The sequence below is a fragment of the Sulfuricurvum sp. genome (assembly GCF_028710345.1).
Classification (GTDB): Bacteria; Campylobacterota; Campylobacteria; order Campylobacterales; family Sulfurimonadaceae; genus Sulfuricurvum.
Genome location: NZ_JAQTUH010000009.1, coordinates 1 through 115,343 on the forward strand (window position 1 = coordinate 1; position 115,343 = coordinate 115,343).

The 115,343-nt window shown below is 40.0% G+C and carries 119 protein-coding genes (1 of these 119 running past the window's edge); 47 read left to right on the plus strand and 72 right to left on the minus strand.

Going from position 1 to position 115,343, the window contains the following annotated elements:
- Window positions 1-84 precede the first annotated feature (84 nt).
- A complete protein-coding gene (locus tag PHC76_RS11425; protein WP_300210081.1) occupies window positions 85-1,134 on the minus strand; it encodes a CHASE domain-containing protein in 1,050 nt (349 codons plus the stop codon).
- Between the two features lie 112 nt (window positions 1,135-1,246).
- Complete coding sequence (locus PHC76_RS11430; protein WP_299893605.1) at window positions 1,247-1,819, minus strand: class I SAM-dependent methyltransferase; 573 nt, start codon at window positions 1,817-1,819, stop codon at window positions 1,247-1,249.
- Between the two features lie 37 nt (window positions 1,820-1,856).
- On the opposite strand from PHC76_RS11430, the gene PHC76_RS11435 reads away from it, so the two are divergent.
- A complete protein-coding gene (locus PHC76_RS11435; protein ID WP_299893607.1) occupies window positions 1,857-2,156 on the plus strand; it encodes a DUF167 family protein in 300 nt (99 codons plus the stop codon).
- 23 nt (window positions 2,157-2,179) lie between these two features.
- Here the strand turns inward: PHC76_RS11435 and PHC76_RS11440 are convergent, their stop codons facing one another.
- The 5 genes from PHC76_RS11440 to PHC76_RS11460 form a co-directional block, all read right to left on the minus strand.
- Complete coding sequence (locus PHC76_RS11440; RefSeq protein WP_299893609.1) at window positions 2,180-3,301, minus strand: methyl-accepting chemotaxis protein; 1,122 nt, start codon at window positions 3,299-3,301, stop codon at window positions 2,180-2,182.
- A gap of 86 nt (window positions 3,302-3,387) precedes the next feature.
- Entirely contained in the window at window positions 3,388-4,494 is a 1,107-nt protein-coding gene (locus PHC76_RS14935; protein ID WP_366141264.1) for a methyl-accepting chemotaxis protein, read from the minus strand.
- 12 nt (window positions 4,495-4,506) lie between these two features.
- Window positions 4,507-4,887, minus strand: coding sequence for a PAS domain-containing protein (locus PHC76_RS11450; protein WP_299893611.1), 381 nt, complete (start codon window positions 4,885-4,887; stop codon window positions 4,507-4,509).
- A 66-nt stretch (window positions 4,888-4,953) separates the two neighbouring features.
- Window positions 4,954-6,537 carry a phosphoenolpyruvate carboxykinase (ATP) gene (gene pckA, locus PHC76_RS11455; protein WP_299893613.1) on the minus strand — a complete coding sequence of 528 codons (1,584 nt, stop codon included), beginning with the start codon at window positions 6,535-6,537 and terminating at the stop codon, window positions 4,954-4,956.
- A complete protein-coding gene (locus tag PHC76_RS11460) occupies window positions 6,510-8,231 on the minus strand; it encodes a SulP family inorganic anion transporter (RefSeq protein ID WP_300210085.1) in 1,722 nt (573 codons plus the stop codon). Before PHC76_RS11460 ends, pckA begins: the two co-directional genes overlap by 28 nt.
- Window positions 8,232-8,376: 145 nt before the next feature.
- On the opposite strand from PHC76_RS11460, the gene PHC76_RS11465 reads away from it, so the two are divergent.
- From PHC76_RS11465 to PHC76_RS11485, 5 genes are all read left to right on the plus strand, one after another.
- Entirely contained in the window at window positions 8,377-8,979 is a 603-nt protein-coding gene (locus PHC76_RS11465; RefSeq protein WP_299893617.1) for a TetR/AcrR family transcriptional regulator, read from the plus strand.
- Window positions 8,980-9,078: 99 nt separating this feature from the next.
- Window positions 9,079-10,308 (plus strand): beta-ketoacyl-ACP synthase II, encoded by a 1,230-nt coding sequence (gene fabF / locus PHC76_RS11470; protein ID WP_299893619.1) that lies wholly within the window; start codon window positions 9,079-9,081, stop codon window positions 10,306-10,308.
- 21 nt (window positions 10,309-10,329) lie between these two features.
- A complete protein-coding gene (locus PHC76_RS11475; protein WP_299893621.1) occupies window positions 10,330-10,902 on the plus strand; it encodes an alkylphosphonate utilization protein in 573 nt (190 codons plus the stop codon).
- Between the two features lie 254 nt (window positions 10,903-11,156).
- A complete protein-coding gene (locus PHC76_RS11480) occupies window positions 11,157-11,486 on the plus strand; it encodes a hypothetical protein (protein WP_299893622.1) in 330 nt (109 codons plus the stop codon).
- Window positions 11,483-11,827 carry a NifB/NifX family molybdenum-iron cluster-binding protein gene (locus PHC76_RS11485; RefSeq protein ID WP_299893624.1) on the plus strand — a complete coding sequence of 115 codons (345 nt, stop codon included), beginning with the start codon at window positions 11,483-11,485 and terminating at the stop codon, window positions 11,825-11,827. Before PHC76_RS11480 ends, PHC76_RS11485 begins: the two co-directional genes overlap by 4 nt.
- Window positions 11,828-11,961: 134 nt before the next feature.
- On the opposite strand, the gene PHC76_RS11490 is transcribed toward PHC76_RS11485, so the two are convergent.
- The 3 genes from PHC76_RS11490 to PHC76_RS11500 form a co-directional block, all read right to left on the minus strand.
- On the minus strand, window positions 11,962-12,111 hold the full coding sequence (locus PHC76_RS11490; protein WP_299893626.1) for a hypothetical protein: 150 nt from the start codon (window positions 12,109-12,111) through the stop codon (window positions 11,962-11,964).
- Between the two features lie 88 nt (window positions 12,112-12,199).
- The gene (locus PHC76_RS11495) at window positions 12,200-12,466 is read right to left on the minus strand and encodes a hypothetical protein (protein ID WP_299893628.1); all 267 of its coding nucleotides are present in this window, start codon (window positions 12,464-12,466) and stop codon (window positions 12,200-12,202) included.
- Window positions 12,459-12,734, minus strand: a complete 276-nt coding sequence (locus PHC76_RS11500) for a toxin (RefSeq protein WP_299893629.1) — start codon at window positions 12,732-12,734, stop codon at window positions 12,459-12,461. Before PHC76_RS11500 ends, PHC76_RS11495 begins: the two co-directional genes overlap by 8 nt.
- A 108-nt stretch (window positions 12,735-12,842) precedes the next feature.
- Between PHC76_RS11500 and PHC76_RS11505 the strand changes: the two genes are divergently transcribed.
- Complete coding sequence (locus PHC76_RS11505; protein ID WP_300210090.1) at window positions 12,843-15,911, plus strand: Tn3 family transposase; 3,069 nt, start codon at window positions 12,843-12,845, stop codon at window positions 15,909-15,911.
- Window positions 15,912-15,988: 77 nt separating this feature from the next.
- Window positions 15,989-16,291: a hypothetical protein gene (locus tag PHC76_RS11510; protein ID WP_299893489.1), complete on the plus strand. Its 303-nt coding sequence runs from the start codon at window positions 15,989-15,991 to the stop codon at window positions 16,289-16,291.
- A 6-nt stretch (window positions 16,292-16,297) separates the two neighbouring features.
- Here the strand turns inward: PHC76_RS11510 and PHC76_RS11515 are convergent, their stop codons facing one another.
- On the minus strand, window positions 16,298-16,714 hold the full coding sequence (locus tag PHC76_RS11515) for a hypothetical protein (protein ID WP_299893490.1): 417 nt from the start codon (window positions 16,712-16,714) through the stop codon (window positions 16,298-16,300).
- A 147-nt stretch (window positions 16,715-16,861) separates the two neighbouring features.
- Here PHC76_RS11515 and PHC76_RS11520 point away from each other — a divergent pair, with 147 nt between their 5' ends.
- The gene (locus PHC76_RS11520) at window positions 16,862-17,053 is read left to right on the plus strand and encodes a hypothetical protein (RefSeq protein ID WP_299893491.1); all 192 of its coding nucleotides are present in this window, start codon (window positions 16,862-16,864) and stop codon (window positions 17,051-17,053) included.
- Between the two features lie 55 nt (window positions 17,054-17,108).
- Here the strand turns inward: PHC76_RS11520 and PHC76_RS11525 are convergent, their stop codons facing one another.
- The 5 genes from PHC76_RS11525 to PHC76_RS11545 all read right to left on the minus strand — a co-directional run bounded on the left by PHC76_RS11525 (window position 17,109) and on the right by PHC76_RS11545 (window position 22,731).
- Window positions 17,109-17,870, minus strand: coding sequence for a hypothetical protein (locus tag PHC76_RS11525; RefSeq protein WP_299893492.1), 762 nt, complete (start codon window positions 17,868-17,870; stop codon window positions 17,109-17,111).
- On the minus strand, window positions 17,857-18,852 hold the full coding sequence (locus PHC76_RS11530; RefSeq protein WP_299893493.1) for a hypothetical protein: 996 nt from the start codon (window positions 18,850-18,852) through the stop codon (window positions 17,857-17,859). Before PHC76_RS11530 ends, PHC76_RS11525 begins: the two co-directional genes overlap by 14 nt.
- A 226-nt stretch (window positions 18,853-19,078) precedes the next feature.
- Window positions 19,079-20,899, minus strand: coding sequence for a KUP/HAK/KT family potassium transporter (locus PHC76_RS11535; protein WP_300210094.1), 1,821 nt, complete (start codon window positions 20,897-20,899; stop codon window positions 19,079-19,081).
- 197 nt (window positions 20,900-21,096) lie between these two features.
- Window positions 21,097-21,252 carry a hypothetical protein gene (locus PHC76_RS11540; RefSeq protein ID WP_300210095.1) on the minus strand — a complete coding sequence of 52 codons (156 nt, stop codon included), beginning with the start codon at window positions 21,250-21,252 and terminating at the stop codon, window positions 21,097-21,099.
- 84 nt (window positions 21,253-21,336) lie between these two features.
- A complete protein-coding gene (locus tag PHC76_RS11545) occupies window positions 21,337-22,731 on the minus strand; it encodes an amino acid permease (RefSeq protein WP_300210097.1) in 1,395 nt (464 codons plus the stop codon).
- Window positions 22,732-23,022: 291 nt separating this feature from the next.
- Here PHC76_RS11545 and PHC76_RS11550 point away from each other — a divergent pair, with 291 nt between their 5' ends.
- On the plus strand, window positions 23,023-24,192 hold the full coding sequence (locus PHC76_RS11550; protein WP_300210099.1) for a cation:proton antiporter: 1,170 nt from the start codon (window positions 23,023-23,025) through the stop codon (window positions 24,190-24,192).
- Window positions 24,193-24,374: 182 nt separating this feature from the next.
- On the plus strand, window positions 24,375-24,791 hold the full coding sequence (locus PHC76_RS11555) for a hypothetical protein (protein WP_300210102.1): 417 nt from the start codon (window positions 24,375-24,377) through the stop codon (window positions 24,789-24,791).
- Between the two features lie 448 nt (window positions 24,792-25,239).
- Here the strand turns inward: PHC76_RS11555 and PHC76_RS11560 are convergent, their stop codons facing one another.
- The 11 genes from PHC76_RS11560 to PHC76_RS11610 all read right to left on the minus strand — a co-directional run bounded on the left by PHC76_RS11560 (window position 25,240) and on the right by PHC76_RS11610 (window position 33,106).
- A complete protein-coding gene (locus PHC76_RS11560) occupies window positions 25,240-25,401 on the minus strand; it encodes a hypothetical protein (RefSeq protein ID WP_300210104.1) in 162 nt (53 codons plus the stop codon).
- 87 nt (window positions 25,402-25,488) lie between these two features.
- Window positions 25,489-26,052, minus strand: coding sequence for a DUF4337 domain-containing protein (locus tag PHC76_RS11565; RefSeq protein WP_300210105.1), 564 nt, complete (start codon window positions 26,050-26,052; stop codon window positions 25,489-25,491).
- A 67-nt stretch (window positions 26,053-26,119) separates the two neighbouring features.
- Window positions 26,120-26,959, minus strand: a complete 840-nt coding sequence (locus PHC76_RS11570) for a hypothetical protein (protein ID WP_300210108.1) — start codon at window positions 26,957-26,959, stop codon at window positions 26,120-26,122.
- Between the two features lie 417 nt (window positions 26,960-27,376).
- Complete coding sequence (gene tatC, locus PHC76_RS11575; protein WP_300210111.1) at window positions 27,377-28,159, minus strand: twin-arginine translocase subunit TatC; 783 nt, start codon at window positions 28,157-28,159, stop codon at window positions 27,377-27,379.
- The gene (gene tatB, locus PHC76_RS11580; RefSeq protein ID WP_300210113.1) at window positions 28,159-28,563 is read right to left on the minus strand and encodes a Sec-independent protein translocase protein TatB; all 405 of its coding nucleotides are present in this window, start codon (window positions 28,561-28,563) and stop codon (window positions 28,159-28,161) included. Before tatB ends, tatC begins: the two co-directional genes overlap by 1 nt.
- 334 nt (window positions 28,564-28,897) lie before the next feature.
- Window positions 28,898-29,125: a CopG family transcriptional regulator gene (locus tag PHC76_RS11585; RefSeq protein WP_300210116.1), complete on the minus strand. Its 228-nt coding sequence runs from the start codon at window positions 29,123-29,125 to the stop codon at window positions 28,898-28,900.
- A complete protein-coding gene (locus PHC76_RS11590; RefSeq protein ID WP_300210118.1) occupies window positions 29,122-29,556 on the minus strand; it encodes a putative toxin-antitoxin system toxin component, PIN family in 435 nt (144 codons plus the stop codon). The genes PHC76_RS11585 and PHC76_RS11590 overlap by 4 nt, the downstream gene beginning before the upstream one ends.
- Before the next feature lie 45 nt (window positions 29,557-29,601).
- Window positions 29,602-30,402, minus strand: coding sequence for a sulfite exporter TauE/SafE family protein (locus PHC76_RS11595; protein ID WP_300210121.1), 801 nt, complete (start codon window positions 30,400-30,402; stop codon window positions 29,602-29,604).
- A 2-nt stretch (window positions 30,403-30,404) separates the two neighbouring features.
- Window positions 30,405-31,172 (minus strand): trans-aconitate 2-methyltransferase, encoded by a 768-nt coding sequence (locus PHC76_RS11600; protein ID WP_300210124.1) that lies wholly within the window; start codon window positions 31,170-31,172, stop codon window positions 30,405-30,407.
- Window positions 31,169-32,284: a hypothetical protein gene (locus PHC76_RS11605; protein ID WP_300210127.1), complete on the minus strand. Its 1,116-nt coding sequence runs from the start codon at window positions 32,282-32,284 to the stop codon at window positions 31,169-31,171. Before PHC76_RS11605 ends, PHC76_RS11600 begins: the two co-directional genes overlap by 4 nt.
- 237 nt (window positions 32,285-32,521) lie before the next feature.
- On the minus strand, window positions 32,522-33,106 hold the full coding sequence (locus PHC76_RS11610; RefSeq protein WP_300210130.1) for a TetR/AcrR family transcriptional regulator: 585 nt from the start codon (window positions 33,104-33,106) through the stop codon (window positions 32,522-32,524).
- Window positions 33,107-33,198: 92 nt separating this feature from the next.
- On the opposite strand from PHC76_RS11610, the gene PHC76_RS11615 reads away from it, so the two are divergent.
- From PHC76_RS11615 to PHC76_RS11625, 3 genes are read left to right on the plus strand one after another with little or no spacing between them, the layout of a single operon-like run.
- Window positions 33,199-34,173, plus strand: coding sequence for an isochorismatase family protein (locus tag PHC76_RS11615; RefSeq protein ID WP_300210132.1), 975 nt, complete (start codon window positions 33,199-33,201; stop codon window positions 34,171-34,173).
- Window positions 34,174-34,183: 10 nt separating this feature from the next.
- Window positions 34,184-34,657 carry a GNAT family N-acetyltransferase gene (locus PHC76_RS11620; RefSeq protein ID WP_300210135.1) on the plus strand — a complete coding sequence of 158 codons (474 nt, stop codon included), beginning with the start codon at window positions 34,184-34,186 and terminating at the stop codon, window positions 34,655-34,657.
- Window positions 34,650-35,183: a pyridoxamine 5'-phosphate oxidase family protein gene (locus PHC76_RS11625; RefSeq protein ID WP_300210137.1), complete on the plus strand. Its 534-nt coding sequence runs from the start codon at window positions 34,650-34,652 to the stop codon at window positions 35,181-35,183. Before PHC76_RS11620 ends, PHC76_RS11625 begins: the two co-directional genes overlap by 8 nt.
- 191 nt (window positions 35,184-35,374) lie before the next feature.
- Here PHC76_RS11625 and PHC76_RS11630 read toward each other — a convergent pair whose 3' ends face one another.
- The 5 genes from PHC76_RS11630 to PHC76_RS11650 form a co-directional block, all read right to left on the minus strand.
- Window positions 35,375-36,289 carry a nucleotidyl transferase AbiEii/AbiGii toxin family protein gene (locus PHC76_RS11630; protein WP_299973435.1) on the minus strand — a complete coding sequence of 305 codons (915 nt, stop codon included), beginning with the start codon at window positions 36,287-36,289 and terminating at the stop codon, window positions 35,375-35,377.
- The gene (locus PHC76_RS11635; protein WP_299973432.1) at window positions 36,282-37,052 is read right to left on the minus strand and encodes a type IV toxin-antitoxin system AbiEi family antitoxin domain-containing protein; all 771 of its coding nucleotides are present in this window, start codon (window positions 37,050-37,052) and stop codon (window positions 36,282-36,284) included. The genes PHC76_RS11630 and PHC76_RS11635 overlap by 8 nt, the downstream gene beginning before the upstream one ends.
- Window positions 37,053-37,216: 164 nt before the next feature.
- Entirely contained in the window at window positions 37,217-37,429 is a 213-nt protein-coding gene (locus tag PHC76_RS11640) for a hypothetical protein (protein WP_299973429.1), read from the minus strand.
- A 22-nt stretch (window positions 37,430-37,451) separates the two neighbouring features.
- Window positions 37,452-37,826 carry a hypothetical protein gene (locus tag PHC76_RS11645; protein WP_300210139.1) on the minus strand — a complete coding sequence of 125 codons (375 nt, stop codon included), beginning with the start codon at window positions 37,824-37,826 and terminating at the stop codon, window positions 37,452-37,454.
- A 210-nt stretch (window positions 37,827-38,036) separates the two neighbouring features.
- Window positions 38,037-38,174, minus strand: a complete 138-nt coding sequence (locus PHC76_RS11650; RefSeq protein ID WP_299973423.1) for a hypothetical protein — start codon at window positions 38,172-38,174, stop codon at window positions 38,037-38,039.
- Window positions 38,175-38,332: 158 nt separating this feature from the next.
- On the opposite strand from PHC76_RS11650, the gene PHC76_RS11655 reads away from it, so the two are divergent.
- A complete protein-coding gene (locus tag PHC76_RS11655) occupies window positions 38,333-38,890 on the plus strand; it encodes a hypothetical protein (RefSeq protein ID WP_300210142.1) in 558 nt (185 codons plus the stop codon).
- A gap of 244 nt (window positions 38,891-39,134) precedes the next feature.
- Here PHC76_RS11655 and PHC76_RS11660 read toward each other — a convergent pair whose 3' ends face one another.
- From PHC76_RS11660 to PHC76_RS11670, 3 genes are all read right to left on the minus strand, one after another.
- Window positions 39,135-39,764: a hypothetical protein gene (locus tag PHC76_RS11660; protein WP_299973417.1), complete on the minus strand. Its 630-nt coding sequence runs from the start codon at window positions 39,762-39,764 to the stop codon at window positions 39,135-39,137.
- Window positions 39,761-40,456 (minus strand): hypothetical protein, encoded by a 696-nt coding sequence (locus PHC76_RS11665; RefSeq protein WP_299973414.1) that lies wholly within the window; start codon window positions 40,454-40,456, stop codon window positions 39,761-39,763. The genes PHC76_RS11660 and PHC76_RS11665 overlap by 4 nt, the downstream gene beginning before the upstream one ends.
- Before the next feature lie 208 nt (window positions 40,457-40,664).
- Window positions 40,665-41,777 (minus strand): hypothetical protein, encoded by a 1,113-nt coding sequence (locus tag PHC76_RS11670; protein ID WP_299973411.1) that lies wholly within the window; start codon window positions 41,775-41,777, stop codon window positions 40,665-40,667.
- 139 nt (window positions 41,778-41,916) lie between these two features.
- Between PHC76_RS11670 and PHC76_RS11675 the strand changes: the two genes are divergently transcribed.
- A complete protein-coding gene (locus PHC76_RS11675) occupies window positions 41,917-42,162 on the plus strand; it encodes a transcriptional regulator (protein WP_299973409.1) in 246 nt (81 codons plus the stop codon).
- An 89-nt stretch (window positions 42,163-42,251) separates the two neighbouring features.
- Here the strand turns inward: PHC76_RS11675 and PHC76_RS11680 are convergent, their stop codons facing one another.
- Genes PHC76_RS11680 through PHC76_RS11690 form a run of 3 tightly spaced genes read right to left on the minus strand, consistent with a single transcriptional unit; the run spans window position 42,252 to window position 43,291 of the window.
- Window positions 42,252-42,464 carry a molybdenum metabolism regulator gene (locus PHC76_RS11680; RefSeq protein WP_299973408.1) on the minus strand — a complete coding sequence of 71 codons (213 nt, stop codon included), beginning with the start codon at window positions 42,462-42,464 and terminating at the stop codon, window positions 42,252-42,254.
- A gap of 7 nt (window positions 42,465-42,471) precedes the next feature.
- Window positions 42,472-43,008 carry a hypothetical protein gene (locus PHC76_RS11685; RefSeq protein ID WP_299973406.1) on the minus strand — a complete coding sequence of 179 codons (537 nt, stop codon included), beginning with the start codon at window positions 43,006-43,008 and terminating at the stop codon, window positions 42,472-42,474.
- Window positions 42,995-43,291, minus strand: a complete 297-nt coding sequence (locus PHC76_RS11690; protein WP_299973404.1) for a hypothetical protein — start codon at window positions 43,289-43,291, stop codon at window positions 42,995-42,997. The genes PHC76_RS11685 and PHC76_RS11690 overlap by 14 nt, the downstream gene beginning before the upstream one ends.
- A 303-nt stretch (window positions 43,292-43,594) precedes the next feature.
- Between PHC76_RS11690 and PHC76_RS11695 the strand changes: the two genes are divergently transcribed.
- Window positions 43,595-43,834: a helix-turn-helix transcriptional regulator gene (locus PHC76_RS11695; RefSeq protein WP_299973401.1), complete on the plus strand. Its 240-nt coding sequence runs from the start codon at window positions 43,595-43,597 to the stop codon at window positions 43,832-43,834.
- Window positions 43,831-44,109 carry a DUF4282 domain-containing protein gene (locus PHC76_RS11700; protein ID WP_299973398.1) on the plus strand — a complete coding sequence of 93 codons (279 nt, stop codon included), beginning with the start codon at window positions 43,831-43,833 and terminating at the stop codon, window positions 44,107-44,109. The genes PHC76_RS11695 and PHC76_RS11700 overlap by 4 nt, the downstream gene beginning before the upstream one ends.
- 65 nt (window positions 44,110-44,174) lie before the next feature.
- Here the strand turns inward: PHC76_RS11700 and PHC76_RS11705 are convergent, their stop codons facing one another.
- Window positions 44,175-45,053, minus strand: coding sequence for a radical SAM protein (locus PHC76_RS11705; RefSeq protein WP_300210145.1), 879 nt, complete (start codon window positions 45,051-45,053; stop codon window positions 44,175-44,177).
- Between the two features lie 143 nt (window positions 45,054-45,196).
- On the opposite strand from PHC76_RS11705, the gene PHC76_RS11710 reads away from it, so the two are divergent.
- The 6 genes from PHC76_RS11710 (at window position 45,197) to PHC76_RS11735 (ending at window position 51,101) form a co-directional block, all read left to right on the plus strand.
- Window positions 45,197-45,478: an HU family DNA-binding protein gene (locus PHC76_RS11710; RefSeq protein ID WP_299973392.1), complete on the plus strand. Its 282-nt coding sequence runs from the start codon at window positions 45,197-45,199 to the stop codon at window positions 45,476-45,478.
- Window positions 45,479-46,246: 768 nt separating this feature from the next.
- The gene (locus PHC76_RS11715; protein WP_300210147.1) at window positions 46,247-48,481 is read left to right on the plus strand and encodes a replication initiation protein; all 2,235 of its coding nucleotides are present in this window, start codon (window positions 46,247-46,249) and stop codon (window positions 48,479-48,481) included.
- 143 nt (window positions 48,482-48,624) lie between these two features.
- Window positions 48,625-49,503 carry a ParA family protein gene (locus PHC76_RS11720; protein ID WP_299973386.1) on the plus strand — a complete coding sequence of 293 codons (879 nt, stop codon included), beginning with the start codon at window positions 48,625-48,627 and terminating at the stop codon, window positions 49,501-49,503.
- Window position 49,504: 1 nt separating this feature from the next.
- Window positions 49,505-50,467, plus strand: coding sequence for a ParB N-terminal domain-containing protein (locus tag PHC76_RS11725; RefSeq protein WP_299973383.1), 963 nt, complete (start codon window positions 49,505-49,507; stop codon window positions 50,465-50,467).
- A 176-nt stretch (window positions 50,468-50,643) separates the two neighbouring features.
- Window positions 50,644-50,865 carry a hypothetical protein gene (locus PHC76_RS11730; protein WP_299973379.1) on the plus strand — a complete coding sequence of 74 codons (222 nt, stop codon included), beginning with the start codon at window positions 50,644-50,646 and terminating at the stop codon, window positions 50,863-50,865.
- Window positions 50,866-50,879: 14 nt separating this feature from the next.
- Window positions 50,880-51,101, plus strand: a complete 222-nt coding sequence (locus PHC76_RS11735; protein ID WP_299973376.1) for a hypothetical protein — start codon at window positions 50,880-50,882, stop codon at window positions 51,099-51,101.
- Between the two features lie 6 nt (window positions 51,102-51,107).
- Here PHC76_RS11735 and msrA read toward each other — a convergent pair whose 3' ends face one another.
- Window positions 51,108-51,644: a peptide-methionine (S)-S-oxide reductase MsrA gene (gene msrA, locus PHC76_RS11740; RefSeq protein ID WP_299973374.1), complete on the minus strand. Its 537-nt coding sequence runs from the start codon at window positions 51,642-51,644 to the stop codon at window positions 51,108-51,110.
- 140 nt (window positions 51,645-51,784) lie between these two features.
- On the opposite strand from msrA, the gene PHC76_RS11745 reads away from it, so the two are divergent.
- Entirely contained in the window at window positions 51,785-52,561 is a 777-nt protein-coding gene (locus tag PHC76_RS11745; protein ID WP_299973371.1) for an exodeoxyribonuclease III, read from the plus strand.
- 5 nt (window positions 52,562-52,566) lie between these two features.
- Here the strand turns inward: PHC76_RS11745 and PHC76_RS11750 are convergent, their stop codons facing one another.
- The 9 genes from PHC76_RS11750 to rmuC all read right to left on the minus strand — a co-directional run bounded on the left by PHC76_RS11750 (window position 52,567) and on the right by rmuC (window position 69,445).
- Window positions 52,567-53,850, minus strand: coding sequence for an ATP-binding protein (locus PHC76_RS11750; protein ID WP_299973368.1), 1,284 nt, complete (start codon window positions 53,848-53,850; stop codon window positions 52,567-52,569).
- A gap of 97 nt (window positions 53,851-53,947) precedes the next feature.
- On the minus strand, window positions 53,948-54,160 hold the full coding sequence (locus tag PHC76_RS11755; RefSeq protein ID WP_299973361.1) for a hypothetical protein: 213 nt from the start codon (window positions 54,158-54,160) through the stop codon (window positions 53,948-53,950).
- A complete protein-coding gene (locus tag PHC76_RS11760; protein WP_299973358.1) occupies window positions 54,157-56,847 on the minus strand; it encodes an AAA domain-containing protein in 2,691 nt (896 codons plus the stop codon). The genes PHC76_RS11755 and PHC76_RS11760 overlap by 4 nt, the downstream gene beginning before the upstream one ends.
- Window positions 56,848-57,092: 245 nt before the next feature.
- Window positions 57,093-57,953 carry a hypothetical protein gene (locus PHC76_RS11765; protein ID WP_299973355.1) on the minus strand — a complete coding sequence of 287 codons (861 nt, stop codon included), beginning with the start codon at window positions 57,951-57,953 and terminating at the stop codon, window positions 57,093-57,095.
- A complete protein-coding gene (locus PHC76_RS11770; RefSeq protein ID WP_299973352.1) occupies window positions 57,950-59,536 on the minus strand; it encodes an AAA family ATPase in 1,587 nt (528 codons plus the stop codon). The genes PHC76_RS11765 and PHC76_RS11770 overlap by 4 nt, the downstream gene beginning before the upstream one ends.
- 1 nt (window position 59,537) lies before the next feature.
- On the minus strand, window positions 59,538-64,799 hold the full coding sequence (locus tag PHC76_RS11775; protein WP_300210150.1) for a DUF4011 domain-containing protein: 5,262 nt from the start codon (window positions 64,797-64,799) through the stop codon (window positions 59,538-59,540).
- 65 nt (window positions 64,800-64,864) lie between these two features.
- Window positions 64,865-65,098: a hypothetical protein gene (locus PHC76_RS11780; protein ID WP_299974928.1), complete on the minus strand. Its 234-nt coding sequence runs from the start codon at window positions 65,096-65,098 to the stop codon at window positions 64,865-64,867.
- Complete coding sequence (locus PHC76_RS11785) at window positions 65,095-67,428, minus strand: hypothetical protein (protein ID WP_299974931.1); 2,334 nt, start codon at window positions 67,426-67,428, stop codon at window positions 65,095-65,097. Before PHC76_RS11785 ends, PHC76_RS11780 begins: the two co-directional genes overlap by 4 nt.
- A 139-nt stretch (window positions 67,429-67,567) precedes the next feature.
- The gene (gene rmuC, locus PHC76_RS11790) at window positions 67,568-69,445 is read right to left on the minus strand and encodes a DNA recombination protein RmuC (protein ID WP_299974934.1); all 1,878 of its coding nucleotides are present in this window, start codon (window positions 69,443-69,445) and stop codon (window positions 67,568-67,570) included.
- Window positions 69,446-69,672: 227 nt separating this feature from the next.
- Here rmuC and PHC76_RS11795 point away from each other — a divergent pair, with 227 nt between their 5' ends.
- Genes PHC76_RS11795 through PHC76_RS11805 form a run of 3 tightly spaced genes read left to right on the plus strand, consistent with a single transcriptional unit; the run spans window position 69,673 to window position 73,941 of the window.
- On the plus strand, window positions 69,673-70,458 hold the full coding sequence (locus PHC76_RS11795; RefSeq protein WP_300210153.1) for an NERD domain-containing protein: 786 nt from the start codon (window positions 69,673-69,675) through the stop codon (window positions 70,456-70,458).
- Complete coding sequence (locus PHC76_RS11800) at window positions 70,455-73,472, plus strand: DUF3883 domain-containing protein (RefSeq protein WP_299974940.1); 3,018 nt, start codon at window positions 70,455-70,457, stop codon at window positions 73,470-73,472. Before PHC76_RS11795 ends, PHC76_RS11800 begins: the two co-directional genes overlap by 4 nt.
- A gap of 16 nt (window positions 73,473-73,488) precedes the next feature.
- Window positions 73,489-73,941 carry a hypothetical protein gene (locus PHC76_RS11805; protein WP_299974943.1) on the plus strand — a complete coding sequence of 151 codons (453 nt, stop codon included), beginning with the start codon at window positions 73,489-73,491 and terminating at the stop codon, window positions 73,939-73,941.
- A 12-nt stretch (window positions 73,942-73,953) separates the two neighbouring features.
- Here the strand turns inward: PHC76_RS11805 and PHC76_RS11810 are convergent, their stop codons facing one another.
- The 3 genes from PHC76_RS11810 to PHC76_RS11820 are packed head-to-tail and all read right to left on the minus strand — an operon-like array spanning window position 73,954 to window position 76,095.
- A complete protein-coding gene (locus tag PHC76_RS11810) occupies window positions 73,954-75,309 on the minus strand; it encodes an ATP-binding protein (RefSeq protein ID WP_299974946.1) in 1,356 nt (451 codons plus the stop codon).
- On the minus strand, window positions 75,299-75,496 hold the full coding sequence (locus tag PHC76_RS11815; protein ID WP_299974950.1) for a hypothetical protein: 198 nt from the start codon (window positions 75,494-75,496) through the stop codon (window positions 75,299-75,301). Before PHC76_RS11815 ends, PHC76_RS11810 begins: the two co-directional genes overlap by 11 nt.
- Before the next feature lie 38 nt (window positions 75,497-75,534).
- Window positions 75,535-76,095, minus strand: coding sequence for a recombinase family protein (locus tag PHC76_RS11820; RefSeq protein WP_299974953.1), 561 nt, complete (start codon window positions 76,093-76,095; stop codon window positions 75,535-75,537).
- Between the two features lie 313 nt (window positions 76,096-76,408).
- Here PHC76_RS11820 and PHC76_RS11825 point away from each other — a divergent pair, with 313 nt between their 5' ends.
- The 6 genes from PHC76_RS11825 to PHC76_RS11850 are packed head-to-tail and all read left to right on the plus strand — an operon-like array spanning window position 76,409 to window position 81,660.
- The gene (locus PHC76_RS11825; RefSeq protein ID WP_300210157.1) at window positions 76,409-76,831 is read left to right on the plus strand and encodes a cytochrome c; all 423 of its coding nucleotides are present in this window, start codon (window positions 76,409-76,411) and stop codon (window positions 76,829-76,831) included.
- Window positions 76,832-76,840: 9 nt separating this feature from the next.
- Complete coding sequence (locus tag PHC76_RS11830; RefSeq protein WP_300210159.1) at window positions 76,841-78,223, plus strand: cbb3-type cytochrome c oxidase subunit I; 1,383 nt, start codon at window positions 76,841-76,843, stop codon at window positions 78,221-78,223.
- The gene (locus tag PHC76_RS11835; protein ID WP_300210160.1) at window positions 78,223-79,989 is read left to right on the plus strand and encodes a VWA domain-containing protein; all 1,767 of its coding nucleotides are present in this window, start codon (window positions 78,223-78,225) and stop codon (window positions 79,987-79,989) included. Before PHC76_RS11830 ends, PHC76_RS11835 begins: the two co-directional genes overlap by 1 nt.
- Window positions 79,990-80,002: 13 nt before the next feature.
- Window positions 80,003-80,794 carry a CbbQ/NirQ/NorQ/GpvN family protein gene (locus PHC76_RS11840; protein WP_300210163.1) on the plus strand — a complete coding sequence of 264 codons (792 nt, stop codon included), beginning with the start codon at window positions 80,003-80,005 and terminating at the stop codon, window positions 80,792-80,794.
- Window positions 80,787-81,386, plus strand: coding sequence for a cytochrome c oxidase subunit 3 (locus PHC76_RS11845; protein WP_300210166.1), 600 nt, complete (start codon window positions 80,787-80,789; stop codon window positions 81,384-81,386). The genes PHC76_RS11840 and PHC76_RS11845 overlap by 8 nt, the downstream gene beginning before the upstream one ends.
- 10 nt (window positions 81,387-81,396) lie before the next feature.
- Window positions 81,397-81,660 (plus strand): cytochrome C oxidase subunit IV family protein, encoded by a 264-nt coding sequence (locus PHC76_RS11850; RefSeq protein WP_300210168.1) that lies wholly within the window; start codon window positions 81,397-81,399, stop codon window positions 81,658-81,660.
- Here the strand turns inward: PHC76_RS11850 and PHC76_RS11855 are convergent.
- A complete protein-coding gene (locus PHC76_RS11855) occupies window positions 81,655-82,068 on the minus strand; it encodes an Rrf2 family transcriptional regulator (RefSeq protein WP_299897709.1) in 414 nt (137 codons plus the stop codon). The genes PHC76_RS11850 and PHC76_RS11855 overlap by 6 nt on opposite strands.
- Window positions 82,069-82,177: 109 nt before the next feature.
- Here PHC76_RS11855 and PHC76_RS11860 point away from each other — a divergent pair, with 109 nt between their 5' ends.
- Genes PHC76_RS11860 through PHC76_RS11880 form a run of 5 tightly spaced genes read left to right on the plus strand, consistent with a single transcriptional unit; the run spans window position 82,178 to window position 86,908 of the window.
- The gene (locus tag PHC76_RS11860; RefSeq protein ID WP_300210170.1) at window positions 82,178-83,458 is read left to right on the plus strand and encodes a TolC family protein; all 1,281 of its coding nucleotides are present in this window, start codon (window positions 82,178-82,180) and stop codon (window positions 83,456-83,458) included.
- A complete protein-coding gene (locus PHC76_RS11865) occupies window positions 83,439-84,584 on the plus strand; it encodes an efflux RND transporter periplasmic adaptor subunit (protein WP_300210172.1) in 1,146 nt (381 codons plus the stop codon). The genes PHC76_RS11860 and PHC76_RS11865 overlap by 20 nt, the downstream gene beginning before the upstream one ends.
- On the plus strand, window positions 84,581-85,717 hold the full coding sequence (locus PHC76_RS11870; RefSeq protein WP_299897698.1) for an ABC transporter permease: 1,137 nt from the start codon (window positions 84,581-84,583) through the stop codon (window positions 85,715-85,717). The genes PHC76_RS11865 and PHC76_RS11870 overlap by 4 nt, the downstream gene beginning before the upstream one ends.
- Complete coding sequence (locus tag PHC76_RS11875; RefSeq protein ID WP_300210174.1) at window positions 85,718-86,416, plus strand: ABC transporter ATP-binding protein; 699 nt, start codon at window positions 85,718-85,720, stop codon at window positions 86,414-86,416.
- 6 nt (window positions 86,417-86,422) lie between these two features.
- Complete coding sequence (locus tag PHC76_RS11880) at window positions 86,423-86,908, plus strand: HPP family protein (RefSeq protein ID WP_299896862.1); 486 nt, start codon at window positions 86,423-86,425, stop codon at window positions 86,906-86,908.
- A 12-nt stretch (window positions 86,909-86,920) separates the two neighbouring features.
- Here PHC76_RS11880 and PHC76_RS11885 read toward each other — a convergent pair whose 3' ends face one another.
- The 18 genes from PHC76_RS11885 to PHC76_RS11970 all read right to left on the minus strand — a co-directional run bounded on the left by PHC76_RS11885 (window position 86,921) and on the right by PHC76_RS11970 (window position 106,291).
- A complete protein-coding gene (locus tag PHC76_RS11885) occupies window positions 86,921-88,126 on the minus strand; it encodes an NnrS family protein (protein WP_300210177.1) in 1,206 nt (401 codons plus the stop codon).
- A gap of 103 nt (window positions 88,127-88,229) precedes the next feature.
- Entirely contained in the window at window positions 88,230-88,394 is a 165-nt protein-coding gene (nrdD, locus tag PHC76_RS11890) for an anaerobic ribonucleoside-triphosphate reductase (protein ID WP_300210179.1), read from the minus strand.
- Window positions 88,395-88,415: 21 nt separating this feature from the next.
- Window positions 88,416-90,056 (minus strand): cytochrome D1 domain-containing protein, encoded by a 1,641-nt coding sequence (locus tag PHC76_RS11895; protein WP_300210181.1) that lies wholly within the window; start codon window positions 90,054-90,056, stop codon window positions 88,416-88,418.
- A gap of 141 nt (window positions 90,057-90,197) precedes the next feature.
- Entirely contained in the window at window positions 90,198-90,839 is a 642-nt protein-coding gene (locus tag PHC76_RS11900) for a Crp/Fnr family transcriptional regulator (RefSeq protein ID WP_300210183.1), read from the minus strand.
- Window positions 90,840-90,891: 52 nt separating this feature from the next.
- Window positions 90,892-93,096: a TonB-dependent receptor gene (locus PHC76_RS11905; protein ID WP_300210184.1), complete on the minus strand. Its 2,205-nt coding sequence runs from the start codon at window positions 93,094-93,096 to the stop codon at window positions 90,892-90,894.
- Between the two features lie 131 nt (window positions 93,097-93,227).
- Complete coding sequence (locus PHC76_RS11910) at window positions 93,228-93,524, minus strand: c-type cytochrome (RefSeq protein ID WP_300210187.1); 297 nt, start codon at window positions 93,522-93,524, stop codon at window positions 93,228-93,230.
- Between the two features lie 65 nt (window positions 93,525-93,589).
- Entirely contained in the window at window positions 93,590-94,255 is a 666-nt protein-coding gene (locus tag PHC76_RS11915; protein WP_300210189.1) for an anaerobic ribonucleoside-triphosphate reductase activating protein, read from the minus strand.
- Between the two features lie 6 nt (window positions 94,256-94,261).
- Window positions 94,262-96,364, minus strand: coding sequence for a ribonucleoside triphosphate reductase (locus PHC76_RS11920; protein ID WP_300210191.1), 2,103 nt, complete (start codon window positions 96,362-96,364; stop codon window positions 94,262-94,264).
- Between the two features lie 156 nt (window positions 96,365-96,520).
- Window positions 96,521-97,741, minus strand: coding sequence for an alginate export family protein (locus PHC76_RS11925; RefSeq protein WP_300210192.1), 1,221 nt, complete (start codon window positions 97,739-97,741; stop codon window positions 96,521-96,523).
- A gap of 14 nt (window positions 97,742-97,755) precedes the next feature.
- Window positions 97,756-98,106 (minus strand): chaperone NapD, encoded by a 351-nt coding sequence (locus PHC76_RS11930; RefSeq protein WP_300210194.1) that lies wholly within the window; start codon window positions 98,104-98,106, stop codon window positions 97,756-97,758.
- Entirely contained in the window at window positions 98,103-99,041 is a 939-nt protein-coding gene (locus tag PHC76_RS11935; RefSeq protein WP_300210195.1) for a hypothetical protein, read from the minus strand. The genes PHC76_RS11930 and PHC76_RS11935 overlap by 4 nt, the downstream gene beginning before the upstream one ends.
- The gene (locus PHC76_RS11940) at window positions 99,038-99,514 is read right to left on the minus strand and encodes a 4Fe-4S binding protein (RefSeq protein ID WP_300210197.1); all 477 of its coding nucleotides are present in this window, start codon (window positions 99,512-99,514) and stop codon (window positions 99,038-99,040) included. Before PHC76_RS11940 ends, PHC76_RS11935 begins: the two co-directional genes overlap by 4 nt.
- 1 nt (window position 99,515) lies before the next feature.
- Window positions 99,516-100,133: a nitrate reductase cytochrome c-type subunit gene (locus PHC76_RS11945; RefSeq protein ID WP_300210200.1), complete on the minus strand. Its 618-nt coding sequence runs from the start codon at window positions 100,131-100,133 to the stop codon at window positions 99,516-99,518.
- On the minus strand, window positions 100,130-100,945 hold the full coding sequence (gene napH, locus PHC76_RS11950; protein ID WP_300210202.1) for a quinol dehydrogenase ferredoxin subunit NapH: 816 nt from the start codon (window positions 100,943-100,945) through the stop codon (window positions 100,130-100,132). The genes PHC76_RS11945 and napH overlap by 4 nt, the downstream gene beginning before the upstream one ends.
- Window positions 100,945-101,757 (minus strand): ferredoxin-type protein NapG, encoded by an 813-nt coding sequence (napG, locus tag PHC76_RS11955; protein WP_300210205.1) that lies wholly within the window; start codon window positions 101,755-101,757, stop codon window positions 100,945-100,947. Before napG ends, napH begins: the two co-directional genes overlap by 1 nt.
- Window positions 101,758-101,768: 11 nt before the next feature.
- Window positions 101,769-104,558, minus strand: a complete 2,790-nt coding sequence (gene napA, locus PHC76_RS11960) for a nitrate reductase catalytic subunit NapA (RefSeq protein ID WP_300210208.1) — start codon at window positions 104,556-104,558, stop codon at window positions 101,769-101,771.
- A gap of 176 nt (window positions 104,559-104,734) precedes the next feature.
- Window positions 104,735-105,634, minus strand: coding sequence for a type IV pili methyl-accepting chemotaxis transducer N-terminal domain-containing protein (locus tag PHC76_RS11965; RefSeq protein WP_300210211.1), 900 nt, complete (start codon window positions 105,632-105,634; stop codon window positions 104,735-104,737).
- Window positions 105,635-106,291 carry a Crp/Fnr family transcriptional regulator gene (locus tag PHC76_RS11970; RefSeq protein WP_300210214.1) on the minus strand — a complete coding sequence of 219 codons (657 nt, stop codon included), beginning with the start codon at window positions 106,289-106,291 and terminating at the stop codon, window positions 105,635-105,637.
- Between the two features lie 125 nt (window positions 106,292-106,416).
- Between PHC76_RS11970 and moaA the strand changes: the two genes are divergently transcribed.
- The gene (moaA, locus tag PHC76_RS11975) at window positions 106,417-107,382 is read left to right on the plus strand and encodes a GTP 3',8-cyclase MoaA (protein WP_300210216.1); all 966 of its coding nucleotides are present in this window, start codon (window positions 106,417-106,419) and stop codon (window positions 107,380-107,382) included.
- A gap of 332 nt (window positions 107,383-107,714) precedes the next feature.
- Here moaA and cobA read toward each other — a convergent pair whose 3' ends face one another.
- On the minus strand, window positions 107,715-108,479 hold the full coding sequence (gene cobA / locus PHC76_RS11980) for a uroporphyrinogen-III C-methyltransferase (protein WP_300210218.1): 765 nt from the start codon (window positions 108,477-108,479) through the stop codon (window positions 107,715-107,717).
- Between the two features lie 156 nt (window positions 108,480-108,635).
- Here cobA and PHC76_RS11985 point away from each other — a divergent pair, with 156 nt between their 5' ends.
- The 7 genes from PHC76_RS11985 to PHC76_RS12015 form a co-directional block, all read left to right on the plus strand.
- A complete protein-coding gene (locus tag PHC76_RS11985; RefSeq protein WP_300210221.1) occupies window positions 108,636-109,076 on the plus strand; it encodes a hypothetical protein in 441 nt (146 codons plus the stop codon).
- Window positions 109,077-109,090: 14 nt separating this feature from the next.
- On the plus strand, window positions 109,091-109,438 hold the full coding sequence (locus PHC76_RS11990) for a hypothetical protein (protein ID WP_300210224.1): 348 nt from the start codon (window positions 109,091-109,093) through the stop codon (window positions 109,436-109,438).
- A 3-nt stretch (window positions 109,439-109,441) separates the two neighbouring features.
- Entirely contained in the window at window positions 109,442-110,671 is a 1,230-nt protein-coding gene (locus tag PHC76_RS11995; RefSeq protein WP_300210227.1) for a hypothetical protein, read from the plus strand.
- Window positions 110,672-110,681: 10 nt separating this feature from the next.
- The gene (locus PHC76_RS12000; RefSeq protein WP_300210229.1) at window positions 110,682-111,002 is read left to right on the plus strand and encodes a metal-sulfur cluster assembly factor; all 321 of its coding nucleotides are present in this window, start codon (window positions 110,682-110,684) and stop codon (window positions 111,000-111,002) included.
- 194 nt (window positions 111,003-111,196) lie between these two features.
- Window positions 111,197-111,802, plus strand: coding sequence for a hypothetical protein (locus tag PHC76_RS12005; RefSeq protein WP_300210231.1), 606 nt, complete (start codon window positions 111,197-111,199; stop codon window positions 111,800-111,802).
- Between the two features lie 146 nt (window positions 111,803-111,948).
- Complete coding sequence (locus PHC76_RS12010; protein ID WP_300210233.1) at window positions 111,949-114,783, plus strand: EAL domain-containing protein; 2,835 nt, start codon at window positions 111,949-111,951, stop codon at window positions 114,781-114,783.
- 80 nt (window positions 114,784-114,863) lie between these two features.
- Window positions 114,864-115,343, plus strand: partial view of a nitrite/sulfite reductase gene (locus PHC76_RS12015; RefSeq protein WP_300210235.1) — the start only. 1,272 nt of this gene lie beyond the right edge of the window; the window shows 480 of its 1,752 coding nt (coding positions 1-480); the start codon lies at window positions 114,864-114,866; its stop codon lies off the right edge, out of view.

The window sequence follows — 115,343 nt, forward strand, 5'->3', positions numbered from 1 at the left end:
GATAAAAGCGTTATCTGTATCCATGATTGAATCTAAAATAGAAAAATGATTTGTAGAGACTCAGAGAATCAATTTAAGCAAACTTTAAAGCGCATGGGAAGAAAAATCCCTTTGTAGGTTTACACCCAAGGTCTCAGAACTTTTCCACTGCATGGTCTGCAAATCGAGACTGTAGCTCCCTATGCCGGCTGCACGTTGCGATTTTTTGAAAAAAAGCTCTTTTTCGTTTGCTCTTTTCTTCGCCTGAACCAAATACAAAATCAAAAATAGCAGCCCTAAATAGAGAATCAGCCCAATAGTGGTAAAAAGTAAAGGGTACCCATCATCGTATTCGTTTTCAAACTCCGGTGTACTCCAAAAATCCAGATACCATGTTTGTCCGTACAGAGTCACTGTTTTTCGGATATGAAATTTCGGATGAAAGAAGGAGGGGTTAAACGAACGGTAAAGTAAATGTTCATCCGTGATTTTGTTGCTGTCATGGATTTCAAAATTAAGCGTAGCATCTTTTGAAACGATGTGTCGCATCAAATCGTTCATACGAAAAGCGCTGTCCACCAAACCGATAAACGCTTCGCGCCGGTTGGATTCTGAAAGAACATCATATCCTATCGCTTCATAATTACGTTTGTCCATCGGTTCGAGGTAAAGTACGGTAGCGTATATCTCTCCATGTTTATCGGATTTGATCGAAAACGAGGGGAAACCTTCATCACGCATCCGTCGGGTCAAATCTTCTGTCTCTTTCGATGCGACAACTTTGACCAAACCAATCCCCTGAATCCCGGGGTAATTACGATATAACTCCAGAGAACCGATAAAGTGCTTCCACTCATCACGGCTGACATACTTACTCGCTTGATAAAAAGCCGCGCCGCTGTGTAAAACGGTTTCATACTGAGATAAGCGTTTTTGGATGCGATCGGTATTTTCCAATACTTTAATTTCAAATCGGTGCTGAGCCGCAACCAGAAAATACTCTTTTGAAACCGACCAAATTCCAAACAACACGATAACGGCTATCAACACCGTAATCGTCGCGGTTGTAGGGTTCAAAGATAAAAAGATACGCAAATACCGATGTTTTAAATATCCCATTGAGCGGAAAGTATCCTTCAAAGCAGTGTTGTTCATCTCCCTTTTACACCTTACTTCTTAAGATGGATGTAAAAGACGATCAATGCCAGTGTAATTGTCAAGATATTGAATATATCGGGATATTCACCTAAAATCATAATAGAGCCTCTTATTTATAAAATGCGACCGTGCAATCTTGTTCGTAATAACGGCGTCGAAAAACACACCGTGCCCCGAGTTGATCCCCTAAGCATTGGATGTCAGAACTTGTGAGGTAGTTATAGGTTCTCGAATGCTTTTCCCCTTCTAAAAAGTTAAACACGATTCCCCGAAGAGACGCCTCGTAACACCGTTTTATAAATCGAAACGATTGCTCTTTGGTCAAAATATTGAGCGCACCGCTGCAAACATAATACTCTCCTTCCGGCAAATCGTCTTCGAGGATATCGCATCGAAGCGCCTTTTCTCCGGTGCGCCGTTTCGTTTCGTGCACCATGATACCCAGTGCGTCCAATCCGAGATAGCCGATGGGATCACTGCGGTGTTTGCGAAGATAGAGACAAAAATCACCGTATCCGCATCCCGCATCGACAACAGACGAAAGCGACTGAGGGAGAAGGCTGAGAATCTGGTGGAAGCGAACCTCCTGCGACGCCTTCGAATGCCAGCCCAGCCCTTGGGGGGTGAGACCGTTTTTGAAAACGGCTTTGTGATAAAATTGCTTGTTTAAATGCTGATGCATGTTTAAAACCTAGTGTGTTATATAAGGAACCGATCCCATGAAAGCCAAAAATTTAGCCAATATGTTTTACCAATGGGAAGGGGATATTTTGGTTTTGAATGTCTTGGGAACCCCCAGTGCCAAACGTGATGCCATCGGTAAAGTCAAAGGCAATCAGCTCAAAATCAGCGTCACCGAAGCTCCGGTAGCAGGACGTGCCACCGATCACATGGTTCGATTTTTGGCTAAAACGTTCGGCATATCCCCCTCGGACATCGACGTGGTCTACGGGCGAATGAACGTCAACAAACAATTGAGGATCAAAGCGCCGAAAAACTTGCCCTCTGTATTTTCTTAATTTTGCGATTTACAAAAGGGAGTTTACTTCGCCTCTCTTTTTTGCCGCTCTTCGAGGAGCATGGCATTTAACGTTTCAATAACCTTATGACTAGCGGCTTCAGCCTCTTTAAAATAGGTCATAACATTTTTTGACTCTTGCCCACAGGTGCCGGCGCTGACACATTTAACCGCCGAAATGATATTATCATGGACCAATTTATGCGGCGTTTCGAGGGTTCTGAAGCTTGGGGTTTGTCCAAATATTTCTGCACCCTTACCCCCTTCAGCCCATTTGCCTAAGCGGCAATGGTGATGATCGGCAAATTCATCATCTGCTTTGTTTGTGAATACACTTTTATACCCTTTGGCTTTAAAGAGCAAATGATCAAGTTTCACCAATACCATAAAGACGGAGTAGAGAACGTTTGTTGAATCGGTATCGATCTGTTCTGTACTATGCCCAAAGTCGGAGAGCGTCGAGCGGAATTGTTCAAGTTTTTGGGTAGAATCGGCAGAGATAGATTCCATCGTGCTCGAACGCTCATAAATTTCCATCGCGTTTTGTTTGAGACTTTGAACCGACATCGCTACTTCCGCCGTCGCTTTTTGGGTACGTTCGGCAAGCTTTCTCACTTCGTCGGCAACAACGGCAAACCCACGTCCGTGTTCCCCTGCCCGTGCCGCTTCGATAGCAGCGTTTAACGCCAATAGGTTGGTTTGATCGGAGATGTCTTTGATTAAATTAATGACTTGACCGATGGAGCCGACTCCATCATTAAGCTGACCTACCGAGCCGTAATTGTCGGTAATATTGCTAACCAACTGCTGCTGTATTTCAAGAATTTCACTAATTTCAGTATTGATTTCAATTGTATTGGAACGATTGCTTTTATTCAGTACTTCAATCTCTTCTAAATTACTCACGTTCTCCGCAAGATCTTTTTGTAAGTGGGATAAATCAGTTTGACAGGCATTCGTTAGGTTTTCCGTTAAATGTTGAATCAAATCAAACATCACGGCGTTATTGTTTAATCGTGAAATCTCTTCTTTTAGTTCTCTATTTTCTTCGTTTAAACGGTTATTGTCCGATATAAGCGACTCTATTTTTTTGTTTAAAGTGGTTTCGATCTCTTCACAGTGTCTTTTCTGATTTCCAAAAAACATTTATTCTCCTTATTATTGATCACGTACAATAAAAATTCACCTCCAATTGTTTGGCGGAAATGGAACTTCTAAACAGCTACCTTTTATTACAAATTATCCATAACATTCAACAACTCTTCCATTTTACCATCTACGGTTCCAACATATTGAGTCAAACTCATCATCTCATCCATATTATGGTTTAGCTCTTCACTGTTATCGTTAATCGCCTGAATAAGAACATTTATGGTTGCTGACGTTTCTGCCAAACTTTTTTGGGTGCGTTCAGCCAGTTTTCGAACTTCATCAGCAACAACGGCAAACCCTCGACCATGCTCCCCTGCCCGTGCCGCTTCAATAGCTGCATTCAGTGCCAAAAGGTTGGTTTGATCGGCAATATCGCCAATGGTGACTAAAATTTGCTTCGTCTCTTGAGCGTTTCCTGCGAGGGATTGAAGATTACCGGAGAGCTCATGTTCTTTATTGGCAACATTTTGAATACGATCTACGGTTGAGTTAATCATTCCGCTGAGTTCGACGAATTGATTGCTACGAAGATTCTCAACCGTATTTTTCAGCTGTTGGGTATTATTATTCAGAATTTCTTTGGCTTCATTATTTTGATGTTCCATCGATTGCAATGCGGCACCAAGATCGTTGATTTTTTCCAAAACTTGAGCCATTTTCCCCTCAACGTCCACTTTCGCACGGGTAGCAAATTGTCCTTCGCTCAACGATTCTAATACGCTGATGGCTTGATCGAGATTTTTTTCGGTCGCATCGAGCATCGCATTCATGGTTTTGCGGAGAAGATGTACATGCGGTGTTTTGGAATCACTTGCCACACGGCACATAAAATGACCCCGACGCACTTTGTCAGCAAGCAATACCATTTCTCCGGCTACTTTGGTGTCTTGCTCCAAAATCGCTTCATGTGTTTTGCCAAGATGGTTTAGCTTCTCTTCCATACTGTCTGGCAGCGCGGGGACATCTTCTAACTGGTTACGTTTAAACTGCATTAACTCTTCAAGCTCATTGAGTTGCCGAGAAACTATTTCATTACTTGAAGACGAGGCAAGGCTAACCCCGATAGCCGTACCGATTAAGGCCACAATAACCCCGATGCTCATCCACAGCGAATTTATGACAACCACTAAGCCAATTCCTATAATCCCTAATAACGATAAAACGATAATTTTTGTATTGTTTTTCATCTTTATCCTCTTTTATCGCATAGTTTTATAAAGTGCTTCGGCTTTTTGGACTTCCGCTTTGGAAGCTTTCCGTCGGCAGGACATATAGCCGTGATCGCTTTCACCGCACGCGATATTAGGATAAACGGTCGCAAATACCCAATAATACCCGCCGTTTTTGGTGGAATTTTTAACGTATCCTTTCCAGACCTTTCCACTTTTTACGGTGTCCCATAAATCTTTAAACGCCGCTTTTGGCATATCGGGGTGACGAACTATATTATGCGGTTTGCCGATCATCTCTTCGAGCGTATATCCGGCTATTTTGCAAAAATCCTCGTTGGCAAAAAGAATTTTTCCTTTTGAATCGGTCTGAGAGACCAAAAAATCGGTATCTTGAAGTTCATGTTCCATATTAATCCTTTAAGTTACATATAACTAAATAGGATATATATATATTTCCTTAAACACTCACTATTTCTATTCCCTAACCGGCCCAGCCGCCGCATAATTGTATTGACCTCCGGCTTTATTGTAACGTTTGAAATTTTCGATAAACATCCCCGAGAGTTTATGTGCCGTCTCATCGTATGCTGCTTTGTCTTCCCATGCGTTTCGCGGATTAAGCACCTCCGTATCGACGCCGTGAAGAGTTCTGGGGATCAGAAGACCAAAGGTAGGGAGAATATCAAAATCGTTCTCCAAAATCGATCCGTCCAATATCGCATTGACGCACGCACGGGTATTTTGGATGCTCATCCGTTTTCCGACGCCGTAGCTTCCGCCGCTCCATCCGGTATTGACGAGGTAGACTTTTACCCCGTGCTGATCGATCTTTTGCCCCAAAAGTTCGGCGTATACCGTCGGACTCAGAGGTAAAAACGCCTCTCCGAAACATGCGGAGAAGGTCGCGACAGGTTCGGTAATCCCCCGTTCGGTTCCCGCGACTTTGGCCGTATAGCCGCTGAGAAAATAGTACATTGCCTGCTCTTTGGTGAGCATACTTACCGGAGGGAGAACCCCAAACGCGTCGGCGGTGAGAAAAATGATCGTTTTAGGGTGTCCGCCGCACATCCCCTCTTGAAAATTCTCGATGTGATGGATCGGATAAGAGACGCGGGTGTTCTCGGTTTTGGAATCGTCGCTAAAATCGACAATACCGTGTTCATTGTATCCCACATTTTCTAAAATGGCGTTGGTTTTGATGGCGGCGTGGATTTCGGGTTCGCTTTTGGGATCAAGATTAATCACTTTCGCATAGCATCCCCCTTCGAAATTAAAAATCCCGTGTTCGTCCCATCCGTGTTCGTCGTCTCCGATTAGGGCGCGTTCGGGATCGGTGGAGAGAGTCGTTTTACCCGTACCGCTGAGACCGAAAAAAAGCGCCGTATCTCCGGCTTTGCCGATATTGGCACTGCAATGCATCGAGAGTTTGTTTTCCAGCGGGAGCCAATAGTTCATCAGGGTAAAGACCCCTTTTTTCAACTCTCCCGTGTACCACGTCCCGCCAATAATAGCGATTTTCTCTTCGATATTAAACACGATAAAGACGTCACTGTTCAGTCCGTGTTCTTTCCATTTGCGGTTCGTGATTCGGCTGGCACTGTAAAAGGTAAAATCGGGAGCAAAGCCGATCAAATCCTCAAAATCGGGTTCGATAAACATATTTTTGACAAAGTGCGACTGCCATGCGATTTCACTGATAAAACGGATGGAGCGGCGGCTGGGCTCACTCGCCCCCGCGTAAACATCGTTGACGAAGAGTTTTTTGCCGCCCAGATGCTCTTTGACCATCCCCAGTAAATCATCCCAGACGTGCTTAGTGAGAGGTTTATTTACTTCTCCCCACGCGATGTATTCGTTCGATGGGAACTGATCGACAAAGTATTTGTCTTTGGGGCTTCGTCCCGTAAAAATACCCGTATCGACCATTACCGCTCCGCTATGAGAGAGTTTCGCCCCCTCGTTGGCCAGCGCGTATTCGATCAACGAATCGTAATCGATGTTACGATGAATCGCGTCAATGTGGGTGAGTCCTAATTCTTCTGCTGTAAGCCATGACATACGATGATTTTCCTTTGTTTTTGGGGTTCGTCTACGATTTCGTGCGCTAGGGCAAGCGCTTTGTCGATATGATCGACAATATTCCATTCACCGATCTCTTCGGCCAATCCGGATTTACGGACATAATTGTGAACATTCTTATTGACCCCCGAGAGGATAAGTACCGAATGCTGCGCATGGAGTTGATGGGTCAGTGTCTCCAGGGCATGCAGACCCGCCGCGTCAATCATCGGGACATGCCGAAGCCGTAAAATAAAGACCTGCGGCGGCGGATCGAACAGCAAGAGGGTATCGACCAGTTTTTCGGCGATTCCGAAAAAGAGGGGTCCTTTGATCTCATAGACCTCGACCCCTTTGGGGATCACTTTTTTCGAGGTTGCGTCAGGGTCGTCGTTTTCATCATCGTCGTCATCGTAGGATCGGATCTCGACCGCTCCCATCATCGAATGGATAAACAAGATCGACGCCAACGCGATCCCCGCCTGTATCGCAACGTTCAAATCGACTAATACGGTCAGAGCGAAGGTAACCAACAAAACGGCACGATCCGCACGCGGTGCCTTCATGATCGAGCGGATGTGTTTGATCTCCGACATATTCCATGCCACTATGATCAAAATAGCGCTCAGTGCCGCAAGGGGGATTTTAACGATCAGAGGTGAGAGAAGGAGCATAAATCCAAAAAGCCACAGAGCGTGCATAATCCCCGAAATCGGAGAGACGGCGCCTGCTTTGATGTTGGTGGCCGTGCGGGCGATGGCACCGGTAGCCGGAAGCCCTCCGAAAACGGCAGAAGCGATATTGGCAACCCCCTGCCCCCATAGCTCGGTATTGGATTTGTGTTTCGTCCCCGCCATCCCATCGGCAACCACTGCCGAGAGAAGCGATTCGATGGCGGCAAGCAGAGCAATGGTCATCGCATCAGGAAACAAAAGGCGGATTTTTTCAAACGTTACCATAGGGATACTCGGACTGGGAAGCATGGAGGGGATAGCGCCAAAACGGCTCTCTATCGTCTCGATAGGGATATTGAACAGCCACACTGCCAATGCGGAGAGGGTGACGACCACAATCGGACCGGGGATTTTGGGATATTTTTTTGTCATCAGGACAATAATCCCGATAGAGATCAATGCGACAATGACCGAGTAAGGGTTGGTTTGATGGAGGTTTTGAACGTATAACACGAGTTTGTCGATAAAATCGGGAGGCATCGTCTGAATGGACAACCCGAAAAAATCTCGAAGCTGCGAAAAGAGGATCAGAAGCGCTATCCCTGAGGTAAAGCCGACGATCACGGGATAGGGGATAAATTTAATCAGCTCTCCGGCTCTTAAAAACGCCATCAGAATCAGAAGGATTCCAGCCATGATCGTGGCAATCACCAATCCCTCATAGCCATGTTTCATGGCAACCAGAGCGACCGTGACGATAAACGCGGCGGTCGGACCCCCGATCTGAAAACGGCTCCCCCCCATCAAGGAGATGAGCAATCCCGCCACAATCGCGGTGAACACTCCCCGCTCAGGAGGAAGATTAGAGGCAATGGCTATCGCCATCGCCAGCGGTAACGCGACAATGGCAACCGAAAGTCCCGAAAGAGCGTCTTTGATAAAGTCACTTTGATCGTAGCCGTTTTTACGGATATAGGTGATGAGCTTCGGTTCTAAAAGCTTATGTAAGCTCTGTTTCATGGATTCAACCCTGTTTGAGATTTGAAAGATTACAGCAGTTAATCTTAAAAATGAATTAGATTCAACTTAATAAATGTAGTTCATTTTATTGAAATAGTTTTATTTATGTGTTAAAATTACACCAAATAAACATAAGGTGACGGTAATGAAGAGTGCGATTATGGGTGAAGTTACCCGACTGAAAAAAGAGCTTTACCTCACGGCTGCCGCCAAATATTTCGATGAAACGGGATATAAAGAGTTCAAAATTACCGACCTCGCCAAAGAGCTTGAGACTTCCGTCGGAACGATTTACAACATGTTCGGTTCCAAAGAAGATTTGTATGTCGAGTATTTGATCCTAAAATTGGAACGGTTTTTAAAAAATTTGAACGATCATGAGTCCTCCGACCCGCGTGAAAATTTAAAACTCTATTTGAAGTATAAATACGAAATCTTTTTACGGATCGATCAGCACCGAAATCAGCCCATCACAAACGATCCCTATTTTTTTCACAAGCTCGATGTCTCTAACCATATCGTCGTTACCAATATCTATGACTTTTTAGTACGTCAGTTTAAACTCTTGCTCCCACTGGAGAATACCAATCACATGCACGTCGCCATTTTATTTAAAAAATTCTCGGACGGCTTTATCGAGAGCTATCTCTACCATGAATTTGAAACGTCCGGCATTATCGAGGAAACCATTCACTGGTTTTTTAACGGCGTTGGGCATAGCCCTATAGCCAACAATGCAGGCAAGTAAACTCGTGGAATCCTCTTTGGATATTTTGAGAGTTATAGATGAAACCCTACAGATGTTCACGCACAGAACTCTCTACCTACCCAAACATTAAGGATCCGCATGCATCTACACAGAGTCGTCGTTACCGGATACGGCATGATTACCGGTGTCGGGCATAACGCCCATGACACTTTCAGCGCCCTGCTTCAGGGCAAACCCGGCGTTGATAGAATCACGCTGTTTGACGCATCGAATGAAAAGGTACAAATCGCGTCGGAGGTCAAAGGGTTCGATCCCGATAGCGTTATGGAGAAAAAAGAGCAGAAAAAAGCGGACCGTTTTATTCAGCTGGGGCTTCATGCCGTAGCGGAGGCTATGGCGCATGCCGGTATCGAAGAAAATGCCATTGACAAGAATCGTTTCGGTGTTTCGGGCGCTTCGGGAATCGGCGGATTCCCCAATATCGAGAAAAATGTTATCGGCGGTCATGAAAAAGGCTCAAAAGGGGTCTCCCCTTTTTTTATCCCTTCCACCATTACCAACATGCTCAGCGGTTATATCTCCATCTACCATGCATTAAAAGGGCCTAATCTCTCCAGTACGACCGCATGCGCTGCCGGGGTACATGCCATCAATGAAGCCGCCAAAACAATCATGTTGGGAGGAGCGGACGCCATGGTCGTCGTCGGGGCGGAATCGTGTATTACGCCAACCGTAATCCGTGGATTTGCCAACATGAATGCCCTCTCGACTCGAAACGACAACCCTGCGCACGCTTCAAGACCGTTTGACGCAGCGCGGGACGGATTTGTTCTGGGTGAAGGGGCGGGAGCGATGATTTTAGAGAGCCTGGAATCGGCGCAAAAACGGGGAGCGGTTATATTCGGGGAAGTTTTAGGGTTCGGAGAGAGTGCCGACGGATCTCACATCACCACCCCTACGGAAAACCACGAAGGGGCATCGCGTGCCCTCAAAGCGGCTTTACACATGGCTGGAAACCCCGCCATCGATTATTTCAATGCGCACGGTACGAGTACTTACTACAATGACTTGTACGAGACTAAAATGCTAGAAGGGGTCTTTGACACCGTTCCTCCCATCAGCTCCATCAAAGGATCGATCGGACATACCCTGGGTGCGGCAGGAGTGATCGAAGCGGTCGTTTCCATCATGGCACTGAATGAAAATATTATGCCGCCAACCATTAATTTTGAATGTGCGTCGGAGGATATGCCGATCGATTTCATCCCCAATCTCCCGCGACGTAAAGAACTGCATACCGTAATGAGCGCGAATTACGGTTTCGGAGGAACGAACGGCGCTGTTATTTTCGGAAAAACCAAGCAATAAAACTTACAACAAAGGAATAGTATGAACCTCGAAACCCAACTCAAAGAACGTAGCCATGAACAATGCGAATTGTGCGGCTCCTCAGACAATCTGGCCCCCTACGGTGTTGCCCCCTCTGATGGATCAGCCAATCAGTCTCTCTATCTTTGCGATCATTGCCGAAATCAACTCGACACCCCTAGCGAACTTGATCGTGATCACTGGCGCTGTCTGAATGAAAGCATGTGGAGTACCGTTGCTGCGGTGCAAGTCATGGCGTACCGTATTCTAAATGCTTTGAGTGACCAAGATCGTCTTGAAATGCTCTATCTCGAAGACGATGTTTTACAATGGGCACAGGCTCAAGCGTTAAACGGATCCTCTTCTTCCTCAACCGATCGGGGAGTGAGCGTTCGAGATAGCAACGGAACAATTTTATCGGAAGGAGATTCGGTCACCCTTATTAAAGACCTTGAAGTCAAGGGAGGCGGATTCACTGCCAAACGCGGAACCATCGTCAAAAACATTCGCCTAACCGATGATCCCAAACTCATCGAAGGTAAAATCAACGGTTCGACGATCGTACTGGTCGCGGCATATATGAAAAAAGTTTAACCTTTTTTCTGATCTCATGAAAAATCGAATAGTCTTCCTAATTCTCGCCATAGGAATACTCTTATTCGGTTTATTCGTCTATTGTGCCGGTCTTTACTGGCTCGAATATTATTTTTCATGACCGAAACAAAACAGTCTCGACAGCTCAACTCTGCTTGGCACAAACTATTTTAAATTCAAGGGGAACCCATGCCCAAAATTCGACGCTATCGCCATACTCTTGTGGATGTAACACATAACCTAGGAAATGTACTTTGATATTGCACCTAAGCGAAACCGATGAAGATTTTGACGAAAGCGAGATGGTGGCGTCGTCTAAACGTCGTCCCGACGTCCAATTCCCGGAGGGGAGAACATTTGGAGAATGCATCGAAGATGAAAAACGTTCCATTCGGATGATCAACGGACGGTTCGTCCCCACCATACGGATAAAAGACAAACCGACGAGACTGAAACGTTCGGAAGCGCTTGATTATTACAAGAAAAAATTGCAGAAAGTTTGGGAAAACCTTCCACACGAAAAATACGACGGAGAAATTTCTGACAATACTCCCACAATCAGTAAAGAGGAATCATTATTATGACCATAGCCATACCCGTAAAAACATTGTCGATTAACCCAATCATCGCATCATTATTCGCAAATGCAAAATTTTTCGCTTATTCCCGTGACGGTGAATCAAGTATTGAAAAAATGGATGAAAAAGGGGGACATGATGTTGCCCGTACCCTTGTCGCCCATAATATTGACGTTTTAATCACCTCCCATTTGGGATTAAAGCCATTCGTATTGCTCAAAAGCTACGGAATACAAATTTATTTTGCAGGGGTAGAAGAATTAACTACTGCGGATCTGCTCAATCAATTTCATTCAGGAGCATTGTTGGAAGTGACACCCGAGAATTTTGGGACACTGTTAGATTAAATAGACAAAGAAAGCAACTGTTTTGATTTTAAACCATTTTGATTAAAACCACTTTCTCTATCTATCCTTCATTATAAACAGTTCCTTTTATAGTAACGATAAACAAGTGAGACTGTGAAAGAACCCTATAAATTTCAGACTGATTTAGCTTTTAAATCTGAAAAATCATATCTAAACCTATTGATTTGAAGAATTTGTACTAAAACAGCCCAAATCTCAATAGATACAGCAATATGCAATGCTATTTCAGCCTTTATGGCATCAATATTTTCATTGTTTTTCAATGCAGGGTGTCTACCTACATTTAGGGTTTTTTCACCATCCGTTTTAAAAGCTGCTTAATCTCTATGAAAAACAGCCTTTAATGTGAGTCTATGCCTCCAGTCGAATCTTTCCTGTCGCGTATTGGTGTACTAGTGACGATATGATTGTTTGGTAAGGTATACCTGTCTCTTGGGCTTTATTTTTAATAGTTGTTACATCGCCGAGACTGAGACGGATTGTAATATTTTTTGATTTGGACAAATACTCTTTAGCTGCCTTACGAGCCAATGCAATCTCTTCATCCGCATCGATGCTTTGAACCAATTTATCGTTCTCAAGAGCGTTTAAAATCGCCATCTCTTCTGCATCAAACATTGTTTTCTCCTTTATATATCTTTTTGGCTTTTCGGCTTGGGATGATAGTCTTTAAAAATATCCCTTCTTCATTGCGAACAAATGGGACAAGATAGACATAATCCAATGCCTCTATGACGTAGATCTTTTGTCCGGGATAGTTTTCCTGATCCGGATGATCATATGTGTCTAACACTTTCCCAGCATCTATAGCAGCTATGATCTCTTCAAAACCAATACCTCTGCTTTGTTTAAGAAGTTCATTTTTTTCTTTACCGTAGGTAATCAATACAAGCCTTTATAATATACATACAATGTATTATATATCGACAAAAGTAAATTGATGATAAATTTTTCTATACAATGCATATCATTGCAAATTATGACAGGAAAACATATGACGTATCTAAAAATACTCAATCATTCCCAGAAGAAAGAGTTTGAATCACCCCCATCCATTAGTGATGAAACACGAAAAGAACTATTTACACTGCATCATTCTATGCAGCTTCAGTTAGCATCGTTCGATAAGGATGTTAACAAACTGCACTTCATTGCAATGTACGGATATTTCAAAGTTTACCGTACTTTTTTTGATGCCGTATCATTTCCCAAAAGCGATATCGATTACATTGTAAATCAATACAATTTTCATCTAGATACACTAAAAATAGCGTTAAACACGCAAGTCCGCTACAAAAGAATCATCCGCGAACACTTTGGATTTCTCTCCCCTAATGAGAATCTTCGCAAGATATTAAAAGCCGAGGCCAGCCATCTCATTTCTAAACTCTCCAATCCAAAAGCACTTTTTTACGCTTTGGTCGAAATTTCTGTTTCCAACCGGTATGAAATCCCAACCTATACCTTTTTAGTCCGAATCATCACCGAGGCAATGAATTCCCATAAGCGGCATATATTCGATCAGCTCAAATCTTTATCCCATCATCAAGAACTTAGGGCTCTGGATCTATTTTTAGAAGACGATGAAGTCCATGCCGGTCGTTACAGCCTATCACGCTTCAAAAAACTATCCCATTCTCTCAAGCCTGCAAAAATAAAAGATACCGTCAACACCTTCACAACCGTCCGAAACATACATGCGGGACTCATAGAGATCATCGAAAAAATAGGACTCGATTTAAACGTCGCGAAGCACTACGCACTCTGGGTTGAAAAGAGCGATATGCATCAGATACTGCGCAAAGCCAAATATAAACAGCAATTCGATCTTATCTGTTTCGTGACGCATCAAACCTATATTCGGACCGATCAGCTTTGTGACATACTCGTTCAATCGGTACAAAGTGCAAAAACCTCCGCACTGCGAGAACATCAGAATGCCTATTTCTTGCAGCGTCAATCAAGGTCTAAAGTATCCGGCGAAATGGCTGGTCTACTCAAAAACAGTCTTATACCTAAAGTTTACTCGATCAAAAAGACCCTATCCTCAGATATTAATGCCGATCAAAAGCTCCAAATAATTCAAAAAGAGATCGATGCAATGATCGCCGATGAGCAGGAAAATAAAGCGTTTTTGGAAGAGCATGATGAGCTGAGTGATAATACAGGTTATCATACAATCCTTGAAGAGCGCTCCCGTAAGCTGCAGAACCGGGTTTCCGATATTATCAAGGCATTGGAATTCGATGAAAAAGAGTCCGATAAATCCCTTCTCAAGGCAATCGCGTTTTTTAAAATAACTGGCGGTAACATCACCGCTAAAATCCCCATGGAGTTTTTATCCGAAGAGGAAAAAGAATCTCTCAACTCTAATAACACTGAGGAGCCGTTTCGGATATCACTCTATAAGATGTTTCTCTTTATTACCATCAGCGATGCCATTAAATCAGGGACTCTCAACCTTAAACACTCCTACCGCTACAGGGCGTTCAATAATTATTTGATCGATTCCACAGAATACGCCAATACCAAAGAAATACAGCTTGAACGGCATAAGCTGATGGCAATCAAAGACTTCGATGCAGTGCTAGAAGAGCTTCGAGGTTCACTCAGTTCAACCTATCGAAAGACTAGCACCAATATTACGAAAGGGAGAAACGAATACTTCCATTTAAAAGCGGATGGCTCATTTATCGTAACTACTCCAAAGCTGGAAAAAAGCGATGAGATTGAAGGGCTCCATGCCTATCTTCCTAAAGAGAAGTTCATTCCGCTGATCGAGGTGTTGCGTCTCATTGACCGGCATGCACTATTCAGTGCAAAATTTCATCACCATTCCCATACGAAAAGCTATAAAGCACCCAAACACAATGCCCTTTATGCGTCAATCATTGGATACGGATGCAATATCAGCATTGCCAAGATGGCAAAGATATCCAAGGGGATAACAATGGGTGACATAGATCATATCCGCACATGGTATCTAAGCAACGACATGCTTCAAGAAGCCAATGACGCGATAATTGAATTGACTGAAACGCTTGGCATCCCCAAGTTGTTCCGGAACAATCAAGAGCGTAATCACACGGCCAGTGACGGTCAAAAATTCAACACATCAGTTGAATCTCTGAACTCAGGGCATTCGTTCAAATACTTCGGCTTAGGGCGAGGAGTAAGCCGATATACGTTCTCCGATGAATCCGGTCGGTTATTCTATACGACGGTAATCAATGCCAATGAGCGTGAAGCAGCGTACGTTATCGATGGACTGATGCACCAGGAGGTAGTACAAAGCGATATCCACTCAACCGACACATTTGGATACAGCGAGGTGGTGTTCGCACTCACACATCTGCTGAAATTGGTCTTTGCACCACGGATCAAAAACTTTAAAGAGCAGCAGCTTTATGCGTTTGAACCTAGAAAACTCTACAAAGAGTATGGGTACGTTTTACTGCCGGTAAAACAGATCAATACTGCTGTTATTGAAGAGCAATGGGATCAAATTCTTCGAATGGTCATTACCATCAAAGAGCGAAGGACAACGGTGACACAACTGCTTAAGCGTCTTACCTCCTATTCACGCAAACACAAGCTTTATCAGGCACTGCGGGAATTCGGTCGTATCATCAAAACACGTTTTTTGCTCAACTACATCGACGATGTTGTCTTCCGTCAGCAAATTGAGAAGCAGCTCAATAAAGTGGAAAGCGCAAACAAATTTTCTAAAGCGGTTTTTTTTGGAAACAGCGGTGAATATTTTTATGCCACAAAAGAGGAACAGGATATTGCCAGCAATGCACTGCGTCTGATTCAAAACTCGATTATCTGCTGGAACTATCTCTATGTTTCAAACCTTCTTGCTAAAGAAAAAGATGAGGAAACCAGAGATAAAATTATCAATACACTGAAGAACGGATCAATAGTACACTGGCAGCACATTAACTTTTATGGGGAATATGATTTTACAGAACGACAAATTGAAGGTGATGAATTCGATATTGACGCTATAAAGCGTTTTTCAATAGAAAAGTACTTGCAGAAAGAAGAAAAGAGCTTGTAGGGCAAATATGAGCTATTTTAAGCTAACTTTAAAACGGATGGTGAAAAAACCCTAAATGTAGGTAGACACCCGAGTATATGAGAGCCGTACTTCCGGATCCTTCGTATGTTATTTCCAGTACCTGTACCAATGGAAGTTATACGAATAAGAAAATGCCCGATGTCGATATGTGGAAATTCACGACATACGCACTCAAGGCGATTGGAATTAATAAGAGCGGACGGCATATCATTCGACGCGGATATGCCACCAAAGAGCTCGCCGATGGAAAAGAATTGGCGATTGTGGCGATGGAGCTTGGACACACGTCGACGAATACGACTTTTAGTGCCTATGTGAAGAATAATCCTGAACTTATGATGAGACAAAAGATCAAGTAAAAGTAATTAGACCTTCTGAAAATAGCGGGTTTCCCCGTTTACCTTGGCACTGAACCCATCAGAAGCGATATTGATCTGATGCATCATCAAATCAAAGTGTTTGGATGGGTTTTTATAGACTTTCATCGCTATGCTATGGTTAAAGTGGACACTGTAATCAGCATGAAGTGTGTCAGCGGATTGCGGATGAATAAAATGTGCTTTTGCATTTGTTAAGAAATGGAGTATAAATCCCGTTTTAGAACATTGAAACTGCTGATTTCGTAATTCAGAATCGATTCGTAGTGAAAGGTTTTCTTGAGTAACGGCAGAGCGTTCGAATTGGATAATTTCTTCGCTCATCAATGGTGTCGTACCCAATAAGCCGGTAGTAATCAGAGCGGTGGCTAAAAATCGTTTGGATTTATCGTGATATTTATACATTCATTGCACTCCTGATATAAGGTCACTTAAACAAGAGGTATTGTATATGTGAATGATGAATGGTTGTTAACAATGTAAAAAAGAGCTTGAACTTAATTTCAAATATACTATACTTTTCTTGAGTTATGAGATATAAAAAGGATTTGTATGACAGAACGAACCAAACAACTACTTGTAATGGCGAGTGATCAGGCATCTGCGTCATTTGGTGAACGCCAATTATTTGATATATTAAAAGTACTTCGTTCTTTGGATCGGGATGAAATCCGTTATAGATTTGAATCTAAAGAGATTTGTGACCTTGTTGAGTTTGTGCTATTTGAGGAAACTCTCAATTAATATTTGCGTGGATCATGAAGTTTCGTAACGGCAGTCTCTGGACTCCATTTTGGTATTAATAAATAAACACTTTTTTCAAAGCCTCTAGCGTAAGCCCTTTATCTATAGTAACCATTCCATTGACAATGGTTTTAATCATTTTTTGATCTACTTCTTGTTCTAAATGAGTTATAAAACTTTCAAAATGTTCCATCATTTTACCGGTCATTTGAATCCTTTCATCACCGGTTAAAAGCAAGGATAATTTTAAAATGTCTTGACGATGTTTTTTCCATTTATTATCATTTCTTCTTCTGAGATCGAAAAATGCGGACATTTTTAGCATAATAGTTGCCTGGGTATTGGTACAAGGTGCAATTACTGACATGCTTACATTGTTTTTGATCATCTCAAAATATTCCGGATCCAGCATGATCGCTGATAATGAATAGAGACCAACTTCTGGATCAATAGGGATAATCCGTTGATTTTCATCCAAATTAAGATCGTTTTCATTAGAAGCAAAAAGTTCTATCTCTTTTGCAAATCCTTCTGTCTCAGGTTTAACGAATCGGTAATAGTGATACTGATCTTTGTCCCCTTTTTGTATTTCGTATTTACCCTCTTGGACGTATTGCTTGATTCTTTGCGACATTTCAACTGAAGATGTAGTTAACAATACAAGATCAATATCATGAGTAGCTTTACCGTGACCATTACCTAAACCTTCATCAAGGAGCATAACCGTTGCAAAGCCCCCTACAACGACGTACATATCCTCTAAATCTTTGCAATATTGCTGGAAATGACTTAACCCTCTGTAATCAGTTTCTTTCATCTTGGTTACCTTCAAATTTTTTCATAATCTCTTGTTCAAGTAGTTCGAGTGCGTATTGAGTACGTTCATCATTTTCTTTTCGTAAAGTTCGCAAAACATAGAGTGGATTAACGTTGTCGTCTACTGCAAAAATAGATGGGTCACGATCCCACACTTCTATACGAAATTGAGCGTTTTCTTTTTCACTTTCATTGAGTTGGGAAAAGTGGCGCATTCGCATCTTTGAACTCATTGCTCTTGTCGGTATACGCTCATCCATTAAGGTAGAAAACACTGATAATGCAGAATATCCACTATTCATTATAGGGTGATCGAGCATAGGAGAATCAGAATAAAAAACATATTTGATTGGTGATATTCCTTCTTCTTTCAAGCGATCATAGACATCTTCAGGTGAATTGAAAACAATGTGTTTACTACGCCCTTGTTTTTCTATTCGCACATATTCAAATGTTTCCAAAATAGACAAAGCAGCTGATGTCGCACGGATATCTCTGTCAATCATGGAAGCAATTTGTGAAATCATAAAACCCGATTGTATGTTTTTATTCAAATAACCGATTAGGATCATATCAGCATCGGGAGTGAGTGACTGGAAATTTTTACGCGGTATCGGCAGTAATTTTTCTGATTTCATTTGCATTAGTGCAAACGGCATATAAACATATTTATCTATGATGACGAAAGATTGGCGTTTTTCAATTAAACGATTGATATTTCTGCTTCCTAAAGAGTCAAAAACCAATACGACGTAGCAAGGGCAATTTTCCTCAATTTTACGTACAGCGTTATAGTGAATTCGCAAATCGGTAGTTGTATCTTTAACATGAGCAAATACAACTCCGAAACCACTAACACTACAGCTCCATAGATCATATCCAGCTTGAATATATAAGGGCAAACTCATAGTGAGTTCTTTTTCTTGTATGCCATAGCCAGTTGTGGTTTCTATGTAATGGAATAGTGCATCTTTATACTTCATAAACTTATATTAGCATAAAATAGGTATTATTTACAATAATATGTAAATATTGAATAATTAATGTAAATTAAAGGCTAATAAGATGAATTGAAATAGATACTAGAGTTTAAATTTGGTTAACCTAAGATAAATTATATTGAATATTTAATGCAATCAATGATAATTTTGGAATAAAATTGATTCCAAAATCTATATAATCATTACTGTAATTGACTGTTTTTTATTCTCAAATCTTCGCCCGTCGTGCAACCCCGATAAGCTTTTCATGGGGGAAATTATAAAAGCTGACAAAGTTCGGCGACAGGTCTTTAATCATTGCAAATATTTTCCATAAGAAGCTGTCGGAAACGATCTCTTCGTCCCCGTAAAAAATAGAGCGTTCATTGATGTTCCGCTCCCGCAAGAGTTTTTCGACATTGAGTTTTTCCATGTATCCTGAATGTATGACCAAAAGATCGAGTGCCTCACCCAATGGGGAAAGTTTGCTAAAAATTCCGTGAGGTTCATATGTCGTTTTAATGATGACGATAAGATTATAATCGTAAATAATCCCATTTTGGAACATTGTTTTACCTATGTAGGCGGGGATAGCATCTGTATTACGGGCAAAAAACAGAGCGGTACCGCTTACATGCTGACCATGTCTGTAACGCGTAGAATATTCCTCCAAAAAAGCATCTTTATCAATCGGAACCAAAGCAGCATAAAGCCGTTTTTGCCCTTGGGTATAAAGAATAATGATAAAAAGGGGAACAGAAGCAATAATCAAAGACCAATAGCCGCCGTGCGGAATTTTCATCCAACTAGAGACAAAAAAACTCATGCTCATTAGCCCTGTGAAAATTGCTAACCCCATTTTAAGATACTCTTTTTTAACCATGAAAATCATACTCATTAAAATACCGGTAATGCTCATCGCCCCCGCAACCGAGAGCCCGTATGCGGCGGCTAATTTAGCCGATTCGCCGAAATCAAAAAGGATCGCGATGACACAGACAAATAAGAACCAGTTGACTGAGCCGACATAAATTTGGCTGCGAAGCTCATCGGAGGTGTAATCGACACTGAAATGGGGGAAAATACGGGTCGTCATCGCCTGATAGAGGACGGAAAAAACACCGCTGATCATCGCTTGAGACGCAATAACGGTTGCGAAAATAGCTAAAATAACCAATGAAATATAGAGCGTTGGGCCAAAATCATGAAACATCTCAAAGAATGGACTTTTTAGTGCATCAGGATGGGATAGGAGAAATGCACCTTGCCCGAAATAACACAAAATTAATGCCACAGAAGCAAAAACCCACCCTTTTAGAATGGGAAGACGACCCAAATGCCCCATATCGGCGTACAACGCTTCACCTCCCGTTGCGCATAACAAGACATCGGCTAAAACCACAAACGCAATATACGGGTGCTGAACAACAAACTCTACCGCATAAAAGGGTGAGAGGGCATGGAGAACTTCAGGATTTTGTAGTACGTTATACCCCCCGACAATGCCAAGGGCGAAAAACCAGATCACCATAATCGGCCCAAACGCACTGGCAACCTTTTCGACCCCATGTTTCTGAACGGCAAAGAGGGCAAATGCAATTCCTGCGGCGATGAGGAGCAATACGTATTTCGGGGTACTCTCATGTCCCGGGATCAACATAATCCCCTCGACGGCACTGAGAATACTGATCGCAGGGGTAATAACCCCATCCCCGATCATCAGCGAGATACCGAGAAATCCCAATGCGGTGACGAGGGCAGCCAAACGGGCTCCCTTAAGATAAGGGAGCAAAATTTGCACCAGCACAACCGTCCCCCCTTCGCCCCGTTTTGAAAGACTGGTCGCTAACCACGCGTATTGAACAGTAACGAGCATCGTGAGGGTCCATACGATCATGGAGAGGATCTGAAAAATAGTCTCTTTGGTGGGTTGTACAAGAAGCAAGATTACGGCGAAAGTATAGATCGGACTGGTGCCAATGTCGCCGTAAACGACACCGAGTGACTTAATCACCATCATTTCATTTATAATACGTTCTTTTAATGTCATATATTTCCTTACATTTTAAGACTATACTTAACTTTATTCATAGTATATACTTTTGAACTAGGGTACTCTTAATGAACTTAAATGTAAATGATTGGGCAACCTGGCGCTATCCTCCCTTAAAGGAAAAAAACCTTTTGTAGTTTTACACCCTTTCATAGATTCTCTTTGTTGTTTAGCTTGTACTTTTAATTGTTCTATTATTTATTTTTGGGGTAGGAAATGTTGGAGGCAATCTCCAACAGTGCGTTTAAAAACTTCTCACCTATAAGTCGAAACCCTTCTTGCTTATTGCTGATAAGCAGCGGCATGAACTCCTCTAAATCAAACTCAATTTTATTTCCTCGTAATTCCATGGCTATGACCCTTTTTGTCTCATCATAGGTAACATTGGAATTTACAGAAAATATTTTACGCTAACTTTTTAATCTACAATGCTCTTAACTTCGTGTTCTAAAATAGAGATAAAGTGGTGCACCAAGGATGACTAATCCAAGTCCTGTAAGTGACTCTAGCGGGCGTGAATATATAGAATTCGCAACTATCACAATGCAGCATAGAAAGAATAATAGAGGTACGACTGGGTATCCATAGGTAATCTGTAATTTTCCTATCATTTTAAGACGTATAACTGCTATAGCGCCCAAAGCATAAAATATGAATGCTGCAAAAACAAGCATATCTGTCAGTTGATCAAATGTACCACTTATAATAAGCAAACATGCCCAAATCATTTGCCCGATTAAAGAAATATACGGTGTTCTAAAGCGTTTATGAACATGTGAAAAAGGCTTAAAAAAATATCCCTCTTTCGACATTTGATAATAAACTCTCGCCGCAGACATGGTGCTCGCCTGTGTTGCACCAAATGTCGACACCATAATTAAAATAGAAATAAGAGTAATACCTATCGAACCCATGGTAATTTTTGCAACTTCAATGGCGGCGATACTTCCATGCTGTGTACTTAAATGAGCAAAATCAGCTGGTGTTAGTACTTGTAAATAAGCATAATTTACCAGTAAATAGAGGCACATCGTTAATGCTGTTCCTACAATAATGGCTATTGGAATATTTTTGGTTGGATTTTTAAATTCACTGGCCATATTGGTAATATTAACCCATCCGTCATATGCCCAAAATGCTCCAAGCATAGCCGTAAAAAAAGCGCTTATTTGTACCAGTTCACTTGTTTGACTTGGTTTAAAAGTATGAATCACAACAGTTGCATGAGTACTATTTTCTGAATAGCTCAATCCCATGAATATAAGCAGTAATATACCAAGAACTTTTGCACTCGTGACAATGTTGCTTAACCATCCTCCTCCTTTTACCCCCCGAATATTAAAAATAGTTAGGAAAATTAATGTCGAAACGGCAATAAGCTTAATAGAAGCGTTTTGAAAAGGAAAAATTATTCCAAAAATATTATAAGAGCTATATGCTTCCAGCAGTGGAGGAACTCCGCAAAGATTACCAAGTGATTCAGCAAAAACATATGCAATAGATGCAATTGAAGCTGTACTAATAACAGCAAAAAAACTCCATCCGTAGATAAAACCAAAAAAAACGCCGAATACGTTTTTAAAGTATTGAAACTGTCCTCCAGCCTCCTTGGTTGTCGTTGCCAAAGAAGCAAAACTAAAAGCTCCAAGTATGGTAATCAGCCCTGCTACCACCCATGCCCAAAGGATTAATGATCCATTTGCAAGATTTACTGACATTGGAGCTATTTTTTTAAATACACCTGATCCTATCATACTTCCTGCTACCAATAGTATTGCGGTACCAAGACCTAAAACATGGAGTAAAGCTGGCTCTTTTGTGTTATCCATATATTTTGATTCCTAATGGTTTGTATTTAGATTGTAACTAAGATGATGTAAAATTCTCGAAAGCCCTCATTTTAGGTGTATGTCCATCAACTATATCACAAGTATACTCCAAAGGAATTTGTTTTAAAGTTTCTTTATAACCGCTCAACTTGTCCTATACTCGCATTTCCGTTCAGCAAAAAACATATTTATCATAAAATTGTAATGAAAGCAAAAAATGTTAATATGCCGCCTAAAATCTGAAATGGTGTTAATAGAAAAAATATTTTAATATTAACCAAATGAGGAAAAATGACTAATATACCTTTGATGATAGTTGTAATTTCTGGAGTTGTTTTACTTGCTCCATTTATTGCACAGACTTTCTGGGTGCCTTTGGCTGTCGTTGAAATTCTCCTAGGATGTGGTGTTGGTTACTCGGGTATTATAGAGGGTAATACTTATATGCCTATCATTGCTAAAACGGGCTTTTTGTTTCTGATGTTTCTTGCTGGTATGGAAGTCAATCTTAAAGCTTTCCTCACCATGCAATCATCATTATTTAAACGGGCAATCGGTTATTTCATTATCCTTTATTCTCTTTCAGCCTTAATCGTCTGGATCCTACATCTTTCTGTTGTTTATCTTGTAGCCTTTCCAATAGTTTCGCTAGGAATGATTATGGCTCTTGTTAAGGAACTAGGAAAAGAAGAAGAATGGCTGAAACTTGCTTTGATTATTGGAATTTTAGGTGAACTTATCAGCATTGCTGCATTGACACTACTAAGTGGTATCTTGGAATATGGGTTCACAGAAAACTTTTTCCGAGCAATAGGGACATTAATCCTTTTTTTGATTGGAACAATACTGATATTTCGAGGTGCGAAGATTTTATTTTGGTGGTACCCTAACCTCAAAAAAACGATTGTGCCTGAAAGTGACACTCGTGATAAGGATGTTCGTCTCTCGATGGCTTTCTTCTTTACTATGGTCGGAATGATGATATATCTTGGTCTTGATATGGTGCTTGGGGCATTTATTGCTGGTATGTTCATTGCAAATTTCTTTGAATATAAAACAGAACTACCGCATAAGCTTTCATCATTAGGATTTGGATTCCTAATCCCGATATTCTTTATTTATGTTGGGTCAACCGTTAATTTAAAAGCACTATTTTCCCCTTCTGTATTGCTTTTATCACTTCAAATCGTTGGGGTTATTGTTACACTTCGTGTAATAAGTTCTATGATCTATTTAAGTAGACTCAGACTGAAAAATACACTTTTATTTGCACTTGGAGATTCGATGCCACTTACCTTTCTATTGGCCGTAGCAACTATTGGTAAAGATGCCAATGCAATTAGTTCAACTGAGTATTATGCTTTAATTATTTCTGGTATGATAGCTTCTATATCCATGATGACAATTATTAAAACAGTTTCATACTTCAATGGATCTAAAACATCTAATCATGAGTTTTGATAAAATTAACATAGGCGTAAAGTGCACGTATTCTATAATACTTCGATAAATTTAGAAGAGGTTTTATGACAACTTCTTCCAAATTTAGATACACAAAAGTTTAAGTGCTTGTATATACAATTATTTACTAAACACATGTAGAATATCTGCTATCTTTTTAATAAGCGATAGGAATTTTTGCCATGAATGGACATAATATCACACCTAAAAGATTTTTAGCTTCTGCGTTACTTACAACCGGACTGTTAGGGGGTATTCCGTTACTTGCTGATCAGATAGCTTTAACAGAAAACTTTCCAGCAGCACAGGAGCAGATATCACCACAAATTGATTCACATCTTTGTAATAAACAATTTCAATGCAGTAAAACAGGCCTTGTAATCCAGTTTTTACCAAATGATAAAGCACTCTTTATGCATCCTGTTACTTTTCAGACTCTTAATGCTGATTATACTGTCCATTTTAATCGTCATATTGCTATTAATGTTTATGAAAACCCATCTAAAAATTTCGATTTAATGATGAAAAATGTATTAATTCATCCAGAAGGTTTTGTTGCGAGTATTAATCGAGAAGATCGATACTTTCAAAATATCTAAAAACAACAGGGCTTTTTATAGAAAGCCGTACAATTGGCTATTTCTCAACAAAGAGGGTAAAAGTTCCATGGTTCTTAGAAATAGCTTAATTTGTGTTTCTAGCACTCTCTTGTCGGGTAAGAACACCACTTCGCGGCGGCATCCTCCCCTAAGAACCGTGCGTGCGACTTTCACCGCACACGGCTCAAGCACCGATGACTAAGATGCAGTGAGGTTTCTAAGAGAAATATATCGTTTTAAGAAATACTCATCATAGTTCCGATCAAATGGATTGACTTCACTTCTTATTTTCAAGTGTTCCTTTATAGGGATGCATGAAAGTCTAAAAATAAAGTTTTTCCCATCCGATAGAGTTTCAGTTGAGTATTCAGGATAGACTTTGAAATACCGTTGGATGTATTTGGCAATATGTTTGCGTTGATGAAGTCGCTTTACCCAGTTCATTGATTTAAGCAACACTAAACACCATAATAGTACTTACCCAAAGCAACGCTTTTGTATCCGTCTGATTACGAGAATTTTTCACAATAGCACTTGTTGCAGTTAGACACAATACCGCCAAATACCAGGCAAAAAGCTGATGTGATGCAGCAGCCGTTGCCGCAAGCATAATAGTGTCTATTGCTCCATTATGGATATTATTGATGACATGGAAACAACCAAACGTTTAATCCGCCCCAATCGTACAAATACCATTTCATAACAATGCTTCAGCCCATAAAGCGATACCGCCGACGGCAGCAACAATAGCAATCGAAAACAACCATTTTTTACGGGTCAATACCGTAATCGATGCCAAAGAGATCGCGATTTGGATCAACGTCATCGATTGGGCTAAGTGATGATGAGGAACCATAGCGTGATCGCTCTCTTTATTGGCCTTCTCAGATGCCGCTTCGAGTCCCTCGGCTTTATGTTTGATCTCTTTTTTTTCTTGTTCGTATTTTTCGAGCTGATTTTTATAGAACTCTTCTTTTCCCTTTGGGGCGATATCCGCCGCCAGTTCCATCAAGTGGCCTTTATTGCTTTTAGCCTGATAAAAGTTCCATTGATCCGACGCCTGTGTTTTTAAGAGTACCGCTTCATTTTTAAACATCATTGCTTCATTTTGAGTAGCGCCGCCTTGATAACTGACAACTGCCCCTATTGAAGCCAAGATAGCAGTAAATATAGCCACATACTGCCCCAATCCCTTTTCTTCACCTGCATGCTCGACGGCATGATCATATGCACCGTGTTCGTGAAATTCATGTTCTGACATTTTAATTTTACTTGAATAATTATTTTAAATATAAGATCAAAACGATTTTATTTTAGTGTAATCAGACTCACCATGTATCATCGCCAGAATCAGACATTGTGTCTGAAGAACTGTCATCCCATGAAGAGTCATCTTTCAATCCGAAATCATTACCACCCATATCATAAGAGGGTTCATTATTCGCGATCGGTGAATTATTGGAATTGTTAGCATTATTAGAAGAAGGTCCATCCATAAAATGATGCATCAATTCTTCTCCTGCTACAAAACCAACTCCGGCAGCAGCACCTGTTGCTAAACCGGACATGATTCCACCACCTAGACCACTGCTTTGCTGAGGATAAGGCTGTCCGCCACCGAATCCCGGATTAGGACTATAAGGGTTATTCGGGTTTGGATAAGCACCGTTTCCTCCATTACCACCGCCATTGTATTGTGCTGGATAATTTGTATTACGTGATGTAAATGAGCGTATAGCAAGCCAAATCAATAAAAGAGCACCAGCACCTAAAATGATCATCATCCATGGAATAGGATGATTACTTGACTGGGCAGTTCCCATAGGGCTTGAATTCATTTGTACATTTGAAGAGATTGATAAATGCTGTTTTAAACTTTGAACGGATTGTGGTTTGGCAAACGGTAATCCTGGAGCTAGTTGTTCAGCTTTTGTAAACTCATTTTTGGCATTGGGCAGGTCGCCTTGTCGAACAAGTATCTCTGCATCAACATAATGCGCTTTTGCACTTTCAGGATGAACCTTCAAGACCTGTTCAACCATTTGGTGTGCACCGTTCAAATCCCCTGACTCTGCTGCTTGATAAACTTGATGGATTGTAGGAACGTTTTCAGCATATGCCAAAAATCCGCTCAAGAACAATGCTGTTATTATTTTAGAAAAAGACATCTATTTCCTTTGTGTGTTTATACTTGTAGTTGAAGTGCTATATTAGACAGCAAGGTTAAATGAATCTTAAACGTAGTCGTATGAAGTGTAAAAGTCAGCATAATTTACGTAATATAGGTAGGCTTGCTTGTCTGTTAAATCTTTTTGAAGAATAAGAAATCAAACTCAATAATTTAAATATTCCAAGAAATCTTAATCTCCATCGATATCAGAAATAGAATCAATGCAAATATTAATTAATTTCGCCTCATCGCTGAATCACTTACAGGACTAGGATTAGTCATCCTCGGTACACCGCTTTATCTCTATTTTAGAGCACGAAGTTAAACTTTCTTAATACAAAGTTTATCTGATTTAGCTAATACTAAGACCTGAGACCATTGGGAATGTAGTGATCATAGCTTTCAGTGAGAAAGGTTAATCAATCGTCTCTTCTTTATCCTCTTCGATATAGGCTTCCTCTTTCGGAGCAGGGTTAACAAATCGGACAATGATAATTGAAACTCCATAAAGGATGATTAATGGAACTGCCATCAGACACTGAGTTAATACATCGGGAGGTGTCAAGATTGCTGCAATAATGAAAATCAAAACAATCGCATAACGAAAAAAGCTGATCATCATCTTATCGTCGATCAGCCCTAGTAATGCTAAAAAGTAGCAAAATACAGGAAGTTCAAACGCGAGTCCAAATCCCAACATTATCTTAGTGAAAAAACCGACATAATCTTCGACATTGATCATTGGAACAAATGAAGCACTTCCGAATCCGATCAGGTATTGGAATCCAAATGGAGTGACAACATAGTAGGCGAATGCCCCGCCGATCAAAAACATAACAGTACCGCCGAAGACGATAGGAATCATCATTTTCTTCTCATTGGTATAAAGTCCAGGTGCGATAAAAAGCCAAATTTGAGAAAGAATAATCGGTAATGAACCTAAAAGAGCGGCAAAAAAAGAGACTTTCATTGCGACGAAAAAGGTCCCGCCGATTTGATTGGTTGTTGCCATCCCTTTCGCGGCATTAGGTGAGGTTTTTGCTACAAGAGACAGTGCATCGTTAAGGGGCTGGCTGATCCAATGCAAGATTGGCTCATAATAGTTAAAGGCAATGAAAAACATGATAATTACAGAGGCAACACTGATGGCAAGTCGTTTTCTCAGCTCAAATAAATGGGGACGTAAATCATCAAACATTAGACATTCTCTTCACTAGGTTTAGTTTCGACTGCTTTAACCTCTTTGGGTTTAGGAGCAAAGGTGACTACTTCTGGCTCTTTAGGGGCTGATGGTGCGATGATACTAAAATCGAGCTCACTTTTAATGCCGGTCAGTTCGGAACCGATTTCGGTGACATTGGTCATCCGTTCTAATTCGGAACTTGCACTCGTTAGTTCATTTTTATAATTGAGTACATCTTCTTTTATCTCAGAGAGTTTCATCTCTTCAGCAATAGTTGCTTTGGCCGTATTGACTGTACTTTTGACACTTTTGAAAAATTTAGCGATTTGTACCATCGTTTCGGGCAGTTTCTCCGGTCCTAAAAATAAGACTGCAATAATAGCGATAACTAAAATTTCACCTAAATCTAGTCCAAACATTATTGTTACCTACTATCCCTTGAATGTATAAGTATTTTAGCAAAATAAAGTTTATTTCCTTCAGTTAGCGAGGTAGTTACTGCTGATGGTATGATTTTTTTTCAGCTTAACCGTGTGTTGCACTTACTGCTTGAATTGGCGCTCTAAAAGACTCTCTTTCTAAACAAGAACTTCTAGACGAAGCTGAATTTTTTGGAATAAATTATTATGAAATAGGACATGTGGAGTACTATGAAATAAAAAAAATATCTTCTGATTTCAGAAAATTTATTATAAACCTTATGAAATAAAGATAGAGGGGTCACGTGATACCTATAACCTATCAATTACTTTTTTAAAGCTTATCTTCTTCTACAGGTTTCACATCAGGGGCATTTTTGAGGATTGAAAGCGCATGAGCGCGTGAGCTGCGATTTGCTCGTTCTTGCAAATATTCTTCCGTTCGAAGCGAAGCGATCTTTTCACTCAATGCCGAAATAATAAACTGATTGATGGATACATCTCCTTTTAACGCTTCAATCTCCTGTCGGTAATAATCAGGAATCCGTAATGCGAAATTCATTGTACACCTCCTAATAAGGAATAAAATTCTTTGGGAGTCATCACCCGAATGCCGAAATAGTGTTCGACACCCTTGAAATCTTTGAGATTATAGGTAACGATAATCTCCGCCCCGGCATTAAATGCCGTCTCCAATACCATATCGTCTTGCGGATCATGTAAAAACGGTCGCCATAGAAAGTTGATTTTCTGATGATGTGATATTAGACACAAATCATCAATAAACATTTCAATCGTTCCATCTTCTAAATCGCCACAACACACTCGGTTCTCGTCACGTTTCAATACCGCTTCCATCTCCAAAACCAGAGGATTGGAAACAACATTGATTTTTTCATCCATTTCAAAGAGCTTGATGAGCAAAGCGTTCGAAATACCGTTTCGACTCATTAGTGCAGCTATGATTACATTGGTATCCAAAACAATTTTCATAGTGATATTATATATGATATCAAGTTAATGTCAAGTAGTTTCGTTTCAAATAACCGAAAAAAGCATTTTAATGCTCAATGCTACCGCCAAAAGCCCAAAAACTTTTTTAAGCTTATCAGTCGAAAGCGCTGTAGCGTATTTAACCCCAAGGGGAGCCGTAAATGCACTGCTTATCGAAACCAGTATCACAGCAGGGAGATAAATATATCCGAACGTGTACTGATCCCCGTCGGTATGGTTCCATCCGTTGATCAAATACCCAAGTGTCCCCGAAATCGCGATGGGAAACCCTATCGCAGCCGATGTTCCGATGGCGCGTTTGATATCGAAATTTTGGTGCATCAGATACGGTACGCTAAGCGATCCGCCTCCGATAGAGACCAGTGCCGAAATCGCTCCGATAAACGTACCGCTGGCGATGTTCCCGACTATATTATGCGGATTTACATTATGATAATAGTGCGTTTTTTTGAACATCTTGTAGGCGACGTAACTCATAAATGCGCTGAAAAAGAGGGCGAGATATAGCCCTTTGAGATACGATGCCACAAACGTTGCGGCAAACGTCCCCGCCAAAACACCGATTGCAATCCGAAGAGCCATCGGCACCTCGATGTTATCCTTTTTATAGTGCGCTCTCATGCTCGAAAATGAGGTGAATATGATTGTCGCCATTGACGTCCCCAATGCCATGTGCATGATCCCCTCACTCTCAAATCCCTGCATCGCAAACAACATCGCAAATATCGGCACCATGATACCGCCTCCGCCGACCCCCAACAATCCCGCCATAAATCCGACCAATAAACCTAAAGCGATGTAGTCAATAATAAAGATAGTTTCCATATTCACTCTTTCACCGCTTCAACTTCCAAGCGCATCATACTCACATGTACTCTGCCTAGCCCGTCTAAAGGAAACATCTCCAGATATGCTCTCATCCACTCCTCTACAAAAATAGATTGCTCCGATTCAGGTATGCACTGGATATAAGGAAACCATGTAGTTTCCAACCATCCTCGAAACGCATCAATAGAATCATGCATCATATCTTTGGCAATCAACTCGGTGCGGTATCGAGAAAATCCGGCTTGACTTAGCATACAATCGTATTGGCTGTCTGAACAAAACGTATACGGTGATTCAAATCCCCAAAAATAGGTTGTATAGTTTTGCTTTACTTTTTCCAAAGCGATAAAAACACCTACGACATTACCGTAACCGCCCATTTGCAAGATAGCCTTTCCTCCTGATTTTAGAGCCTTATAAATTCCCTGAACTACCGCGTCATGATCGTGTGCCCAATGAAGCGCGGCATTGGAAAATACAACATCGAACCTATCCTCGAAAAGGATATTTTGTGCATCCATCTGCTGAAAATCCGGTCGTTTGAATTGCTTTTTTGCAAAAGCGATCATATCGGGATTCAAATCGATTCCAACAACTTTGCCGCTCGTTAATGTGCTCAAATAATCGGTAATTTTCCCATCGCCGCAGCCGACATCCAAAATCGATTCATCACCTCTCAAACCGATCTTTTCGATCAACTCTTTTGCCCATACCGCCTGCCCTTTAGAATGCGCCGTATACGCATCCGGTTTCCATGTCGGATTCATCTGTTCTCCTTTACAACCCTTATCATCCCCTCATAAATCCCTAATATCTCCTCACTGCCAATCTCGCCACCGCGTGATTCGGATAACCGCTTCACCTCGTCTGCTATCACCGTCTGCATCTCTTTGGGAACGTCGATACCGTAGACCTCTTTGAGGATATAGGCGACTCCCCCTTTACCCGATTGGGAGTTGATACGGATAGAGTCTTTATACTCTCTGCCGATGTCACGCGGGTCGATTCCCTGAGCATAATAGTTGAATGCCAACGTGATAATATCGACATTCCCTGCACGCTCACCGTTGCCGAGCATCGTCCCCTCGACTCTCTGCGCTCCTGCCAATACCGCCAATTCTGCACTTGCGACGGCACACCCTCGGTCATTGTGCGGATGAACGCTAATGATGACGCTTTCTCGGTTGATTATATGCTTGCTCATCCACTCGATATGATCGGCGTAGATGTTCGGCGAACACGCTTCCAAGGTATTAGGCAAATTCAAGATCATCCGATGTTCCCGCGTCGGCTGCCATGCTGCGATCACGGCATTGGAGATATCACGAGCAAAATCCAACTCGGTCTGCGAAAAGCTCTCCGGTGAATACTCGAACACCACATCTCCCTCAAACGTTCCTGCTTCACGTTTGATACACTCAACGCCTTGCAATGCCAAAGCAATGATCTCCTCTTTTGTTCGTCTAAAAACCACGTCACGCTGATTAGACGCGGTCGGGTTATAAAGGTGCATGTTAATCCGCTTCGCCCCGCGCAATGCCTCGAAACTGCGGACGATATGACGCTCTATCGAGGGGACGAGGATGCCGATCGTCACATTATCAGGGACCAAGCCTCCCTCAATAAGGCAGCGGCAGAAATCAAATTCCGTCTGCGACGCGCTCGGATAGGCAATCTCGATCTCTTTGAAACCAAACTCGACCAACGCTTTGAAATACGCGATTTTTTGTTCAATCCCCATCGGGTTGGCCAATGCTTGATTACCGTCTCGTAAATCGGTACTAACCCATCGCGGGGCAACGGTGAAGGACTTATCCGCCCACTCTCGTTTATCCAATTTTACCGTTGGATACGGCGTGTATTTTGTATGCGTGTGCATAGGTATATCCTTATATGTGACAATGAAAAAAGCCAAAACATGGACGCACTGCGCCCGATGTGGCAAAACTAAGAATTAAAAAAAGAAACGGAAAAAAGAAAAATTACAGCAGGTTCAGCAGGAGGAGAGAGAGGCTTACGACAGTAACGTCGGTAGTGGGATGCGAAATAGACATAGTATGACTTTTCATGGTCTCTCCTTTATATGTGATGATGAAATTGTAACGGATAATATAGTTTATTGCAAATTATTTTCTCGGAAACTTTCGATGTATCCGATCAAACATTCAACACAATCCAAATAGTCTTGAGAATCTCCCGATGCTTTTGCCGCGAGGATCGCACCTTCCAATGCTGATGTCGTAAAAAGGGCGAGCTTAGTCGTATCGCAAGGTTGTAATTCTCTAACACTAACTGCTTTATCAAAGATAATTTTGACGCTTTGACGAAATTTCGCATATATTTCTTTCATCGCTGTATTAAAATCTTCATCGATATTTGACATCTCTTGTACGATATTTGCAACCGGGCATCCACGACGGAAATCTCGTTGATTGAGGTCGCGTAAACCCTCAAAAAAATGCTTCAAATAATCTCCGTCTCCTCTGGCTATCGCCAAATAACGTGTTCCAAATCGCTCGGCAATTTTCTCTTTGATAGCGCATAATGCCATCTCTTTTTTGTTAGGGAAAAAGTGGTACATTGACCCCTTGTGTACCCCTGCATTGGAGAGAATATTGGCAAGTGCTGCCCCCTGATAGCCATGAGAATAGACTTCTTCGTACGTTGCGTCAATTAATCGTTGTCGTGTATTTTGTTCCATTTTGAAATTATAACACACCGCTTGACTATTTGGTCAAATCGTTTTATAATGCCACTTGACTGATCGGTCAATTATTTAAAAGGGGAGTCAATATGCCTTATGTCAATGTGAAATTGTCTTCTAAAATTGATGCCCACAAAAAGCAAAATATTGCAAATGGGATTATTGATTTTCTTGTTGATATTCTAAAAAAAGAACGCTCACTATCATCACTTCTCATTCAAGAAACAGAGAGTGATTGGTATATAGGATCTGATTTACAAAATAAACAAATTCAAGTCTTTGTAGAAATCAATATTACGGATAATACAAATACAGAGTTCGAAAAATCAGAAATGATTAAATCGACTTTTGATCTACTTGAAAAAGAGCTTGGATCTTTACCATTAGCTACCTACATCATAATTAAAGAACATAAAGCTACTGATTGGGGATATAGTGGAATAACTCCAAAGCAAAGGAAAATAAGCAATAATACCTTTCAAGGTCGTTATGACGGTATGGGCAATAATGGAGCAAAAAGAGCTTTATTGGTTATCGATGTACAAAATGAGTATTTTACGGGAAAACTCCCCGTGTGTTATCCTGAAAACTCCTTGCCGAATGTTCTAAAATCAATTGAAGCAGCCAAGGAACATGACATTCCCGTCATCATGGTGCAGCACACACTGCTCTCACCCGAGGCCAAAGCATTTATAAAAGGGACAGATGGATGGGAATTGCTCGATGAGATGAAATCGGTGAACTACGACTATTACATCGAAAAAAACTTCCCCAGTGCTTTCGTCGGTACCGATCTGGAAACGTGGCTTCGGCAAAACGGGATCGATACGATCGTCATTAGCGGGTATATGACCCAGTTTTGCTGCGATACGACAGCACGATACGCGTATCATCTTGGATTCAATGTCGAATTTTTATCCGATGCTACCGCAACGTTGTCATTTGAAAACAATGCCGGTAAAGTGAACGCGGAAGAGCTACATCGGGCGATCCTTGTCGTACAAGCCGCACGTTTCAGCCGTGTCATGAGTACACAAGAGTGGATTCAGTCTATCGATGCTTAATGGAAACGATATGAATATAGTGTTAAGTTCACTTGAACCAAACGATATTACAATCATCCGCGAATGGAAACCTTATCCGGCAGAGTTTTCCGAGCTTGACTATGCCCTGCGTGAAGGAGGATGGCTTGATGAATTTTATCCCTATCCGAATACACACCTTTTTACGGCAAAATGGGAGAATGAAATTATAGGATTTTCGCTGTTATCAATCCAAGGTGTTGAAACCGAATTTCGTATCGCTCTCAAACCTGATAAAATAGGCAAAGGTTTCGGAAAAACTGTGGCTTTAGCCACCATAACAGAATTTTACAAACTGCATGAGGAAGATTCACTTTATCTCATTGTACGATTGAGCAATACAGTTGCACAAAGCCTCTATAAAAGCATCGGATTTATTCCTGATCAAGAAGTCACCAAAGATATTCAGGGAATTCCAGTGCAATTTTTGAAAATGAAATACACTAAAGGATACATTTGTGGGTAGTCAAAGCGGATCATTAAATGAATATGACAAAGAATTTATAACCGAACAGAAGATATTTTTCATTGCCAGCTGCAGCGGTAAGGAAGTGAACCTCAGTCCTCGCGGATATGACTGCTTTCGTGTCAGCGGAGACAACGAAGCGCTCTTTCTCGATTACGCCGGAAGTGGAAACCGTACCGCGCGCGACATCGAAAATGACGGCGAAGTAACCGTCGTATTTTGTTCATTCGGTCCAAAACCTCAAATCCTCCGCCTCTTTTGCAAAGGGGAATCCATCGATCGAAGCGATGAAGCGTGTCGAAATCTTTTCCCCTCGGATGACTTACGCGGTATTCGACGATTTGTCAAACTCCATATCTACTGTGTGGAACACAGTTGTGGAATGAGTGTTCCGATGTATGAATTCAAAGAGGAGCGAAAAACGATCAAAGCGTGGTGTGCCAGAGATGCTGACAACGGCAAAGTCGATGAGTACATCGCAGATCACGCTATCCCAGTCGATCTAAGCGGATTTAGACATTGGTAAAAGAGTAGAAATCAAGTGTTTTCCGACACAACCAACTATTTCATGCTATTCCCCTTAACCAAACATTTTGTTAGTGTACGAATTTAGTCACTAACGGGTTTTCTGACTATATTGGTTTGGATTTTATTATAAGTAGTGTTTAGGCTAATTTTGCTGGCGTAATTTTCAATATAATTTAATTTGGAAGCAAATTATTTAAGTGCTCTTATTAACTTATCAACAGCATCAATCCGATCACTCTTGCTCATTTTATCGAGATTAATCAATTTCCATTTGACCGAAGGCAATTCAGAAATATTTTCAAATGGTAACAAGCGCCAATCAGGTTCACCTTTTTTTACACCAATTAAAAACTCCCTATGTCGGTCATTCAATTTCGCATGAATTGTTTTGACAAGCTCTTCTCGTGTGGCTACAATCAAATCAAGATCTATCGGCTCTACCGTCATTCCTACAAATTGATCTTCAAAAATTTGTTTCAAATCAATGAAATTCGGACGAAGTAGTTTTGAGATCGGTTGATTACTGCTGATTAAATAAACCATGAACACATCCATCAACGAATCGGTAATTCCCTCATTGTTGAGTAATCCCCGTACGTCAAAAAAATCTCTTGGATGTTGACGGTCTAATGCAGCACAAAGTTTTCCAGCATACAAATCATCAAGATGGACTACTCCTGTTTTTGCAAATCCAAAAAATTCCTCGACTTTAGGGCTAACCCTTCGTTGTGTTATATCCATAACGGTTCCTCTCATTACAGGAGAAGTCTCAATTTTTATTCTTACACCATTTCGTTCTACTTGAAGCTTGGAGAGCTCTTCTTTGGAGCGTTGGTAAATTCGATGAACTTTACTGCCTCGAAGTGTTCGTTCAATATCAACAGCTATGCGTTCAAATGCATTAGCAATATTTTTTAAACTTATGTTACGATCTTCGATCGGCAAATACATCAAATCAATATCGACGGATAACCTTGGCATGTCACGAACAAACATATTAATAGCGGTTCCCCCTTTAAGAGCAAAGCATACTTCTTTATTAATAAAAGGTATTGCTTCCAAAAGCAGCTGTACTTGTTTAAAATAGATGTTTGTATTATCCATGGTTAAATTCCTTTGGCACCGTTATTAAAAAGTTTTTATCGAATACCCCGTCTTTTACTATCTGCAATTTACCTTTTCCCAAATCGATGCCTTCGATTTCAAGATACTCATTCCATGGATGATTGTAATGTCGGGATAAAAATAGAAATAAGCGTTTCACTTTTATACTGTCACATATTTTTAATAGCTCGCTCACCAAGGAGGGACGTAATGTACTTAAGCCTTCAAACAGCTCCGAGACATATTGAAAAGTTATTCCCTCTTTTTCTACTAGATAGAGCACTTCCATTATGGCTCTTTCAGGCGATGAGATGATTAATTCCCAATCTCTTATTCCTGATGGAATTTTTTTTAATCCGCTTTCTCCAAAATATGGCTTTTTATAAAATCGTATTGTTTCAGATAATTGAATATATTTTATCCATGCAGGATGAGTGTCGTTTCCATAAATATAAAGCTGTTTTTTATTTCCCATTGGGAGATAATGGGCATACCCTTGTAAATTTAGGGCAGTGATTCCTCCAACATAAAAAGGAAGATTGGATAATCGTTGCAGTGCTAATACTGCCCCTTTCCACTCTACCCTGCTCTCAGGTTTACTAAAAGCACCATGCCCTATTTTCATAAGCCATCCGTTTTGTACATACTTATATACCAACTGTGGCGAATAACCCTGTTTACTCAGCCAAGAAGATGGTGCAACAACACCTTCGGGTAACAATTCAGATAGTTTTTTTAGTTTATTATCGGTTTGTAAACTCATGGTTGATATTTTAACATATTTTATGAACCAAAGAAAGCAATAGTTATAATTATTTTTATTTGATAAACCAAAAGTTTATAAATATCCATTTATACGAACTATGAATTTATTTATAAATTTGTCAAAAATTACATTCATAAGGATCTCTCCCTCTAATCATTGCATCAATATCTCTCCCGGTTATCGGTCGCATACCTATACCGAACATCTTTAGCCAGCCTTCTTAATAGATTATGCGAACGCCGCCCTGCCCCGACAGCATTTGTCAGTTCTAATATTTTCTTTATTGCTTTGTGTGCGTTTTCATACAATCCTATGAAATACTCTCTGTGAATACCATCGATCCCCTCATAATCATCTTTTACCGTTCGTTTCATCAACCCATCTATATACTCAAAATCAGTCCGTAATCACCTGCCTAACCTTCCAGCCATAGTGAGTACGAAAGGCTGCTTTTGCCTCTTTTGCAATATCAATATTGTAGATAACAACTGCCATACTAAGTGCATTAGAAACAACCTCTAATACCACTGAACGCTCAGGTACTTTTCCAGTAGATTTATGAAAAATATTTACTGCATTTGCAATACCATAATCCATGAACACGTTATACTCTTCTGTGTTCATATTTGAAACATCCACTATCGATAAAATCTGCTCTCTGCGATCTTCAGAAACGTCTGAAATTTCATCCTCTTTTTCCACTGATTCGGATTCAAAATTACCCTTTAAAATCTCTGCTATTTCATCGCTCAAATTAGTAAAATCAGTCACTATTTTTCTCCCTATTTTTTATTCATTCACTTCGGTATCTTCGTAAACGCACCCTATTTGTTCACTTGAAAAAGTCACGCGGTAATAAATCTTAAAATTGTGCAGTGATGGCACTTTTTTCTCATTACTGCGCGCGCAGTGATGGCACTTTTTATGAACGTAAGTGCCTATTCTCCCTTAGTGATGGCACTTTTTAAAAAATATGAAAATTCAAAAAGTGCCATCACTGCTCTTATCACTCGCGCGCGCACGTTGAGAGAAGTTCCGCAAAAATCCATTTTTATCTCCATTGCTTGGTCCACTCATCCGGCAGGCTTCTACACGCATACCTACAACTTGTATTTTCATTGTGCTCCGCTACTTCGTTTTTCAGATTTATTGGCTACTGCTCAATCTCAGCTGTATTCTATCAAGCGAATGTTCCACGATAGCCCCAACTTTTTTCACAACATTGGAAAATCTTTTGAGTACAATCCGAGAATCTAAATTTGAACAAGGAGAATTCTTTGCGATTCATTCAAAATTTCACACACGCTTTTTTCTTTTTGCCCGGAACTTTTTTACACGAGCTTTTGCATTTACTTGCCGCACTCATTTCGATTGCAATAGGGCTTGTGTTTAATCTCGTCTCAAAACCATTTCATATTGGTGCCATTTCTACATTACGAATCACGTCGTTCAATATTCTCCCTAACTTCAAAACGGGGGTATACGGTTCGGTTGCGTATGAAGGGGGTGGTTCGTTTACCCATATCTTTGTCTCATCGGCACCAAAGCTTGCATGGATATTTCTGTATCTCTTTTTGCAATCGTATGGTTTTTTGCATATCGCTAATGAATCTGTCGTAGGTGAACAAACTTTGACGTTCCAATGGGGGCATCTTGGTACAGCACAATTGTTGATTGGAATTTATGCATCATTACAATTACTTTGGGCAGGAACATTATCACGCCAAGATTGGCATAATATTTTTAGTGCTTTTGGAAATATCTTTGCGATTGCTTTGATGATTGCAGTAATTGTCTATATGGCCATGTCAATATCTGGAACTCCACTGAACTAGCAGGCTCATTGATTGAAAATGGCTCTGAAAAATACCATTCAGATCATCATCTTGCTGCCACAATACAGCATGAAGGTGGAGCGCGAATTGAGGGGAAGCTTACACTATCACCGGAACCGAAAAAGGAGTACTGTTTACCAAAGAGAAGGGTGGGAAAGAAGGAGACGTACTAGTATCTGCTAATACTTACAACTGTCTTTTACACCACTTTAAAACAAACAAATGCTTTAAAATCGATGTTATATTAATTTGCTTTTGTCGTAGCTGGCAACAAAAACACAGGAGCCTCTTTGTGCACCTCATCGAGAATACATTCTTCAGTCGGGGATTTTAAAAATTGTCCATTACAGTAATAGTCTATAGGAAATAGTTCATACTTAGTTGGTGAGCCTTTAATACTTGGATCGTTCAAAGTTTCCTCTATGTCCCATACTAAATAATCCGCTGAGCGCTCATTAGTATAAGTAACACTAATTGACACCTTTGGATCTCTTGAGCTATCCCAACAATTTGGTCGTTTTTTTCCAAACAACTCCTGATTACAATATCCAATAACCTCATCTGCATTAGTGATAGGTGAACCCATAAAATTATTTAATGCGAACACTCCTGTCATACTACCATGATCTGTCCCCATCACAAAATATTTATACCCCCGCTTTTTACCCTCAAGAGCAGCAGCAGCAATGGTTTGACGAATATCAAAATCAGAATTCCCATTTTTATTATAAAAACTATAATAATGATCATATTTACTGTACTTTTTTGCATATGCTGGATGCATTTCGGAGATTTCAATATCCTTTGTTCCGCATCCTGTTAATATTAGGATCGCAAATATCGATGACATAAATATTTTTATTACTGAATTCATTTGTTTCCCCCTAGCATAGCAACAATTTTATCTGCCGTCAACTTTGAGAGCACCTCTATTGCCTCATCCACACTAATAACGCTCCCATCCTTCAGCATGGCAAATATGCGTGTTCGTTCACCGTTAATCACAACATCACTTATCATGATATGTTTGTCAGATGAAGTCCATAAATTGTCAATCCCATTTCCAATCATCCCCAGTCCTACATTAATAAGCCCCACCGTCACCATATTTCCAACCCCTTGTGCAAGAGTAGAATATGTGCCTTGCGAGCCAGCTTGAGACACACCATTAAGAAACGTTTTTTTTGCAGACCCTGAGAGGTTTTCATTAGGCTTGGATGCAAGTATGGTTTGATTAGCGTCTTGAGGCGGTTCCCACTTGCTGAGCGGTGATGGAGTAAGGGCATCCCAATATTTTACTCCCATTTTTTTCATAGATGCAAAACGGACAGGGACTATTTCAATATCAACTGTAGCCTTATTATCAATCTGAATTCCTTTATTGTGAAGTGCTTTTAACATGGAATCCTCAAAGTCCTTTTTGAGCATATCATGCATCACGTAAGTGACTTTTACCGATTTTGGCTTTCCTATTTTTATCTCTTTTGATGCTTTGGCAAATGCCATATCATATCCCGCATTTAGGATCGATGTGGTTATTAATAACACCGATACAAATTTTGTCATGACTCTTTTTTCTCCCGTTGTTTTTAAATTATATACTACATTCCACTGATTGTTCCAGACATACGTTCTAGCATCTCAGACACTTATGTATCTTCAAATCGTTGAGGGTATTGTTCAAGATTCATGCAATGGAATTTGTATTGATATGACTCTTTCATATCTTATGTATGTGATAAAATTATAATATTGATATAAATTATTTTATTTTTTAATCAAATTTATTCAGACATTCCATTGAATTTTCTTCTTTTTGAAGAAGTTCTTGACTAAGCTTTATTGAGTTTTCCATTTCTTTAATATCTCTTTTAAATTGTTCACTATTCGGAGCAATCCATTCGCCATAAATTTGACGATTTTTTTTGTTTACAATAAACATCTTCATTGGCTTTACAATTAATGAATGTGATATATCAACATCTGAATTTACTACACCTCGATTCACCTGAGTGTTATATGGTTCAGTTCGAATTAGCTGGCTACTCAAGTCAGAAGTAATAATCATTCTTAATTTTAAAAAATCTTTTTCAAATAAATAAGTTTTTTTATCCATTGGAATTGAAGCTTTAAAAAGTTTTCCAATAATTGGCAATGGTGTTCGTTGTTCTTTGTTGTACAGTATAGCGATTGCATTGTATTCATGATAACTATAAAATACCTTAAAGCCAGCCTGACTAAAGCCTTCCAATTTTGGAGCTTGATTGTTGATATTTTCTACTTTCTCTACTGTTGCCAAAATGGCATTTCCGTCAATAACTTGAATTGGAATATTAACCCAAGCCAAGGATGTTGAGTCATCATAACTTAAAAAATCTGTTAAATTTATATCTAATACAACTCGTTCTCCTGCAAGAACCTCATTTTTATACTTAAGTTTTTTATCATACTCTTTTGGGGTTTTTGAAAGATCTGGTTTTGTTGAATAAAAAAAATCTTTTGCTGATATTCCATCCACATCTACATATTTTTCTGCCTCTATTGTTTCATTTGTTGTCAACTTTTGAAATTCTAAATTTAGCTTATTGTATTTTGCTCGTTCTTCTTCTAGTATTGATTTATAATGATTTACCATCCATTTTAGGTCATTCTTAATCAATAAAATAAAGTTTCTTTTATTTTCAGGCAATTTATTTTTCTCTAAATCTAACTTATATCTATAAAGATTTTGATTTACACATGCTTTTTCTTCAGGAGTTTTAAAATATTTTTCTTTTAAAGATTCACTTATTGCAAACCTTTCACTATCGTTGACACCTACTAGATTGGCACAACCCGATAAAATAACTATGGCTGCTGCCACCCCAATTAAACTTAATCTCTTCATCAAACTTCTCCTAAGTTAAGCTATCTATTAAATGTGTCTAAATTATAACTGCCCTTTTCTTTTTACTCACTTAATAGTGATTGTTATTAGATGGTCAATTTAATTAAAATCAATCATCTTATAGTGAGCGATGGTTGATATGTCCAAAGAAGAACATTTGGTTGTTAAAGCGTATTATGATGCCTTAACACAGCATGTCAAAACATTACGTAAAGAGCGTAAAATTAGTCAGCTTAAACTGGCTAATATTCTTGGCCACAACTCCACTTCGTTTGTTGCGCGTATTGAGCTTCGTCAAAACCAAGCCAATTACAATCTTGCCCATTTGGTGATCTTAGCCAAAGAGTGGAATCTTGGAATCCACGAGATGCTCCCACCCCTATAGACCTAAACCTACAGTCTGATATTACTACTTCATTGCGTTATGCTCCTTGTTCATCAGCGTGTAATTCTTTCCTATCACGAATACGTTTTTCATTTCTCTATCAAATTACACCTCCAAGAACAATACCCCTTATTATGCTTCGCCTTTACCCATTGCTCATAGGCAGATGTGGCTTGATGGGCATCATTGTACAGCTCGCAAATCACCCCAGTTGGTTTAAGCCGAAGGGTTGAACCATAGGTCCGTATCAACAGCCACTCCCCAAACAGATTGGGGATCAGTTCCAAGGTGTAGTAGCGCATCCTCCCCTTAACGCTGCGTGTCATGATCATCTTCATCGATCTGCTCCACTGACTTTGGATGGGTGTGTAGATCCTTATTGGATTCATCCTTTTGGTGGCGACGTTTATCCATTCGTGCAAACATCCAAGCCATCCATCCAAACAGAGCAACCAAAGAGAAGACACCTATGATAATCTGTACCGATAGCGGTATACAGTGCGGCTCACTTTTGCCAATAATCTCACAATGATCATTAAGGAGATCGATACCTCTGCTACCTTTGAAGAGATATTCCCCTTTATGTTCCCACCCTTGGCTTTGAGATAGTAGCAACGGATTAGCATTATCCTCTTTGCAGATAATCTCTCCACCTCTATCAAAGTGATCTCCATAAAAGCTCACCCTATCGTTTCGACTACAAATATCATCACCCCACACCATCACTACCACTAAAAACAATCCGATCAACGGCATGAGCATCTCTTTAAGAAAGGTGAATACGAGCACCCCCATCAAAAATATCAATCCAACTATAGCCACCATATCCATATCAAAGTGATTCATTTTTATTCTCCTCTTTACGATTTTTTAACTCGTTTATGCATTCACGGCTTTGTTTGACTATTGCTGTGAAACTAAATACCATGGCTGCTGCCATACATAGGAAACTTCCCACCAATACCCATTTCATCCCCATGCTCCATCCTGCATACACCATCAAACCCACCGACACGATCCCTATCCAGACGATTTGCTTGCGATGGCTCAATGTGACAAGAACCATCAGCATACTCAGCACCCAGTAGAGTGCACTCAGTTGAATGATTTCATTGTGAATTAATGACACATACTCCCTTTATCGTGAAATAAATAAACAAATGTTTATATTTAAAGCTATTATATACTTATATATAAACAATGTCAACGGTAAATATACTTATATGATTATATTAAAGCATTATTTATTACTTATATGTAAATTTATGGCATTTTGCAAAGTAGTCAGTATAGCGGGATGCTATTTTTAATAAGTAAACATTTGATTATCTATATTTATATTTAGTAAACATATAAGATAATCATACCTCCATAGTAAACATTTGAGGTGATTTAGATAGAATTTTACAAACAAATAAGTATTAGAGAACCTATGGACAAACACGCATTCAATATTTTACTCAAAACTGCCGGACTCAGTAAAAAAGAGTTTGCCGAGATATTAGGGACAACCGGCGGTACGATTTCAAACTGGGGGAATGAAGATAGAGAGATCCCCTATTGGGTTGAGTCGTGGTTAGCTCTCTATATTGAAAATCAACACTGCAAAAAAATCAAAGAGGCTATTAAAGAGAGCGGTGTATGTGAAGTAATGGACAAAAAATCCAAGTGAATTATTTAACCTTCGAATCGTTTATCTCAATTCCTGTACTGATTGTCTTCTATTACATCGGAGCACTTATATTCCCTCTCATCCTTTGGGTTAAACGTAACTGGGTCATAAAACTCACTGACGCACTAACGCAAACTTTCCCCATTACAGCCTCAAGACTCATTCTTGGTTTCATTATTTTATTACTCGGGTTTGAAATTATGTGGCGTATGCTGTTTGAGATGTTAATCGGCTATTTTCAGATGAGAGAGTACTTATATCATTTGGCAGGTTAATGAGCTAATATAGATTACAAATTATTTACTATTTTATTGAGTATTTCACCTTATAGAGTATTTTCTTAAAATCCCCGAAACCTTTTAGGGACCATTGCCCCCTCCCCTATTCTAAGCGCTTCGTTGATTTCATCAATCATTCTTGAGGTGTTTTTAGGAAGCGTTCCTGAGAGATGCAGCGCATTGGAAGCGTGGTTTGAGCGGAAGATAATCTTTTGCGGCGGGTTTAACTCTGAGAGTAGATGTCTCTGTTCTTGTAGGATCTGGTGGTCATTTAATGGGGTGAAGGCATTAAATGACCTACGAAATCTCTCAACACTCCCCTCTTCCAACCCTAGCTGCAAAGTAGATAGATAGGTCATCGGTGCGGCATTGATGAGTTTGATAGTATCGCGGATATGCTCATGAGTATGCTCTAATCCCCCAAGTCCAAGTATCACGGTAGAGGATATTTTTATACCTGCTTCGTGGGCTTTGGTGAGTGCTTCAATCATTTTAGAGGAATTAACCCCTTTATCGATTTTCTCTAAAAGTTCATCATTACCGGTTTCGATCCCAAAGTAACCCAGACTCAGCCCCCCTGCCCTTAGAAATTTCAGTTCATCAACACTTTTTTCCAAAAAGTTCTGCGCCGTCGTATACAACGAAACACGACTAAGACGAGAAAACGCCTCTTTGAGTAAACGTAACAACTTTGCGAGATGTTCAATGAAAAGTGATAGTGCGTCACCATCGGCTAAAAATACCTTATTGGCATCTGGATAGCGATAAGAGAGGATACCTATCTCCTCTTTAAGTTCTTCGATCGGACGAATCGTAAAACGTTTGCTCTTATACATACTGCAATAGGTGCATCGGTTGTGAGAACAGCCGAATGTCGCTTGAAGGATTATGTTGTCAGCTTCGGCTGGGGGACGATAAAGTGGGAATGAATAGTTAATCATGGCAAGATTGTTACGTTTCATTGCTTGAGAGAGGCTTTTATAATCATATTATTCTTTATAATTGTTCTAGATGTGCCTATTTTGTGGGATTTGCGCTACAGCCATGCTATAATCCCACCCAAATTTATCTCCAAAGGAACCCCATGAATAAAGCTCAATTTGTTGAACTGGTTCAAAAACACGGTGAGTATTCATCTAAAGCAGCAGCAGATGCAGCAATTGATGCCGTTACATCAGCGATTACAGAAGCTCTCTCACAAAAAGAAGATGTAGCACTTCCTGGATTTGGAATCTTTAAAACTGCTACTCAAGCCGCTAAAGAAGGTAAAGTTCCTGGTACAGACAAAACCTACAGCAAGCCCGCTACTACGGTTGCAAAGTTCACTGCAAGTTCAGTTCTTAAAGAGAAAGTAGCTGGGAAGTAATTCCCGCTGCATCTCCCCACTTTGTAGACCTCCTATTCTTTTCTAAAACACATATTCAGTCCATCATCAACGAAATCATTTTTTTATATATACAAGATGTAAATTTGATTAATCAATTTTTTTCGTTGGCAATCGTAACAATTTAGCGAATATATTATTGACAAAGTTGTTACGTTTACTAAATAACGTAACAAACGTGCGCTATTTTTCAGTATAACCACAGCATATAGACTAATTTTGTAATTTCGTGCCCTTTAGTAGCTGTTATATGTGGGTAAGTTGGATAATTATTGACACGAATGTTACATTAAAGCATTAACGTAACAACATTGCGGACAAAATATACGCAAAGTTGTTACACACAGTAGTAGTCTGACGCTATTGTCTTTTTAACTGACATGATTGTTACGTTTAAGCGCTATTTGCTTTCGTTTTACTGGCATAGCACTACTTCAATGACGCATAAGTGTTACGTTTTATTGGCAAAATTGTTACTCTAAAACCGCTTTAAAGTCCTTTAAATACGATGTTTCGGGGATTTCACCTAACTAATAAAATTTGTAACTATTTTTAAACTATTAAAAAATAAAAAACATTTAAATCCATTTTATTGATGAATTTGTTACCAATCAGACTTTGCTGTATCATATCCAAAGCCTTATTGTTTCAAATACACCGCAGTATTGTTACGTTTAGCTAAAAAACTTGTTTCGTTTATGGAACATAGTTTGCTTAATGAATAAAAAATCTTTGTGAGGACTGTTTTTAATGGCTGATGAGAAAGTGATCATATTTCGAAAAAATGAGAAAGATGAATATTTCCGTAAATCTACCGAATTTGCAAGTGCCGATGTCGTATTACGTGATGATGCTAAAAATTCCGGCTCTGTAGAAAGATTAAGTGCCACAATTCTCAAGGGGGTACAAGATCAATTATTTGATATGGCTCGTCAAAAGCAGATTGAATCATCCTCTAAACAACTTACAGCTTCATTGTGTACAGAGTATAAAGATATCTATATTGAAAATTATATTAAAGACGTTCGCAAAAAAGATAAATCAAAACCGCTTGATCGTCTTAGTGATGAAGCTGAAAAAAGTTATGAGCTTAAAAAAAAGAGTATAGATCGTTTAGCAGAGAAAGAAGCATGGAGAATAACGATCAAAGAATCGGTTGCAGACAATGAACTTATGTTCAAATTTGATGCTAAAAGTATATTTGATTATGCAAAAGTTCATGGTGGCGGGCATAAAGATAGACTTTATCAGGATGTTAAGAAAATTCAACAGCGATTTAATAATTGGTCAGAAAAAAAGTTTGATACAAAATCAGGAAAAATAGTAGATAAAGAAGTTACCGGTGTTTTATTCCCCTACTCCGAGTATTCTCACGGTGACAATGCCGCAATTGAAATTAAACTCGAAAAAGAGATGCTTTCAATGGTTCTCTTTTTAAATAAAAATTTCTTGAAATATCATCTTGATTCCTATCTTAAAGTAGAAACACCTAACGCGACACGCCTTTATGAATTGCTGGTAGATTATATTTCAGGCAATATTTTTGTATCAGGAAGAGACTTAACATTTGAATACCTGCAAAAGAAATTTAATACCAATTACAAACTCTTTCGTCTCTTTTTACAACGTCTTATGACGCCTTCGTTGGATAAAATTAACAGCGAGTTAGGGACAACGATTTCATGGGAAGTCGATAAGAAAAAAGGTCGCTCTATTGATACGATCAAATTCGTTATCAGTACACACGATAAAAAAATTCTACAAGGGATTAGAGACGAAGATATAGACGATTTCATACTTTATTCATTTGAATACTACTGTGCCCTACTCTCTCTTGGCTCTCAGCGTGCTCAAGGGGGATTAAAAGCGTTATATGAGAAAGTCAGAGGGATGATTAATGACGGTAGTTTTAATTATCTCAATAAAACAAAAGAAGAGATGATAAAAGAGCATCTTCAAAATCTCGAAGATGCTGAAGAACTTGAAGGTCTTATAGAGAGAGATGAAACATTAGCAGAAAAATATTTCTATGACCGAAAATACATGAATATTATGGAGCGCGATGAGACATCGTTTGTTGGATCAAATGCAATTGAATCACTTGAGTTCATTCGTAGTAGCTATTTAATTCCAAGAGGATTTTTAGGTCCTACCCTCTCATTTTTTACTTCACATGAAGAAGAAAAAGATCTCATCGCCTCTATATTGCCAATCTCGTTTAAGCTAACCGAAAAAAGATCTATCGTTATTGCTGAAAATAATTTTGATTCAATGAAAACAACTATTGAACCGTATTTGACATCAACCGAACGCTTTTTGTTTGATTCTCCTGAACATAAAGAGAGATTTTGTAAAGTATTTGGGATTGAGTATTTTGATAATCTCTCCCCTGCCCTAGAAGCAGATGTCGTATCTGAAATCCATGCAGATAATATATCGACCTTACAACCTATGCAAATAAATCTGTTTGAAAAGCTCGAAAACATTATGAACGTAATTGGGAATCGATCGATTGCTAAAAATAAAGAAAAATGGACGAGTGCAGTAGATGATTTGGTTGAAGAATACGGAGAAGCTGCCGTTGGAAATGTAATAAAATTTTTAACGAGTGGTAATGATAGCGCCCTATTCTGGCTAAAAAATATTACAACTCCTACAAAGTTTATTAAGCACTTTGAACAAATTGAACAAGTTTGTAATGTTGAACATGTGAGTCTATTGCAAAAAATAAAAGCTGATCCAGAAATAAAAGTTTTGATGAGTATGATGCAAAATCGTGGAGAGTCTGAAGAAGCTATTACCCATGAAGTTAATTCGTTTGTTTCAAAAAAGATTGAATCAGGTGTTTATGAAGCACAATCGAAAGAAGCCCCTTGGCAAACAGAAAAAAGAATCAAACGAGAATCCAATATAGAATTATTAGCCGAAATGCAAAATGCGGGCTATAGTAATATATTTGATTATTTAAAAAACATGGAAAAATAGTAATTATCCATCCGGATGGATAATTATAAATTCGATAGAATATTTATATCAATATTCCACTATGCTTAGTTTTTATGCTATACTTTTTCAAATAGTAATAAAATCATTTATCCATCCGGATGGATAAAAATTGAAGGGACGATATGGGTTCAGTAGTTTCAATTGTAAATCAAAAAGGTGGTGTTGGAAAAACGACAACGGCACAGGCATTAGCACGAGAGTTTGCCAAAACCAAAAAAGTGCTACTTATTGACTTTGATGGGCAAGCAACATTGACTGAGCTAATGGATCTTAACAACCATTTTGATAATGAATTTATTAAAGAGTATATGTCCACAGAAAGTATCGTAAAAATCTTTGAACGCGCTTCTATTGAGCCGTTGGATATTACTGGCATTTTAAAAGATGAAAATGGGAAATCAATTGTAGCTATTAAAGAGCTTCATTTTATTCCCTCGCCCGGCAATTCAATCGTTGCAGCTGCTGAGAGTGTGAGCGGTGGTAAAGATATGCTTTTAAATAAGTATCTTCAAAAAGTTAAAGATGATTATGATTATGTCATTATTGATGCATTACCATCTGTTTCAACGCTGTTTAGAAATGTTTTGCTTGCATCGGATGCGTTGATCGTTGCCATACAAACCAAAACAAACGCCATTGCCGGAGCCAATGGGTTCTTACAAGTTCTTAATGATGTACTTGAAGACTATGATAAAAACTACAATCATCTTTTTATCTTGCCGACAATGTACAATAAACAGCGCCGTGATGATAAAGAGACTTTGGCAGAGATTATGGGTAGTTATATGACTTCGTTAAAAACATATGCATCGATCGGAAAAATCCCTACGACCCTTTTGGAAGAGATACCCGATCGCACCGTATTCTCAAATGCTCAATCAGTCCGCTATTTTTTGCAAGATTATATTGAAGGGTTTGATACAGGAAAGAGAGATATTCTTCTTTTACTGGAAAATATTGCAAAAGTGATCACCAATAAACTGGAAGTAGGGGGCAAATAAGATGGCAAAACTACCTGCACGTAAAAATATATCGGCTGAAACGGCTACAAAAAGAATTGAAGAAGCCCAAGCGTTACGCCAAAGTATCTCTGAGAGCATCGAAAATAAAACAAGTAACACGATTGAGGTCGCTATTGCATCGATTGCATCCCCAAAATTCCATGACCGCCGATGGCATGACAAAATGGCGATTGTTGAACTCTCAAAATCGATTGAAGCCGTTGGGCTCATCTATCCGGTTGTTTTACGTAGAATAGGGGAGGGGCTTGAACGGATTATCGGATACCGCCGTATCGAAGCCTATAAAATACTCGGTAAAGAAACTATTCCTGCAATCATTTTGGAAAATGTCGATGATGATATGGCAATTTTGCTTATGGCTACTGAGAATATGCAAAGGGAAGACATCAGTGTTTATGATGAAACACTCGCTTTGATTGATTACCTCAAAGTCGCAATAAACGAGACTGGGGAGGGTGTTGAGAAACTTCTCGTCCGATTTAAAAATCACAATGCTGGATCGGTACAATTGAGTGACGATGAGAAAGAAAAACGTCTCCAAATGAATGAGGTTCTCAAAAAAACCGGTAAGATTGACATAAGTGGCTTATTAAACCGTCTTACAATGCTCTCTATGCATCCGTTAATCAAAGAAGCACTCAGTGCCAGTAGACTCTCTTTTTCAAACGCACAGGTACTTCAAAAGCTCTCTAAGAACGAAGTAGCACTCAAAGCCGTGATGAACAGAGTCATTGATGAGAATATGAGTAAGCGTGAAGCAATGAAGCTGGTTACTGAGCATAAAGAAGAAAAAGTCGGCAAAGTAGGGGAGGGTGATATAGTGTCAAGATTAAAAACCCTCAGTAAAACAAGCACAAAACAAGTCGCGAAACTCACTAAAGCTGACCAAGATAAGTTGATGGATTATTTTACAAAAATTGATGAGATTTTAAAAAGAAAATAGGGTAGGGCGGTCATTATTATCCAGTTAAATGCTCTAACCTATAGCAGTAGAACTTTTTTTAGACTCCTTAGAGACGTGAACGAATAATAATCAGCCCACGATTCAAAAAAGGGTGTTGTGAGTCATAGAGCTGTGTTATCATAGCGATAATAAACCATCCATAAGAGAGGAACGTCATGCAACAACCTTTTATGGCTTATGAGAACGAGACCGATGGATTCACTACCGGTAATCTGAGCATCACAAACGGAATCGAGATGATCACCATCGAGGGATCTTTGAATATCACCAAAGACAAAGAGGGATTAGAAGCTGCATTGAAGCTCAAACGAGTAGTAGACGCCGCTATCGAAGCGCTCAAACGTGATCGTAATCTCCCTGATTCGCTCGGTCATTAAGATGAGAATACAATATGGAAGCGTTAAAACTTTATCCGCACGTTAAAACCGAAGCTGCCAAAGGGCGTACCTATGGCGAATGTGTTATGGATGAGATATTTAGCATTCAGATGATCGATGGAGAGTTTCGTACTACGCTTCATATCAAAGAGAAACCAAAACGGCTTAGCCGTGAGGATGCGTTAATCTATTACACCCAAAAGCTTCGAAGTTTTTGGGCTAACTCCAAAAAATAGTCAACCTTATTTAAAACGTTTGACGTATCCATGGCAATAGGGTGCTTTATGATGTTTAGCATAGTAGTCTTGATGATATTCTTCGGCGGGATAAAAAGGTCCGGTTGGAACTATTTTCGTAGCAACATCGTACCCATAAGAGCGTAGCTGTTGAATGAGTGATAATGCGATACGGCGTTGGGTTTCATCACCGACAAAGATGGCTGAATGGTACCTCTCCCCAATATCGGGTCCTTGCCCGTCACGTTGTGTAGGATCATGAATCTCAAAAAACGCTTTGGTGAGGGTTTCATAGCTGATCAATGAAGGATCATAGGTAACCTCGACAGTTTCAAGATGTCCGGTACCTCCTTGAACAACTTCATAATAAGTGGGATTTTTGACTTTCCCACCCATAAAGCCTGAATGTACCTCTTTTACCCCTCTCAGTTTTTCGAGATAATACTCCACTCCCCAAAAACACCCACCTGCATAATAGGCCTTAGTAAGAGGAGAAGCATAAGTGAAGCTGACCAACCACACAACAATCCATAAAATTCTCATCACATCTCCTCAATACCAAAAAAATAAATACCATTATGCACATAAAACGGCAATAGTTATCTTTACATTTTATGAAGGTGAAAAACATAAGTTTTGATTTTAGCTACAATACAATTCATTTTAAAGAATGGGAGTAGATCATGTCAGAGGTCGTTAATATCATCTCCTGGAACGTCAACGGTATTCGCGCTGTAGAGCAAAAGGGTGCATTTGATTGGCTTGAAACCCATCAGCCCGATATCCTCTGCCTCCAAGAGATCAAAGCCACTCCCGATCAGATCCCTGACAACCTCTTTCAAGATCGATACCACTATATGAGTGTCAACAGTGCCGCTAAAAAAGGGTATTCGGGAACCTTGATCGCTTCAGTGATAGAACCGACTAAAACTCATACCCGACCCGATATCGATATTCTGGATGAGGGGAGAATCGTCGAACACCATTATGGGGATATTGTCCTCTTTAACGTCTATTTCCCCAACGGTCAAAAAGATGAAGAGCGGCTCACCTATAAACTCAGTTTTTACGATAATTTTCTAGATCATTGTCAGAAACTCCGCTCCGAGGGGAAAAAGATTATCATCTGCGGAGACGTCAACACCGCCCACCGTGAAATCGATCTCAAAAACCCTAAATCGAATGAAAAAACATCAGGATTCTTGCCCATCGAGCGAGAATGGATCGATAAGCTCATCGAGTGTGGATACATCGATACGTTTCGTCAAATTCACGGAGATAAAAAAGATCAGTACAGCTGGTGGTCATACCGCTTTAGCGCCCGAGCTAAAAACGTCGGATGGCGGATCGATTATTTCTTTATCTCTGATGATCTGATCGATGCGCTTGAAGATGCGTTTATCCTTCAGGAGATTGAGGGTTCGGATCATTGTCCGGTGGGGATCAGGATAAGGGTGTGAACAGGCTAATTGTTTGTTAAAAGCCATTTCCAAAGTGGTATAAACATCACGACTTTCTCACCGATATTCATGGAGCCTTCACGCTCTTTGGTAATGAGAATACTTTTGTTCACACCGATAAACTCCATCCCCTCAGAGAGCGAGTTGATCTCACGCTCAAAGGTGTCGGGATTGCTGATATCCACACTCACATTGATGAGTTGTTTAACGCCGTCTATGACACAGTAAAAATCGATCTCCTGACGCTCTTTCACGTAATAGACTTCATTTGTTTTAGAACGAAGTGCCAAGAATACTAGATTTTCATAGAGCTTGGAATAATCGGGTGAAAAAGATGCATCATAGACGGCACGAAGACCGTTATCGATCGCATAGATTTTTTTCGGATTGCGTTGCTCTTCGCGTACCGAACTTCTAAAAATCGGAACACTAAAGATGGCATACGCCTCTTCCAAATAGCCGAAATAATCAAATAGTGTCTCTTTGCCCAGTTTAAAGCCATTGGATTTAAAATCATTGTAGAGCTTGGTAATACTTACCGAGGTCGCCATATTGACGAAAGCGTATTTTATGAGATGTTTCAGCAGAGCGGTATTGGTAATTCCGTAGCGTTCAATAAGGTCTTTGTAAACGATCAGATTGACATAATCGCTGAGAATCCTTTTTTGGATCGTTGTATCTTGATCAATCGTTTCGGGAAAGCCTCCGCAGAGTAGATACTCCTCGAAATGGTGTTTGATAAAGCTGAGCGATTTGGAAGAGTCGAGATTGATCGTGATGTTTTTAAAACGGAGATACTCTTTAAACGAAAACGGGAATATCTCATAGGTAAGCGTTCTACCGCGCAGGGATGTGGCTATTTCACTGCTGAGAAGTTTGGAAGAGGATCCGGTTATGATGATTTGAACATTCAACGTATCGTAAATACGACGGATAAAAGATTCCCACTGAGGGATGTTTTGCACTTCATCGACAAAGAGATAGATTTTTTCATCCCTTTTCTGGGGATAAAGCTCGTAATATCCTTCAACAAGATCGTCTAAATCACCAATCGTGGTGCCAAGTAACCGATCATCTTCAAAATTTACATAGACGATATTCTTAGAATCCACGCTTGCACGGAGCTCTTCGATCATCTTATAAAGAATCGAGGTTTTTCCACAGCGGCGTACCCCTATGAGGGTAATGATTTTATCGCTGAATAGGGGGATATCAATATCACGTTTGATGGTTTGGCGTAGAGGGCGCTCTTGAAAATCGGTGATAATGCGGCGAAATACATCTCTCATATTTTATCCTTTAGTATAAAACCTATTTTATATAGTTTTGTACTTATTGTCAAGTATAAAAATTGATTTCTACAAAATTATTAAAAACTTGGTATTTTCATTTTTTAGTTGAAGTGAGGATATTTCTAGAGATATAGAGGTTTCGGAAAGCGGCATTGAGTTTGAGGGCAAACACCTGTGTCCGTTTTTGGAGACGACGAAATGCCGGAGAGGAGAGAATCCGTCCACGGTCGCTTTCGATGGAATATTCCAGATCGTTAAAGGGGTAAAGTTGACGGTGAAGTGTGAGTTTGGTACGGTAATCGATCATAATGTAATAACCTCTCTGAGTTTTTTGCGTAATTTGGTCTCTTCTTCACTGCCATCAGTTGAAAATCGTATGATAGGGATACTGTATTTGTCTAAAATACGATCTTTTAAAGCATCTCTTTCTAATTGCACAGGATTATTCGTGTGAAATGCAAAACCATCCACCTCAATTGCTAAAACCGGTTGCTTGCTGATTTTATTGTGGATAAGAAAGTCTATATGTGATGATGCTTTGACAAATGCCAATTCGTCTGCGTTTAGGATACTTGTATCTTTGATGAGCTTATTTAGTGGATAGTTTATATTATAAGCCAGATTTGAATATTGCTCAAGATCGAGCACTTTTTCAATGATAACATTCATTAAATTTTCAGATTGATAATTTGAAACTTTTTTAATTTTACCCAGGAATCTTTTTAAATAGGGGGCATAGTCTTGATATAACAAGTCAAAAATGGAATAAATTTTACTGTCAGCAATTTCGAAGTTGTTATATCGAATATAGTTCACCAAATCTTTCATATTTTTATTTTTTTCACGATCGGATACCACAATATAAAGTTGTTCTTTTGCCCTTGACACAGCGACATTAAGTAAGTTTGGATCATCTGCAAACTCATTTTCCTCATCTACGACGGTTGTAATGATTATGATGTCTTTTTCTCGACCTTGGTATTTATGTACTGTATCGATTTCAATGCTTAACTCTTGGGTGATTTCACTTGATAACTTATTTACTTGATCTCGAAAAGGTGAAATCACTCCTAAACTTTTTGTGCTTAAACGCGGCAAAATTTCATTTTTAATTACATCAATTTGGCGCTGATTTGACTTACCTCTTGCATGATTACCCTCTGCGGTATTCACCAAAATCAAGGGTGCTCCAGCATCTCCTTCTTTTGATAAGATAACCAATTCATCATGGTAAAATTTTTTATTACAAAAATCAATAATCTTAGGATGACATCTGTAGTGCTCTTTTAGTAATGTCTTAGGTGCATCGTCAAAGACTTTCAGTGCAGAAGCAAGTAGACTGTTTTTATAATGATATGATGTGGCTAACGCATAATCTTTAAAGGTATCATCAACGACATTTTCAATATCTTTACCAACAATATGTGGTAGTTGTTTTAGATCACCTACGATTACAACATTTTTTGCACAAGATAATGCAAGACCGCCGGCAATAACATCTACTTGAGATGCCTCATCAATAATCAAGTAATCGTATAAAAAGTTCTCTTGTGTGCAGTTTCGCAATGAATGTGTTGTGCTTAAAACAACGGGGTATTCTCTTGTGAAGTCTTCGAAATTTTTCCACAAAGCATCTTTCTCAAATTGTTGCTTTTTTTCAGTCAGGTTGTATTTTTTTGATAAATGTAGTTCCAACAATGCCATTGAATCAGTTGTATATGCTTTTAGTATCGTCTCGAAATTTTCATCTTTCAAAAGATTTTTCAGAGTAAAAATAGTTTCTATCAGTTTTTTTTCTTTAATTTCATAAAAGCATTTTTGCAGGACAAGAATAATCTCGTCCAACGGGTATTGGTATAGGCTAAAAGAGAAAATCTTATATTTGAAAAGCGCTTTTATTTTAAAGAAAAAAGTTATTTTTTTATCATGTAACACCAAAGACTCAAGCTCAGCCCAAAGTGATAGTGTATTGTCTAAACTTTGTTTGGAAAAAAAATCTTCATGACTACCTATATCTATTGCTCTAGCAGCAAACATATTCATGAAATGTCTTTTCTCGATTTTTAATGCTTCTAATTCTTGTGATGCTTTTGCCAAATCGTTGTTAGCTTGTAGCATCTCTTTAAGATGAACAATATTTTTCTCTAATGAATCACGATTATTGAGAAAATCATTATCTGGCATATTACAAACTTGAGGATATGTTTCTTGTTGATTGGCAAAAAATTCTTCTTGGTTTTTCTTATTTCCCAACATCGCCGCAAAGAAAGATAGATTGAGTGCATCGAGTTTATCGTACACATTTTCAATTGCAGCATTGTTATTTGAAACTACGGCAACCGTATTGTCATTCACTAATAGATTCGCGATGATGTTTAAGATGGTTTGTGTTTTTCCAGTACCAGGAGGACCCTCGATAATACTTACTTGGTGTGTCAGCGCATTTGCAACGGCAACTTCTTGACTCAAATTTAACCCAAAAGGAAAAATCATTATTTTTGGCTTCTGATATTTTTTGATCACGTCAGGGTTTAGGTATTTTGCAAGCACACTCTCTTCACTTAGATACGACATCTTTTCGTACTGTTTATCTAAGAAGTCATTTTCTTCGCTTTTTAAGCTCTTAGCCAAAGCTTTTAGATAATCAAACGTATTTTTGGCATTTTTTTGAATGAGTACATTATGTTCAATCCGTAAATCATCTTTACTGTACGCGGATATTTTTCCATTACCATAAAATATTTTTAGGTAACTTTCAAAGTCTAAAATTTTTGTGATATTAAATAAGCATTTATCCCGTAAATAGATATGGCAAGAATTAGGATCAATAACTTCCGGATATTCGTAGATTAAAACCTTTGTTTTGCTATATGTATAGAACTTGTCATTTGAGCTAAATTGAATTTTTATATTTGTCTGAGAATCATCAATGGTTACTATATCTGATGTTTTATTTTTACCATCAAGCAAAATTAAATATTTGTTTTCATCCATAAAAATTTTATATTTCCTTTTATTTTTCTATTGCAATTGTATTGAGGCAATAGTAAGTGTGGTGGGCAGATGTTAGCTTCATTACAATGTTTCATATTTCTAACCGCACGAGTTCAAAGCCTAATGGCCTTTAACTTTATCAATGGCTCTGAATCTCCTTGGGTAATGCTATCACAAGTAATGGAGAATAGTATACGAATCAAATGCTCATTCCATATAGACTCTTTTATCTTGTTCGAACGTGTTTATTGAAACCCTCCATTACAATACCAAGCACTAGCTGCTAGCGCCTGGTACAATGCTGTTTGCCACGAATTAACATGCTGGCTAAGATGGTTTTCCGCCTGCATTGTTAAGTGTTGTCTAATACTTGTTTGTCCATATGATTGTAGATATTTAGTTAATAAACCACTAATATTTGCAAGCTCACTACTTGCTTCAATCTTATACCTAGCAGCAAGATTAAAGTGTATGAAATGTGCTTGAACTCTATTTTTAGAAATATTATCCCAATGATCTGGCGGATTTATAAAAAAGCGAACAGTGATAGGTGAACTCTGTTCGATATCAGCATAAAGCCATTGATCAGTAATAAAATGTTGATGATCAAAATAAGGGTGTAAATCTTGTTTGTCGATTGCAGATGTTACAGTAGCATTTTTGCCTTCATTACAATCTTTGCATGCTGGTACTAGATTCAATGGTAAAACGGAAAATTGTGGAAAGGGGCTTTTGGGAAGAAAATGATCTAATGTAGATACATGACCAATACCACAATATGGACAACGGCTTAAATGGACTTTTGATAATAATAAATCATAATATTTTCTTGCAGGTTTCTTTTCAGGTACGAAATGATTAGTATAAACATCTTTGAGTTCTTTTTTGGTCACAAAGCCTAATACGGGGTCACTATTTTGACAGGTATTGGGTGCAAGAGTAAACAGTTGAATAGTATCGGCTTTTTGTTCATAATCTGTTGCTGCAATCATGAGATCGGGTGTGATTAAATTAAGGCGGATACGTAATTCTGAATCTGAAATACTATTAATGCAGGTTTCATATACAGTTTGAGGAACTAAATTAGGCTTCTCTATAGCTCTCATTCACCACTACCTATAGTTTCATCTCTAGTGATAATCATAGAACGCAGTAGCATTTTCCCTTCAAAACCAAGTTGATTATGGTACTCCGCTGATATTTCATCATAGTTTCTTCCCTCATTTACCGCACGTTTTAATAAATCATGAAATCCTGATTTAGTGACTTCTAGACCAAAAACTTCGCGAGTTAAAATACCGACATTTTCACCAAATGTTTCTCCTTCGGGTCTATCTACACGTCCAAAGAGTCGAGTCCTCTGAAGAATAGAAACACATGTCTTTGGTACTTCTTGCAATACCACAGGCGAATGTGTGGCGATGATAGCGACGCCATTACGATTTGTTAATAAATCTGACAATGCACGGGCAAAAGCTGATAGCAAAGGAGGATGAAGATGGCTTTCTGGTTCATCGAGGAGAACAAGTGTTTTTTCTTCAACTGTCTCTACCAATTTTGTTATTGTCAGAAGGACAATGGCATGTCCTGAACTCATACGTTTGTAATATGAATACGCTGTGGCTGAATACGTACGCTTGTCATCTGATAAATCTCTATCGTATACTTCGATGAGCTGATTCAAGTCCATTTCTGCAAAATTTGTATCTGATTCTAGTTTTGTGATAGCTTTTATCCAACGTTCTCGTTTCGCAGTTAATGCAAAACATATTTTTGAACTTTTGAAGAAGTCGTTACACAAATCATCCTTATCTTTTAATCCCCGCTTATGTTCTTCTATCTCACTAAGACGTTTTTTTAATCCAATGTAGTGATATCGTAAGCCTAAGCTTGAATTTGTTTGGTCTTCTGGTGGTTCAAAAGGATCAAATGCGCTGAAAGAGATAGAAACAATACCTGAAAAATAGTTTTGTGCCAGTGTGATGTTCATATCAAAGACTGTACTTGTAGCAAAACGCCCAGCCACTCCTTCAGGGTTTCTATTAGGTAGAAGTGCATTAACCATATTATTTAGTATTGTGGTTTTCCCTACACCATTACGACCAATCAAAATATGGATGTTAGAAGGAGGCTTAGAATTTGGTACGACTTGAAAATCGATTTTTATACCAGAATAGAGCGAATCAGCAATTTTTTCATAAAAGAAATTGTAATCAGTGAGTGCTGCCTCATGACGTAAAATCCTTGTAAATTGATACTCGATTGAAGATGGATTCACTGTTCTAAGTAACGACGTGCGAAATACACTTTGGTTTTCAATGGATTGCAAAAGATCTGGATTATGTACAACATCACCAAGAGAGGTCAATATATTAGATGTAACTTCTGGAGAAAGATTTTCTACAATGTTCTTGTAATAATCTGCATCTTGTCCAAGCGAAAAAAAAGTGTTCGGTAAAGTAGAGAACTGTTCTGCCATGCTTTCTGAGGTCCATCCGCCTATCTGACCATTGAACCCAATTTTGACGCTACCTAATTCATGTTTGGTTCCTCGTTCATCAAAGATAATGAGCTTGAATAGAGTTTTAAATGAGTAATCGTCCCAAGTATCAGATAGTAAATATGCAGCATTACTGGCTTGGGCAGGAATGTATCCATTTATTGATATTTTATAGAAAATAAGTGCCATTTTAAGACTCTCCACCTTCTGATATAGCTTGTTTACTTCGCTGCTGTTCCAATAAAGACTCTAATTGCATATGAACTTTTTTCAGCGCTCCCTCGCTATCTTGCCACCAATCTGTTGACCAAATACGGACAATATTCCACCCAAGCCCTTTTAAAACATGCTCACGTAATTTATCACGATCTTTTGCTGTAGCGGAGCGATGATATGTAGCACCATCACATTCTACGCCAGCTAAATATCGCCCAGGAGAGTCTGGATCAACAATACCTAAATCAATCCGAAATGAGGATACACCTATTTGAGGATGAACCTCCCAGCCTTTACGTTTTAGAGCATTTGCTATTGCTTCTTCAAAGGGACTTTCATATTCACCTATTGAGCCTAATACTGCTTCAGCTAATGCACGAGAGCCACGTTCAGCAAATTCTAAAAAGTGTTTGAGATCACGTACTCCACTTGATTGTGTTCTTGATAAGTCAATTTGATCAGGACGTAAACTGGAGAAAACGCGCAATTCATGTCTTGCACGTGTTATTGCCACATTTAAACGACGTTCACCTCCGCTTTTGTTCATGGGGCCAAAGTTCATTGAAATTTTTCCAGCGAGGTCGGGACCATAACCAATAGAAAAATACATAATATCTCGTTCATCACCTTGTACGCTTTCAAGGTTTTTAACAAATACAGGCTCTAATGCATCTTCTGAAAAGTATGGCTCAATATCTGGATTTTTTCGGCGTGCATCATCAAGCAAATCCTCAATTAAACGTTGTTGTTCAGAATTGAATGTAACAACCCCTATCGTGAGTTTGGAAGCTTGAAATGCTTTATCGCTCAGTTTAGTTACCAGTTCTTCAACAAGTGCACGTGCTTCAGGCTTATTAGTTCGACTACTGCCTTTTTCATAAACCCCATTTTTTATCAAATGGAAACTGACTGCCCGATCGTCGGTAACGGGTGATGGGAACGTTACCAGTCCACCTCCGTAATAGTGATGGTTGGAAAAGGCAATTAAGCTTTCATGCCGGCTTCTGTAATGCCAGGAGAGATTTAGCGTAGGTAAATTTGCTCCTATACATTCGTCCAAGATACTTTCTAAATCGACTTCAACGTCTTCATTTACATCTTCTTCGTCTGCGGCTGAGGCTCGGTTAAAAAATGAAGTAGGTGGCAGCTGTTTAGGGTCTCCCACCATTACTACCTGTTTACCGCGCGCAATTGCTCCGATTGCATCCCAAACGGGAATTTGTGACGCTTCATCAAAAATGACTACATCAAATAACGCGATATCCGTTGATAAATACTGAGCAATCGAAAGAGGGCTCATTAATAGACAAGGCGTTAATTTTGTAATAGTGTTTGGCATCAAGCTAATGAGTTCACGTAAAGGTTTATGCGCACGCTTTTTTTGCATTTCGCGTTTAAGAATGCCCCATTCTGAACTTTTTTTGACCTCTTCTTGATCGGGTAAATCTTCACACAGTGTTGCATAAATATAATTTCGAGTCAGCTGAGTAAATTTATCATCTAAGACTCTGAAATCCGCAATACGTTTTTCATGTTCAGTAGAGACAAATGTACGTAATACATCATCTCCATCAACTGTAGTGTTTAGCCACCAACGACAGTAGTCCGTTTCAAATGCATTACGTACTTCTCCTAATTTGACTTCACCGAGCTCAATTCCCAAAACAAGCGGCTTCAAGCCAAGCCCTATTGCTTCATTAGAAGCTTTATTCCATGCACACCATGCATGTAGCTTTGGTTCCATAGGGGGTATAGCGGCACAGTATTTAGCAAGTTCAGCAGGAGTGTCTCCAACCTTATCCATTAACTCTATTGAACCAATACCTGCCTTGGAGATAAATAACTCAAAAGCATCATTGAACTCATTCAATGACTGCACATAGTGATTACCGGCGCCAGTGATAGAACCGGCTTCTTCAAGTAGAGCATTTCCATCACCCAGGAGTTTTTCCAATGATGCCTTTATGAGAATAAGTGAATCGGCATCTTTTGCGAGTGCGGCCATAGCAGAAGAGATATTTTTATAAAAAAGCTGTCCGTTTTCAGCTTCATTCAACCTTGTTTTTAACCCTGCCCATAAACCAGACGTCTTACCCACTAAATCATTCAGTTCATTTATATCTGCTTCTAGTTTTCGAAGTTCTTGGATTTTTGGCAAATCTGTAGCTACATCAGGTTTATGTTTGCCTTGAATATGATTGGCCAGCTCTTTATAAACTTTACGACGTCCAAGCCAGCTCATAGGCCAAAACGTTTGTTCTGCTTTCTGCCACTGCTCACTTAAATGCTCTACCATGACATTAGTAACTTCATCTCGATAAGGGACAGACAATTGTTGAAAAGTAGACTTGTGCTGTTGGATAAATTGAACGCCTCGATCTAAATCATCCATGATACGTCGCGCGTCCGGACGCAGTACAAATCGAAAATCATTACCAGCAGCTAAAGGCAGTGCTTTTGTAAGCAACAATAGAGCTTCTCGCACACGTGTTTCAAGATTAAATATAGGCAATCCAAGCGCTTGTGCATAAGCTTCGGCAGAGAGTTCAAACTTCTTAATCTTAGGAACTATATGAGTACTGGATTGAAGCATTGTTTCTTGCCAGTTCGGTGACCATTCATCATGTTTAATGATCGATAATGGACTATTAGAAATATCACCAACTTCACGGGCATTTAAATCAAGTCGATCAGCCAAATTCAGTAGTTTTTCTAACGTATCCACGTCGTGAACATCTCCGGCTGACCATTGTAAGCCTAATCTAGGAAAATGTTGGCCAGATAAAATTTGCCCTATAGCTTTGTAAGCTGTTAGTCCGTTGTGGCGTTTCTTGTGGAGTTGATTTACAAAATCATTGAGTTGGTTTCGTAAAGTTTGCAGTTTTTGCGCTTCTCTGTGCCATTCATCCGCCTCTACTCCGCCTTTCGCATCCCATGCCCGACCAAGTTGATGCAATACATCAAGCTTTCGAGCTTTACTGGAATGCAGTTCTAAACAAAAATCTCCCAATCCCACGTCACGTAATCGACGATAAACTACATCCAATGCCGCAATCTTTTCCGATACAAACAAAACGGTTTTTTGTTCAGCGAGACACTGAGCGATCATATTGGAAATAGTTTGGCTTTTACCTGTTCCCGGAGGGCCTATGAGTACAAAATCTTTCCCCTTAGCGGATGCCATTACCGCTGAGAGTTGAGAGGAATCGACGGGTAATGGACAAAATGTTTTTTCAGGGCCATAATCTTCATCGAGTTTTTTAGGATTCGAAAAAGCAACCTTACTTGGATAGGGATCACGTGGTGTTTCAATCAAGTGACGTACAACAGGGTTTTGTTTCAACTGCTCCGTATGATCTATCAAATCTTTCCACATCAGATATTTTGCAAAAGAAAAGGTTGAGAGTACAACTTCCTCTGATACTTCCCACCCTTTTATATCTTTGATAGCCTGAGACACTTGTCTCCATATACCATGGATATCTAGCCCATGATCATCTTTTGGCAATTCACGCTGGGCAATAGGTAGTTCGAGCTCAAAATCTTGGCGAAGCATCTGTATAAGTGTCGGATTAAAACGGGCTTCATCATCATGTAAGATGAGGCTGAAGCCCTCACGCACACTTTTTCGATTGAGTATGACGGGGATTAAAATCAGCGGAGCACGATAGCGTTTGTCATCTTTCTCACTACGTGTCCATGAAAGAAATCCAACAGCCAGATAAAGAGTATTTGATCCCCCCTCAGAAAGTGATGCACGCGCAGTTCTGTAGAGTTCAGTGAGACGGCTATCCAATTCATCAGCTGACAATGCAACAAATACCTCATTACGATTCAGGGCATCCAACGCATGTTCTCGATGCAAATTTTCCTGCTCGCGTGATTCATGAATACTACGATCGCGTAAATCTGATCCATCCATCAAATCAGGTCTAGGTTTTATTCGTATCGTATTGCCATCAGCTAAATTGTCTTCCAATAGCCCAGGATCAGGAGCATCCAGTTTGATCATACGTTTATTCGTTCGAAAGTTGAGAAGATTATTGCGCAATGAGAGATCTAGCAGTTTACGTTGCCACATATCAAGCCGATCCGTCGGTGCTGAAGAAATATCATTATCTCGAATGATTTCATCATCTGGCAAATCAGGAGCTTCATCAAACATAGGCTCCAGATTTTCTTCTTCTACAAGAGGAATTGAACTGGCTTTACTGTCTGCACTTGCCAGAGGTTTGATACGTTGTAGCCTTGCCCGTTTGACATCGATGATTAGTTCAAACTTTGTTTCTTCAGCTTCAGATATCTGTTTTTCTCCTTGTTCAATTGCCCGTTTGAATGAAGGACATGGACGTTGTGTTAAATAAGTCGTTTCAAATACAACCAGTTCTTTGAGAGCTATTCTTTTTCTTAGTGCTGTAATATCATCGGTTAGTACTGTCGAGAATTCTTCGTCTTTAAGCCAAACACCGGCGAAAGAGTGTCCCCGAGTAAAGATGATAATAGGGTTAAGTCCACATTGTTCCAGCGCCGCACAAATGAGTAGTGTACTATCCAAACACGTGGCGAGTCCTGCATCGCTAATTTGCCCTGGAGTACGTATCTTTTGCCCCGATACTTCAAAACTAGCGGGAGGTAATGCATAGTCTAATCCGAGTGAACCGATCGCAGTCCAAATTGCAGAAGCTATTTCCCACGCTTTTTTTGGACCACCGAGATATCCATTTAATGACGATTCTTTTTCATGCTCACGTAAAATAGACGCTGCTTTTTTCAGTAATCTCTCTACCAATGCATCATTAGGCTGAACGTAGGCAGCAATCATCTCTGGCATATGCCCAATACCGCTCCATTGATTACGAGGTAATAATTCAATGGTATCTTCTGCTTTAGCTATTACATTGTCATTAGAAGTCAGGGACAAAGTGATTTGTATATTTTCTGATTCATTCAACTGAATCAACATGGAATTGTCAAATTGCACATCTCGATCAGGTATCGGTAGTTTCTGACCGGCTGAAATCATATCAATATGCCAGATTTTAGGCTTAATGAAAGCAGGGGTAGTGGATAACGTCAATGTTAAATCACTTAAAGGTTGATCGCTAGTGTTGAGCAAATTCAATTCTATTAAGACTGGTACAGAGTTTTGAAAAAATGCGAGATTAAATTTTGGTAAGAAATTCGCTTCTATTATGATTGGTTCATTGTTCACTTTTTTTCCTGATAAATTTTTCATATAAATTCTCTATACTTGATTTGTCTTATTATCTGTCAGAAGGATTTAGAGAAAATCATTACAATTTATTCAACGGAGGCTTCTGACTGTCTTATAATTACTTCATTGATTTTAGAGATCATGACATTAACCTTTTCTCTTTCTTCTGGAGTAATCTCTTCGGAGTAGCTTGTTTCTTCCAATTCATTATCTTCATGGATAAATTTTATCAATTTAATGTAATTAAAATCCTCTTCTGTTCCATTGTGAAGCAATTTTACTTTTATTTCATTTTCTTCTTTGGAAAAAACTAATTTCATACCATCTCCTCAAATTTTTTCATATTGTATTTTTTAACTCTCTTTTTAATAGACGTTTTCCCACCATCAGTAATTGTTGCAATATGATCAACGACACTAATTCCATTTATTTTGCCCTCTAAAGGATTGGACGTAATCAATATCTTTTCATCATTTTTACATAAGATAACATTTTGAGCATCACCCAACATAGGTATCGTAGCATTATGCGATACAATGATTACTTGTTTACGCTCTTTTATTTTTTTTATGGCATCAATCAATCCTTTGTTAATATAACTATTTGCTAAATTGTCTTCTGGTTGATCAATAATCAATGGTGCTATGTCACCTTCATATCCTAAAATTAAATCTAAAAGCACTGATGTCTTCCAGCCTGCGCTCAAAGAATCAAATTCTTTACCATCCCTTGTAATAATTCTATATTTTCTTTTATTCATATTCTCAAATTCAATATATACTTTTGATTTGAAGTCTTCATAAGTGCTAACTTTTGGTCTTTCTTTATAATTTGCAACGTATAATTCTCTTGGGTTTAATTGTTCCAAAGAACCAATTTTATATTCACTTTTTAAAAACTCATTAATGGTTTTTAAAAAAATATCTCTATCAATTTTAAATGTATATTCAATTGATAATTGATGCCCCATTGATTCAATAACTCGGCTTTGAATTGTTAAATCATACGATTGGATTTTTTCAAGCTGATTTTTAAATTTATTCAAGTTATCTGTATATTGATTAATTTGAGTGATTAATTTCTCATAGTTTTCTTTCTTGTGCTGACTTTCTTTATTCATGGTAGAAAACAAATCGTCTAAGCTCTTTTTTCCAAGCAAAATTTGAGTCCTAACTTCTTGTTCAAAAGAAGATAATAAATATGCATTCTTTAATTTATCTATTATAGTCTGTAGCTCAACTTCATCGTATTCAATAAATTCGTTATTCTGCATAAATTTTTGAAGATCATCGATGGATTTTAAATGCTGTTCGTAAACTGACAATGAATATTCTATTTTGCTTATTAAGTCATCAGAAGGTTGTATTAACTGGATAATGTTTTCTTTTATTTCGGAAGTTTGAATCAATCTGTTTAAAGAAGGAATTTTCAATATTTCATTTTCTGATTTTTCAATTTTTTCGACATAATCTATTAAATCGTTTATATCTTTCTTTAAATCAGATAAACCATTTTGAATTCTATCTCTTACATCTTTTTCATCAGGAAATACTTTTTTTATAATATCAATTTTGTCAATTTCATTTTTGTTTCCAGCTATTAAACTCATAATGTAATTTTGATTAATGTAATGAGGTATGCAATGTGAAGGATTGTCAATTTCAATGCTTTCTACACCAAAAGATTTATAATTTGATGTCGAAAAATCATTTAATGTTTTACAAGTAATTGCATCAACGAAAAGTGTTTTTCCACTGGAAGAATCACCAATTACAACATTTAAACCTGGCGTCAAAGAAACGTCAATCGTAATAGAATCATTTTCTAGTTGAACAGATTTTAAATATTCAGCCCAATAGTCAGGCTTAGTTTCACTATAAATCAATCTAGAATGTTCTGATAATGACAGTCTCAAACCATCAAATGTAGGTTCGGCCAACATCCAAGTGGGAAGAAAATCGCTTGCGTCATCTGATTTTGTTTTAGGATATCGTACAGGGTTATAATTATCAGTGCAAGTAATTAAATTTATATATTCATTAATTCCTAAACGGCTAAAGAAGCTTATTGTCCTTTCTAATCCTCTTCTGTTCCTAGCGGTAAAACCATCAAATTGATTATAGTACAAGCTTTTTTCAAGGCGAGTATTAAAGTGTCCATCAACAGATTCATCAAATGTTCTGTGGTTTTGTCCACCATGAGGTAATAGTAAAAAATCATATTGATCAAATTTTCTGATTATAGTTTCAATATTTTCTACTTTTGTTTCCGGAATAGATTCTCCATTTTCTATTCGTTCAGGTTTGATAACTTTTTGAGGATAAAGCTCATCTAAAATAAGATTAATTCCGTCTATAGCTTCTTCGGTAATTACATCAAAATTAAAATATATATGACAATGATAAGGTGGTCTTGTTTCAGCATTTTTAATATGTAATTCAACACCTAAGATAACATTCTTTGTTTTCTCAAGCAATTTCATATATGCATTTTTATTTATTGTATTGTGATCAGTTAAGGATATTAAGAAAGCTGAATTACTACTTACTTCAGCTACTTTTTCTAATAATAAATCAACATCATAATTTTGATTTAGATTTTCTTCATTCTCAGATGTATGTATATGTAAATCCAAATAAACTGGTGTCATATTTTCTCCTTTTACGATTCAATAATTCTCAACTAATTTTTTGATCTTTATTTCATGAGAGATCAAAAATATCTGCAGATACGACTCGCTTATCTGGATGCGCCGTTCTTCGTTCTTGATATCCGAATAGCAAAAGAAATTAGTCAGCATCTGAAAGCGTTTCAATTACAGGCTCTGGTAGTAATTCAATCTCCATTTCTACTTCATCGAAATCCTGAAATTCCATTTTTGAATCTTTCAATGTTTTTGAAGTTCGTGCACCAAGCCGTTTCAGGTTTTCAACACGTCCCATCAAATTACCAGACCCTTCTGTTAATTGCTTGTGAGCATGCTCATATGTACTTGTAGCCGTCTGTAACTGTTTTCCGATTTTTCCAAAACTGTCAGAAAATCCAACCATTTTGTCATATAGTTTTCCTGCCTCGTCAAATAGTTTTGATGCCAAAGTATTTGACTGTTCACTTTGCCAATAAAGGTATATAGTTCTTAGTGAAACAGTCAACGTAGAAGGGTTGACTATGGCGATATGTTTTTTGAGTGCATACTCGTACAATTTTGGATCTTGTTGTATTGCCATAGCAAAGGCACCTTCAATCGGAACAAACATAAAGACGTATTGCAACGTTCCTACTTTGTAATGAGCATAATCTTTGCTATCAAGTGTGTCTATATGGTTTTTGAATGAAGCCACGATTCCATTTGTTGCTAATAGCCGTTCCTCGTCAGTTTCTGCATGTATATAGTTGTTATAATCATTGAGTGAGACTTTCGAGTCGATGATGATCGTCCGCTCTTGCGGTAGTTTTATGATCACGTCAGGGCGTTTGGTATTTCCTTCCTCATCTTTATAACTTTCTTGTGTATCGTAATGCACCCCTTTGCGTAAACCGGAGTATTCAAGTACGCTTTCAAGTATCATTTCTCCCCAGCTGCCTTGCATCTGTTTTTTGCCTTTAAGCGCTTTTGTAAGGCTTTCGGCTTCCTTGCTGATATTCATACCTGCTTTGGTAACTTGCTCTATCTCTTTGGAAAGCTCGGCAAACTTTTTGGTACTGTTTTCTTGAGAATCTTCGACCTTTTTCTTGAATGTATCAAGGTTTTCTTTGAAAGGTTTTAGTAACCCATCAAGTGATTTCATCGAAGTTTCATCAAATTTTTTGAGTTTACTATCAAGGTTTTGTTGCATGATTTCGTTGAGTTTTAGCTCAAGCTTTTTACTCTGTTCTTCAAAATCTTTTTTCAGTTTTTCGTTGTTTTCTTGCTGTGCAGCAAGTTCTGCCTGAAATTTAGATTTTTCTGCCTTAAGATCGCTATTGTTTTCCTGTAATGATTCTATTTTTACTTGCGAAGACGTAAGATCATCTTTTAAGAGTTTGATTGTCTGAAGTAACTCATTTTTACTTTCATTTAGGGCGTTTGAATCAGCTTGTAATACTGATTTTTGACTGGTTAAAGTGGTGTTTTCTTCAAGTAAATTATCTATTTTCTTTTGAGCTGTTTTTAAGTCATCTTTGTGTGTATTAATCTCATTTTGCAAATCGCTATTTTTGCTGTTAAAGCGTTCAGTATCTTTTTGAAAACCAAGAGTTAACTGTTGTAATTCATGCTCTTTTTTATCAATATTGCTATTGGCTTGTTGCAACTGACTTTTTAACGTTTCGATAGATATATTTAATTCATTTTTTTCACTTTCGAGTTTAACTACTTGATCTTCTGTGGATGTAACTTTTTTTGAAAACTCAATGAGATCTTTTTCATTTTCGGCAATGGTGACATCTTTTTGGGATAAATAAGTTTTATGGGTATCTATTGATAGCAATAGATCTTTATTTTCAACGCGTAGATTTTCTATGGTTTCAGTTAAAAGAGGGACTCGTGCGGCTAAATCACGTTTTTCATTCAATTCGTTTTGTAGAGTTGCATCAGGTGAACTTTGAATGCTTTTTCGCATCCAGACAACAGAGCCTATGACGACAACTGATAAAACCAATACGGCAATTGTTATTTCAAACTCCATATGTATCCTTTTTAATTCTCAAAATAGAAATGTTATGCGTTGGAAGAGGCTTAATATTAAAGTTTATGACATGGTTGGGCAGATGGGTGTCAGAGAAATGGAGAGCTCTCAACGCAGGCCTTTATCAAAAGATAATAATTGTTAATAGATTAATATCTCTTCGCTTAAAATAACCCTTTTTGTTTATAAAAAGTGTACAATAAGTAAAAATTATCTTGGATTTATTGATGCTCGATCCTATTGCAATTTATAGTACAGTTTTTTCGAATGCTTGGCCAATTTTTCTTCTGATCATTGTTATCCTCTTTTTCAAAAGCCCGTTTATGAAAGGGAAAATAGGGGAAGTGATTGTTAATTCTATCAACTCAGCTACGTTGGATGAGACTATCTATATTCCCATCAAAAACGTTACCTTGTCCCTAAAGGACGGTTCGACAACCCAAATCGATCATATTTTAGTTTCCAAATACGGCTTATTTGTTATCGAAACCAAAAATATGAAAGGGTGGATTTTTGGAGGAGAAGATCAAAAAGAGTGGACACAGCAGATATTCAAAGACAAATACCGTTTTCAAAACCCTCTCCGCCAGAACTATCGCCATATTAAAGCACTTGAAGAGATACTTGAAGTTCCACCAACAGCATTGACATCGGTGATTGCATTCGTTGGAGAATGCACATTTAAAACCACAATGCCGGAGAATGTCTTTCGAGGAATTTCTTATACTAAATACATCAAGTCTTTTGATCAAGAGAGATTGAACCCCTTACAAATTCGCCAAATCCTTAGTAAGCTACAACGTAAACAATTAGAGCAAAGCTTTACAACCGATCGTACACATGTCCAAAACCTCAAAGAACGAATGGAACAACCGGTAGTATCCAGTACCGCTGCTATGACATGCAGCCGTTGCGGCAGTACAATGGTATTGAGACAGAATAAGAAAAACGGTGAAGAATTCTATGGTTGCAGCAACTATCCAAAATGTAAACATACGGCACCGATAGTATGAGTATCGCCGAACTCACCCAAAAACGGTTCAGCCACGTAGAATCATGTAAGTTAAATAGCGATAACTCTCATCGAATCATCGCAAACCTCTATTCAGACAGCACCCACTTCCTCTATGAACTTTTGCAAAACGCGCAGGATGCCGAAGCGACATCGGTATCATTTGAACTCCACCCCGATAGATTGGAAACCTCCCACAACGGCAGAGCTTTTAGTTTTACCGATGTTGAGTCGATTACAACGATCGGAAGTTCCACAAAGTCAAATGAGCCCAATAAGATAGGAAAATTCGGTGCCGGTTTTAAATCGGTATTCTCTATCACCGATACCCCCCATATTTATAGTGGAACCTATAATTTCAAGATCAGTGACTATATCATCCCCGAAACGATCGATCCGCTGGAAAACCAAAGCGATGAACATACAAGCGTTCTTCTGCCGTTTGATAGAGCAGAGATCGATGCGAAAACACTTTATGTTTCCATTGCTAAACGTCTTCGCTCCATCGGTAAAGACGAGCTCCTTTTTCTTAGCAACCTATGTCGTATCGATTGGAAGATAGGTGATGAAGCCGGATATGTCGAAAAAGCAATCGATGAAGCATCTGAAACACGCTCCCTTATCACACTAGAGACGCATAACAAGACAGAACGTTTCGAACTCTACCGTCGCAGCTTCACGATTGAAAATAAATTACTTGAATGTAAAATCGCATTTGCTTTAAACGCATATGATCGATATGTCTCGATCGGCACCAATCCGCTCTATGTTTTTTTCCCGACTGTTGTACCTACCAACTTGCAGTTCCTCATTCATGCCCCTTATAAAACCACCCCAAACCGTGAAACGATCAACTTCTCCGATCCTCAGAACCAAACTATCACCGATAACATTGTTGAGCTCTATAAGAGCGTTTTAAAAGACATGGCGGAACGAAAGGTATTGGATGTTGAGACCATGGGGCTTTTTCCTCTCTCCTCTCAAAGCGGGGAACTTTCTCAAAAAATGCTTGAAGCATCTATTTTTCTCTTTAAAACACATCCGCTGATTCCGACACAAGAGGGTGGATATGCATTGCCTTCATCACTGTTTTCCTTGAACGGCGAACTGGATCATACATTTTTCTATGAATCTCAGATCCATACGCTCTTTGAGAAAACAGCATGGATTCATGAAGGGTTCTATAAACCGATTCATCTCGTCCTCAAACGTTTTTTGAACAGCTATTTGAATGTCATGGAGTACAAATTAAACGACATCCTTCATAGTATCACTGAAGAATTTTTGGTTGCTAAGAGCAATGAATGGATGGGAACGTTTTACGGTGAGTTTGATAAAGCCAAACACTACGTAAACTCTTATCTATTAAATCGACCGTTGGCACGTCTCGAAGACGGTAGCCAAATCCCGTTTAAATCCGAAAGAGGGGATATTCAGGTCTATATCCATCCGGGAATGTCGACTCGCTTTCAGTGCTTGCACCCTGATACCACAGCATCGACGGGCGCTAAAAGCTTTTTGAATTCTATCGGGGTTAAGGCTCCGGACGTTATTGACGAGATCAAAGAGTTTATCCTTCCGACATTAACTACCCTTTCAAAAGATCTGGATTCAACAGAAACCTATTTACAAGGGATGGGAACACTTTTAGAGATCTACAATGATTCAGAGCCATCCAATCGATCACGAATTGTCGAACTCATCAAAACTTCTGCATGTATATTAGCCGTCTATAAAGGTGAGTTCAAAGTAGCGCGCCCGCAAGATGTCTATCTACCCACTGAGCCATTGAAGCGATGGTTTGTAGGGGATACTTCGATAAGTATGATGGATGCTGCATTGTGGGCTGTGCTAAGCAGCAGTGATTTAGGTACTTCATTGCCGTTTCAAATACGCCCGGAAATTAAAATGGCTGATCCACATATCGACTCAGCGCATAAAGAGCGATTGCGTCATACACCATTGGTAGTTGATAGGGGAGGGGATGATTTTAGTTGGGAAGGGCTTGACCGCCTCTTGTCCACACCGATCGATAAAGAGCTCAGTCTAATCATTTGGAACTTTTTGATTTCGTATCTCGAAGAGAAGAAAAATATTTTGCGCGGATATTATCGATGGCAAAGCCCGTTCAATAATCATGAGAAAGAGTTTGACTCGAAAATCTGTGTTCTCTTGAAACAGACATCATGGTTATATGATCAGGATGGTGTCGTACATAAACCTACCAAACTAAAAGCGGAAGAATTATCCGAAGCGTACAGTTTTGATGCTATGGGTGTTGACGTCAAAGAATTACTCTCCCTATTGTCGTTTAAGACAGACGCTATCGAAGATCTCGAAAAACAGGGCTATAAAATAATCACACCCGATGAAGCGGAAGCATTCGAATCATTCAAAAAATTGCAGCAGCAATCGATTGAAGAGGAAGAACCAATTCTTTGGAATCCGGCATCACCAAATATTGGCACATGGGTGAGTGAAGCCGATCCGGATATGAAAGTGGATATCGAAATATATGAACCAAAACCAAAGAAATCAAAAGATCTTCGTAATCAAACTCCACAGAGCTTTTTTGAGGATGAGATGGAAGAGCCATATAGACCCTTCGTTCCTAAGACAATCCGCAAATCGATCGGAGAGTGGAGCGAAAAATATGTCTATCGCTATTTGCAAGATTTTTGTGAGCAGAACGCAGATAAAGGGTATCATGTCCGTTGGATGAACAATGAAAAAGATGTAGGTTGGGGATATGATTTTGTTTTGATGAAGGGGGAGAAGGAACTTCGCTATATCGAAGTCAAAGGACGATCATCCAACACTAGTGAAATCGAAATTTCCAAGACTCAATGGGAGTTTGCAAAATTCCTCTTCGACAAAGGGGAGGGGGATAAGTATTCGATTTTCATCGTTCAAAACGCTGGTAAATCGTATGCAAAATTGATCCCTATAAATAATCCTGTGAAGATGTGGTTGGATGGGAATTTAAGTATGTTGAAGATTGAACTTAGTTATTAAGTCTAAAGATTGATATATGAAAAAGCCAAAACATCCACGAACTTTAAAGTTAATCAAAAACTACATCCCAAAGCAACTCGTGAGCGATGAAATAGAAATCTATCCAAACGGAATTTTTCAATTTTTTATCTCGAAAATCTTAGAAGATATCGATAACGGCATCTTCATACCGAAAATGGAACGGATCGATATTGCCAAATGGAGAAAAACGCACATAATAAATTCTGAGTCATTGGATCAAGTGCATCTTCAGCGTGTTAATACCAAACAACCCATAATTCAAGCAGAAATTCGCATCGGACAATTTGAGATAATCGATGGCAATCATCGAATTGAAAAAGCATACCGTGATGGCAAAAAGTCAATACATTCCTACAAAATATACGGTGAAGAGCTTGTCCCTTATTTTTACACTCAAGAAGGGTATGAGTGTTTTGTGAAGTATTGGAACTCAAAATTGGGTGATTAAGGATTAGTTGGTTTAATCATTGTTTTTTAGACGGTATTTCTGCAATCGGCTGTTGGGTTTATCGGGAATGGTATATTCCACGACTCCATCACTAAGCAATTTATTCATGAGCTCATTAAGATAGCGGGTAGGTTTATCTTTGCCTAACATTTGAGCTATTTGTGATTTGGATAATGGCTTTTGACTCAAAAAGTGGAGGACTTGGGATGTAATATCCGACTCTACCCCTGACTCTACCCCTGACTCTACCCCTGACTCTACCCCCGTTTTGAGTAGAGTGACTAAAAATCCTCCATCTTCCTCATTCATTTGTGCTTCAGGCAATCCTGCCTCTTTGCACGCATCTATGATTTTGATGGTTCCGCGCCCCCATGAATCGATATACCCAGCTTTGAAACAGACATCGGCGATGATCGGATTACGTGGACGGGAAGGGTGCTGACGTTTCAGTGCGTCTAAACTCATCCCCTCCGGGAGGGTTCCTTCGTTCCAAATACTGATCTTGTGATCATAGACACGGATTTGCGTCATACTTCCCATGTAGTTGCGATGTACCAGTGCATTGAGGAGCATTTCGCGCAGAGCTGCTACTGGATATTCCCCTTTTTCAACTCTCTGTAACCCTTCAAACTCGATAGGTTTGATCAAAAATTTACGGTTGAGCTGATTGGGAACTTCATGCAGCAGATAGACAAGATTTCCCTCTTCGTTTTCCTGAAAGCGCAGATCGGCATCATCAGTCCCAAAACGTCCCATCTTCACTGTGAGGTTGGGGTAAAACTTTCCGGGATCTTTACCAAAGAGTACAATTGCAGCACGTTTGATCCCTTTTTCATCAGCAAGACGAAGTTTTTCGAGAATCTGAAAGGGTGTTAAACCGCTCACATCGGGTAAACGACCTTTCCCCTCTGCTTCAGCGATAAAGCGATTTAGGCTTGTAACGTCAATATCGTCAATATTTGCCAACGGTTCGATGGCGTTATCCCATGTCTTGCCCGCTTTTTTGAGTAAAAACTCATTGAGCGAAGCACCGGTGTATTCGGTTTTTGTACTGCCGCTACGGTAATAGTAGTGACCGCGAAGCGATACGGCAACATCGTAAGGGGGGACGATGATTTCGAGATAGTGAATATGAGCATCTTCTTTTAGATTGACTTCCGCCATGATCCCTAAATGATTGCGGATTTTATTGGGGATATCTTCGAGAAGTTTTTTGCTATCGCTTAGACCGATAACATTTCCATCATCATTGACACCGATGTAGATCGTGCCGCCGTGAGCGTTGGCAAAGCCGCATACCCATTCAAGGTATTTATCATGCCAGCTCTCTTTGAATTCGACGTTTTGGCTTTCGTTGTTATGCAGCATTCATTTTCCACAGGCTGTTTGCGCAAGAAGTACCGATGGCACAACTTTCGATATTGAAAATTCTGTCATCAGCACTTCTTTGTTTATGTTTCATTTTACGTGTATAAGACTTTTTATCTTTTACGATGCGTGTTTGCAGGTTGATCTCTTTACGAAACGACTTTTGTATAGCGTTATCCCTTGTCATGATTTGCTCCTAAAATTTTGAGTCATGAAATTGTAGCACTATAAACGCTTTAATGTATCAATCAACGTCGATCGTTTCACCTCAAATGTTCGGCAAACGGCTGCTTTCGACATGCCATTATTCAAAGCTTCTAAAATAATATCCATCTTCTCTTGAGGGATAGCTCGCGGTCGTCCGCCGATTCGTCCTCGCTTTCTCGCTGCTGCCAACCCTGCATTGACTCGTTCCTGAATCAGTGAACGCTCGAATTGTGCGAGTGCTCCAAATACATGAAACAGTAATTCACCCGATGGGCTAGAGGTATCCATTCCCTCCGTTAGAGATTTGAATCCAACTCCTTTGGATTTTAGTTGTGAGATAATTTCAATCAAGTGGGGTAAGGATCTGCCTAATCGATCCAGTTTCCAAACGACAAGGACATCACCTTCTTTGACATACTCCAAAGCTTTAGCTAATCCGATTCGATCATCTTTTGATCCAGAAGCTTTGTCTTCAAAAATGTGCCGCTCATCTATTCCTGCACTAATGAGTGCATCTCGCTGTAAATCAGTACTTTGTCGATCACCATCGGTTGAAACTCTCATATATCCTATTAGCATGTCGGAAAACCTCAAATTTTAGTATCCGACTATTATATCATTCCGATAGGGTTTTTCGTATAGATTATTGCATATTTTTAGTGCTTAATTATAGAGTAGGGGAGAGTGTACGAAAAATACTTATTTACCATCATATTTAAAAATGTCATTAATCACAATTGATATGGCTCTTCCACGAGAATCAGAACTAAAGTTACAGATAATTAATTACTATATAAAGGTAGAATTAAAAATATTCAGCTACCATTTCAATTACTACACTTGGGTAGAATAAATGATGGGGGTTAAAATGACTGAGCGTATTACTAAAAATATGGCCAGAAATATTTACTTTGGCGGGGGTCTTTTTGCCATATTGGTATTTACAGGACTTACCTTTGATACCGTTAAGCAAGTTCCAAAATTAAGTCATGATGACAAAATTACGGAGTCCGTGGCGCTTGGGAAAAGAGTATGGGAAAATAACAACTGTGTCGGTTGCCATACGATTATGGGTGAAGGTGCTTATTATGCTCCAGAGCTTGGAAATGCGTTTCAACGTTTAGGCGGTGGAGATGAAGAGGCATTTAAAACGTATCTTGCAGGATGGATGGCAGCGCAGCCTATGGATACACCAAACAGAAGAAAAATGCCGCAGTTTCATTTAACACCGGAACAAGTGACTAATCTTGCAGACTTTTTGATTTGGACATCACGTGTCAACAATCAAGAGTGGCCGCCAAACATTAAAGGATAAGGAGAGCCTATGAAATATTCGTCTCAAATGGTCGCAAAACCATATTTTATTTTTGCACTCATTCTTCTTGCAGGGGAGATTGTTTTTGGTCTTAGTATGGGAGTTCAGTATCTTTATGGTGACTTTTTATTCCCAGCGATACCGTTTAATGTACTGCGTATGGTCCATACGAACTTGCTAATCGTACTTTTGTTGTTTGGATTTATGGGTGCCACATACTACCTCATTCCCGAAGAGAGTGAAAGAGAGTTATGGAGCCCTATGTTGGCAAAAATCACATTTTGGGTTTTTGCGGCTGCAGGCGTAGCAACAATATTGGGTTATTTATTGGTTCCGTATGCAACATTGTCAGCATCACTCGCAAACAGTTTTTGGCCGACAATGGGGCGTGAATTTTTGGAGCAACCGACGCTTACCAAAGTAGGAATTGTCGTTGTCGTACTATCGTACATTTTAAATGTGACTATGACGGTAATCAAAGGTCGTAAAACGACCATCTCGGTTATTTTATTAACAGGTCTTTTTGGATTGGCATTTTTCTTTTTGTTTGCCTTTTACGTTCCGACAAATCTTGCTATGGATAAATTTTTCTGGTGGTTTGTAGTCCACTTGTGGGTAGAAGGGACATGGGAACTTATTTTAGGTGCTCTTTTGGCGTTTGTTCTTATTAAAACGACTGGGGTTGACCGTGAGCACATTGATAAATGGCTCTATTTGATTATTGCAATGACGCTTATCTCGGGACTTGCAGGAACAGGGCATCACTTCTTCTATATTGGTACTCCGGGGTATTGGTTATGGATCGGATCGATCGCGTCGGCGGCAGAGCCTATTCCGTTTTTCTTGATGATTCTTTTTGCTTACAATATGGCTAAAAATCGTCGTATTCAGCATGACAACAAAATTGCCTTGACGTGGGCAAAAGGGACTGCAGTTATGGGATTTTTGGGAGCGGGAGTCTGGGGCTTTTTGCACACACTCGCACCGGTCAACTTTTACACACACGGTACACAATTGACCGCAGCACACGGGCATCTCGCCTTTTTTGGTGCGTACGTCATGATCTGTTTTACGATGATCTCGTATGCAATGCCGATTCTTCGTGGTCGACCGCATGGAAATGGACCAAAATCGCAAAAAGTGGAGTTAACCAGTTTTTGGATGATGGTTATCGGTATGATCGGTCTGACATTGGCATTAACGGTTGCAGGTATTATGCAAATCGAAATGCAACGTCTTCCCGATGCAGCTCATGCAATGGGCTTTATGGAAACACAAGCAGCTATTTCTAGCGTTTACGCGGTTCGTTTAGGATTCGGTGTAATGGTTCTTTTGGGATTATTGACCTATTTCTACAGTTTCTTTGTCAAAGAAGAGAAAGTAGTCGCATAATGGATGAGAAAGTCGGTAAGTTTTGGGATCACTATGTCACCAAAAAAGCCTCTCGTCTTTTTAAAGACGAAGCGGTTCTTTTTGAGAGCAAAGCCAAAGCGTTAAAAATCTTTTATCACCTCTTAGGGGGTGAACAAGGAAAAGAACTTCATATTACCGACAAAAGATCGATTAAAACTTCACGCACACTGCTAGAAAAATTCTCAGGTACCGGTAAAACTTTTTTTCTTGCCTGGCAAGATGAAAAAGGGCTTTACCTTCCTGCCTCTTTAGCTTATTTCCCTTCAAAAGCAAACAATGAGATGCACTATTATTGGTTAATTGCCATGCTGAGCACTGTGAATATCAAAAGTCAAAATATATCAGCAGAAAATTCCAATGCAGCCAATACCCTCATAAAAAAATACACAGGTTTTAAAGAATTTTATACGTATGCATACAGCTATTTACTCAATCAGTATCCTGAATTATCTGCGAATGAAGCTTCCATCGAAGTTTCATCAGCGGATAATTACCCGAATCCTTTGTGGATTTATCCCTCTCTTTCTTCTTCTAACAAGCTCCTTGATACGGGTGATGAAGAAGAAATCCTAAGACAAAACGATGAACAGAGTAAGAGTGAAACGTTGCAGATGAAGAAAAAAAGCGAACAGATCGATGATAAAAAAGAGACGGATGGTCTGCTGCTCTTTTTACCCGAGTCTATTTTGAGCTTTATGGAACAGGTTCGTGTCGATCGGCAGGAGAATGACAGTTTTGATGAAGATGCTCTTTATAATGCCGAAGATTTAGATGAGATCACACTGGGGCGCAAAGATGCCAATCTTCACGCGCGAATCAAAATGGATCTGGATATCTCTGCCAACAGCATTGAAGAATATCCTCTGGGCAAAGGGCATTTTATCGATGAGTGGGATTATAAAAAAGAGGTTTATCTCAAAAATTATGTGTGTATAAGACCCTTTGTTTCACTCCATACCGAGCCCATAGAATTACCGAAACGGCTACAAAAAATGATGCGGCGTATCCAAAGCGAACTTGATATGATGGAACTGGATCGACTCAAAAGAGATAATTTGCCATACGGAGATGAGATCAATATCGATACATGGATCGATTATAAAGGACACCAAAACAGATCCAACCACCCTCAGAGATTTTTTGAAACTTTTGAGCGAAAAACCAGAGATATGTCCACGCTTATTTTGGCAGATGTTTCCCTCTCCACAGAAGCAGGAATTACACAAGAACTGCGCGTAATCGATATGATCCAAGATTCTCTGATGGTGTTTTCCGAATCCCTCCATCGGCTGCAAGACCGTTTTGCTATTTATACGTTTTCATCCATTAAAAATACAAAAGTCAATTTTCATATCATCAAAAATTTCAAAGAAAAATACTCTGACGTCATTCGCGGTCGGATTCATGCCATCAAACCGGGATATTACACTCGGCTCGGTGCAGGGATACGGGAGAGTGCCAAGATATTGGAGAAACAGCAGAGCCAAAACAAACTCCTGCTGATTCTCAGTGACGGAAAACCGAATGATGTCGACCGATACGACGGCAGGTACGGTATCGAAGATACCAAAAAAGCGATTGAAGAGGTGAAACAAAAAGGGATCACTCCGTTTTGTATTACAATCGATATCGATGCCAAAGAGTATCTCCCTTATCTCTTCGGGAGAAATTCGTATGCCGTGATCCGTGATGCCAAAAAACTCCCCAAAGTTTTACCCGAAATCTACATGAATTTGACCAAATAGGAGAAAGAAAACGATGTCAAAAATGTACTATTTGCCACAAGGCAATGAAGTTGAGCTTTTTAAGGCTGCCGCCGGGATGAATCTTCCCATCTTGATCAAAGGTCCGACCGGTTGCGGTAAAACGCGCTTTATCGAAGCAATGGGTGAAGAACTGGGTCGCGAGGTTTATACCGTGGTGTGTCATGATGATCTCAGTGCGGCGGATTTGGTCGGTCGCCATTTAATCGATGAAAACGGAACCTACTGGCAAGACGGACCGTTGACAAAGGCGGTACGCAACGGAGGTATCTGCTATCTCGATGAGATCATAGAAGCCCGAAAAGATACGACGGTCATTCTCCATTCCTTGGCAGATTACCGTCGAGTACTCCCGATTGACCGAACGGGGGAGGTGATCGAGGCACATCCGGATTTCATGCTCGTAGTATCCTATAATCCCGGATATCAAAATGTTTTAAAAGGGATGAAACCGAGTACGAAACAGCGTTTTATCTCACTCAGTTTTGATTATCCGAAAGCGGAGATTGAAACAAAAGTTATATTGCAAGAGAGTGGTATCGATCACGAACTAGCGCAAAAATTGGTTGCCATAGCCGGTGAAATCCGTCAACTGAGTGACAGTGATATCCAAGAAGCCGTATCAACGCGATTGCTCATATATGCTGCCAAATTAATTGCTAAAGGGTTTGATCCCTATCAAGCGTGTATCCACTCCATCGTAGAATCACTCAGCGATGAAGAAGATGTTTTAGAAGTGCTTGAAAAACTTATTTCGCTGCATTTTAAAAAAAGTTTGCATGTCTAAAGCTCTAACCCTAAAGAGCTCCTATCCGCCAGGAGATTTTGCCATTTGGATTGTTATCTATATCGAATTATTGACGTTTGGACTGTTCTTTGTAGGGTATGCTTTTTCGCGAAGACTCAATATTCAAATGTTTAATGATTCACAGCTTTTTTTGAATAAAACGGCGGGATTTATTGATACTCTCATTTTGATAACCAGTAGTTATTTTATTGTAAAAGCGATTCAAAGTATTAAAAATTCCAACAAAATTAATCTCCATATTTCCTCCGCAATCGCCTCTAAATGGCTATTAGCCACAATGATTTTCGGTGGTGTGTTTTTAGTCAATAAGCTATTGGAATTTTCCGATATATTTGCCCAAGGATTCAGCCTAAGTACCAATACATTTTTTATGTTTTATCTTCTGCTTACAATGTTTCATTTCATGCATGTTCTTTTGGGAACCATCATCATTTTTACAATTCGACAAAAGACACAACGGCTCGGATATACTTCTGCCGATTATTCAGGGATGGAAACGGGTGCCGTATATTGGCATTTGGTCGATTTGCTGTGGATTGTCCTTTTCACTCTCATTTATATCCTGCGTTAAGGACTGTGAAGTGAAAAAAAATGTTGAAGTCATTTGGTTAGTCCTGATACTACTCTCCATATTTGCTTTTTTATTGGGGTATCTAAAACTAGTCAATTCGTCTCTTGTGACTGCCTTACTCGTAAGCACATTTATAAAAGGACAATTGGTAGTTGACTATTTTATGGGGCTAAAAGAGGTGAAATTTAAATATAGAATTATTCCTACACTTTGGCTCAGTGTTGTATTGTCTTTGGTCGCAGTAGCCTATTATATACCGGTAGGAAAATTATAATTTTGTCTCTTTATTGTTGATAAGAGAGGCTAGAGTTGTTGTTGTCAACATAGTTTCAATAAGCTCTTTTGGCTGTGCCCACTGATCGTGCAGAGCGCAGGGGTTGGACGCGTCACATTTTTCAAATCCCAAAATACAGTGCTCCGACTCAAGCGGTTCTCCGATCGCTTCGAGAATATCGCATAAACGGATGGAATCGGCGCTTTTGGCAAGAGTAAGTCCCCCTTCACGGCCGCGCGAAGCGCTGACCAGCCCTTTTTTAACCAGTTCTGTCATCATTTTTGTGAGGTATTTATAGGGTAGGTTCAGTTCTTTATGCAGAACATTTACCGAATGGGACGTTTCTGCGTAGCGGTGCAGATACGATAACACTCGGATAGCGTATTCGGTAGTTTTCGAAAAGTGCATAGCTGATCCTTAAATCTGTAAAACACAATTTTATTAGATTTTACCTTATAATAGCACATTTGTCTACTTTGTGGTAGTATTATAGTGATTATTATTAAGCAGGTGTAATATGCAACGGATTCTTTTTTATTTAACCTTGAGTATCACAATGCATGCGGCTGTATTAAGCGTTGAAGATGCCGTTGCGATGGCGTTAAAAAATCACCCTGACGCGTATGTCGCATCGATGCGGTATGAGAGTGCCAAAGCCGATTCTCGGAGCGTTCAAGCGGCACTGCGTCCCCGTATCGATCTAAACGGCGAATATTTTCCGACAAAAACATTTGTAATGCCCGCAAACGGCGTTTTTTCGACACGCCAAAACGATGCGTTTCATACCGATATTAGTGCATCATATACAATATGGGATTTTGGACGGACGAGAGATCGTTACCATGCATCTTTGAGCAGTGAAGAGGAATCCGGCGCCAATAAAGAGACGATTCAAAATGCTCTGATTGAGCAGGTATGGTTTCAGTATTACTCTTTGGGGTATATCGCTTCGGTGATTGATACCGCAGAAATATCGGTTCGTTTTTATCAGGCACAGCTCAATCAAGCAACAGGTATGCGTCAGGCGGGATTGAAAACAATAGCGGATGAATCACGTTTCAAAGCCTCATTAATGGAAGCTGAAGAGCGTCTTAGAGCTGCCCATGCCGCCTGGGATAAAACACAAAATGCCTTAGGACTTCTGATCGGAAGCGAGGAGAAGTTTACGATCGATAACAATGATTTGAAAAAGCGCGCTTTAGAGATACCATCGATAGCACAGAGTGAAAACCTCCGAGCGGATATGAGTGCTTCTAACCCTCAACTCGCTGCGCTAAGAGCTAAGATAGAGCGATCCAAAGCTCTGTTTGATGCCCAAAATAAAGAAGCTTACGGGACGGTATCGATTGTAGGTTCTTACGGATATGACAACTCTCTCTCCTCCTATGACAGTTCTCAACTCGGAATTAGAGGGACCATTCCCCTCTATGATGGGGGAAAATTATCGGCAGATGCGGAAAAAAGCAAAATTGCTTTGGATATTGCACGTAAAGAGTTTGAGAGCGCCGAAAAAGCTCTGTGGCAAGAGTTGTACAGTTCTTATCGTGATTTTAACCGTGCCGATGAGACAATCGCCGCCAAAGACGGAGTGATCGATGCAAACCAAAAGGCATTGGCGCTATCGGAAGGTCGGTATGCACAAGGTTTGGCAACCTATGTGGATATTTTGGAATCGCAAAATGCGTTAGACAATGCCCGTAATGAGTATGCGGAAGCCAATTTTCTGAAAATACAAGCTTGGGCGCACATACAGCGTTTATTGAATAAAGGGTGTGAAAATGATGTTTGCAAACATTAAGCCGGTACTGATTGGTATCGGTGCTGCGGTTATCCTCGGAGGCTTGGGTTATAACAAGGTATATCTTCCTAAAGTGACGTATGACTCGGTGTTCCCGAAAGAGGGGAATCTGACCGAAAATGTCAACGGAGTCGGAACACTGGAAGCCAAAGAGGTTATTCTTCTCGCTCCCAAAAGTACCTCAAAAATTGGGGCACTCTATGCTGATGAGGGGGATCGTGTCAAGAAGGGGGCTGTATTGGCTCGAATGGAGCTCTCCGATTTGGCTGGAAGTAAAATCGAAAGTGCGGCCCTTATCGATAAAAGCCGCGCGCAAATGGGTTCTCAAAAGGCCCTTATCGATGATTTAACGGCCAAAAAAGAGTTGAGCGATGCAACTTTGAAGCGTTATCGCACTCTAATAAAGGGAGGCTTTGTGACGCAGGCTGAGCTCGATGGTGCTGAGGCGCAAGCCCGTAGTGCCAATGCTCTCTTAGCGAGTGCACAGGAGAATTTGGCGCAGTCGGTGCATGAGGTACAAAGGGCAGAGGGATCGTTAAGTGCACTCAATGCTAAAATCAATGATCTCTCCCTCTCTTCCCCAATCGACGGGATTGTGGTTTCTCGCGAAGCGGAAGTCGGAAGTACGGTGGGTGCAGGGATGGCGGTACTACGAATCGCAAATCCTAAGACAGTGTGGATAAAAGCGTATATTGATGAGCGCCAAAGCGGGTTACTGCGGGTAGGGCAAAAGGGCTTTGTTACCCTTCGTTCGACCCATGAGCGCAAATGGCCGGCGGTTGTAAGCCGAATAGGTGTCGAGAGCGATCGAATAACGGAAGAGCGTGTTGTTTATCTCACACTGCAGGAGACGCCTGAACCGTTATATCTTGCCGAACAAGCCGAAGTGGAGATACTTATCGCCCATTATACTAATGCTCTGATTCTCCCCGCCGATGCCGTCGTTTACAATGAGGATAAAGCGGGCGTTTGGATGTCGGATAACGGCAAAGCGGTTTTCCATCCGGTACAGGTTCTCGGACATAACAGTGATGGCGATGTGGCCATTTCCGGACTGGAGAAAGGGGACCGTGTCATTGTGACCGGAAACCGTCCCCTGAAAACAGGAGACAAGGTTCGTCTATGATCAATCTGGCACAGCGTGATATTTCCCATTCTCTGGGAAAATTCATTACGACCGCATTAGGTGTAGGGATGCTGATCGGGGTTATGCTGATTATGCTCGGAGTCTATCGCGGAATGGTGCATGACGCGATGATCATCCCCAATGATCTGAAGGGCGATTTGTGGGTTGTCCAAAAAGATACATTGGGACCATTTGCTGAAAGCTCCCGTCTGCATGAAGATCTTAAATACGCGTTGAGCGGATTTACAGGAGTTGAAAAGGTTTATCCACTCACATTTCAGAGTCTTCAGATCATTCAAAATAAAAAGCCGATACGGGTATATGCACTGGGGTATGAATCATTAAGCGGTTTTACCCCTTTTCGTCTTGTCGAGGGGAGAGCAATATCGATTGCCCATCAGGAAATCATTGTTGATAGTAAAACCGGATTTAAACTCGGTGATTCCATCTCTTTGGGGCGCAATACCTATAGGGTTGTCGGTCTTACCAAAAAAGCGGTCTCCTCAGGAGGGGATCCGATGATTTATCTGGATCTCTCCGAAGCGCAGGAACTGCAGTTTCTGTTTAGCAATGAACAAATCCGCAATGACCGTTTTCGCGGTGGAGAATCATCCGCGACCGCTATGGTCAACACCTTTGTCTTAAAGGTTAAAAAGGGATTTGACCCTATAGCGGTTGCGCAAGAAATAAAGCGGTGGAAACATCAGGAAGTCTATACCCAAGAAGAACAGGCCGCGATTCTTACGACGAATTTGATTGAACGTTCTGCGAAGCAGATAGGGATGTTTACCGTTATTTTGCTCATCGTTTCCTCGGTTATTATCTCACTTATCATTTATACGATGACCATGGGGAAAATAAAAGAGATCGCTATTTTGAAACTGATCGGCGCCCCCAACAGTGTCATTACTAAAATGATTGGACAGCAATCGCTGCTTCTGGGGGGGATCGCTTTTATCGGCGGGAATATTTTTGCCCATGCGAGTGCCGATATCTTTCCGAAGACGATTGTCCTTTTCTATTCGGATGCGGCCAAACTTTTTGTTATAGTTATCATCATCAGTATACTGGCTTCTCTTTCAGGAATACGTTCGGCACTGCATGTTGATCCAGCCAGTGCGATCGGGGGATAAATGAAACGCTCTATTATACGATTGGAAGAGATTCATAAAACCTACGGAAGCGGAGAGAGTGCCGTCACAGCGATCAAAGAGGCCAATTTTGAAGTTTATTCGGGTGAAACGGTCGCATTGCTCGGTCCCAGCGGCTCCGGGAAAACTACACTGATTACGATGATCGGATGCATTACGGAACCCACCGGCGGGAAGCTGTTTTTGGATAATGAGCTGATATATGATCAAAAATGGCAGGTCAAGGATACTCGACGGATACGTCGTGAAAATATCGGCTTTATTTTTCAATCGCACAATCTGATACCGTTTCTAAATGTTTTGGAAAATGTGACATTGGTTCCGCAAATGAATAAAATTTCCAAAAACAAGGCCGATACGCACGCAAAAGAACTCTTGGATTATTTAGGAGTAGGGGATAAACTAGAGAAAATGCCCTCTCAGCTCTCGGGGGGACAGAGCCAGCGTGTGGCGATCGCCCGTTCGTTGGCGAATAACCCCAAAATAATTTTAGCGGACGAGCCCACTGCAGCCTTGGACTCCGAACGGGCGTTGTCGGTTATGCAGCTACTGAAAAAACTCTCTATCGAGCAGGATGTCGCGATTATTGTCGTTACCCATGATGAACGGATGCTGCCGTTGTTTGACCGGATTTTACGTGTTGAAGACGGACGGGTTTATGAAGAGACAAAAGAGAGATGAAATAGTTTGAATAAAAATTCTATACATCATGTCAGAAAAAATCTACTAGAGCGTTTCACAGAGAGTGTAATTCCTGGAATAGGAGCCTTTTTTGGGCTCTCTTTTATCGGTTTAATTGCGCAATCGGTTCATCAGATGCTCATTATCGCCCCATTTGGGGCGACGGCTGTTCTCCTATTTAGTGCACCTGAGAGTCAGTTTTCAAAACCGTGGAATGTATTTATGAGCTATATAATCTCAGCGATCATCGGTTTTTTAATTTTGCGTTACAGTAACGGTCAATGGCTGGCAATCGGCGGAGGATTTGGGATTGTTATTATGCTGATGCATCTCTTCAAAGCAATCCATCCACCCGCCGGAGCCAATTTCTTGATCGTTACGCAGGGACATATTTCCTTTTATTTATTGTGGCCGCTTTTTATAGGTCTAATAACGTTGGTTATTATCGGAATTGGCTTGCACAAAATACGAAAAAAAATTACACTCCGCTAAAGGATACAAGAGTTATTTCTTACCAAAAATAAGAGTTTTTCCGTATCGTCCGCCCCAGACAATAAATAAAAGAATCCATCCGCATGCTGCCGCATCAAATAGCCAAGGATGTGAACCTCCGAATGCAGTGTCTACAGAGAGTGCAAAGCGTGCGAGGATAACAACTTGAGTCCACCAAAACAACACTATGGACACTTTGTCCGCTTCCGGAGATTGTCCGGAGTGTCCGAGCGTGACGCGTGTACCAAACCCGATCAGTATGGTGGTTAAAAAACCTAATGCCAGCAGATGGATCTCAGCAAATAAGAAACTCATATTGTAAACCATTTCGATAATTTGGATTAAAGACCCGATCAAAAGTCCGACCGGAAGCCAGAATAGGGCGAGATGAAGGATCCAAATAATCGCAGGTGAATTAAACGGATGGAGTTTCCATTGTAAAAACTCTCGAAGCAGGTAGAGGGACAGGAGAATACCGACAATTGCTTCTCCTGCGGTGAAGGCAATAAGGGCAAAGAGTGTTTTTACAATGAATGCACCGAATACCGCCTCGACAAAATATTTAGTTTTAGATTCATGTGAATGGCTGAAAAAGGGGATCATCCGCTGAGCGACGGAAAAAGTGAGGAAGACAAAGAAAAAATTAACAATGATGGGAGGAATCAGCGCAAACCAGTTTTGAAAATTCCAAACCAAACTGATACCGAATGCAATGATCCACAAAAGATGCGTTATCAGCGTAATACCGTGAGCTACTAATATCCAAAAAGGGTCTTGTTTGGCGGGAGATTGACCGATTTTGTATATCCAATAGAGTGCAAAAACTGCCATAGAATGAGTGAACAAGACAGTAACCATCGCAAATAAAGCCAACCATGCCGAAAGAAGTGAGCCTGCAAAAAAGAGCACTGCCCCTATTTGATAAAGCCAAATGATACGAATATAGGCCTCTTTCGGGATTGCCATCGTGGAACAAAAGCGGGGAAAAGTCGTAAATAAAAAGCCGTGAAAAAACTGAGCGAAGACCAGGAATGCGAGAGAATAGAGATGGAACTGATTTTCACTGATGCTGAGAGTAATGATCCCTTTATGAGAAAGTACAAAAAGCACCATTGATACAATGGCCCATAATAGACCGAAAACAAAAAATGGCTGATGCGGCTGGGATAGAAAATAGTTTTGTTTTGGTGGCAATGGAGTCGCCCTAAAAGTAGACATTCTGAGTTCCTTATAACGTTTATGGGAGTATATCGAATTAGGAAATATGAGGTATTGACGAAGGTCAAGAAATGATCCCCTCTGTTGAGGAGAGGAAGAGTATTTAAGAAACTTTTTTGTCTTCACAAAAATGGATTCGATCTTTGTGCTCTTGTTTTTTGCCGATGTTGAAGCTTTCGACTGGACGGTGGTAGCCCATCACACGGGTGTAAATAACACATTTAGTCCGTTTAGACAAATGTGTATATAAGATGGTTTCTATTTTCATGGTATATCCTTATTTGATTAATTATGCACCCGGAAGATCCATACGGTGCTCAATGGAATAGGTAAAGGTTGGTGTTGTCAATCCGGTAATCTGGGTAACGTATTCTCCAGTTTTAGCGTTAAACACCAATATTCTGCCGCAGGTCCAATCGGAAATGTACATGTGTTCTCCATGTGCTGAAGGTTCTCCATGGAGTAATCGAGGAGTGATAAGTTCGCCTTTCTCATTTTTCACAGCGCCAATGTTCCACTCTTTAATTACTTTGAGATTACTTGGATCGATGAGTTGAACCATCCCCTCTTTGGTAGCTTGAATAATACGTCCAGTCATCAATGTTTCTTTGTTAACGAGATCTACTCGGTTGTAATTGTCTTCACCGCCGATCACATTATCCGCCCATAAAAATGGCGTATGTTCGTTGGTTCCGATAAAAAGTCCACCGCCCGCTGTTTTGGTATGTTTCAATACATGCCATTGATTATCCCAAATGGTGACATCTCCTACGTTCATGTTGACCGTTGCGTGGAGCTGTTTGCCGAGTTTTTCGTTATACCAACTTGAACCTTGTCCCGGATGCGGTTTACTTCCTGGTCCAGTGTAGACTTTATCTGTCAATGTTTTGGTTTTGAAATCGACAATTCCCATAACATCGCTCCCTTGTGAAGCAATCATATAGTAGCGTCCTACCTCTTCACCTTCGTTCAAAAAGGCATCATGCAATATTCTGCCGATTTTTGGAATGTCGCCGACAATAGGAAAGTCCGGTTTACTGTAGTCGACAATATAAACATGTCCTGCATCTTTAAGAGCAAACGCAATATAAGGACCGTACGGAGTATCGGCAATCGATGCAACACGAGAAGATCCGATTTTTCCATCCATATCTTCTACTTTATCGGTTGCATAGACTTTTAGCGGTTTAAGGGTCATAGCATCCAAAAGTACAGCACCGCCTGGAACATAGTTTCCTGCCATCAAATAACGTCCATCTGGAGTACACGCGAGTCCGCGGCTATCACTTCCTACCCGTATTTTAGCGATCATCGGCTGCCCCGGTGCATTGAGATCAAACATGTTGACCCATCCGTCACGGCTGATATTGTAGACATAACGAGGAATACGTTTATTGACGACAGTAACGTGGGTTGCAAAACCGGAACTGTGTTTTGAGAGGACTTTATTGGTTGTACCATCAATAAAGCCAACTTTAGATGCATCGCGTTCGGTAAATACCACTATGTCTTGAACGCTTTTCACATCGGTCGGTTTTGGGTATTTTTTATATAATTCTTCACGGTCTTCGAGGACTTGATAGGTCGCAGCAACATCTTCAAGGGTAAGTTTGGTTAACTGTTTTGCTTCATATTTTAATAGATATTGGACCATTTTATCGGCATCATCACTAGTAAATTTACTTTTGAACGAAGGCATTGCAGTACCGGCTCTACCGCTTAGTATCGTATCCCTGAGGAAATAATCCCCTTTTTTTCCAATTGCTTTGGGATCAAGTGAACTTCCTACACCGCCTTCATGATTAGGCCCATGACAACCTTGGCACTCTTTTTCAAACATTTGGGCAACATCCATTTTTGAATCTCCCGCCATGAGCGGAAGGGTCGCAAAAATAGCGCCCGCAAGGGTTATACCAAGAACTTTTTTCATTTGTCACTCCTTGTACTTCTTAAATATGGATAATGTATACACTTTATTGATTTTATGATAAAGCTTTTAGATACCCATCTGAGTTAGTGTACTCGAAAAGGGTCCGAAGCTCCATTGATATAAATCAAATTTTGAAAACTTTTAAGTAAAGAGCTCTTTTAATCCCTCCCGATTTAATATGGTGAAGTTTTTTCCTTCATCGCTGATAAGCCCGAGAATTTTGATTTTTTTAAAAGAGCGTGAAAGCGTTTCAGGAGTAAGTCCCAGAATCGTTGCAATTTTATGTCGTCTGGTCGAATCAGAAATATCCCCATTTTCATATAGGAATTTCGCTACACGGGACGTTGCATCCAGAGCCAGTCGCGTTGTAATAATATTTTCGAGGTATTTTAGTTTTTGTGTCAGGGATTTTATCAATTCAAAAGATATCGTAGGATTCTTCAAAAAATCACGTTCAAAAAGGGGGTAATCTATTTCAAATACATATCCATCTGTTTGAAACTCGGCGGTTGCAGGAAACGGTATGTGGTAGAGATTTGCCATTTCTGCAACCAGGGAGACAGGATAAAAATAGTGAAGAACAATTTCATTTTCTTTCATATCGGTTTTGTAGGCTTTGATGATACCTTTAATTAAAATATAGAGTTTTTCTGAGGAAGAACCTTCATAAAATAGAGTTTGACCACTTTGATATTCTCGAAATTTTCCAATCGATGCCAACCGAGCTAAATCATCTTCATTGAGATGAGAAAAAAGAAAGATATTTTTTAATTCTTCCACCATTGCATGCTCCTTTTTCCGGTTTTATTTAATATTTATTTGAAAATAGCGAGTGTTAAAGTTTCAAATTAATTTGAGCAAACCATGCCCGACTTTCTGCTTTTTCATAACTGTAATATTCTATATTCAGAATGTTTGTGATCGCAAGATTAAGATCAATATTTTTATTAATCCTGTATCCGATTTTACTATTAAAGATTCCGACACTGTCGATAGAACCATATACATTGGAGACTGTATCGCTGTTATCGGAATTATTGTAGATTTTGGATTGATAGTTGTAATTGAGCAAAGCATAAAATTGCTGGTTATCATAACTGAGAGAGACATTGGCCATATTCTCAGGTATACCGGCAAAACGTTTACCGATTAAAGCAGGTTCGATGGAATCTTCTAAAATTTTGGTATAGGTTTTGGTATAGTTGGTATTGAGAGCAAAATCGTATTTTAGCGGTTGGGTATAGGCAAGCTCATAGCCTTGGCTTCTGGCTTTACCGACGTTAATCCGTTCATAATAACTTTTCCCGCCGATAAGAACAGGCGGTTTTGTCGAGATCATGTTTTCAATAATCGTATGAAACCAATAGGCTTTAAAAAGGCCGTTTAGTGGTGTTTTTTGCTCTGCTCCAAAATCATAAGATTCGCTTCGTTCAGGAGTTAGATCAGGATTTGCCATATAGACACGATTGATAGCGGCGATCTCGTATGTCCGATATAGATTGACCGGATCGGGTGCTCGAAATGCTTTCCCCCATGATGTTTTGAGAGTCGTATTCTCTCTTGCTTGATAATTAAGGGATACTTTTGGAGAAAAGTTATCCGTATGTTTGGTAGGGTAAGTTTGATTGAGCGTCATATTGGAAGCATTCGCATCGGAAACATACCCATCATATCCGCTCCATGACTCGAATCGTCCACCAATATTAGTCGAAAGTGTATCGGTAATATCACTTTGAATTTCAGCAAAACCTGCAATAATAAGTTCTTTTCCACCGGAACTCGACGTCATGAGTGTTTTTGAGTCTTCATCTCTCCAATCTAATAGCGTATCGGTGTCTGAAACTGACGTGTTACGTTTGAATTCTCCCCCTAAAAGCAGTAATGAATTCCCCATAGCTTTTTGCCACGTTGCGTGGAGCATAGTATTTTGTGCTTCTCTTGGGGTTATGGTACCGCTACCTCCGTTTTGTGTTGCCGTTGTGCCTGCAGAGGAATACCAATCTCGTACGGACAACAGTGAATAGCGGATATCAAAAGTGGAGTCAGAAAAATTATGGTGGTAATCGATAGTGTAAAGATCACTGGTTAAATCGTTTTGGCCTTGTAGAAATTTACTTTCTTTTAGCCCTGAAGATGAGGAACCCGGATACGAAAAAACTGTATTCTCAGATGAATTCTGTGTAATATAGGATTCGGGATCAGAATAATCGATATGATAATGTGACTGCCGATAAGATGCACTTAGTGTGTCTTTCGTAGTCGGTGTATAGAGCAGTTTGGTGGATAAATCGTATTTGTTAACACCGCGATTGCCGGCATTTCCGACAATCCATTGTGCCGTACTTGGTATTGGCGCAGATATTTCTTGGATAAACCCGCTGTAGCCTGCTTTTGGTTGGGATACTGTCACAAAATCGGATCGGTATCCATCAGAACTCAGAACTCCATAACTGATTTTAAATTTTAAATGATCAGAAATTTTATCGGCAGCCGATACGTAAATCTTGGTTACATTGGCTTGAGCTTCTCCATCGCTGAACGCATCTCCGTATCCGATGCTGGCTTTGTATTCAGGAATATCTGGCATTCGGGTAATATAATTGATAACTCCACCCATTGCACTGCTACCATAAAGGCTTGAAAACGGGCCTCGAATCACTTCTATCTGTTCCAAATCTTCAGGTAGGATAATATAGGGTGTAGATGCACTGCTCGTGTAGCTGGTATTCATAGGTATACCATCTAACAATATCATAGTACGTGATTGATCCGGAATCCCGCGAAGCACTACAGTAGGGTTGATATCCGACAACCCTCTGTGTTCTATTGCCGTAACCCCTTCTAAGCTTTTGACAACCTCTTTGAGATGGTTTGCAGGCAACATATCAATCGCTTCTTTTGATAGGACACTTACGCTTCCCGGAGCATCTTGAAGAGTAGTTTCGGTCTGGGTTGCCGAAATGATAATAGGATCTAGAGTGACTCCATCAGCCATGAGATAAGTGGCGGAAAGAAATGAAAGCATGATATATTTTTTCATGTTTGCTCCTGTCGTATGAATATGTTAGAACAGGAGTTCGTCCAAGCAGTATAGTGCTTTATCAGTGCTGACCTTAAGGAGGGTTTTATTAATCTATACTGCTCGAACCAACCCCTCATGAGGGGAGGGTGTTATTTGCCGATATGAGCTGCCAATGCAGTGATTTGAGCATCATTCAAAGAGGCAACTTGGCCTTTCATAACCGCTTTTGATGCAGCACCGTAACTTCCGTCTTTGTATCCTTTAAGGGCAGCCGTAATTTGATCTTTAGTCATGTCTTTAATGATTTTACTTTTACCCAAGGCTGATTTTTCGCCTTGTGCTCCATGGCAGACTGCACATTTTTTGAATAGATCTGCACCTTCGTCCGCCATAGAAGTACTCCATAGGCCGAATAGCACACTTACTGCGATGAACACTTTTTTCATTGTAAACTCCTACAAAAAGAATACGTCATTGTAAAGCGTTTAAGAATGAAAGTCTTTGATATAGGTCAAGTACGTAAAGTTACATAACGTTTAAGTAATACATAATCGATAATGCGTTTGGAAGAGGGGAGATTCCCCAGTGTTTCAACACCCTCACGAAATAGTTGTACATAGAAAGAGCGTGTGTATCCTGCCTGCAAAAGTGCATCCGCCATCATGATGATTTGAGATTCATTAAGAAGATCTGGGTGAAAGGTAGTTCGTACTTCAAAATCAACGGCATGCTTTTGAAGCAGGTAAAAGCTCTCCCAAAAACGGTATTCGCTTCCGCCAGCGCAGATACGGCTCATTTCAGAAGAGGGGGCTTTGTAATCGAGGGCAACATAATCCAAAAGAGATTCATTTAGCAGTGTTTGGAGTACATCAGGACGCATCGCATTGGTGTCAAGTTTAATTTTATACCCGAGAGCTTTGATGGAGTGGCAAAAAGGGAGTAAATTAGGATAGAGAGTAGCTTCTCCGCCGCTCAGGACGACTCCTTCGAGTAATCCGATGCGCTTCGTTAAAAATGCGAGCGCCGTCTCTTCATCAATATGTGCAGAACCAAGGACAATTTCAGGGTTGTAGCAATAGCTGCAACGCAGATTACACCCTGCAAACCAGAAAATAGTTGCAGGGATGTTTGGAAAATCGAGAAGTGTAAACGGCGTTAAATCATAAAGGGCTTTCATCGGACATCACGCAAATTCTTTGAGAAGAATTTCAGTATCGCATTTAGGGCAGTATTCGTGTTCGCCGTTAAGATAGCCGTGTACAGGACATACTGAGAATGTTGGTGTTACTGTTATGTAGGGGAGGCGGAAGTTGGTAATGACGTTTTTAACCATACGACGGCATGCTTCGCCTGAACTAAGACGCTCACCCATGTAGAGATGTAAAACGGTTCCACCTGTATAGCGGCATTGCAGTTCGTCTTGGAGCGTCAGAGCCTCGAACGGGTCGGAAGTGAGATCGACGGGAAGCTGAGAACTATTTGTATAATAGATATTCTCCCCTTCACCTGCTTGGAGGATATCGGGGTAGCGTTTGATATCTTCTTTGGCAAAACGGTAAGTAGTACCTTCGGCCGGAGTCGCTTCAAGATTGTAGAGATTTCCACTTTTTTCTTGAAACGTGCGCATTTTGTCGCGCATATGATCGAGTATGGTAAGGGCAAACTGTGTTCCCCATTCGGTGGAAATATTTTCGGTATCTCCGGTCATATTACGGATCATCTCATTCATTCCATTGACTCCAATGGTTGAGAAGTGGTTGTGAAACCCTTTCAGATAGCGGGCGGTGTAGGGATATAGTCCACGGTTGAACATATCTTGGACAAATACCCGTTTTTTCTCCAATGTTGAATAAGCGATGTCAATAAGAGTGTTGAGTTCATGAATCAGACGTTCATGATCGTATTTGTACAAATATCCCAATCGTGCCATGTTGATCGTAACCACACCGATGCTTCCGGTCATCTCCGCACTGCCGAAAAGTCCACCGCCGCGTTTGAGTAACTCTCTAAGGTCAAGCTGAAGTCTGCAACACATACTCCGTACATGTCCCGGCTTATAGGCATCAGGATTTTCGATTGGTTGTCCGTTTTCATCACGAAGGTATTGGCTCCCGATAAAATTTTGAAAGTAGCTGGAGCCGATTTTGGCAGTATTTTCAAAGAGCACATCGGTATTGGGCCCGTACCAGTCGAAATCTTCCGTGATATTGACGGTTGGGATCGGAAACGTAAATGGCGCTCCCGTCGCATCTCCTTCACTCATCACTTCATAAAAAGCACGGTTGATCTGATCCATTTCGGACTGAAAATCGGCATAGGTCAGATCGCTCATAGTCCTTTTGTTCCGCTCAAACAGTTTTCGCTGATGATGGGCGGTAAAGGGAAAATTATGGAACAGATGAAGGTCGTTGCAGGTCGGGAATTGTAAAGATAGATCGTCTGGTACCATCCAATCCAGAGTAATATTGGTAAAGGGCGATTGTCCCCATCGTGCCGGAACATTCAGGTTATAAACAAAACCTCGGATCGCTTTTTTGATCTCAACAAAAGATAGTTCATCGACAAAAACATATGGAGCCAAATAGGTGTCAAAAGAGCTAAATGCCTGAGCACCTGCCCACTCCGATTGTAAAATACCTAAAAAATTGGCCATTTGTCCAAGCGCTTCTCGAAAATGGCGTGGCGGTGTGCTCTCCACACGTCCCCGAACACCATTGAACCCTTCATTAAGCAATGCTCTGAGACTCCACCCGGCGCAATATCCTGTAAGACAGTCGAGATCATGGATATGGATATCACCGTTACGATGAGCCGCACCTTCGTGTGGAGCATACACTTTATCAAGCCAAAAATTTGCGATGACTTTACCAGCTAGATTGTTCACTAATCCGGCATTAGAATAGCCGGTATTTGCATTTGCATTAACACGCCAGTCAGATTTGTGTATGTATTCTTCGACGCTTTGGGTTGAGTTGACATAGGTAGTATCCTCTCCTAGCCCCAAAATATGTTCACGCTGCATTTTATGTAAAAAGCGGTAGGTGATAAACGATTTCATCACCTCGAAATAGCCAGCATCATATAGAGTACGCTCGATGAGATCTTGAATCGCTTCCACATCGACAATACCGTCATGTAAAACGCTAAACAATACTTCTGTTACGACTTTTTCATCTACGGGGACAGAAACACTATTGAAAGCTTTATAAATGGCATCTTCGATTTTAAAAGAATAAAACGGCTCAGTGGACCCGTCTCGTTTAAGAACATGTTTGATTAATTTCATTGTCTGTTTCCTGTAGAGATTTATGTCTGACGTCTAGTCATATATTTACATGGGTCATTCTAATGGAATCCAAAATAAATGTCTTTGACCTTTGTCAAATAAGTGCTAAAAAAAAGATTTTGGTAGGAAGTATGCCCCGAAGGGCAAAAGAGGAAATTAGAATTTATAATCGATTTGTAACCAGATTTTGCTGACATCTGCAGTATAACCTGTTACATCACCGGCTTTGAAGAAAGCGGCTTTTGCAAGGCCGTTAAGTCCTTTGATCCCCGGAATGGCATTGGTATAAAGAGCATCCCATTCCGTACCCAAATCGCTTTTACCACCCATGGACACATCGGTGCTAAAGTCGTGATAAACGACCATCGCTTTTCCAAGACCAGGTGCTGTATATCCAAGTGTCGCACTCATGTCAGTCAATCCTCCGGTAGGAGTTGCTCCGAGAAACTTATCTGCCCATCCGTTGAAGGCATGTAAGGTTCCCAGCGGAGCAAAGAATGACGTTTTCCCATCACCCGTGGTATGTCCGCTCAAAAACTCATAACCTGCACCGGCAAGAATACCATTGATATTGGCAAGCGCATCGAGATTGTAATAATAGGCGTCGGCTTTGACATTTGCATGGGCACTATCAGTATCACGGGATGCATCACCTTGACTTGCATACTCTGCACGATAAGCGATTTTTGCTGAAGCGAGAGGTACATCTCCGGTCAAAGCCATTCCGATCGTGTCACTGGCAGAAGAGATTATATAGTCATATGCTGTGACTTTTAACATATCACTGACCTTATACGATCCGTTCAAAATAATGGAATCGGTGTCCGATGTCCCTAAATCACTAACAGGAGCGCGACCCCATACATAAGCCCCGGTAAGAGTTAGATTGTCAATCGTACTGTCACTGATGACTGCTGCATCAAAGCTTTGCATCATTTGACGCCAGTCGACCGAACCGATGAAACGCTGATTGTCGAGATTGATAACCTGCCGTCCCACTTTGGCAACGGTCTTTCCATACTTATATTGAAGATACGCTTGTGAAAAACGAGTTTGTTCCGGGTCTACGACTTTGTCATACATTAACCCGTTTGATCCGCTGTCATAATGTTCTCCTCCGATAGGCTGTACCGTCGTTCCATCCACTTTCATGGACAACCCGTTGATACTGAGAAGGTTGGCTTCTACCCCTATAGTTGTACGGACAGTAAACGCATTTGCTTTGTCTTTGGTATTACTTTGATCATCCACACTCTCGTAACGAGGACGGATCTCTCCGTTAAACTTTGCATCGCTAAATAGGTTAAAACCATCTGCACTCAGTACATTTGGCAACAAGGTTAATACAGCTATGGCTGATAATGTAATTTTCTTCATCTTCTTCTCCTAAGTTAAAATCGATCTTTGAGATCACCGTTGTATTTGATATCTTTTTTGGTAGCATTTTCGTCATTCAGCCACTCAGGGAGATCATTGCCGGCTAATTCCAATTTGTCACGTTCTGCATTGAGTTCATCTTCGCTAAAAGCGAATGACATATCGGCTGAGATGATATGTTCCATTTCTTGAAGCTTAACGAGTTTTTGAATCTCTTCTTCAACCCCTTCACCTTCAATAGTTACAATTATTCGACCTTTTTCATCATGAAAATGGTAATCGCAAAAATCTGCCGCTTTTAAAATTTCAACGACTTCATCGGTGTATTTCGGGTTGGTTTGTACTACAATGCTTGATATGTTCATGGTATTCTCCAGTAATAAATTTTGTTATCTTCACCTGAGCCGATCAGCTGGTGCTCATCCAAAAAAATCAGCGTATCTAAAATAACTTCACCGCCTTGCAATCGGGCGATTTTGGCTCCGTCAGCAGTCACAATGACCTGTAATTCACTATCCATTCCGTCTGTATAAACCGCTCGTGACGCAGAAGGGCTTAGACCAACCGCGTAAACAAAAAAATCTGTTTCGATAAAATAGCTTTTTCCGGCACGATAAATACCGACACGGCGATCCTGTCCTGCAGATATTATGGTGTTTTGCTTGTAATCGATATGGTTGATACTGTCTACATTGATTCCGCGAAGAGTTTTTACTTTGGAACCGCTTTTAGTGTTGATCATTGTAATTTCGCCCCCTTCATCCGCAACAGCGACTAAAGATTTGGATGGGCTTAGAACCATATCTCTAAAAGTACCTCCACCTGCTTGGACTTGGTAGACAAGGGTATTTTTTGAAATATCCATAAGAACAATAGTATCACCCGAGAGACCGAAGAGTAAATGATCTAGATCAAGAAAACGGGCTTTTTTAATCAACAATCCTCGTGAATTATCGATAATTTTACGAGTTTTGCCATCGCGAACCAAATAAACATCTCGAAAAGTATTACCGCTTTCGGAGACCAAAACCGTGGCAGTTTTATAATGATCAACAGAGTATATTTTAGGTGAAGTGGATTTTTCTCCATCCATTTTGATATCAGGTATATGAATGGTTTCGAGTTTTTTAAATGAACCCGTGTCGAAGATATTGATCCCTTTGCCATCCGTTGCAGTATAGATTTTTCCGTCATTGACAACCATGTCACTGATGACTGCATCCGTTTTTATGACTTTGAGAGGAGCTATGACTGCATAAAGAGATAGGACCAAACCAAATAATAAGGATAAAATTTTCATAATATTATCTCGATTGCTGCATTAGGACATACAGAGACACAATATCCGCATGCCGTACATTTTTCTGGAATAATTATAGGTCTGTACATCCCCTCAAAAATAATTGCATCTTCCAAACAGGGATCTTTACAAGCAAAACAAATCGTATCGTGATGGGACATACACATCATAGTTGTGATACGGGCACGTCCTTGGATAAATCGATCCGCTTCATTCAAAACATTGGGTGTGCATACTTCCATGCACTTTTGGCAATCGCTGCATCCGTTTGACTTAAAATCCAGAAATGGAATCCCTTTTTCATCACGGCGGATAATGTTTTCTTCACATGCACCGATACACATTCCGTCACAGCTTTGACACTCTGTGAAGGTCACCGCCAATGAAGCGTAAGGGGGACGAATCGGTCCCCGGTTCTCCTTGAAAAGGGAACCCAGTGCACCGAAAAAACCGCGACGTGTTGGGAGTGACATTTTATAAACCGTTTCCGACTTTTACACCGATACCGATTTCATCCATCAGGTACGAGCGGTTCTGATGTTTCTGCCCTTTATTGTTCGCGTAATCCGGTTTGAAATTGCTTTCAACCCGTAATTTACCCTGTGTTTGCGGAGCGTGGCATTGGGTACAGTTGTAGCGCCCTTGCCAGAGTTGTCCATGCAGATCTTTTTTGATAATCTGATCGTTACTTTCGGATTTAAAGTTATCCTCTTTATCCGACTCTACTGCAGGGCGAAAATTTGTGAAATGGGTTTTTGGAATCGGTGTTGCTCCCATGGTTGTTGCAACATCCGGCATGTGACATCCGAGACACGCGTTATTATTTTTGTCGATTTCACCGAGATCGCTGATATCATGAGGGATCATTGGTGGAGCATCAGCATACGCACGTTCAATTCTTTTAGAGGTACCAGGCGCTTCACTATGATAATTTGTTCCATCAGGCACAGCAGTGTCTTCTGAATATACTTCTGCTTTACGCATTCCCAAATCTTTTTCGTCTATACCGGCATTCGTATTGCTCGCGGCATAGACACCGCTGATTAAAATACATGCAGCCACGAGGCTACCGATGATTCGATTTGCTTTCATTTTTCATCCTTTGGTTGTTTTAACTGACTGCGAATTGAAAATCCGAGCGCGTCTTCTTTACAAACATCAACACATCTGCCGCAATTGGTGCATTCACCCATCAAGACACTTTCACTACTGCGATTGACCATATGGAGTACCTCTTTTTCAGGGCACACAGTAATACAATCTCTGCAATCGGTACATTTGTTGGCATCATGGTGAATACGAATAAGGGAAAATTTGCCGATGAGCGCATAAGATGCACCCAGCGGACAAATGTAACCGCACCATCCGTTCTCATGAACCAACAGATCAAATAAAAATATAACCACTAATGCACCGCCGCCCATACCCATACCGAATATGGCTCCGCGATGCGCCATTGAGACAGGACTGATCAGCTCAAATGCCGCCACCCCCATTACCGCTGATAAAATTAAACTCAGACCTAAAATCCAATACCGAAGTGACCGGCTCATGTAAAACCGCTTTTGTACTTCTGAAAACTTCAATTTTCGACGCAGCCATGCGGCTGTATCGGTTATCATGTTGATTGGACAAATCCAGCTACAAAACGCCCGTCCACCAATAACCCCATAAAAAAAGGTAACGATCAACGCACCGAGGATGATATCGATTCCTAGTGTTGCACCAGTAACCGCGATTTGTACTACTGCATATGGATCGGCCAAAGGAACTTTACCCATCAGTAATGAGGCACTTAGATCACCTTGCAGTATTTTCCATCCCCAGGCATTGGCACCGATGTAGAGTACCAGTATTGCTATTTGACTAAACCGTCTCATCAAGAGATATTTATAATGTTTCATCACAATCCGCCTTCGTCATTGAGTGAGTCAAGGGCACTCTTTTCACTTAATTTGGTTTTGGTGAACTCATGCGGAACATTTTTCTTGACGGTATCTAGACGTTGCTCATCTTTAGGATCCCATCCTTTGATATAGTGATTTCCTGCTTCTCCCATTGCCAAAGCTCGGGGTAAAACGTAAATCGCCGCTTTTTTTGTGACACAGGCATGCTCACACATACCGCATCCGGTACAAATATCTGCATGAACATTTGGAATGAGGAACGCATGTTTCCCCGTCCGTTCATTTTTAGAAAATTCGATCGTAATCGCTTGACCCATTAAAGGACAAGCCCGATAACATGCATCGCATTGGATACCCCATGTTGCGATACAGGATTCTCTGTCGATAACGGCCAACCCCATGCGGGCTTTATTGATATCCAGCTGTGCATTCGTTTTATTGATATAGCTGCTCACCGACGGCTCGCTAAGCGCACCACTCGGACATACAGGAACACAGGGAATATCGCTGCACATATAACACGGAATAGTGCGAGGGATAAAGTAAGGTGTCCCCATTGGAAGATTGTCTCCCGGTTTTGCCAACTTGAGTGTATCGTAAGGACACGCTTCCACACACAATCCGCATTTGATACAGTTTTTGATGAATTTGTCTTCGGCCAATGCACCCGGAGGGCGCAAAACTAAAGGAGCGGATTTTACTTCTCCAACATAGGCACTCCATACCAACGCACCCATCGCACTTAGCCCGATTCCTCTCGCGATAGAGAGGAGAAAGCGGCGGCGATCGTTTGAAGGAGAATTTTTCATGACTTTATCCGTTACGCTTTATAAATTTTTACAGCGCATTTTTTATGGTCGATTTGTTTAGAAATTGGGCAGGTATGATCCAAACAAACCTTATTGATAAATACTTTTTCATCAAACCATGGAACGAATACGAGACCTTTTGGCGGACGGTTACGTCCGCGTGTTTCGACGTGAGCTTTCACTTTCCCGCGTCGAGATTCAACCCACACCATATCGCCACGTTTTACACCGCGTTTTTCTGCTTCTGCAGGGTGCATGTAACACAAAGCTTCAGGAACGGCTCGATAGAGTTCAGGAACGCGCATCGTCATGGTTCCGCTGTGCCAGTGTTCAAGTACACGACCGGTACAGAGCCAGATGTCATAATTTTTATCCGGCACTTCAGTCGGTTCCATATACGGACGGAAGAAAATTTTGGCTTTGTTGGCTAAATGAACCGTCTCTTTATTGGTTATACCCTGGAGATTTCCTTGCGGGATCTCTTTAAATGCATGACCATAGAACGCAAATTCACCGTTATTCGCTTTTTTCGCATACGGATCATATTTCGAATTGTAACGCCAGAAGGTCTCTTTACCATCAACAACCGGCCATTTCAAACCGCGTACTTTATGATAGGTATCAAAATCTCCATAGTCATGGCCGCGACCCGCACCGAATTCACGGTACTCTTCCCAGAGATATTTTTGGAGGAAAAAGCCGTATCCTTTAAACGGTTTGCCATCACTGCCGATGACATTGCGTTTATCGCCTTCCACTTCGGAGTTTTGGTATCCTTTTCCTACCGGATCAGGCCATTTGTAGGCTTTTGCTTTTTTACTGGCAAACAAAACATCGTACAGAGTATCGGTCTCTTTATATCCCATTGCTTTTGCAGCAGTCATAACATCCGGCAACCCCCCGTCTAGTCCAGGAATTTTTTGTGCTCCCCAAACTTCTTTCAGTGTAAAGCGCTTAGAGAGTTCAACAATCTGCCAGGTATCCGACATCGCATCTCCTACCGGAGTTACCTGTTGGCGCCAGTGCTGTGTGCGTCGCTCTGCATTGCCGTATGCTCCCCATTTTTCATACATCATGGCACTTGGTAAAATCAAATCCGATACTTTTGCTGAGATTCCAGGATAACCGTCGGAGGTAACGATAAAGTTATCCATTTCACGCGCTGCTTTGATCCAGTGTTCTGCATTCCCGGTATCTTGATACGGGTTACATACGCTGACCCATGCGAATTTCACTTTACCGTCTTCAAGATCACGGTGGATTTGGGTGAAATGCGAACCCGGTTTTGGATTGATCGTATTTGCTGGCAGCTGCCAAATTCCTTCTGCGATTGCTCTGTGTTGCGGATTATTAACAACCATGTCTGCCGGCAATCGGTGGCTAAATGTACCGACTTCACGCGCAGTTCCGCATGCAGATGGCTGACCGGTTAGAGAGAATGCACCGCTACCCGGTTTGGCTTGTTTGCCGAGTAGGAAGTGAACCATATAGGCTTGTTCATTAACCCATGTTCCACGGGTATGTTGATTGAATCCCATAGTCCAGAATGTAAGACATCTTCGTTTTTGTTCAATGTAAAGATCGGCCATTTTTTGAAGTTTTGCTTTAAAATCTTCTATGCTCTCATCCGGATCGCCTTTGGCAACATGGGCAACATAATCAAGTGTGTACGGTGCAAGTCCTTTTTTAAACTCTTCAAAAGTAATTTGCCAATGTTTATTGGCCGTTTCAGTATTTTTCATTTCAAGGGTATCACCCGCTTTGTAGCCAAGATAAGCGAGACTTACCCCTTCATCATTAGTTAGAACTTTTGATTTTTGCTTGGCGGCTGTATCAAGTTCACTTTTTTTGTATTTAGGATGATGAATATCTTCACGTAATCCATAGCCTATATCTACTGGTCCGGTAGCAAAGATAATATTTTTATTGACAAAATCCCAATCGATTGCCTCAGGATGATTGTAGACAATTTCTCGCGCAATATAGTTAAAAATAGCTAGGTCAGTATTCGGTTTAAAGATAATCTCGACATCGGCAAGGTCCATCGTACGGTGTTTATAGGTTGATAATACAACGACTTGTACTTTATCCGGATTGCTGAGTTTGCGATCCGATACGCGTGACCAGAGAATAGGGTGCATTTCCGCCATATTGGAACCAAATGCCACGATCGTTTCAGCAAGTTCGATATCATCATAACAGCCTGAGGGCTCGTCGGCACCGAATACATTCATAAATCCTGTAACAGCAGATGCCATACAAAGGCGTGCATTCGGATCGATATTATTGGTTCGGAATCCAGCTTTCATCAGTTTGAGTGATGCATGCCCTTCCATAACGGTTTGCTGACCGGAGCTGAACATTGCGATACCGGTCGGCCCTTTTTCTTTGAGTGCTGCTTTGATATGTATTTCCATCTCATCGAACGCACGTTCCCAGCTGATAGGTTTGAATTTACCGTGTTTATCAAATTGTCCTTGATCATTCATACGCAAAAGGGGTTGAGTCAGACGGTCTGCACCGTACATGATTTTGGCATTAAAGTACCCTTTGATGCAGTTGAGACCACGATTTACCGGAGCCAACGGGTCACCTTTGACTGCAACGATACGGTCATCCTTGGTTGCCATCATAATTCCACAACCGGTTCCGCAGAAACGGCAGGCTGCTTTATCCCAGCGCCATCCAGCTTGTGCCTGATTTGATGCAGCTTCTACCGATGAGGGAACTGCCATCCCGATTGCTGTGGCCGCTGATGCGGCGGCAGCACTTTTTAAAAACTCTCTTCTATCTAACGACATTGAAAACTCCTTAATGAAATCACGCTCAATCCATACCGATAAACGGGTGGACTCCTAAAGATTTCCTTATGCTATGAAATAACTCATGCACTTCAAACATTGTAAAGTAATTCAAAAAAAAAGTATTTGACTTAAGTCAAAAGGAGAAGAAAAGAAGAATGAAATTTGAAACGCCTTTAGGCGTTTCGGATTGCATTAGCAGACTCGAGGTTGCTTTTGAGTTTTTTTAGACGTTGCGCGGTATGGTGTAGTTCTTCACTTACCTGAAGCATCATGTCTTCGCTCTGTTCCAGCAGTTTTTCGGTTTCAGGAGCTGAACCGATCAGCATCGCGGTAGCGGCTTCGCTTTTTTCGACCGCTTCGGTAGCATTTTGAATTGCTTCTTCGACATTCTGTAAGAAGTATTCAATATGGGCACATGCAATATCAAGTTCATTTCCACGTTGAACACCGATGTTTTCATTACCGCTGATCGATTTTGAGTGTTCCAAAAATTTGTCAAAATTTCGTTGTATCTCCAAAGTTGTTCGTGCCATATAAAGGATAACCACAAAGGAGATAAGGGCCAGCATGATTTGAATTCGATGGGCTATTATCCGTTTTTCCATCATATATTCTTGGTACTGGGTAACCGCTTTATCCATCAATAGTAATGTTCGATCACCATCCTCATAGATAGTTTTGAGATCAAAAAGATTGTGATCACCCTGTAAATAGTGATCTACAAGCCCTCCCATTTGGTTCCAATGTGCATAAACTTCCAACATGGTTTTTTCGATTTTTTCGTTCGAAAATCCTTTATATTCTGAAGTTGCTGTGGAAAGCTGCTTAAAATTGCGGTCAAACTCCTGACGTGCGGCTTGGAGCCGCTCAAACGCTCCCTCTTCATCTAAAAGAAGGCGATGAAGTTCAAGAACAGTTCGCTGTGAAAGCATTCTCTCTTTTCCGGCTGTATTAATAACCTGGGCATCAAATTTTTGGTCCGAGTTGAGCCAAATATCCACTAGAATAATTGTAATAAGATTAAGTGAAAGAATCGCAACGATCCAGCGTACTTTGGTTGATATGGATTGCATTTATAACCCCTCGTTGAAATATCGTGTTAGTTCTTCGCGTTGCAACACGACTGTTTTATGATCTTCTTCCATAATCAATCCTTTTCGGATAAATTTAGCTAATACACGTGAGAGAGTAGCCGGCTGTATATTGAGCCGATACGAGATCTCTTGTTTTTTGAGCCGATTATACAAATCCAGCTGGTCATAAAGCATTTTGGCAACTTTGGCGGTGACGTCATACACCATTCCCATACTTACCATACAGTCTACTCGTTGTTTTTGATCGGCGAGTAGATTAACCAAATTGATTAAAAGGGAAAAATCGGTTTTAACGACCTCTTTAAACATTTTCAAATCGAATGATACCACACGGCTCGGAACTAAAAATTCTATATTACTGAAACAACTGATTGTATTGCATTCGAGTGAACCGATATCCGTCAGAAGAGTTTGATCCGAGAGGGTGTATAAAAAAACTTCGTTATCAAAGCGATCCACTTTATAGAGTTTTACTTCCCCTTCGACGAGAAAATAGACGCGATTAACATCATCTTCCTCATACATCAAAATATCGGAAGCATTATACGATTTGAATTTGGCTGTTGAAGACAGTAAGGATAGTTTTAAAGGATCGCACTCTTTAAAAAAATTAAGATCCTCAATCATAGATGTCATGGTTAACCTTTATACGTTGAAAATTTATGATAACGCAAACCATACATTTGATTATTGACCTAAATCAAGAAGTTAGCTATTTGAATCGGTTACTATTGAATAATCGATTCAAATGAGGATCAAATATGTTGCAAGATCGTTTTGACCGCAAGGTCACCTATTTACGTGTATCGGTTACGGAGAGATGTAATTTTCGCTGCCGCTATTGTATGGCTGAAAAACCCTTTAGCTGGGTACCTAAAGAAAATCTATTGAGTTATGAAGAGCTGTTTGCATTTATCAAAATCGGTATTGACAACGGTATACGTAAAATTCGTCTTACCGGTGGCGAACCGACGACTCGCGAGAACCTCGATGAACTGATCGCAATGATCCATACGTATGCGCCCGATGTAGATATTGGACTGACCACTAACGGTTTTTTATTGCCCGCACAGGCAAAAAAACTGAAAAGCGCTGGACTGCGACGTGTTAACATTTCTCTTGATTCTCTAGATGCTGAAACACTTAATTATATCGCACAAAAAGATGTTTTAGAACAAGTTCTTACAGGAGTCCGTGCAGCAGTCGATGCAGGGCTATCCGTTAAAATCAACAGCGTCATTTTACGTGGAATCAATGATCATGAAATTGTGCCGCTTTTTGAATACGCTCGCGAGATTGGTGCACAAATCCGCTATATAGAATATATGGAAAACTCTCATGCGAGCAACGCACTTCAGGGGCTTCGAAGTGATGAAATTATAGATATATTAGGAAAATCATATCCATTTATTCCGATTGAGAAAGAAGCAAGCGGTCCGGCGAATCTCTATGAAACACCCGATGGGTACCGATTTGGAACTATCGAACCGCATCGTCACGATTTTTGCGCTTCATGTGACCGACTGCGGCTTACAGCAGAGGGTGATTTAATAGGATGTTTGTATTTTGAAGGGGCCAAAAGTATCAAAGAGGCGATACGAGAAGGAAATATCAAAAAAGCGACCGAAATTTTAGAGGAAGTCGTATTTAACAAACCCGAAAAAAATCTTTGGGGCATTGAAAATGTTGAAGTGTCCTCCCGTGCTTTTTATCGTACCGGAGGATGAGATAAATCATTAAAATAAATCTGCAATTTGATCTAAGTCAAAGACATTAATTGAGTAATCTTCTATAATTTTTACACCATAAAAAAATCTTCCCCCTCCAGGGGTTGATTCAAGCAGTATAGAAAACGACCTCCTTCGATTCAAAGCGCACTGTACTGTTTGTTTCAATTCCTCAATTACGTAAAACTAACACCAAAATCTTTATTCATAATAAGAAATATCATACAAACTAGCTTCATACGCTCGAAAATCAAAGGAGAAACTCTGACATGGATTTTATATATTCATAATTCGCTCGTCGTGTGTACGGATAGGTGTATGATTGGCGGCATTTATCTAGACAGATACTGCTGAGAGAATTTTGCATCGTAATGAAACCAATTCAGTCTGTTATGCAAAGAGACAGTTTCACCCACAACAATAATTGCGGGTGAATGGATATCTCGTGATACTTCAATGATGGTATTTAGAGTACCAAACACCTGTTTCTGGAAATTCATCGTCCCGTTTTCAATAATGGCACAAGGAGTTGAAGAAGGCAAACCGCTATTGAGCAAAGATCTGATGATTTTTTCCAATCTATGCAATCCCATCAAAATAACGAGAGTTTCGTTTTTCCGCAATACTCCTGCATTAAAATTTTCGCCTGTGGACGCTTGGTGCCCCGTAATAACGCGAAAGGAGGTATTGATTCCCCTATGTGTTAGCGGAATCCCTGCATAAGCGGGCACGGCGATTGCAGAACTGATTCCGGGGACAAATTCAAAAGTGATTCCATTTTTTGAGAGATACAGTGCTTCTTCTCCTCCTCGACCAAATACCAGCGGATCACCTCCTTTTAGGCGGACTATTGTTTCATGTGTATGAGCGTATGCCACTAAAAGGGCATTGATTTCCTCTTGAGGAAGTGTATGATGGTTATTTTCTTTTCCGACATAGACAAGAATTGCCTCTTTTTTAGCTTCACGCAATATCTCACCATTGATAAGCCGATCATACACAATAACATCCGCTTGGCGAATCAGCCGTAAAGCTTTAACCGTTAAAAGATCCGGATCACCCGGACCTGCTCCTGTCAGATAGACTTTCCCGTACATTTTTCCTCGTTATTTGTTCATATTTGCAGTATTGTAAATGATTGCATCCATAGAAGACTTGACGCAAATCAATCTTTGGTGAAATCTTGATGTACATCAATAGTTATTATTTCTTTACCCCCTATAATCGTAAATGTTTTTCACGAGGAGTTAATGATGTCATGGATTTTATATATCCATATTCTCGCGGCATGTGCTTGGATAGGAGGGAGTATTGTCCTCTTTGGATTGGGTGTTTTTTTAAAAGATAAAGCCACTCAAGAAGCAGTATATGGAGCAATCGGGCCTTTTTATGGCTATTTTGAAACCGTGTGGCTGTTTATATTAATCGGTACAGGATTCATTTTGGGAGAGCATTTTCACCTGTTTAGCGCGATCAACAGCGAAACAGAGCTTGGTTACTATGTGAAATGGAAACTCTTGTTGGTTTCAGCCCTTAGCATAGCAACGATGATTCATCTCTACATTGCATTTTCTACCCATAAAAAAACACGCAGCTTGCGCCAAAAGCTCCTCTCAAGAGGGGGTTCTATGGCTATTTTTATTCTTAATCTGGCCATTTTGTGGGTTGCGATTAACATTCGAACAATTTTATAAACAGGAGATATCCGATGATTACAATACCTAATGATGCACAAAAAATTGCAGTTGAAGACGCAACGGTTGATTTTGTCATTTTTAAAAATGAAGGGACAACCTTTTATGCTTTCGATACTTCAGGATGTGAACCGCCTGAACCGATGGTTAATGCCATGGCGGGATTACGCTTAATCGATGGACCGGACAAGCGCCTTATTATGATTAACCATAAAATGCCGATGGGTCTTTTCAATAAAATCGGAGAAGATTTTGATATTCAGTCGCGCACTCGCGAAGATGGTTTGGCCGAAGCGATTTTTTCATTCAAAGGTTCTGTAGACTTGAACGATCCGCGCTACAGTGCAGCTTGCCACGGATAGATCATGGTCCAGATATCGAGTGATTTTGCTCCGCCACTGCGGATTATCGCTCCATTTTTCATTGCCGGGACTTTGTTTTACGTTCTGAGTATCGCAGGACTTTTAAGTATTAATAATGATATCTCATTACTTGACCTGCGCTGGATTGGACTGGTACATACCTATTTGATCGGCTTTTTGATGATGATTATAATAGGTGCCTTGGCGCAGCTGCTTCCGGTGGTATTAGAAAAAGGGCATTGTTGTGTGGGATTTTACCCGATCATTTTTGCTTTTCTGACAGCGGGAACGGTTTTACTTTTTTTAGGTTTTTGGTTTTATCCGTTGCTCCTCTCGTATGGCGGACTGATAATCGTGCTTGGATTTTTAATATTCGGTGTTGAAGTCGTGTTGACCGGTAAAAAAGAACTCCTTCGAAACCTTTCAACCCGTTCCATGGGGTATGCTGTATTTTTTATGCTGATTGGGTCGTTGATAGGGTGGATTATGACTTTAGGTCTAGGTGGGACGATCAACTCCAATCCGACTGCCCTCATCGATGTGCATGCCGTAACTATGTTGGGCGGGACTGTGATGATGATTGTTATTGGAATAACCCAAATCCTTCTCCCTATGTTCGGTTTGGCACACGGGTTTAAGAATACACCCTCAACATGGGCAATTCGGATGATGTTTTCTGGGATATTAGTGTACTGGATCGGCAAGATACTGTCTTTGGATTGGGTTCTATTTATGGGCGGATTTTTTATTGTGCTGAGCGTACTTGCGTATGTCTTGCAAGTAGTTTTTATCGCGCGTAAAAAAGCCCGAAAAGAATTTGATATTTGGTTTCGATCTTTGGTTGTCGCCTATGTATCGCTCTTTCTCGCATTGGTAAGTTTAGTTGTTGTCGGAAATGAGGGGGAAAAAGGGTGGATCCTTTTTGGATGGCTGTTTGGCGTCGGATTTTTAGGATTTATGATTACTGGTCATTTGTATAAAATTATCCCCTTTCTGGTGTGGTTTGATCGTTACAGCTCATTGGTAGGGAAACAAAAAGTGCCGATGCTGCACCAAATGGTTCCTAAACGGAGTGCTGATTTTCAGTGGGGATATTCTGCCGTCGGAATGTTTACTGTAGCACTCTCTTTGATTCTTGGCAATAGCGATCTATGGTATGGAGGTCTCTCGTTTTTATTGATCGGGAGCTTGTTTTTAATACGCAATGTCCTATGGATGTTACGGTTCAAATAGGAGAATAAGAATGGAACCTGTTACAAAATCCGAAGTCTATGAAGCTATCAGTACCGTGATCGATCCCGAAGTCGGGTTCAACCTTGTCGAGCTTGGACTTATATACGATGCTCAAATCGATGAGAACAATCATGTCAAGGTTATTATGACATTATCGACCCAAGGGTGCCCGCTTCATCAGATGATGATGGAATGGGTGAGAGAAGCCGTTGAGCGACTCGAAGCAGTTAAGGGATGTATTGTTGAAGTGGTGTGGGAACCGGAATGGAATATTACGATGGCAAGCGATCATGTCCAACAAGCTCTCACCGCCGGAGCAGGGATGTGGTAAAACTGAGGCGGTACCTATATGCATCAGCATGGATGGTGCTTTATTTTATCAAATGGCCAATTGTGCTGGGTGTACCGTTGTTGTATACCTTAACATCGTTCGAACCTCATTTGATTATGAATACTCTATGGTTTATCTGCTTGAGTGCAATCATATGGGATATCGTTACAAAATTTTTAAATTAGGAGCACACAATGTCAACACCATTATTTTTTCAATCGGTATCGACCATAACCATGTACGATCCTCTATCAGAAGTACTTGGCGCCTCGCATGATGGGATGATCACCTATGGATATACCGACGTCGTAAAACTGGCCGGACACTCGTGTCCAACCGTAGCAGGAGCTTATCTGATGCTGCAAAAAGGATTAAGAGCTCTATATGAGGATAAAACACCTGTCCGCGGTGAGGTAAAAGTCTTCATGAAAGGTAAACTGGGAGAAGGGGTTGTAGGGGTAATGGCGAATGTGGCTTCTCTTATCACCGGAGCTACCGATACGAGCGGATTTCATGGGTTGGGAGGAAAATTTGACCGCCGTCACTTACTGTCTTACGAAGAAGACATTGATGGAGAAATGGGATTAGAAAGAGTGGACAATGGGGCACGTGTTACACTCTCGTATCACCCTGAAATTGTCAATAGCGATCCAAAGATGCAGGTGTGGCTCGGGATGATTATGAGTAACAAAGCAGATTTTGAAATCAAGCAAGCGTTTAAGTCCGCGTGGCAAGATAGGGTAAAAAAGATACTGATTGATAATATTGATAATCCTGATTTGATTATACTTACACAATAAATAGAAGGTAAAATTGATAATTTGGAGTACAATTAAGAGACTTGAATATTAAATTATATAATATTCATCTTCTTGAATATACGCTTTTGAGCAGAATGTTGAAGATTGGTGTGATTTCTGCACGTCAATAGAAGGATTGAGACTTCATGCGCTTACTAACGCTCTTTTCTCCAGCTGTCATCTTGATGAGCAGTATGAAATATCCTAAAAAACTTGCATTAGCAACGGCTGTATTTTTCCTCCCTTTTGTTCTATTTCTATATCTTGGCTACGATTATGTTGAAAGTGAATCACGCTCAATTTTAAAACTTCAAGAAGGACTTGCCTACCAACAAAAAGTAAGGTTATTCTTAGAGTATGTTCCTCTCGAGCGGGGGATGACTGTCGCAATGCAGCAAGGCGATAGTACTTATAAAACCAAAATAGAAGATAATTTTAAACGCATTGATTCAGCAATAGCTGACATAGATGCTTCCCCTGCACCAAATATGTCGCTTCACGAAGAATGGATAAATATCAAGGCACAATGGGAAGAACTTCGAAGTGGAATTTGGGAAAGAACATTATCCGAAAATTATCGTTTGCATACAAATTTGATGTGTAAAACTCTTCTTTTGATGCAGCATAGCGGAGACGTATCATATGCGATTAACGATGCCGACTTGAGCATTTATCATCTTGTCAAAATACTCAGTGATCATATACCGATGCTTGTGGAATATACGGGGCAGGGAAGAGCGATAGGGACAAGAATTCTTATAAAACAATCAATATCATCTGAAGAACAAAAAGAAGCAACACTCCTATACGGAAAAATTCGGTCCCATTTGGATAGCATTGTCCATGATGGAGCTATTGTTTGTGAACGCCATTCTGAAATGTGCAACTCTATAAATCCTTCTATATCAGGTATTGAAAAAGATTGTGAAAGATTTTCATCAATATTCACATCACAAATTTTGAATACCAATCATTGGCAAATCAATTCCAACGATTATTTTAACGATGTGACTCAGACGATTCAAACCTATTTTAATGCGTATGATACTATTTCTGCTGCTCTACGAACGCATCTTGATATGAAATTGGCAGATTTGAAACGAAAAATGATCTTCGGAGAGGTTATAGCGTTAGTCATTTTGGCAGCACTCATTTATTTTACGATCGGGTTTTATTTGGCTTTTATGGGAGTCCTCGATGAATTGGTAGGGGCAGCTCGTTTAATCTCTTCGGGAAAATATGTAGTCCGAATTCCGATTAAAACCGATGACGAGATGGCCGACGTCTCCCATGCTTTTAACGACATGGCTCAAAAAATTGGTCAGTCTTTTGCCTTTTTAAAGAGTTATAAAAAAGCGGTAGATGCAAGTAATCTCCTTTCAATCACTGATATTGATGGAAACATCAGCTATGTCAATGATCAGTTTTGTTTGACTACAGGTTATACACGTGAAGAATTGATCGGAAACAATCACCGTATGCTCAAAGATGCAGATACACCAAAAGAGCTGTATGAGGGGATGTGGAAAACAATATTGGGCAAAAATATTTGGTCCGGTACCCTAAAGAATTTGACTAAAAATGGGCGGCCTTACTATACAGATTCAACGATTACACCCATTTTTGATGAAGAGGGCAATATCGTAGAATTCGTAGCCACACGGCATGACATTACTCAGCTTGTTCTTCAAAAAGAGCAGCTTATTCAGCAACTTTACACGGATACCCTGACACAGCTTCCAAACCGGATAAAACTGTTAGAGGATTTGGCTCTGATTACAAATCCTATCCTAATTCTTGTCAATATTGACCGCTTTGGTGAAATCAATGACTTTTACGGGACTGATATAGGAGATAGTATTTTAAAAGGGATGGAAAGACGTATTGCAACAAGCAGTCTGTTAACTTCTAGATATAAACTATACCGTATTTATGCAGATGAATTCGCTCTGCTCTGTGATGATGAGTGTTTTAATTATCGGCCACATGAAGAGGTTATTGCATCCTTGCATGCACATATTGAATCGAATCCTTTTTATGTTAACGGTGCTGTCATTACGACAAAAGTGACCCTTGGAGCTGTTATTGATCCTATGAGAGATATGAAAGAATATCTTTCGGTATCGCAGCTCTTGATCGATTCCGATATGGCACTGCGTCATGCAAAACAGAATGATAAAGATTTTATCATTCTTAATGACACGGCGAAGATCAAAAATGAAATTGCGCATAATATTGAATTTACCGGAAAAATAAAGGAAGCAATTGCATCAAATAGAATCGTTCCGTTCTTTCAGGGGATAGTAGAAAACAAATTTGCAGATTCTTTCCAATCCAATCATTATGCTCAAACAGCACCTACCAAGTATGAATGTCTCATTCGACTCATAGGCACGGATGGCAAAGCTATTTCCCCTTGCTTTTTTTTGGAAGTGGCGAAAAAGGCCAAGCTTTATCCTCATTTGACACGTATTATGATTGAGAAAAGTTTTGAAGTTTTTCAAGAGAATAGCTACGAATTTTCTATTAATTTATCTGTTGATGATATCTTAGATCCAAAAAGCGTTCAGTTAATATTTGACAAGCTTGAGAATCAGAATATTGCTAAAAGGGTTATTTTTGAGATTCTAGAGTCTGAAGGAGTTGAAAACTTTGAAGAAGTACAAGAATTCATTCAACAAATAAAACTGAGGGGCGGACGGATTGCTATAGACGATTTTGGAAGCGGTTACTCGAATTTTGCCTACATCCTTCATTTGCAAGTCGATTTTCTTAAAATAGACGCATCCCTAATTAAAAATATTAATACTGATACGAACAGCCGAATCATTGTAGAGACGATTGTTGCCTTTGCCCAAAAACTCGGGATAAAAACGATTGCCGAATTTGTCCACTCAAAAGAGGTGTATGAAATAGTAAAAGAGATCGGAATCGATTATTCACAGGGATATTATTTCCATGAGCCTTCCCAAAGCTTATAATGCTTGTTTCTTGATTTACGTCATGAAGAGTTTGTAAATCAATGACTACAATATCTTTACCTAAGTAGGTGGAGTAATGTATGGAAATGACAGAAAAAAAATTAAACAAACGTGAACGCTATAAAGCTCAGCTTTCCCCATTTTCCTATTATCCGCAGATAGAAACACTTGATTTTGCATCCATTAGCGAAGGGGACAGCTTTTACTTGCAAGATTTCGGTATTTTCAACACACCGATCGAAGAAGAGGAATATACCCTTCGTTTACGAATAACTGCAGGACGTATCACAACGACACAATTACGGGCTATAGCTGACATCGTGACACGTAATAATCTTGAGATCATTCTTACCGCACGTGCAGGGATGCAATTGCATGGACTGGACAGTGAGAGTATCCTACCAATTTTCAAGCAAATTAATGAACTTGGCATCTCAACCGGGCAAACGTTTGGTGATAATGTACGTAACATTGTAACTGATGTTTATGATGGACTAGGATCTGCGAGTATTATCGAAACCTATCCTTTGATTATGCAGATGCAGGAATATTTTCTAAAA

Coding starts and splice junctions, on each gene's coding strand:
- PHC76_RS11745 (WP_299973371.1), top strand. CDS start 51,785: ATGTCAGAGGTCGTTAATATCATCTCCTGGAACGTCAACGGTATTCGC.
- PHC76_RS11590 (WP_300210118.1), bottom strand. CDS start 29,556: ATGAAAATTGTTTTGGATACCAATGTAATCATAGCTGCACTAATGAGT.
- PHC76_RS11925 (WP_300210192.1), bottom strand. CDS start 97,741: ATGAAGAAAATTACATTATCAGCCATAGCTGTATTAACCTTGTTGCCA.
- PHC76_RS11970 (WP_300210214.1), bottom strand. CDS start 106,291: ATGACATCTATGATTGAGGATCTTAATTTTTTTAAAGAGTGCGATCCT.
- PHC76_RS11845 (WP_300210166.1), top strand. CDS start 80,787: ATGTCTAAAGCTCTAACCCTAAAGAGCTCCTATCCGCCAGGAGATTTT.
- msrA (WP_299973374.1), bottom strand. CDS start 51,644: ATGAGAATTTTATGGATTGTTGTGTGGTTGGTCAGCTTCACTTATGCT.
- PHC76_RS11585 (WP_300210116.1), bottom strand. CDS start 29,125: ATGAATTTCGCATTACGGATTCCTGATTATTACCGACAGGAGATTGAA.
- PHC76_RS11640 (WP_299973429.1), bottom strand. CDS start 37,429: ATGAAACGAACGGTAAAAGATGATTATGAGGGGATCGATGGTATTCAC.
- moaA (WP_300210216.1), top strand. CDS start 106,417: ATGTTGCAAGATCGTTTTGACCGCAAGGTCACCTATTTACGTGTATCG.
- PHC76_RS11545 (WP_300210097.1), bottom strand. CDS start 22,731: ATGGATAACACAAAAGAGCCAGCTTTACTCCATGTTTTAGGTCTTGGT.
- napA (WP_300210208.1), bottom strand. CDS start 104,558: ATGTCGTTAGATAGAAGAGAGTTTTTAAAAAGTGCTGCCGCCGCATCA.
- PHC76_RS11840 (WP_300210163.1), top strand. CDS start 80,003: ATGTCAAAAATGTACTATTTGCCACAAGGCAATGAAGTTGAGCTTTTT.
- PHC76_RS11520 (WP_299893491.1), top strand. CDS start 16,862: ATGACAGAACGAACCAAACAACTACTTGTAATGGCGAGTGATCAGGCA.
- rmuC (WP_299974934.1), bottom strand. CDS start 69,445: ATGGAGTTTGAAATAACAATTGCCGTATTGGTTTTATCAGTTGTCGTC.
- PHC76_RS11735 (WP_299973376.1), top strand. CDS start 50,880: ATGGAAGCGTTAAAACTTTATCCGCACGTTAAAACCGAAGCTGCCAAA.
- PHC76_RS11895 (WP_300210181.1), bottom strand. CDS start 90,056: ATGAAAAAAGTTCTTGGTATAACCCTTGCGGGCGCTATTTTTGCGACC.
- PHC76_RS11570 (WP_300210108.1), bottom strand. CDS start 26,959: ATGTCTTTTTCTAAAATAATAACAGCATTGTTCTTGAGCGGATTTTTG.
- PHC76_RS11860 (WP_300210170.1), top strand. CDS start 82,178: ATGCAACGGATTCTTTTTTATTTAACCTTGAGTATCACAATGCATGCG.
- PHC76_RS11525 (WP_299893492.1), bottom strand. CDS start 17,870: ATGAAAGAAACTGATTACAGAGGGTTAAGTCATTTCCAGCAATATTGC.
- PHC76_RS14935 (WP_366141264.1), bottom strand. CDS start 4,494: ATGAAAAACAATACAAAAATTATCGTTTTATCGTTATTAGGGATTATA.
- fabF (WP_299893619.1), top strand. CDS start 9,079: ATGCATCTACACAGAGTCGTCGTTACCGGATACGGCATGATTACCGGT.
- PHC76_RS11550 (WP_300210099.1), top strand. CDS start 23,023: ATGACTAATATACCTTTGATGATAGTTGTAATTTCTGGAGTTGTTTTA.
- PHC76_RS11920 (WP_300210191.1), bottom strand. CDS start 96,364: ATGAAATTAATCAAACATGTTCTTAAACGAGACGGGTCCACTGAGCCG.
- PHC76_RS11440 (WP_299893609.1), bottom strand. CDS start 3,301: ATGTTTTTTGGAAATCAGAAAAGACACTGTGAAGAGATCGAAACCACT.
- PHC76_RS12000 (WP_300210229.1), top strand. CDS start 110,682: ATGGAACCTGTTACAAAATCCGAAGTCTATGAAGCTATCAGTACCGTG.
- PHC76_RS11870 (WP_299897698.1), top strand. CDS start 84,581: ATGATCAATCTGGCACAGCGTGATATTTCCCATTCTCTGGGAAAATTC.
- PHC76_RS11555 (WP_300210102.1), top strand. CDS start 24,375: ATGAATGGACATAATATCACACCTAAAAGATTTTTAGCTTCTGCGTTA.
- PHC76_RS11990 (WP_300210224.1), top strand. CDS start 109,091: ATGATTACAATACCTAATGATGCACAAAAAATTGCAGTTGAAGACGCA.
- PHC76_RS11755 (WP_299973361.1), bottom strand. CDS start 54,160: ATGATCGATTACCGTACCAAACTCACACTTCACCGTCAACTTTACCCC.
- PHC76_RS11620 (WP_300210135.1), top strand. CDS start 34,184: ATGAATATAGTGTTAAGTTCACTTGAACCAAACGATATTACAATCATC.
- PHC76_RS11650 (WP_299973423.1), bottom strand. CDS start 38,174: ATGAAAATACAAGTTGTAGGTATGCGTGTAGAAGCCTGCCGGATGAGT.
- PHC76_RS11685 (WP_299973406.1), bottom strand. CDS start 43,008: ATGAATCACTTTGATATGGATATGGTGGCTATAGTTGGATTGATATTT.
- nrdD (WP_300210179.1), bottom strand. CDS start 88,394: ATGAAAATAGAAACCATCTTATATACACATTTGTCTAAACGGACTAAA.
- PHC76_RS11515 (WP_299893490.1), bottom strand. CDS start 16,714: ATGTATAAATATCACGATAAATCCAAACGATTTTTAGCCACCGCTCTG.
- PHC76_RS11595 (WP_300210121.1), bottom strand. CDS start 30,402: ATGGAAACTATCTTTATTATTGACTACATCGCTTTAGGTTTATTGGTC.
- PHC76_RS11725 (WP_299973383.1), top strand. CDS start 49,505: ATGGCAAAACTACCTGCACGTAAAAATATATCGGCTGAAACGGCTACA.
- PHC76_RS11760 (WP_299973358.1), bottom strand. CDS start 56,847: ATGGATGAAAACAAATATTTAATTTTGCTTGATGGTAAAAATAAAACA.
- PHC76_RS11665 (WP_299973414.1), bottom strand. CDS start 40,456: ATGACAAAATTTGTATCGGTGTTATTAATAACCACATCGATCCTAAAT.
- PHC76_RS11430 (WP_299893605.1), bottom strand. CDS start 1,819: ATGCATCAGCATTTAAACAAGCAATTTTATCACAAAGCCGTTTTCAAA.
- PHC76_RS11475 (WP_299893621.1), top strand. CDS start 10,330: ATGAACCTCGAAACCCAACTCAAAGAACGTAGCCATGAACAATGCGAA.
- tatC (WP_300210111.1), bottom strand. CDS start 28,159: ATGTTTGATGATTTACGTCCCCATTTATTTGAGCTGAGAAAACGACTT.
- pckA (WP_299893613.1), bottom strand. CDS start 6,537: ATGTCATGGCTTACAGCAGAAGAATTAGGACTCACCCACATTGACGCG.
- PHC76_RS11435 (WP_299893607.1), top strand. CDS start 1,857: ATGAAAGCCAAAAATTTAGCCAATATGTTTTACCAATGGGAAGGGGAT.
- PHC76_RS11820 (WP_299974953.1), bottom strand. CDS start 76,095: ATGCTAATAGGATATATGAGAGTTTCAACCGATGGTGATCGACAAAGT.
- PHC76_RS11965 (WP_300210211.1), bottom strand. CDS start 105,634: ATGCAATCCATATCAACCAAAGTACGCTGGATCGTTGCGATTCTTTCA.
- PHC76_RS11815 (WP_299974950.1), bottom strand. CDS start 75,496: ATGACAAGGGATAACGCTATACAAAAGTCGTTTCGTAAAGAGATCAAC.
- PHC76_RS11485 (WP_299893624.1), top strand. CDS start 11,483: ATGACCATAGCCATACCCGTAAAAACATTGTCGATTAACCCAATCATC.
- cobA (WP_300210218.1), bottom strand. CDS start 108,479: ATGTACGGGAAAGTCTATCTGACAGGAGCAGGTCCGGGTGATCCGGAT.
- PHC76_RS11600 (WP_300210124.1), bottom strand. CDS start 31,172: ATGAATCCGACATGGAAACCGGATGCGTATACGGCGCATTCTAAAGGG.
- PHC76_RS11885 (WP_300210177.1), bottom strand. CDS start 88,126: ATGTCTACTTTTAGGGCGACTCCATTGCCACCAAAACAAAACTATTTT.
- PHC76_RS11425 (WP_300210081.1), bottom strand. CDS start 1,134: ATGAACAACACTGCTTTGAAGGATACTTTCCGCTCAATGGGATATTTA.
- PHC76_RS11510 (WP_299893489.1), top strand. CDS start 15,989: ATGAGAGCCGTACTTCCGGATCCTTCGTATGTTATTTCCAGTACCTGT.
- PHC76_RS11995 (WP_300210227.1), top strand. CDS start 109,442: ATGGTCCAGATATCGAGTGATTTTGCTCCGCCACTGCGGATTATCGCT.
- PHC76_RS11615 (WP_300210132.1), top strand. CDS start 33,199: ATGCCTTATGTCAATGTGAAATTGTCTTCTAAAATTGATGCCCACAAA.
- PHC76_RS11720 (WP_299973386.1), top strand. CDS start 48,625: ATGGGTTCAGTAGTTTCAATTGTAAATCAAAAAGGTGGTGTTGGAAAA.
- PHC76_RS11940 (WP_300210197.1), bottom strand. CDS start 99,514: ATGTCACTCCCAACACGTCGCGGTTTTTTCGGTGCACTGGGTTCCCTT.
- PHC76_RS11660 (WP_299973417.1), bottom strand. CDS start 39,764: ATGAATTCAGTAATAAAAATATTTATGTCATCGATATTTGCGATCCTA.
- PHC76_RS11830 (WP_300210159.1), top strand. CDS start 76,841: ATGAAATATTCGTCTCAAATGGTCGCAAAACCATATTTTATTTTTGCA.
- PHC76_RS11770 (WP_299973352.1), bottom strand. CDS start 59,536: ATGGCACTTATTTTCTATAAAATATCAATAAATGGATACATTCCTGCC.
- PHC76_RS11675 (WP_299973409.1), top strand. CDS start 41,917: ATGTCCAAAGAAGAACATTTGGTTGTTAAAGCGTATTATGATGCCTTA.
- PHC76_RS11750 (WP_299973368.1), bottom strand. CDS start 53,850: ATGAGAGATGTATTTCGCCGCATTATCACCGATTTTCAAGAGCGCCCT.
- PHC76_RS11900 (WP_300210183.1), bottom strand. CDS start 90,839: ATGGTGGAAGAATTAAAAAATATCTTTCTTTTTTCTCATCTCAATGAA.
- PHC76_RS11780 (WP_299974928.1), bottom strand. CDS start 65,098: ATGAAATTAGTTTTTTCCAAAGAAGAAAATGAAATAAAAGTAAAATTG.
- PHC76_RS11715 (WP_300210147.1), top strand. CDS start 46,247: ATGGCTGATGAGAAAGTGATCATATTTCGAAAAAATGAGAAAGATGAA.
- PHC76_RS11540 (WP_300210095.1), bottom strand. CDS start 21,252: ATGGAATTACGAGGAAATAAAATTGAGTTTGATTTAGAGGAGTTCATG.
- PHC76_RS11705 (WP_300210145.1), bottom strand. CDS start 45,053: ATGATTAACTATTCATTCCCACTTTATCGTCCCCCAGCCGAAGCTGAC.
- PHC76_RS12005 (WP_300210231.1), top strand. CDS start 111,197: ATGTCAACACCATTATTTTTTCAATCGGTATCGACCATAACCATGTAC.
- PHC76_RS11560 (WP_300210104.1), bottom strand. CDS start 25,401: ATGCTTGCGGCAACGGCTGCTGCATCACATCAGCTTTTTGCCTGGTAT.
- PHC76_RS11805 (WP_299974943.1), top strand. CDS start 73,489: ATGAAAAAGCCAAAACATCCACGAACTTTAAAGTTAATCAAAAACTAC.
- PHC76_RS11680 (WP_299973408.1), bottom strand. CDS start 42,464: ATGCGCTACTACACCTTGGAACTGATCCCCAATCTGTTTGGGGAGTGG.
- PHC76_RS11800 (WP_299974940.1), top strand. CDS start 70,455: ATGAGTATCGCCGAACTCACCCAAAAACGGTTCAGCCACGTAGAATCA.
- PHC76_RS11635 (WP_299973432.1), bottom strand. CDS start 37,052: ATGAGTTTACAAACCGATAATAAACTAAAAAAACTATCTGAATTGTTA.
- PHC76_RS11775 (WP_300210150.1), bottom strand. CDS start 64,799: ATGAAAAATTTATCAGGAAAAAAAGTGAACAATGAACCAATCATAATA.
- PHC76_RS11855 (WP_299897709.1), bottom strand. CDS start 82,068: ATGCACTTTTCGAAAACTACCGAATACGCTATCCGAGTGTTATCGTAT.
- PHC76_RS11450 (WP_299893611.1), bottom strand. CDS start 4,887: ATGGAACATGAACTTCAAGATACCGATTTTTTGGTCTCTCAGACCGAT.
- PHC76_RS11695 (WP_299973401.1), top strand. CDS start 43,595: ATGGACAAACACGCATTCAATATTTTACTCAAAACTGCCGGACTCAGT.
- PHC76_RS11765 (WP_299973355.1), bottom strand. CDS start 57,953: ATGAGAGCTATAGAGAAGCCTAATTTAGTTCCTCAAACTGTATATGAA.
- PHC76_RS11875 (WP_300210174.1), top strand. CDS start 85,718: ATGAAACGCTCTATTATACGATTGGAAGAGATTCATAAAACCTACGGA.
- PHC76_RS11985 (WP_300210221.1), top strand. CDS start 108,636: ATGTCATGGATTTTATATATCCATATTCTCGCGGCATGTGCTTGGATA.
- PHC76_RS11605 (WP_300210127.1), bottom strand. CDS start 32,284: ATGCACACGCATACAAAATACACGCCGTATCCAACGGTAAAATTGGAT.
- PHC76_RS11835 (WP_300210160.1), top strand. CDS start 78,223: ATGGATGAGAAAGTCGGTAAGTTTTGGGATCACTATGTCACCAAAAAA.
- PHC76_RS12010 (WP_300210233.1), top strand. CDS start 111,949: ATGCGCTTACTAACGCTCTTTTCTCCAGCTGTCATCTTGATGAGCAGT.
- PHC76_RS11530 (WP_299893493.1), bottom strand. CDS start 18,852: ATGAAGTATAAAGATGCACTATTCCATTACATAGAAACCACAACTGGC.
- PHC76_RS11785 (WP_299974931.1), bottom strand. CDS start 67,428: ATGACACCAGTTTATTTGGATTTACATATACATACATCTGAGAATGAA.
- PHC76_RS11915 (WP_300210189.1), bottom strand. CDS start 94,255: ATGAAAGCCCTTTATGATTTAACGCCGTTTACACTTCTCGATTTTCCA.
- PHC76_RS11810 (WP_299974946.1), bottom strand. CDS start 75,309: ATGCTGCATAACAACGAAAGCCAAAACGTCGAATTCAAAGAGAGCTGG.
- napH (WP_300210202.1), bottom strand. CDS start 100,945: ATGAAACATTATAAATATCTCTTGATGAGACGGTTTAGTCAAATAGCA.
- PHC76_RS11565 (WP_300210105.1), bottom strand. CDS start 26,052: ATGTCAGAACATGAATTTCACGAACACGGTGCATATGATCATGCCGTC.
- PHC76_RS11865 (WP_300210172.1), top strand. CDS start 83,439: ATGATGTTTGCAAACATTAAGCCGGTACTGATTGGTATCGGTGCTGCG.
- PHC76_RS11905 (WP_300210184.1), bottom strand. CDS start 93,096: ATGAAAAAATATATCATGCTTTCATTTCTTTCCGCCACTTATCTCATG.
- PHC76_RS11825 (WP_300210157.1), top strand. CDS start 76,409: ATGGCCAGAAATATTTACTTTGGCGGGGGTCTTTTTGCCATATTGGTA.
- PHC76_RS11795 (WP_300210153.1), top strand. CDS start 69,673: ATGCTCGATCCTATTGCAATTTATAGTACAGTTTTTTCGAATGCTTGG.
- PHC76_RS11670 (WP_299973411.1), bottom strand. CDS start 41,777: ATGAAGAGATTAAGTTTAATTGGGGTGGCAGCAGCCATAGTTATTTTA.
- PHC76_RS11945 (WP_300210200.1), bottom strand. CDS start 100,133: ATGAAAGCAAATCGAATCATCGGTAGCCTCGTGGCTGCATGTATTTTA.
- PHC76_RS11610 (WP_300210130.1), bottom strand. CDS start 33,106: ATGGAACAAAATACACGACAACGATTAATTGACGCAACGTACGAAGAA.
- PHC76_RS11930 (WP_300210194.1), bottom strand. CDS start 98,106: ATGAACATATCAAGCATTGTAGTACAAACCAACCCGAAATACACCGAT.
- PHC76_RS11630 (WP_299973435.1), bottom strand. CDS start 36,289: ATGGATAATACAAACATCTATTTTAAACAAGTACAGCTGCTTTTGGAA.
- PHC76_RS11460 (WP_300210085.1), bottom strand. CDS start 8,231: ATGAAACAGAGCTTACATAAGCTTTTAGAACCGAAGCTCATCACCTAT.
- PHC76_RS11535 (WP_300210094.1), bottom strand. CDS start 20,899: ATGACATTAAAAGAACGTATTATAAATGAAATGATGGTGATTAAGTCA.
- PHC76_RS11465 (WP_299893617.1), top strand. CDS start 8,377: ATGAAGAGTGCGATTATGGGTGAAGTTACCCGACTGAAAAAAGAGCTT.
- tatB (WP_300210113.1), bottom strand. CDS start 28,563: ATGTTTGGACTAGATTTAGGTGAAATTTTAGTTATCGCTATTATTGCA.
- PHC76_RS11710 (WP_299973392.1), top strand. CDS start 45,197: ATGAATAAAGCTCAATTTGTTGAACTGGTTCAAAAACACGGTGAGTAT.
- PHC76_RS11495 (WP_299893628.1), bottom strand. CDS start 12,466: ATGTTTGATGCAGAAGAGATGGCGATTTTAAACGCTCTTGAGAACGAT.
- PHC76_RS11730 (WP_299973379.1), top strand. CDS start 50,644: ATGCAACAACCTTTTATGGCTTATGAGAACGAGACCGATGGATTCACT.
- PHC76_RS11935 (WP_300210195.1), bottom strand. CDS start 99,041: ATGAAAATTTTATCCTTATTATTTGGTTTGGTCCTATCTCTTTATGCA.
- PHC76_RS11505 (WP_300210090.1), top strand. CDS start 12,843: ATGACGTATCTAAAAATACTCAATCATTCCCAGAAGAAAGAGTTTGAA.
- PHC76_RS11910 (WP_300210187.1), bottom strand. CDS start 93,524: ATGAAAAAAGTGTTCATCGCAGTAAGTGTGCTATTCGGCCTATGGAGT.
- napG (WP_300210205.1), bottom strand. CDS start 101,757: ATGAAAAATTCTCCTTCAAACGATCGCCGCCGCTTTCTCCTCTCTATC.